The organism is Methylobacterium sp. UNC378MF, from assembly GCF_900103195.1.
Classification (GTDB): Bacteria; Pseudomonadota; Alphaproteobacteria; order Rhizobiales; family Beijerinckiaceae; genus Methylobacterium.
In genome coordinates, this window is record NZ_FMWU01000004.1 from 1 (window position 1) to 115,343 (window position 115,343).

At 68.7% G+C, this 115,343-nt stretch carries 96 protein-coding genes (1 of these 96 running past the window's edge); 46 read left to right on the plus strand and 50 right to left on the minus strand.

Annotation, left to right across the window (positions count from 1 at the left end; genetic code table 11):
- Positions 1 to 456, plus strand: a 456-nt coding sequence (locus BLT59_RS05170; RefSeq protein ID WP_139173961.1) for a GDP-mannose 4,6-dehydratase, incomplete at its 5' end; no start/stop codon positions are given.
- 67 nt (positions 457 to 523) lie between these two features.
- Entirely contained in the window at positions 524 to 2,005 is a 1,482-nt protein-coding gene (locus BLT59_RS05175; protein WP_091777209.1) for an aldehyde dehydrogenase, read from the plus strand.
- A gap of 38 nt (positions 2,006 to 2,043) precedes the next feature.
- Here the strand turns inward: BLT59_RS05175 and BLT59_RS05180 are convergent, their stop codons facing one another.
- From BLT59_RS05180 to BLT59_RS05220, 9 genes are all read right to left on the minus strand, one after another.
- Complete coding sequence (locus BLT59_RS05180; RefSeq protein ID WP_244513851.1) at positions 2,044 to 3,273, minus strand: hypothetical protein; 1,230 nt, start codon at positions 3,271 to 3,273, stop codon at positions 2,044 to 2,046.
- Between the two features lie 115 nt (positions 3,274 to 3,388).
- Positions 3,389 to 4,900: a lipopolysaccharide biosynthesis protein gene (locus BLT59_RS05185; RefSeq protein WP_091777214.1), complete on the minus strand. Its 1,512-nt coding sequence runs from the start codon at positions 4,898 to 4,900 to the stop codon at positions 3,389 to 3,391.
- Positions 4,897 to 6,234, minus strand: a complete 1,338-nt coding sequence (locus tag BLT59_RS05190) for a glycosyltransferase family 4 protein (RefSeq protein WP_091777216.1) — start codon at positions 6,232 to 6,234, stop codon at positions 4,897 to 4,899. The genes BLT59_RS05185 and BLT59_RS05190 overlap by 4 nt, the downstream gene beginning before the upstream one ends.
- Positions 6,231 to 7,487: a glycosyltransferase family 4 protein gene (locus BLT59_RS05195; RefSeq protein WP_091777218.1), complete on the minus strand. Its 1,257-nt coding sequence runs from the start codon at positions 7,485 to 7,487 to the stop codon at positions 6,231 to 6,233. The genes BLT59_RS05190 and BLT59_RS05195 overlap by 4 nt, the downstream gene beginning before the upstream one ends.
- Positions 7,468 to 8,604 (minus strand): glycosyltransferase family 4 protein, encoded by a 1,137-nt coding sequence (locus BLT59_RS05200; protein ID WP_091777220.1) that lies wholly within the window; start codon positions 8,602 to 8,604, stop codon positions 7,468 to 7,470. The genes BLT59_RS05195 and BLT59_RS05200 overlap by 20 nt, the downstream gene beginning before the upstream one ends.
- Before the next feature lie 45 nt (positions 8,605 to 8,649).
- Positions 8,650 to 9,876, minus strand: coding sequence for a glycosyltransferase family 4 protein (locus BLT59_RS05205; RefSeq protein WP_091777222.1), 1,227 nt, complete (start codon positions 9,874 to 9,876; stop codon positions 8,650 to 8,652).
- On the minus strand, positions 9,873 to 12,068 hold the full coding sequence (locus BLT59_RS05210; RefSeq protein ID WP_091777224.1) for a GumC family protein: 2,196 nt from the start codon (positions 12,066 to 12,068) through the stop codon (positions 9,873 to 9,875). The genes BLT59_RS05205 and BLT59_RS05210 overlap by 4 nt, the downstream gene beginning before the upstream one ends.
- Before the next feature lie 11 nt (positions 12,069 to 12,079).
- Entirely contained in the window at positions 12,080 to 13,249 is a 1,170-nt protein-coding gene (locus tag BLT59_RS05215) for a glycosyltransferase (protein ID WP_091777226.1), read from the minus strand.
- 273 nt (positions 13,250 to 13,522) lie between these two features.
- A complete protein-coding gene (locus BLT59_RS05220; protein WP_091777228.1) occupies positions 13,523 to 14,611 on the minus strand; it encodes an acyltransferase family protein in 1,089 nt (362 codons plus the stop codon).
- Between the two features lie 385 nt (positions 14,612 to 14,996).
- Here BLT59_RS05220 and BLT59_RS05225 point away from each other — a divergent pair, with 385 nt between their 5' ends.
- The 8 genes from BLT59_RS05225 to BLT59_RS05260 all read left to right on the plus strand — a co-directional run bounded on the left by BLT59_RS05225 (position 14,997) and on the right by BLT59_RS05260 (position 24,753).
- Entirely contained in the window at positions 14,997 to 15,251 is a 255-nt protein-coding gene (locus BLT59_RS05225; RefSeq protein WP_091777230.1) for an acyl carrier protein, read from the plus strand.
- The gene (locus tag BLT59_RS05230; protein WP_091777232.1) at positions 15,248 to 16,411 is read left to right on the plus strand and encodes an acyl-CoA dehydrogenase family protein; all 1,164 of its coding nucleotides are present in this window, start codon (positions 15,248 to 15,250) and stop codon (positions 16,409 to 16,411) included. The genes BLT59_RS05225 and BLT59_RS05230 overlap by 4 nt, the downstream gene beginning before the upstream one ends.
- A complete protein-coding gene (locus BLT59_RS05235) occupies positions 16,411 to 17,367 on the plus strand; it encodes an amino acid--[acyl-carrier-protein] ligase (RefSeq protein WP_175543932.1) in 957 nt (318 codons plus the stop codon). Before BLT59_RS05230 ends, BLT59_RS05235 begins: the two co-directional genes overlap by 1 nt.
- A gap of 1 nt (position 17,368) precedes the next feature.
- A complete protein-coding gene (locus BLT59_RS05240) occupies positions 17,369 to 18,343 on the plus strand; it encodes a DUF1839 family protein (protein WP_244513852.1) in 975 nt (324 codons plus the stop codon).
- A gap of 6 nt (positions 18,344 to 18,349) precedes the next feature.
- Positions 18,350 to 20,785, plus strand: coding sequence for a glycosyl hydrolase 2 galactose-binding domain-containing protein (locus BLT59_RS05245; RefSeq protein ID WP_091777234.1), 2,436 nt, complete (start codon positions 18,350 to 18,352; stop codon positions 20,783 to 20,785).
- On the plus strand, positions 20,775 to 22,556 hold the full coding sequence (locus tag BLT59_RS05250; RefSeq protein WP_091777236.1) for an alpha/beta fold hydrolase: 1,782 nt from the start codon (positions 20,775 to 20,777) through the stop codon (positions 22,554 to 22,556). The genes BLT59_RS05245 and BLT59_RS05250 overlap by 11 nt, the downstream gene beginning before the upstream one ends.
- A complete protein-coding gene (locus tag BLT59_RS05255; protein ID WP_091777238.1) occupies positions 22,553 to 23,836 on the plus strand; it encodes a hypothetical protein in 1,284 nt (427 codons plus the stop codon). Before BLT59_RS05250 ends, BLT59_RS05255 begins: the two co-directional genes overlap by 4 nt.
- Before the next feature lie 140 nt (positions 23,837 to 23,976).
- On the plus strand, positions 23,977 to 24,753 hold the full coding sequence (locus BLT59_RS05260; RefSeq protein ID WP_244513853.1) for an alpha/beta hydrolase: 777 nt from the start codon (positions 23,977 to 23,979) through the stop codon (positions 24,751 to 24,753).
- 121 nt (positions 24,754 to 24,874) lie between these two features.
- Here BLT59_RS05260 and cydB read toward each other — a convergent pair whose 3' ends face one another.
- Positions 24,875 to 25,888, minus strand: coding sequence for a cytochrome d ubiquinol oxidase subunit II (gene cydB, locus BLT59_RS05265; RefSeq protein ID WP_091777241.1), 1,014 nt, complete (start codon positions 25,886 to 25,888; stop codon positions 24,875 to 24,877).
- 5 nt (positions 25,889 to 25,893) lie between these two features.
- The gene (locus tag BLT59_RS05270; protein ID WP_091777243.1) at positions 25,894 to 27,336 is read right to left on the minus strand and encodes a cytochrome ubiquinol oxidase subunit I; all 1,443 of its coding nucleotides are present in this window, start codon (positions 27,334 to 27,336) and stop codon (positions 25,894 to 25,896) included.
- A gap of 191 nt (positions 27,337 to 27,527) precedes the next feature.
- Here BLT59_RS05270 and BLT59_RS05275 point away from each other — a divergent pair, with 191 nt between their 5' ends.
- Entirely contained in the window at positions 27,528 to 28,340 is an 813-nt protein-coding gene (locus tag BLT59_RS05275) for a universal stress protein (RefSeq protein WP_091777244.1), read from the plus strand.
- Positions 28,341 to 28,485: 145 nt separating this feature from the next.
- Here BLT59_RS05275 and BLT59_RS05280 read toward each other — a convergent pair whose 3' ends face one another.
- The 3 genes from BLT59_RS05280 to BLT59_RS05290 form a co-directional block, all read right to left on the minus strand.
- Entirely contained in the window at positions 28,486 to 29,406 is a 921-nt protein-coding gene (locus BLT59_RS05280; RefSeq protein ID WP_244513854.1) for a substrate-binding domain-containing protein, read from the minus strand.
- Positions 29,407 to 29,479: 73 nt separating this feature from the next.
- Positions 29,480 to 31,189 (minus strand): methyl-accepting chemotaxis protein, encoded by a 1,710-nt coding sequence (locus BLT59_RS05285; RefSeq protein WP_091777248.1) that lies wholly within the window; start codon positions 31,187 to 31,189, stop codon positions 29,480 to 29,482.
- 1,034 nt (positions 31,190 to 32,223) lie between these two features.
- Positions 32,224 to 33,351 carry a glycosyltransferase gene (locus BLT59_RS05290; RefSeq protein ID WP_244513855.1) on the minus strand — a complete coding sequence of 376 codons (1,128 nt, stop codon included), beginning with the start codon at positions 33,349 to 33,351 and terminating at the stop codon, positions 32,224 to 32,226.
- 479 nt (positions 33,352 to 33,830) lie between these two features.
- Here BLT59_RS05290 and BLT59_RS05295 point away from each other — a divergent pair, with 479 nt between their 5' ends.
- On the plus strand, positions 33,831 to 34,550 hold the full coding sequence (locus BLT59_RS05295) for a sensor histidine kinase (protein ID WP_091777252.1): 720 nt from the start codon (positions 33,831 to 33,833) through the stop codon (positions 34,548 to 34,550).
- A 29-nt stretch (positions 34,551 to 34,579) separates the two neighbouring features.
- Here the strand turns inward: BLT59_RS05295 and BLT59_RS05300 are convergent, their stop codons facing one another.
- Both BLT59_RS05300 and pucL read right to left on the minus strand, forming a co-directional pair.
- Positions 34,580 to 36,064 carry a methyl-accepting chemotaxis protein gene (locus tag BLT59_RS05300; protein WP_091777254.1) on the minus strand — a complete coding sequence of 495 codons (1,485 nt, stop codon included), beginning with the start codon at positions 36,062 to 36,064 and terminating at the stop codon, positions 34,580 to 34,582.
- 457 nt (positions 36,065 to 36,521) lie between these two features.
- Positions 36,522 to 37,364, minus strand: coding sequence for a factor-independent urate hydroxylase (gene pucL / locus BLT59_RS05305; RefSeq protein WP_091777256.1), 843 nt, complete (start codon positions 37,362 to 37,364; stop codon positions 36,522 to 36,524).
- 171 nt (positions 37,365 to 37,535) lie between these two features.
- Between pucL and BLT59_RS05310 the strand changes: the two genes are divergently transcribed.
- Genes BLT59_RS05310 through BLT59_RS05320 form a run of 3 tightly spaced genes read left to right on the plus strand, consistent with a single transcriptional unit; the run spans position 37,536 to position 42,450 of the window.
- Positions 37,536 to 38,372: an FAD binding domain-containing protein gene (locus BLT59_RS05310; RefSeq protein ID WP_091777258.1), complete on the plus strand. Its 837-nt coding sequence runs from the start codon at positions 37,536 to 37,538 to the stop codon at positions 38,370 to 38,372.
- Positions 38,373 to 38,374: 2 nt separating this feature from the next.
- Positions 38,375 to 41,110 carry a molybdopterin-dependent oxidoreductase gene (locus BLT59_RS05315; RefSeq protein WP_091777612.1) on the plus strand — a complete coding sequence of 912 codons (2,736 nt, stop codon included), beginning with the start codon at positions 38,375 to 38,377 and terminating at the stop codon, positions 41,108 to 41,110.
- A complete protein-coding gene (locus BLT59_RS05320) occupies positions 41,110 to 42,450 on the plus strand; it encodes an NCS2 family permease (protein WP_091777260.1) in 1,341 nt (446 codons plus the stop codon). Before BLT59_RS05315 ends, BLT59_RS05320 begins: the two co-directional genes overlap by 1 nt.
- Positions 42,451 to 42,706: 256 nt before the next feature.
- Here BLT59_RS05320 and BLT59_RS05325 read toward each other — a convergent pair whose 3' ends face one another.
- The 8 genes from BLT59_RS05325 to BLT59_RS05355 form a co-directional block, all read right to left on the minus strand.
- Positions 42,707 to 45,424, minus strand: a complete 2,718-nt coding sequence (locus BLT59_RS05325; protein ID WP_091777614.1) for a sensor histidine kinase — start codon at positions 45,422 to 45,424, stop codon at positions 42,707 to 42,709.
- A gap of 263 nt (positions 45,425 to 45,687) precedes the next feature.
- Positions 45,688 to 46,293 (minus strand): K(+)-transporting ATPase subunit C, encoded by a 606-nt coding sequence (locus tag BLT59_RS05330; RefSeq protein WP_091777261.1) that lies wholly within the window; start codon positions 46,291 to 46,293, stop codon positions 45,688 to 45,690.
- A gap of 22 nt (positions 46,294 to 46,315) precedes the next feature.
- Positions 46,316 to 48,406, minus strand: a complete 2,091-nt coding sequence (gene kdpB, locus BLT59_RS05335; protein WP_091777263.1) for a potassium-transporting ATPase subunit KdpB — start codon at positions 48,404 to 48,406, stop codon at positions 46,316 to 46,318.
- Between the two features lie 57 nt (positions 48,407 to 48,463).
- On the minus strand, positions 48,464 to 48,664 hold the full coding sequence (locus BLT59_RS05340; RefSeq protein ID WP_091777265.1) for a hypothetical protein: 201 nt from the start codon (positions 48,662 to 48,664) through the stop codon (positions 48,464 to 48,466).
- Position 48,665: 1 nt separating this feature from the next.
- A complete protein-coding gene (gene kdpA / locus BLT59_RS05345; RefSeq protein WP_091777267.1) occupies positions 48,666 to 50,381 on the minus strand; it encodes a potassium-transporting ATPase subunit KdpA in 1,716 nt (571 codons plus the stop codon).
- 21 nt (positions 50,382 to 50,402) lie between these two features.
- Positions 50,403 to 50,492 (minus strand): K(+)-transporting ATPase subunit F, encoded by a 90-nt coding sequence (locus tag BLT59_RS05350; protein WP_091777269.1) that lies wholly within the window; start codon positions 50,490 to 50,492, stop codon positions 50,403 to 50,405.
- An 11-nt stretch (positions 50,493 to 50,503) separates the two neighbouring features.
- Entirely contained in the window at positions 50,504 to 50,650 is a 147-nt protein-coding gene (locus BLT59_RS31160) for a hypothetical protein (protein WP_175543933.1), read from the minus strand.
- Between the two features lie 882 nt (positions 50,651 to 51,532).
- Entirely contained in the window at positions 51,533 to 51,745 is a 213-nt protein-coding gene (locus BLT59_RS05355) for a hypothetical protein (protein ID WP_244513856.1), read from the minus strand.
- 287 nt (positions 51,746 to 52,032) lie between these two features.
- Between BLT59_RS05355 and BLT59_RS05360 the strand changes: the two genes are divergently transcribed.
- From BLT59_RS05360 to BLT59_RS05375, 4 genes are all read left to right on the plus strand, one after another.
- Positions 52,033 to 54,960, plus strand: coding sequence for a response regulator (locus BLT59_RS05360; protein WP_091777271.1), 2,928 nt, complete (start codon positions 52,033 to 52,035; stop codon positions 54,958 to 54,960).
- 49 nt (positions 54,961 to 55,009) lie between these two features.
- Positions 55,010 to 55,369: a response regulator gene (locus BLT59_RS05365; protein ID WP_091777618.1), complete on the plus strand. Its 360-nt coding sequence runs from the start codon at positions 55,010 to 55,012 to the stop codon at positions 55,367 to 55,369.
- A gap of 36 nt (positions 55,370 to 55,405) precedes the next feature.
- The gene (locus BLT59_RS05370; protein WP_091777272.1) at positions 55,406 to 56,461 is read left to right on the plus strand and encodes an adenylate/guanylate cyclase domain-containing protein; all 1,056 of its coding nucleotides are present in this window, start codon (positions 55,406 to 55,408) and stop codon (positions 56,459 to 56,461) included.
- A 106-nt stretch (positions 56,462 to 56,567) separates the two neighbouring features.
- The gene (locus tag BLT59_RS05375; protein ID WP_091777274.1) at positions 56,568 to 57,050 is read left to right on the plus strand and encodes a DUF1203 domain-containing protein; all 483 of its coding nucleotides are present in this window, start codon (positions 56,568 to 56,570) and stop codon (positions 57,048 to 57,050) included.
- Positions 57,051 to 57,127: 77 nt separating this feature from the next.
- Here BLT59_RS05375 and BLT59_RS05380 read toward each other — a convergent pair whose 3' ends face one another.
- The 5 genes from BLT59_RS05380 to BLT59_RS05400 all read right to left on the minus strand — a co-directional run bounded on the left by BLT59_RS05380 (position 57,128) and on the right by BLT59_RS05400 (position 64,367).
- Positions 57,128 to 59,986, minus strand: a complete 2,859-nt coding sequence (locus tag BLT59_RS05380) for a putative bifunctional diguanylate cyclase/phosphodiesterase (RefSeq protein WP_091777276.1) — start codon at positions 59,984 to 59,986, stop codon at positions 57,128 to 57,130.
- Complete coding sequence (locus BLT59_RS05385; protein WP_244513858.1) at positions 59,983 to 60,777, minus strand: substrate-binding domain-containing protein; 795 nt, start codon at positions 60,775 to 60,777, stop codon at positions 59,983 to 59,985. The genes BLT59_RS05380 and BLT59_RS05385 overlap by 4 nt, the downstream gene beginning before the upstream one ends.
- A 90-nt stretch (positions 60,778 to 60,867) precedes the next feature.
- Positions 60,868 to 61,905, minus strand: coding sequence for a 2Fe-2S iron-sulfur cluster-binding protein (locus BLT59_RS05390; RefSeq protein WP_091777279.1), 1,038 nt, complete (start codon positions 61,903 to 61,905; stop codon positions 60,868 to 60,870).
- A gap of 14 nt (positions 61,906 to 61,919) precedes the next feature.
- Positions 61,920 to 63,692: an ethylbenzene dehydrogenase-related protein gene (locus BLT59_RS05395; RefSeq protein ID WP_091777281.1), complete on the minus strand. Its 1,773-nt coding sequence runs from the start codon at positions 63,690 to 63,692 to the stop codon at positions 61,920 to 61,922.
- 474 nt (positions 63,693 to 64,166) lie between these two features.
- A complete protein-coding gene (locus BLT59_RS05400; protein ID WP_244513859.1) occupies positions 64,167 to 64,367 on the minus strand; it encodes an acetoacetate decarboxylase family protein in 201 nt (66 codons plus the stop codon).
- A gap of 376 nt (positions 64,368 to 64,743) precedes the next feature.
- On the opposite strand from BLT59_RS05400, the gene BLT59_RS05405 reads away from it, so the two are divergent.
- Entirely contained in the window at positions 64,744 to 65,049 is a 306-nt protein-coding gene (locus tag BLT59_RS05405) for a hypothetical protein (protein ID WP_091777283.1), read from the plus strand.
- A 115-nt stretch (positions 65,050 to 65,164) separates the two neighbouring features.
- Complete coding sequence (locus BLT59_RS32235) at positions 65,165 to 65,416, plus strand: PilZ domain-containing protein (protein WP_091777285.1); 252 nt, start codon at positions 65,165 to 65,167, stop codon at positions 65,414 to 65,416.
- Between the two features lie 43 nt (positions 65,417 to 65,459).
- Here the strand turns inward: BLT59_RS32235 and BLT59_RS05415 are convergent, their stop codons facing one another.
- Entirely contained in the window at positions 65,460 to 66,956 is a 1,497-nt protein-coding gene (locus BLT59_RS05415; protein ID WP_091777287.1) for an amidase, read from the minus strand.
- Positions 66,957 to 67,087: 131 nt separating this feature from the next.
- Positions 67,088 to 68,359 (minus strand): D-serine ammonia-lyase, encoded by a 1,272-nt coding sequence (locus tag BLT59_RS05420; protein ID WP_244513861.1) that lies wholly within the window; start codon positions 68,357 to 68,359, stop codon positions 67,088 to 67,090.
- 122 nt (positions 68,360 to 68,481) lie between these two features.
- Between BLT59_RS05420 and BLT59_RS05425 the strand changes: the two genes are divergently transcribed.
- Entirely contained in the window at positions 68,482 to 69,414 is a 933-nt protein-coding gene (locus BLT59_RS05425) for a LysR substrate-binding domain-containing protein (protein WP_091777289.1), read from the plus strand.
- On the opposite strand, the gene BLT59_RS31700 is transcribed toward BLT59_RS05425, so the two are convergent.
- The 4 genes from BLT59_RS31700 to BLT59_RS05450 all read right to left on the minus strand — a co-directional run bounded on the left by BLT59_RS31700 (position 69,397) and on the right by BLT59_RS05450 (position 75,107).
- Complete coding sequence (locus BLT59_RS31700) at positions 69,397 to 69,996, minus strand: type 2 periplasmic-binding domain-containing protein (protein ID WP_244513862.1); 600 nt, start codon at positions 69,994 to 69,996, stop codon at positions 69,397 to 69,399. The genes BLT59_RS05425 and BLT59_RS31700 overlap by 18 nt on opposite strands.
- Positions 69,997 to 70,328: 332 nt before the next feature.
- Entirely contained in the window at positions 70,329 to 71,864 is a 1,536-nt protein-coding gene (locus tag BLT59_RS05440; protein ID WP_244513863.1) for an omptin family outer membrane protease, read from the minus strand.
- A gap of 565 nt (positions 71,865 to 72,429) precedes the next feature.
- On the minus strand, positions 72,430 to 73,194 hold the full coding sequence (locus BLT59_RS05445; RefSeq protein WP_244513864.1) for a hypothetical protein: 765 nt from the start codon (positions 73,192 to 73,194) through the stop codon (positions 72,430 to 72,432).
- Positions 73,195 to 73,670: 476 nt separating this feature from the next.
- Positions 73,671 to 75,107, minus strand: a complete 1,437-nt coding sequence (locus BLT59_RS05450; protein WP_244513877.1) for an aminotransferase-like domain-containing protein — start codon at positions 75,105 to 75,107, stop codon at positions 73,671 to 73,673.
- A 361-nt stretch (positions 75,108 to 75,468) separates the two neighbouring features.
- Between BLT59_RS05450 and BLT59_RS05455 the strand changes: the two genes are divergently transcribed.
- From BLT59_RS05455 to BLT59_RS05505, 10 genes are all read left to right on the plus strand, one after another.
- A complete protein-coding gene (locus tag BLT59_RS05455; protein WP_091777295.1) occupies positions 75,469 to 75,951 on the plus strand; it encodes an MSMEG_0572/Sll0783 family nitrogen starvation response protein in 483 nt (160 codons plus the stop codon).
- A gap of 66 nt (positions 75,952 to 76,017) precedes the next feature.
- Positions 76,018 to 77,094, plus strand: coding sequence for a Nit6803 family nitrilase (locus tag BLT59_RS05460; RefSeq protein ID WP_091777297.1), 1,077 nt, complete (start codon positions 76,018 to 76,020; stop codon positions 77,092 to 77,094).
- Positions 77,048 to 78,151: an MSMEG_0568 family radical SAM protein gene (locus tag BLT59_RS05465; protein WP_091777624.1), complete on the plus strand. Its 1,104-nt coding sequence runs from the start codon at positions 77,048 to 77,050 to the stop codon at positions 78,149 to 78,151. Before BLT59_RS05460 ends, BLT59_RS05465 begins: the two co-directional genes overlap by 47 nt.
- Positions 78,148 to 78,693: an MSMEG_0567/Sll0786 family nitrogen starvation N-acetyltransferase gene (locus BLT59_RS05470; RefSeq protein ID WP_091777626.1), complete on the plus strand. Its 546-nt coding sequence runs from the start codon at positions 78,148 to 78,150 to the stop codon at positions 78,691 to 78,693. Before BLT59_RS05465 ends, BLT59_RS05470 begins: the two co-directional genes overlap by 4 nt.
- Positions 78,690 to 79,685: a sll0787 family AIR synthase-like protein gene (locus BLT59_RS05475; protein WP_091777299.1), complete on the plus strand. Its 996-nt coding sequence runs from the start codon at positions 78,690 to 78,692 to the stop codon at positions 79,683 to 79,685. The genes BLT59_RS05470 and BLT59_RS05475 overlap by 4 nt, the downstream gene beginning before the upstream one ends.
- Positions 79,682 to 80,857: an MSMEG_0565 family glycosyltransferase gene (locus BLT59_RS05480; RefSeq protein WP_091777300.1), complete on the plus strand. Its 1,176-nt coding sequence runs from the start codon at positions 79,682 to 79,684 to the stop codon at positions 80,855 to 80,857. The genes BLT59_RS05475 and BLT59_RS05480 overlap by 4 nt, the downstream gene beginning before the upstream one ends.
- Positions 80,850 to 81,173, plus strand: a complete 324-nt coding sequence (locus tag BLT59_RS05485; RefSeq protein WP_091777302.1) for an MSMEG_0570 family nitrogen starvation response protein — start codon at positions 80,850 to 80,852, stop codon at positions 81,171 to 81,173. Before BLT59_RS05480 ends, BLT59_RS05485 begins: the two co-directional genes overlap by 8 nt.
- The gene (locus tag BLT59_RS05490; RefSeq protein ID WP_091777304.1) at positions 81,170 to 82,438 is read left to right on the plus strand and encodes an MSMEG_0569 family flavin-dependent oxidoreductase; all 1,269 of its coding nucleotides are present in this window, start codon (positions 81,170 to 81,172) and stop codon (positions 82,436 to 82,438) included. Before BLT59_RS05485 ends, BLT59_RS05490 begins: the two co-directional genes overlap by 4 nt.
- Before the next feature lie 263 nt (positions 82,439 to 82,701).
- Complete coding sequence (locus BLT59_RS05495; protein WP_091777306.1) at positions 82,702 to 84,390, plus strand: methyl-accepting chemotaxis protein; 1,689 nt, start codon at positions 82,702 to 82,704, stop codon at positions 84,388 to 84,390.
- A 403-nt stretch (positions 84,391 to 84,793) separates the two neighbouring features.
- The gene (locus BLT59_RS05505) at positions 84,794 to 84,982 is read left to right on the plus strand and encodes a hypothetical protein (protein WP_091777308.1); all 189 of its coding nucleotides are present in this window, start codon (positions 84,794 to 84,796) and stop codon (positions 84,980 to 84,982) included.
- 271 nt (positions 84,983 to 85,253) lie between these two features.
- Here BLT59_RS05505 and BLT59_RS31165 read toward each other — a convergent pair whose 3' ends face one another.
- From BLT59_RS31165 to BLT59_RS05525, 5 genes are all read right to left on the minus strand, one after another.
- Positions 85,254 to 85,412 (minus strand): hypothetical protein, encoded by a 159-nt coding sequence (locus BLT59_RS31165; RefSeq protein WP_175543935.1) that lies wholly within the window; start codon positions 85,410 to 85,412, stop codon positions 85,254 to 85,256.
- Between the two features lie 122 nt (positions 85,413 to 85,534).
- On the minus strand, positions 85,535 to 85,792 hold the full coding sequence (locus BLT59_RS05510; protein WP_091777309.1) for a hypothetical protein: 258 nt from the start codon (positions 85,790 to 85,792) through the stop codon (positions 85,535 to 85,537).
- Between the two features lie 123 nt (positions 85,793 to 85,915).
- A complete protein-coding gene (locus BLT59_RS05515) occupies positions 85,916 to 86,122 on the minus strand; it encodes a ribosome modulation factor (RefSeq protein WP_091777311.1) in 207 nt (68 codons plus the stop codon).
- A 23-nt stretch (positions 86,123 to 86,145) separates the two neighbouring features.
- On the minus strand, positions 86,146 to 86,358 hold the full coding sequence (locus BLT59_RS05520; RefSeq protein WP_091777313.1) for a hypothetical protein: 213 nt from the start codon (positions 86,356 to 86,358) through the stop codon (positions 86,146 to 86,148).
- Positions 86,359 to 86,926: 568 nt separating this feature from the next.
- Positions 86,927 to 87,154 carry a hypothetical protein gene (locus BLT59_RS05525; protein WP_091777315.1) on the minus strand — a complete coding sequence of 76 codons (228 nt, stop codon included), beginning with the start codon at positions 87,152 to 87,154 and terminating at the stop codon, positions 86,927 to 86,929.
- Positions 87,155 to 87,502: 348 nt separating this feature from the next.
- Between BLT59_RS05525 and BLT59_RS05530 the strand changes: the two genes are divergently transcribed.
- Complete coding sequence (locus BLT59_RS05530; protein ID WP_175543936.1) at positions 87,503 to 88,453, plus strand: alpha/beta hydrolase fold domain-containing protein; 951 nt, start codon at positions 87,503 to 87,505, stop codon at positions 88,451 to 88,453.
- Between the two features lie 28 nt (positions 88,454 to 88,481).
- Here the strand turns inward: BLT59_RS05530 and BLT59_RS05535 are convergent, their stop codons facing one another.
- The gene (locus BLT59_RS05535) at positions 88,482 to 88,976 is read right to left on the minus strand and encodes an HD domain-containing protein (protein WP_091777319.1); all 495 of its coding nucleotides are present in this window, start codon (positions 88,974 to 88,976) and stop codon (positions 88,482 to 88,484) included.
- A 291-nt stretch (positions 88,977 to 89,267) separates the two neighbouring features.
- On the opposite strand from BLT59_RS05535, the gene BLT59_RS05540 reads away from it, so the two are divergent.
- Positions 89,268 to 89,510, plus strand: a complete 243-nt coding sequence (locus BLT59_RS05540; protein ID WP_091777321.1) for a hypothetical protein — start codon at positions 89,268 to 89,270, stop codon at positions 89,508 to 89,510.
- 189 nt (positions 89,511 to 89,699) lie between these two features.
- Here the strand turns inward: BLT59_RS05540 and BLT59_RS05545 are convergent, their stop codons facing one another.
- Positions 89,700 to 90,098, minus strand: a complete 399-nt coding sequence (locus BLT59_RS05545) for a PRC-barrel domain-containing protein (protein WP_091777323.1) — start codon at positions 90,096 to 90,098, stop codon at positions 89,700 to 89,702.
- 241 nt (positions 90,099 to 90,339) lie between these two features.
- Here BLT59_RS05545 and BLT59_RS05550 point away from each other — a divergent pair, with 241 nt between their 5' ends.
- Positions 90,340 to 91,227, plus strand: coding sequence for a DMT family transporter (locus BLT59_RS05550; protein WP_091777628.1), 888 nt, complete (start codon positions 90,340 to 90,342; stop codon positions 91,225 to 91,227).
- A gap of 16 nt (positions 91,228 to 91,243) precedes the next feature.
- On the opposite strand, the gene BLT59_RS05555 is transcribed toward BLT59_RS05550, so the two are convergent.
- The gene (locus BLT59_RS05555) at positions 91,244 to 92,161 is read right to left on the minus strand and encodes a hypothetical protein (RefSeq protein ID WP_091777325.1); all 918 of its coding nucleotides are present in this window, start codon (positions 92,159 to 92,161) and stop codon (positions 91,244 to 91,246) included.
- A 153-nt stretch (positions 92,162 to 92,314) separates the two neighbouring features.
- Here BLT59_RS05555 and BLT59_RS05560 point away from each other — a divergent pair, with 153 nt between their 5' ends.
- The 4 genes from BLT59_RS05560 to BLT59_RS05575 all read left to right on the plus strand — a co-directional run bounded on the left by BLT59_RS05560 (position 92,315) and on the right by BLT59_RS05575 (position 96,197).
- Complete coding sequence (locus BLT59_RS05560; protein WP_091777327.1) at positions 92,315 to 92,878, plus strand: nitroreductase family protein; 564 nt, start codon at positions 92,315 to 92,317, stop codon at positions 92,876 to 92,878.
- Positions 92,879 to 92,889: 11 nt separating this feature from the next.
- A complete protein-coding gene (locus BLT59_RS05565) occupies positions 92,890 to 93,519 on the plus strand; it encodes a flavin reductase family protein (RefSeq protein ID WP_091777329.1) in 630 nt (209 codons plus the stop codon).
- A gap of 90 nt (positions 93,520 to 93,609) precedes the next feature.
- Positions 93,610 to 94,695 (plus strand): lytic transglycosylase, encoded by a 1,086-nt coding sequence (locus tag BLT59_RS05570; RefSeq protein ID WP_091777331.1) that lies wholly within the window; start codon positions 93,610 to 93,612, stop codon positions 94,693 to 94,695.
- Entirely contained in the window at positions 94,692 to 96,197 is a 1,506-nt protein-coding gene (locus tag BLT59_RS05575) for a DUF2336 domain-containing protein (RefSeq protein WP_091777333.1), read from the plus strand. Before BLT59_RS05570 ends, BLT59_RS05575 begins: the two co-directional genes overlap by 4 nt.
- Before the next feature lie 169 nt (positions 96,198 to 96,366).
- On the opposite strand, the gene BLT59_RS05580 is transcribed toward BLT59_RS05575, so the two are convergent.
- Positions 96,367 to 100,098, minus strand: coding sequence for a vitamin B12-dependent ribonucleotide reductase (locus BLT59_RS05580; protein WP_091777335.1), 3,732 nt, complete (start codon positions 100,096 to 100,098; stop codon positions 96,367 to 96,369).
- Positions 100,099 to 100,613: 515 nt separating this feature from the next.
- Between BLT59_RS05580 and BLT59_RS05585 the strand changes: the two genes are divergently transcribed.
- Positions 100,614 to 101,030, plus strand: a complete 417-nt coding sequence (locus tag BLT59_RS05585; protein ID WP_091777337.1) for an NADH:ubiquinone oxidoreductase subunit NDUFA12 — start codon at positions 100,614 to 100,616, stop codon at positions 101,028 to 101,030.
- 128 nt (positions 101,031 to 101,158) lie between these two features.
- Complete coding sequence (locus tag BLT59_RS05590) at positions 101,159 to 101,815, plus strand: DUF2155 domain-containing protein (RefSeq protein WP_091777339.1); 657 nt, start codon at positions 101,159 to 101,161, stop codon at positions 101,813 to 101,815.
- A gap of 86 nt (positions 101,816 to 101,901) precedes the next feature.
- Here BLT59_RS05590 and BLT59_RS05595 read toward each other — a convergent pair whose 3' ends face one another.
- Entirely contained in the window at positions 101,902 to 102,963 is a 1,062-nt protein-coding gene (locus BLT59_RS05595) for a polysaccharide deacetylase family protein (protein WP_091777341.1), read from the minus strand.
- A gap of 236 nt (positions 102,964 to 103,199) precedes the next feature.
- Here BLT59_RS05595 and BLT59_RS05600 point away from each other — a divergent pair, with 236 nt between their 5' ends.
- Positions 103,200 to 104,384, plus strand: coding sequence for a GNAT family N-acetyltransferase (locus BLT59_RS05600; RefSeq protein WP_091777343.1), 1,185 nt, complete (start codon positions 103,200 to 103,202; stop codon positions 104,382 to 104,384).
- Positions 104,385 to 104,396: 12 nt separating this feature from the next.
- On the opposite strand, the gene BLT59_RS05605 is transcribed toward BLT59_RS05600, so the two are convergent.
- Positions 104,397 to 106,616, minus strand: coding sequence for a GumC family protein (locus tag BLT59_RS05605; protein ID WP_091777345.1), 2,220 nt, complete (start codon positions 106,614 to 106,616; stop codon positions 104,397 to 104,399).
- 189 nt (positions 106,617 to 106,805) lie between these two features.
- On the opposite strand from BLT59_RS05605, the gene BLT59_RS05610 reads away from it, so the two are divergent.
- Positions 106,806 to 107,384 (plus strand): polysaccharide biosynthesis/export family protein, encoded by a 579-nt coding sequence (locus tag BLT59_RS05610; protein ID WP_173009199.1) that lies wholly within the window; start codon positions 106,806 to 106,808, stop codon positions 107,382 to 107,384.
- A gap of 10 nt (positions 107,385 to 107,394) precedes the next feature.
- Here BLT59_RS05610 and BLT59_RS05615 read toward each other — a convergent pair whose 3' ends face one another.
- Both BLT59_RS05615 and BLT59_RS05620 read right to left on the minus strand, forming a co-directional pair.
- Positions 107,395 to 108,042: a hypothetical protein gene (locus tag BLT59_RS05615; protein ID WP_091777348.1), complete on the minus strand. Its 648-nt coding sequence runs from the start codon at positions 108,040 to 108,042 to the stop codon at positions 107,395 to 107,397.
- A gap of 174 nt (positions 108,043 to 108,216) precedes the next feature.
- Positions 108,217 to 108,465 (minus strand): hypothetical protein, encoded by a 249-nt coding sequence (locus tag BLT59_RS05620; protein ID WP_091777350.1) that lies wholly within the window; start codon positions 108,463 to 108,465, stop codon positions 108,217 to 108,219.
- Between the two features lie 269 nt (positions 108,466 to 108,734).
- Here BLT59_RS05620 and BLT59_RS05625 point away from each other — a divergent pair, with 269 nt between their 5' ends.
- A complete protein-coding gene (locus BLT59_RS05625) occupies positions 108,735 to 108,953 on the plus strand; it encodes a hypothetical protein (RefSeq protein WP_091777352.1) in 219 nt (72 codons plus the stop codon).
- A 19-nt stretch (positions 108,954 to 108,972) separates the two neighbouring features.
- On the opposite strand, the gene BLT59_RS05630 is transcribed toward BLT59_RS05625, so the two are convergent.
- Together BLT59_RS05630 and BLT59_RS05635 are read right to left on the minus strand one after the other, a co-directional pair.
- Positions 108,973 to 110,028 (minus strand): hypothetical protein, encoded by a 1,056-nt coding sequence (locus tag BLT59_RS05630; protein ID WP_091777354.1) that lies wholly within the window; start codon positions 110,026 to 110,028, stop codon positions 108,973 to 108,975.
- Between the two features lie 28 nt (positions 110,029 to 110,056).
- Positions 110,057 to 113,077 (minus strand): penicillin-binding protein 1A, encoded by a 3,021-nt coding sequence (locus BLT59_RS05635; RefSeq protein WP_091777356.1) that lies wholly within the window; start codon positions 113,075 to 113,077, stop codon positions 110,057 to 110,059.
- 152 nt (positions 113,078 to 113,229) lie between these two features.
- Here BLT59_RS05635 and BLT59_RS05640 point away from each other — a divergent pair, with 152 nt between their 5' ends.
- Together BLT59_RS05640 and BLT59_RS05645 are read left to right on the plus strand one after the other, a co-directional pair.
- Positions 113,230 to 114,897 (plus strand): alpha-amylase family protein, encoded by a 1,668-nt coding sequence (locus BLT59_RS05640; protein WP_091777358.1) that lies wholly within the window; start codon positions 113,230 to 113,232, stop codon positions 114,895 to 114,897.
- 67 nt (positions 114,898 to 114,964) lie between these two features.
- On the plus strand, positions 114,965 to 115,343 hold the 5' portion of the coding sequence (locus tag BLT59_RS05645) for a hypothetical protein (RefSeq protein ID WP_091777360.1). The gene runs 5 nt beyond the window's last position; only the first 379 of its 384 coding nucleotides appear in the window; the start codon lies at positions 114,965 to 114,967; its stop codon lies beyond the right edge, outside the window.

Here is a 115,343-nt window from a genome sequence, read left to right on the forward strand (position 1 = left end):
AACGGGATCCTGTTCAACCACGAGAGCCCGCTGCGCGGCGTCGAGTTCGTCACCCGCAAGGTCACGGACGCGGTGGCGCGGATCAAGCTGGGCCAGCAGAAGGAGCTGCGGCTGGGCAACATCGACGCCAAGCGCGACTGGGGCCACGCCCGCGACTACGTGAAGGCGATGTGGTTGATGCTGCAGCAGGACCGCCCGGACGATTACGTGATCGCCACCGGCCGGACCACGACGGTGCGGGACATGTGCGCGATCGCGTTCAAGCATGTCGGGCTCAACATCGACGACCATCTGGTCATCGACCCGGCCTTGTTCCGGCCGGCGGAGGTCGAGGTGCTGCTCGGCAACCCAGCCAAGGCCAAGGCGACCTTCGGCTGGGAGGCCGAGACGAGCCTCGAGGCACTGATCACCGAGATGGTCGACGCCGACCTCAAGCGCCTCACCGCAAACGCCTAGCGGCCGGGCTCGCCTGAGGCGGCCCGAGGATCCATATGGCGCGCATCCGCACTCGGAGAGGCGCGCCGTGAAGACCTATCAGCTCTACATCGATGGGCAGTTCGTCGATCCGGTCGAAGGCTCGTGGTTGGAGTCCATCGACCCCTACCGCGGCGAGCCCTGGGCCCGGATCCCCCGTGCCGGGCGGTCGGACGTCGACTTGGCGGTGGCCGCCGCCAAGCGCGCCATGTGGGAGGGCCCCTGGGCTACCATGACGGCCTCCGCCCGAGGGAAGATCCTGCGTCGGATCGGCGACCTCGTGGAGCGCGAAGCCAAGGCGCTGGCCGAGGTCGAGGTCCGTGACAACGGCAAGCTGTTTGCCGAGATGTACGGCCAGACCCGCTACCAGCCGGAATGGTGGTGGTACTATGCGGGCCTCGCCGACAAGGTCGAGGGCGCGCAGGTGCCGATCGATAAGCCCGAGACCTTCGCGTTCACCCGGCACGAGCCGGTGGGCGTGGTCGGAGCGCTGACGGCGTGGAACTCGCCGCTCCTGTTCGTCGCCTGGAAATGCGCCCCCGCGCTCGCGGCAGGCTGCGCGGTCGTGGTGAAGCCTTCCGAGTTCGCGTCCGCCAGCACGCTGGAATTCGCCCGCCTGACCAAGGAGGCCGGGCTGCCCGACGGCATGTTCAACGTCGTCACCGGCTTCGGCGGTGAGGCCGGTACCGCCATCGTCGAGCATCCGGACGTCGCCAAGATCACCTTCACGGGCTCCGACGTCACCGGGGCGAAGGTCTACGAGGCCGCCGCGCGGCAGATCAAGCGCGTCTCCCTGGAGCTCGGCGGGAAGTCGCCCAACATCGTCTTCGCCGACGCCGACTTGAAGGCCGCGGCCGCGGGGGCGATCTCGGGCATCTTCGCGGCCACCGGGCAGACCTGCATCGCCGGCTCGCGCCTGCTGGTGCAGAACAGCATCCGCCAGGAATTCACCGAGCGCCTGGTCGAGCTTGCCCGCACCGCCAAGCTCGGCGACCCGATGCAGTCGGACACCAATATCGGGCCGATCACGACGCCGCCCCAGTACACGAAGGTGCTCGACTACATCGCGCTCGCCAAGAGCGAGGGCGCGCGCTGCGTCTTCGGCGGCAATCCCGCTTCCGGTCCCGGCGTGCTCGGCGGCCAGTTCGTCGAGCCGACGATCTTCACGGGCGTCACGAACGACATGCGCATCGCCCAGGAGGAGGTGTTCGGCCCGGTCCTGTCGATCATCGGCTTCGAGGACGAGGCCGAGGCGCTGAAGGTCGGCAACGACGTGATCTACGGGCTCGCGGCCGGCGTCTGGACCCAGGATATCGGCCGCGCCATGCGCATGTCGAAGGGGCTGCGGGCCGGGACCGTCTGGGTGAATACCTACCGGGCTGTGAGCTACATGATGCCGTTCGGCGGCATGAAGCGCTCGGGCATCGGCCGCGAGAGCGGCATCGAGGCGATCCGCGAGTATCTGGAGACCAAGAGCGTGTGGATCTCCACGAGCCGCGACGCGCCGGAGAACCCCTTCGTCATGCGCTGAGCGTGCAGGCCGCGCCGCGCTCCGTCGCGGCGCGGCCCCTATCCCGGAGCCAATTGCGCGCGGTCCGGCGGCAGCGCGAGGGATGCGAGGATGAAGCCCATGAAGAAGAGGAAGTACTGGTTGACCGACAGCTCCTCGAACATCAGCGACGGGATCAAGAACACCGCGCTGTAGGTCAGGAACGGCCCGAACGCGGCGGGCGCCAGCAGGATCCGCCCGAGGCCGGCGATCAGCAGCAGCGCCGTGGCGATGCCGCTCTGGAGCGCCAGCGAAACGAAGCCGTTATGGGGCGTCACGAGGCCCGTCAGCGCCTGCAGCTCCTCCCGGCGGGCGACCTCGCCGACGCCGAACGGGTACGCGATGACGAGCTGGAGTGCGGTCACGCCGGACAGGAACCGCTCGTCGAAATTGCCCGTGACGTTGTGGTCCTCGGCGAAGCGCCTCTCGATCGCCTGGGACAGGGTCCCAGGCAGCGGGATCTCCCCCGTTACAGCCCAGACCACGAGGAGGGCGCCCAGGACGCCGAACGCGGCCAGTACGGCGGGCGCCTTGAGGTTCCGCCACATCAGCAGGCCGAGGAACAGCAACGGCATGAATAGGCCGGCGCGGTTGTTGGTGAACGGGAAGCTCGCCAGGAGGGCCGCGAAGTAGGCGAGGTAGATGGTCTTCAAGCGATAGCGCAGGCTGAGCAGCAGGGCCGCGGCCCCGGCCAGCGCGAAGACGTGGCCAGTCTCGTTGCCGGAGGCCCAGAGGCCGCCCTGCTTGTCCTGCACGAACAGCTTCAGCTCCTCGTCGAGCCCGTCCGTGGGGACCGCGAGCCCGAACCGGTCGAGCTGCATGCCGGACGCGGCGAGCAGCAGCACCGCGAGGGAGGCGAGCATGCCGGCGAGCAGGCCGACGCAGAACGCATCCTCGACGCGCCGGTCGCGGAACATCACCAGCAGGATGAACGCCTGAACCACGTAGAGCAGCAGGACGAGGGTCAGGTAGACGTCGCCTGCCTGCTTGTGCGCCTTCAGCACCAGCGAGGCCGCGATCAGCGCCAGGATGCCGGTGAGGGGCGCGGCCTGCCGCACCGCCTCCGCGACGACGGCGCGGCGTAAGCCCAGCCAGGGGATGAGCAGGAACGGCAGCAGGTCGGACAGGCGCTGGAACGGCAGCCCGAAGGTCGAGGTCAGGACATTGAAGTTCAGGGCGGCGCCGAGCAGGAACACGGCGACGCGGTCCGGGAGGAGGGACGCGGCCGGCGCACTCGTTCCGATCGGCAACGCCTGTCCCGCCATCGTCCTGCACCGTCCCCGCGTACCTGCCGGCGATGAATCCTCCGCCGGTTGCGGCCTTCGGCGGGCAGTGTCGCCCACAAAGGTTGGCGGAGAGTGCAGATCAGGCAGGGCGCCTGAGGAAGTGACCGACGGCCGTGCGGAGCGTGCCGCGCATGAAGACCCAGGCGAGGCCCAGATAGGCCGCGATCCCGACTCCGACGGCCGCGAACAGGCCGATCCGGTCCCCGATGGCAGCGTGAATCGGATCCTGGACGAGCAGCACGAGCCCGGCCATCGCGCCGGCGCAGAGCGTGATCGGCGCGAGGAGCCGGACGAGCCGCCCGTTCGTGACCGGGACGACGTGCCCGGCGCTGGCGACGATCGCGGGCGTGAACAGGTAGGCCCGCGCGACGTGTCCGGCGGCCAGGGCGGCGAGGCCGAAGGGCGCGGTCACGAGTGCCGCCACGGCGCCGAGGCCGAACTGCGCGCCGGCGAGCCGCAGCGCCGTGCCGTTGCGTCCCAGGGCGGTGAAGATCATCCACAGCATCGAGGTGGCGACGAATTCCGGAGCGAGGTGCGCCAGCGTCCGCAGCACCGGCGCCGCGTCGTGCCACTGGTCGCCGAACAGGAACGGGATGAGGGTCGGGGCCACGGCCGCCATGCCGAAGAAGGCCGGCACGGCCAGGAACGCCGAGGCCTCGGTGAAGCCGTGGAAGGCCGCGGCCAGCTCGCCCGGCCGGTCCTGGAGGCGCGCGTAGGTGGTCAGCCCGACCGTGGTCAGAGGGATGACCGCCACCTGGCTTACGAGGTCGATGCAGCGCCACGCGAGGCGCAGGTAGCCGACATCGGTCGCGGACAGGAAGTAGGCCGCGATCACCTCCTGGCTCCGGATCGAGGCGACGAGCAGCAGGTAGGTGCAGAACAGCCGCGAGCCGAACGCGATCTGCTCGCGCACGGAGGCGAGGTGCAGCCGCAGGGGCGGGATCCAGCGGGCCGCCGCCCAGGTCAGGAGCGTGGTCGCGGTCGCGGCGACGAGCCGCTGGATGACCAAGCTCCAGACGCCGTAGCCTTCGAGGGCCAGCACGAGGGCCGCGGCTCCGCCGAGGATGTTGGCGCCGAGCGCCCGCAGGGCGAGCTTGCGGAAGCCGAAGCTCCGCTGGAGCCGCGCCTCGTGGATCGCGCCCGCGGCCGTGATCACGAAGCAGGCCGAGAGCGCGCAGAGGACCGGTTGCAGCGCCGGCAGGTCGAAGATCCAGGCGATCGGGCCGGCCAGGGCCACGAGGCCCACGGCGCACAGGACGCCCGTGGCGAGCATCACCCAGAAGGCGGTGGCGGCGAAGTCCTCGTCGAGGTCGGCGCGCTGGACCACCGCGTCGGGCAGGCCGCACCGGGCCACGATCTGCAGGATGTCGATGAAGACGGCGGCGATCGCCACCATCCCGAACTCGGCGGGCCCGATGAGGCGGGCGAGCACGAGGAACACGCCGAAGCTCAGGACGACGTTGCCCACGGAGGCGACCGCCACCCAGCGCGCAGCGTCGAACGAGCGGCGCGTCACCGCGGCGCCGGAGGCGAGCCCCGGCTCCTCTTCGGCGGCGGCCGCCTCCGACAGGGCCGGCGCGGCGGCGCTCAAGGCCTAGACGCCCGACGCTCGGCGACGAGTTCGGCGTACAGATCGATGTACTTCTCGGCGACGCGTTGCGAGGTGGATTCGCGGATGACGTGCTGGAAGGAGCGCTCGTCGGGCAAGTCGCCGCGGCCGCGGGCGATCACGGTCCGCAGCCGCGCGGCGAGGTCCGCGTCATCGCCCGGGGTGAACAGCCAGTCGGCGTTGTCCTCGCCGATCAGCTCGGGGATCCCGCCCGAGGCCGCCCCGATGACCGGAACGCCCATCGTGTAGGCCTCGTAGATCGTCCGCGGCGAGGGCTCGGCCCAAAACGACGGGACGATGAGCACGTCGATGGCGCTGAGGAACTCGGCGGGCTTCGCCCAGCCGACGAACTCGATCGGCAGTCCCTCGGCCTGGGCCTTGAAGCGCTCGATCGAGTCGTCCATCGCGTGGCCGGCGACGAGGCAGCGCCAGTCGCCGGGGCCGATCCGCCGGAAGGCGTCGATCATCGTGCCGACCCCCTTCTCGGTGTTGATCCGGCCGAGATAGCCGAAGGTCATCGGCTGGCCGGTCCGGTCGATCCGGCGCCGAGCCTCCGGGTCGCCCTCGGGGACGGTGCAGGAATAGAAGATCACCCGGCGCCGCTCGGGCGCAAGATGCGCGAACAACCCGTGATCGACGTGGGTCTTGAGGATCTCGGTCCCGACGCTGACGACGGCGTCCACCGAACGGTTGGTGATCTGCTTGGCGGCGTTGACCACCTTGCAGCCCAGGTGCCAGCGGTCGCACGGCTTGCCGTCCTTGAACATCGCGGCGTTGCCGCAGATCAGGTCGTATTCGCAGACCGTATGGACGATCGGGATCCCGCGCTTGGCCGCCTCGCGCCAGACCAGGGTCGAGACGTCGAGCAGCGAGTGCGTGTTGACGATGTCGGGCCGGAAATCGTCGAGGACGCGGCCGAACTCGGCCGCGACAGCGAAGTTCCATTGCTGCTTGAGCTTGGCCCAGGCGCGGCCGAACCGGGTGGCCTTGGGCCAATCCTCCAGCCAGAAATCGTTGTGGTGCGCCATGCGGTAGACGGTGACGCCGCCGCGCACGCTCTTGGGCTCCGGCTCCCGAGCGATGCAGGCCGCCGCAACCGTATGGCCGGCCGCGACCAGCTCCTCGGCGAGATGCTCCACGGAGCGCTCGGCGCCGCCCACGATGTAGGGCGGGTAGAGGGCGCTGAGATGCAGGATCCGTAAGGGGCCGGTCACCGCGCGCGCGGCGGCCTGATCCCTCGGCCGGTCCTGGCCCTGGGAGCGCGGCTCCTCCGCGCGAACCCGGGCATAGTTCGAGGACAGGGTCGGGGTGATCATGGACGGCACTCGCTGAGGTGCGGGCGCTCCGCATGCGCGGAAAGCTCGGAAAGCGGTTCGAGGCAGGCCGCGTCGCGGGTCGCGGCGTAGAGGTCGAGATAGGCGGCCGCGACGGCGACCGGATCGGTGCCGGCGCGGATGCGGGCGGCGCGGGCGAGCCCCTCGGCGAGGCGAGCCGGCTCCGCGACGATCCGGGTCATCGCGCTGGCGAGTGCCGGGGCATCGCCTGACGGCACGAGCCAGGGGCCCGGCCCGATCTGCTCCCCGATGCCGCCGGTCGCGGTTCCGATCACCGGGACGCCGCGCCCATAGGCCTCTGCAACCGTGCGGCCGAAAGGCTCGGGCCAGATCGGCGGCACCACGAGGCAGTCGAGGCCGTCGAGGAAGGCATCGCGCTCCGTGTAGCCCAGGAAGGTCACGGGCAGACCCTCGGCCAGGGCGCGGTAGCGATCCAACCCGTCAACGGCGCGGCCGGCGACCGCAAGCCGCCAGCCTTCCTCCGGCAGCCTTCGACAGGCTTCGAGGAGGATGTCGAAGCCCTTGGCCGGCTCGATCCGCCCCAGATAGCCGAACCGCACCGGCTTACCCGGCTGCCGTCGGCGCCGCGCCGCCGGCGGCCCGGGGTGGATCGGATTCCAGATCACCCGGCGCAGCGACGGCGGCACCGCGGTGAAGAAGCCGGCGTCGAGGTGGCAGTCGAGAATGTCAGAGCCCACGGCGGAAACCGCCGTCACCGCGCTCTGGCAGCGCCGATGGGATTCGCCGTATACGCGGCATTTGAGATGCTGGCCGCCACAGGGCCGGCCGTGGCGCACCATCGCGCCGTTCGTGCAGAGGCTGGTGAAGTCGTGCAGCGTGTGCACGATCGGCACCCCGAACCGCCGGAGCATCGGCCAGAGTGCCGGCGGCAGCTCAGAGATCGAATGCGTGTTCACGAGGTCGGGAGCGAAGTCCCGGACCGCCTGCGCCATCCGGTCGAGGGCGTGGCGGTTCCACTGCGCGGCGAGCTTGTAGCGGATGCGGTCGAGCCGGCCGCGCTGCGTCCAGTCGAGGATGTGGAACGGGGTCCCGTACCCGGTGCGGTACACGGTGACGCCGTCCTGCAAGACAGGCTCGCATTCCGTCCGCGCGGCGCAGGCGACGGCGACGTCGTGCCCCAGCGCCGCCTGGGTCCGAGCAAGCGTCTCGACCATGAGTTCGGCGCCACCAACCTGTTCGGGCGGGTAGAGCGAGTTAAGGTGCAGGATGCGCATGGGACACCTCCTGGGCGGATCGCGCCGGTACGCCGTCCCGCATCGCCTCGAGCAGCAGGCTCTCGTAGCGGCGGGCGGTCTCGGCCCAATCATACCGGCGGACATTGTCGCGGCCTCGCGCGATCAGCGAGGAGCGGAGGCCGGGCTCGTCGAGCAGCCGGCGCAGGCATGCGGTGAGCGCGGCGGCGTCGGCAGGATCGAAGGTTAGGGCGCCGGACCCGGCGATCTCGGGGGTCGCAGACCGGTCCGAGCAGATGACCGGACAATCCAGCGCCTGAGCCTCCAGCACGGGCAGGCAGAAACCCTCGGCGAAGGACGGGACGCACAGGCACAGCGCCCCGCGGTAGAGGGCGGCAAGCTCGTTGTCGCCGATCCGTGACAGGCGTGTCAGCGGAACCTGCGCACCGCCGAGGGCCGCGGCGATCGCCTCGTCGGGATCCTCGCCCACGTGGACGATCCCAAGTCCCGGGCGCCCGAGCCCCGCCACGGCCCGCGCGAGGGTCGCGAAGTTCTTGTTGTACAGGGCGTTGCCAACCGCCAGCACGAAGGGCCCGGCTGGGATCCCGGTCGCGGGCGCATGGAGCGCCGGATCGAGCATCGCCGCGGACGGTACGGTGTGGGCGCGGCCACGGAGCTGCGGGTAGAAATGTTCAAGGTCGCGCCGGGTCGCCTCCGACACGGCGATCACCCGGGCACTGCTGCCGAGGACGAGCCGGAAGATCGGATCGGTGGTCAGGGCCTCGCGGGAGTGGAGGCGGTCGGCCAGCGTACGGAAATAGAGGTCGTGGACGACGCTGACCCGCGCGCGGCCGCCGAAGGCAGCGCCATAGGGATCGGCGTTCAGCACCACGTCGATGTGCTTGGCGCGGCACAGCCGCGGGATCGTGAGCATCTGGCACAGGACGTCGAGCAGCATGACCCGCGGGCGTGGCACCGTGACGATCTCGATACGGTCTCGGATCGCTGCCGGCAGCTGATCGCGACTCCAGGGGGAGCGGAGCACGACCGAGAAGGTGCCGCGCGCGACCAGGCCGGCGATCACCCGGAAGGCGACGAGCGCGACGCCCGAGGGCCGACCGCCATACTGGCTCGGCATGTTAACGAGGACGCGCGGCATGGCGGCTCGGTTGGCTCCATTCGAGGTCGGCAGACCGTCGGCCCGTCAGGTGCGGCCGACGGCCTCGAGGATGAGATCGGCGAGGTCGTGCTGCATCCGGCTCGCGCCGTAGCGGGACAGCGCCCGCGCCCGCGCGCGATCGGTTCGTGCCGCGTAGGCATCCGGATTGCCGAGCAGCTCCGACAGGGCCGCCGCGAGGCGATCCGGCCGCCGCGGCGGAACCAGGGTTCCGGTCGCTTCGCCGTCGAGGATCTCCGCCGAGGCGCCAGTATCTGTGGCGATTACCGGCACCCCGGCGAGCATCGCCTCGACGAGGGTGCGTCCGAACGGCTCCGGATCGACCGAGGGATGCACGACCACGTCGACCGCCTGCATCAGCCGGGGAACATCGTCCCGCTGACCGAGGAACAGGATGCGGTCCGACAATCCGCGCGCCGCCGCGAGGTCACGCAGATGCGCCGCGTAGGAATCCTCGCCGAACAGTGGCGCGCCGACGACGATGCAGCGCAGGCCGGGCAGCGTTGCCAGGGCGTCGATCAGTACGTCCTGCCCCTTCCAGGGCGCGATGCGGCTGAACACTCCGACGAGGGGGCCCGCCGGCAGGCCGAGTTCCGCGCGCAGAGACGCTGCCGGGCGGGGATCGCGCTCGAGGTCGAGGCCGTTCGGAACTACGCGGACCAGGGACCGGCGTCCGCCAGCCGAAACGAACGCTCGTGCCGCTGCCTCCGACGGTACGATCACCCGGGCGGCGCTGAGATTGGCGAGGCGCACCTGCAGAATGCGCTGCGCCCGGCCGAAATGCGCGCTGTCGAGGATGTCGTGCAGGTGCCAAATCAGGGGGCGACCGACTGCGCGCGCGGCGAGGGCCGACAGGAGGAAGGCCTTCTGCGAATTGGCGTAGACGACGTCACAGCGACGCGCCGCCCGTGCGATCTCCACCATCAGGGCGCCGAGCCGGCCGAGCAGCGGCAGGGCGCTCAGGGGAGAGGCATCTCGCCGGAGCGCCGTCAGGGCCGTCCGGCGATGGGCGAGGCGGATCTCCAGTCCCTGGCCGCGCAGCGCCTCCGCGAGGGTGCCGTCTTCGAACAAGAAGGCCGTCGAGCCGGTCCAGGGCTGAACCGCGTCGCGCAGCACCAGCTCCGCCCCCGACATGGTGCCGGTGTGACTGACGAACAGAACGCGGGGGCGCGCGGCGCGCCCGGACGGCGCGGACCGCGCCCGGCCGATGGGCTCGCGCTCGGAGAGCGCCTCGTCGGGAAGAACCTCGGTCATCTGGCGCTCGCGGCCGTGCGCGGATTGGCCAGCGGCATGACATCGTAGGTCGATTGGGTGCCCGGCCGGACCATCGTCATCGCGATGCCTAGCACGGTACCGCCAGCCCGGCGCAGGTTCGCCACGGTCTCGACGGTGTCGGAGAGCTGCGAGCGACCATAGCGCGCACAGCAGAGCACGCCGTCAACGTGACGGGCGAGCATCGGCGCGTCCATCAGCAGGCTTGTCGGCGGCGTGTCGAGGAGGACGAGGTCGTAGCGGCGACTCCACTGCAGGAACTCCGCCATCCGGTCGCTCATCAGAAGCTCGGTCGAATCCGCGGTGGGCGTCCCCGCCGGAATGACGTCGAAGCGCCCGGCTGCGACTACAGCCTCGGCCGGATCGATCTCGCCGCGGAGCACGCCGCCGAGTCCCGGCCCGCGGCCAAGCCCCAGCGAGGCCTCGAAGTTTGGACGCCGCAGGTCGCATTCAACCACGAGGACCCGCCGACCGATCGCTGCGCCGATGCCGGCGAGCGCGAAAGCCGTGAACGACTTGCCCTCCCGCGGCTTCCCCGAGGTCACAAGGATGATGCGGGATTTGCCGGCGCCTGCCAGCACGAGATGGGCGTGCAGGTTGCGCAGGACGTTCTGCATCACTGGATCGACCCGCGCCCGCGCCAACGCCTCCGCGAGGTCGAGTTCGCGCTGACGCTCGGAGAAGCGTCCGACGAGGCCGGCCGGCTCGAGGCTCGGCAGCTGCGCGAAGACCGGAGCACCGGTACCGGCCATGAGTTGCTCGGAATTGCGCACCCGTCGATCGGTGTAGTCCCGAAGCAGCGCCGCGGCCGCGGCCAGCACGCCCGCGAGTACGATGCCGCCCGCTAGGAACGGCACCGCTTTGGGTGAGAACGGCTCCTGCGGTACCTCAGCGAGGCTGACCAGCCGCGTGCTGCCGGTGAGGATCCGCCGCTCGGTCTCCAGCTCGCCCGCCCGCTTCACCAGATCGGCGTAGCGAGTGCGCTTGATCTCGGCATTGCGCACCATGCCCTCGATCGACGCCTCGTCGTCCATGGCGGCGGCGGCCTCGGTCTTTGCGGTTTCGAGTTGCGCCCGCAGCGACCTGGCGAGGGCGTTCGACGCCTCGTAGGACTTGCGCAAGCCCTTTGCGACGTTGCCGACCTCCTGCTCGATGCGCGCGCGCAGGCTCGCCTGCTCGGTCTCGAGCGCCCGGATGACCGGATGGTTCGCACCCAGCAGGGTGCTCTGATTGGCGAGCTGCGCGCTGACGCCGCTGAGCTGCTGCTTCAGAGATACGACGGTCTGGCTTGCCAGAACCGCCGGGGCGCTGTCGGCGCCGCGGGCACCCTTGCTCTCGATCTCGCTGAGGCGCGCGGCGGCGTCCGCCTTGGCCGTCTCGGCGGCCGCAAGCTGCTGGCTGATGCTGGTCAGCCGCTCGGCGCTGATTGGCGCCGTCGAACCCTTCAGGAGTCCCTTGCGCCGCCGGAAGGTCTGGATCCGGGTGTCATCCGCGCGGATCGACGCGTCCAGCTGGCTGATCTCGGTGTGAAGCCAGTCGGCGGCCGCCTTGCGGCTCGAAGCCTGGGTCTCCCGCTGATCATCGAGGAAGGCGTTGATCAGGCCGTTGGCCATCGTCTGCGCCGTCTCGGGCAGCGGCGACTTGTAGCCGATGGTGATGATACGCGAGCGGCCGGAGCTGAGGACCGAGTAGCGCTTCTGCAGATACTCGACGAGGGCGTTGCGATCCGTCGTGAGCTTCGTGCAGGCGGCTTCCTTCTTGGCGCTGATCTGGTCCGGATGCCCGCTCGTGGCCGCGTAGCGGCACTCGGCCAAGACGGATGCGGTCAGGCCCTCGTCGATCGCGAGGCGGAGCAACCGGGGCGAGCGGATTACGAGGATCTGGCTCTCGATGTCGGCCGGGTCGCCGATCTTCTGGATCCAGGCCATGGAGGCATTGTTGGCGCCCGGTTCGGCCTCGGCGACGATCACTGAGCCGCTCGCCACGTATTGCGGCTGGATCATCAGCAGTGCCGTGATCACGAGTCCGAGAATCGTGGCGAACACCGCCGCGAACAGGTAGCGCCGATGCCAGATCCGGGCGAGTGAGGCGGCCAGTGGATTGCCGCGCGCCGGCTCCTGGGCAAAAGCGCGGACGGGCGTTCGATCAGCCAGATCTACAGTCAGGAAGGACATGCGGACCGCCCTCAGCCGACGGCTTCGAGGCGCGGCAGGATCCGCGGGCGCGTTTCGCAAGCGGCCCGGTGCAGAACGAGCTGCTCATCGACGAAGTTCGCGAACCGGCTCCGGAACAGGTCGGCCGAGAACAGCTCCGCCTGCGCCCAACAGGCCTCCCGGGTGAAATGGCTCTGCTGTTGCAAAAACCGGCGCACGCAATCGGCGATGGCCTGCGGCTCGGGCTTATCGAAGAACATTCCTGTGCGCTGCGGGCCCCGAATCTGAACCGTCTCCCGCGCGCCGCCGCGGCCCAGCGCGAGGACCGGAGTGCCCTCAGACGTGGCTTCGACCACGATGATCCCGAAATCCTCCTCGGCCGCGAAAATGAAGGCGCGGGCCGTGGCCATGAGATGGCGCAGCTCCGCGTCCGGGACGAAGCCCGCGAAGGACACGTTCGGTCCCGCGATTTCGCGCAGCCGCGCCGCGTCGGGGCCGGAGCCTGCGACCACGAGTTCGAGGTCGGGGAGCAGGGCGAAGGCGCGGATGACGGCCTCGACGTTCTTGTAGGGTACGAGCCGGCTTGCCACGAGGAAGTGGTTGTCGCGTGGTCCGTCGAAGCGCTGGTTCGGCAGTGTGATCGGCGGATGGATGACCTCGGCCGTCCGGCCGTAGACCTTATGGATGCGCCGGGCGACAAAGGCGGAATTGGCCACGATCGCATTCGGACCGGCCGATGTACGGAAATCCCAGATCCGCATCCGGTGGAGGATGAGCCGGGCGAGCAGGCTCTTCATCCCCGTCTCGCAGCCACTCTCCCGCAGGTAGGTGTGCTGCATGTCCCAGGCGTAGCGCATGGGCGAGTGGATATAGGAGACGTGGAGCTGGTCCGGCCCGGTCAGGACGCCCTTGGCCACGGCGTAGCTGCTGGAGATGACGAGATCGTAGGCTGACAGATCAAACTGCTCGATCGCGATCGGCATCAATGGCAAGTAGTTGCGATGCCGCGTCCGCGCGAAGGGCAGGTGCTGGATGAAGCTCGTCTGCGCCTGCCTGTATCCCAGCTTTGCCCGGTCTGCCGCCGGCAGGAAGTCGAAGAGCGCGTAGACATCGGCGTCGGGATAGATCCGCAGCAGCTGCTCAAGGACACGCTCGGCGCCGCCGACGATATACAGCCAGTCGTGGACAATCGCGACACGCATCACAGCTTCCTCGTCGGTGCGCCGGACGCTGGAAGAATGAATTCCGCCCTGCGGGTCTCACCTGCGACAGCGAGTAAAGGCACACCCGAGAGCGTAGTAGAGACATTACGTGTAAAAAAGGGGTCACCACGTGGATACCAAACAAAAATGAGGGTCAACGAAGAGGACAATAGCGCGTGTAAACTTAATTTTCATAAAAAATTAACGTTAAGAAGTGGGTCCAACTCGGGCGCGATCAGACGCGTCTCAGATCGGCCCCATCCGCGTCGCAGGTTACGAGACGATCGGAGCGGGCAGGGGGGGAGGAAACGCCCGCCGGTCGAGCCGTCGTCGCAGGCCAGCGATCACCGGGGTCTCGACATAGCGGAACAGCAACTCTCCGGCAGCCACAGCGGCCGGGAACGCGAGCGCGAAGATCAGGGCTGCCCGTCCGAACCCGGGGGCCACTAAGATTGTCGCGACCTTGGCGGCACTGTGCAGCAGAAGGTTGTGGATCAGGTAGAACGAGTAGCTCGCATTCCCCTGTGAAAGCAGCCACCGCGACTGGAGCGCGATACCGCCCTGCTCCAGTAGTAGCAGCGCGCCAACGACCAGGACGGCCGCGGTGCCCCAGAATAGCGGGCGGGCGAAACCGGACAATTCGGGTTCGATGCCGAGCGCGTAGGCCCCGAACTGGCCGCCGAGGACGAGCAGCGCCGCCATCGCCAAGGCCGCCCCAGCCGCACGCCGGACCGGGAAGCCCGCGGGCGGTGCGCCGAGGCGGAGATAGGCGTAGCCCAGCCCGATGCCGGCGGCGAACTCGATGACGATGGGCTTCGTGTAATACGCCCAGTAGAGGCTGGAATTCGGCAGACATCCGAGCAGGATCAGCGCGAGGAAGATTGCGGCCCCGCCGAGTGCCCGAAAGGCGGGCTTCGGCACCAGCAGCAGGCCTGCGAAGACCATGTAGAAGAACATCTCGTAGTTGAGCGTCCAGCCGACCGAATTCAGCGGCTCGATATAGCCGCCTCGGGAAAACGGCAGGAATAGCAGCGACTGGATCAGATAATCTGGCCGGACCTCCATGATCCCGATGGGCCTCAGGCCGGTCAGGGCGATGAGCGCCAAGCCGATCGTGACCAGCCAGTAGACCGGGACGACGCGCGAAGCCCGGCGGAGCAGGAATCCACCGGGACTCTCGTGGCGCCGGCTGGTGCTCACGAACATGATGAAGCCGGACAGGACGAAGAACACGTCGACGCCGCAGGCGCCGAAGGCCAGGAGATCCGGGCGCGGCAGGACCGGTCCGATGTACAGGCCGTAATGTGTGAGGAAGACCAGGTACGACGCGACGGCACGCAGAATTTGCAGGTTGTAGATCATCGCGCGCCGACTGATGGCTGGGCTCCACCCGGGACGAGCGAAGCCCCGCCTTTATGACCGACGTGGCCCCACAACGTCACGATGAGTTCGAAATCGTCCTAAATGGCGCGGCGTCCGGAAACCAAATTACCCGGCGTGGTTACACGCGTGGGTTACCTCACCCCCAAGTTCCCTGAAAAATACGATCACGAAATCAGGGCCGGAAAGTGATCGTAAAGGTCGCGGCGGAGACTATAGCGACTTGGCTCTGCGTGACTTCTGTTTGGGCCACGGGCCAGTTTTCGACGCGGCAGGAAAACCGCCATTTACTATTAATCGATGGATAATTTGACGGCGCGCCGATTTGTTCAATAGCGTCATGATCACTGGTATAAGGAGTTCCGCCTTGAACATCGCTCAAGATATCCGAGAGATTCTCGGCTCGAACGAGGCCTTCTCCGGCAAGGCCGATCGGCTCTCCGAGGATGACAGCCTGTTCGATCTCGGGCTGGATTCGTTCGGTTCGGTGCAGTTGATGCTGGCGCTCGAGGAGCGCTTCAACATCGAGTTTCCCGACGAGCTCCTGAACCGCAAGTCATTTTCGACGATCCGCGCGATCCGCGAGGCCGTCTCCACCCTGATCCAGCAGGAAGCCGCATGAGCACGCTCGCCGCGCGCGCAGAGCGGGCGGCCGCGGTGGCGGCGCGCCACGCCGACGCCGTCGATCGCGAAGGCCGCTTCCCCGAGGAGGCGGTGGCCGCGATGAAGGCCGAGCGTCTCCTGGGCCTTCAGATCCCGGGGCAGTTCGGAGGCGAGGGCGCCGGCCTCACGCAGATCGCCGAGCTGTGCAGCACCCTCGGGCAGGCCTGCAGCGCGGCCGCGATGGTGTTCGCGATGCACCACATCAAGGTGTCAAGCCTCGTGACCCACGGCCTCGACAGCCGGTGGCACGGCCACCTCATGGAGCGCATCGCAGGCGAGCAGCTTCTGGTCGCCTCCTCGACCACCGAGGCCGGCATCGGCGGCGACCTGCGCAACAGCCTCTGCGCCGTGGAGACGACCGGGGATTGTTTCGCCCTGGGCAAGGATGCGTCGGTCATTTCCTACGGCGCCCAGGCCGATCTGATCCTCGCCACCGCCCGCCGGCATCCGGATTCCGCGACCTCCGATCAGGTCCTCGTTGCGCTGATGGCCGATCAGATTTCCCTCGTGCGCACGGGCGACTGGGATACCCTCGGCATGCGGGGGACCTGCAGCGACGGCTTCCGTCTGGAGGCTCGAAACGTCCCGCTCGAGCAAATTCTGCCGAAGCCCTTTGCCGAGATCGCCGCCCAGTCGATGTTGGCATCCTCGCACCTGCTGTGGAGCAGCGTCTGGTACGGGATCGCGACCTACGCGCTGGACCGCGCCCGCGCGTTCGTGCAGGCCGACGCGCGGCGCCGGCCCGGACAGGTCCCGCCCACGGCCCTGCGGCTGGCCGAGGTCTCCAACGCGCACCAAGCCATGCGCGGCGCCATCGTATCGGCTCTGCGCCGCTTCGAGGATGCGCACGGGGACGCCGACACGATCGGCTCGGTCGGCTTCTGCGTGATGCTCAACAACCTGAAGGTCACCGTTTCGGACATGGCGGTCGATATCGTGCGGGGCGCCCTCGCGATCGTCGGCCTCGCCGGGTACCGGAACGACACGCCCTTCAGCCTGGGACGGCCGCTGCGCGACGTCCTCTCCGCACCGCTGATGATCGGCAACGATCGCATCCTCGCCAACACCGCCAAGCTCCTGCTCGTGCAGAAGGGCAGCGGCCAGCTCATGAGTGCGTGATGGAATCGCTCTCCTCTCTCCCTGGCGACGCCCTGCTCGACGACGAGCCGGCCGGCACCCCGACCTTCCTCGACCGCCTGTTCGACTACGGGCTGCTGGTACGGACCGGCGTCGACGGCCTCTACGGTCGCAGCGGCGGCTTCGAGAGCGTCGTCGACGCTCTCGACCGTATGATCACGCGCCTCGGCGCCGCCGAGGGGGCCGAGGTGCTGCGCTTCCCGCCCGCCATGAGCCGGCCGGCCTTCGAGCGCAGCGGTTACCTGAAGGGCTTTCCGAACCTCGCCGGAACCGTCCACAGCTTCTGTGGCGATGCGCGCGGCCATGCCGAAATCCTCGCCTGCCTCGAGACCGGGACCGACTGGACGGCCCAGCAGGAGGCGACCGACATCGTCCTGACCCCCGCGGCCTGCTACCCGGTCTACCCGGTCGCCGCAGCTCGAGGGATGCTGCCCGCCGAAGGCCGTCTGTTCGACCTGCAATCCTACTGCTTCCGCCGCGAGCCGTCGCTCGAGCCGACTCGGATGCAGCTTTTCCGGATGCGCGAATACGTGCGCATGGGCAGTCCCGAGCAGGTTCTCGCGTTCCGCGAATCCTGGCTCGAACGCGGCACGGCCATGATGCGCGGCCTCGGTCTCCCGCTCGCCATCGATGCGGCCAACGATCCGTTCTTCGGACGGGCCGGCCGGATGCTGGCCAACAACCAACGGGCACAGGGCCTGAAGTTCGAGCTGAACGTTCCGGTCAACAGCCTCGAGAAGCCGACGGCCTGTCTCAGCTTCAATTATCACCAGGACCATTTCGGGAGCACCTGGGCGCTGCGTCAGGCGGATGGCGAAGTCGCCCACACGGCCTGCGTGGGCTTCGGCCTTGAGCGGATCACCCTGGCGCTCCTGCGTCACCACGGGCTCGACCTCGCCGCCTGGCCTGACGCCGTGCGCGCCGAGCTGTGGGGCTGAAATGGTGACCGCCACCCTGCGCCGGCCGGAGGGTCTCGGAGCGCCGGGACCCTACGTCCCGCATCCGCTCCACGAGTCCAGCCGGGATTGGCCGGAGACGAATTGCTACGTCGACCTCTGGATCGAACTGCTTCACGGGCGGGGCCTCGCGCCGGAGGCGATGCTGGGCTTCACTCTCCGGCAGGATTTCGAGGGCGACCAGTTCACCTTCTTCAAGCCGCCGCCCGGCGATCTCGAGCGGCTTTATGGCCTCGAGGTACTGGAACTGGCGGTCTATGGGGGCCTTGAGGCCCACGCCGTGGTTCAGGCGAAGGCTGGCCGGCCAGTGCTGGTCGAGGTCGACGCGATCCATCTGCCCGATACACTGGGGACCACCTACGGGCGGGAGCACGCCAAGACCACGATCGGCATCCTGGCCCTCGACCCGGCGACGCAACAACTCGATTACCTCCACAATGCCGGGCGCTACCGACTCTCGGGGGCGGATTATGCAGGCATTTTCGGGCCCGCGACGTTGCCGCCCTACGCCGAGTTCGTGAAGGCGATCGCCGCGCCTCTCAACTCCGCGGAGCTGCCGGCGGCGGCCCGCGATCTGCTTGCCCGGCATCGCGCCCGGGCTCCGCGCCGCAATCCCGTCCTGGCCTTCCGCGACGCCCTGGCGGCGGCGGCCGGTGATCTGGTCGTGCGGCCCCTCAGCGTGTTTCACGCCTACGCCTTCAACACGACGCGCCAGCTCGGCGCCAATTTTGAGATGCTCGCCAGTCATCTCACTTGGCTTGAGGCCCGGGATGCCGGCGGGTTCGCCGCCGCCGCGGCGGCGGCCGCGGACCTGAGTCGCGAGGCCAAGGCCTTTCAGTTCCAGCTCGCCCGCGCCTTTCACCGCCGCTCCGCGGAAGGTCTGGCTCCACGCCTCGACCGCCTCGCTGCGACCTACGACCGCGTCTTCGCGGGACTCGACTGCGCGCTGGACCGCTGAGAGGCGATGGCCGGCATCCGCATCGTCGACGACCGCGTGCCGGAGGTCCGGTGCGGTCCCTGGCAACTGGCCGTGACGCCGCCGGGCGCCTGCGCGGGCCCCGGCGACCTCGACGGGGTGACCGATTGGATCCCAGCGACCATTCCGGGCACCGCCGCCGCCGCCCTGCGGGCGGCCGGGCGCTGGAGCGAGGCTGCGCCGGAGCCGATTCACGATCGCGACGTCTGGTACCGGAGCCGCATCGCCGGACCGGGCCCGGTCCGGCTTCGGTTCGAAGGGCTCGCCACCCTCGCGGAAATCTGGCTCGACGGCGTGCTGATCCTCTGCGCCCGCTCGATGTTCGAGGTGCACACCGTTGAAGTCGAACTCGGAGCCGCTTCCGACCTCGCGCTCTGTTTCCGCGGGCTCAAAGGGGAACTCGATCGTCCGGCCAAGCGGGGGCGTTGGCGCCCGCGGATGATCACGCCAGGCTCGCTGCGCCACCTGCGCACGAGCGTCCTCGGCTTCATGCCGGGCTGGTGCCCCGAGATCGACCTCGTCGGTCCGTTCCGCCCGCTGACGATCGAGCCGATCCGCCCCCGCCTGGAGGTCGCCGGTATGCGCGCGGTCCTCGACGGCGATATCGGCCGCCTGACCGTGCGCCTGCGGATCGACGGGAAGACGGACTCCGCCATCCTCCGGTGCGGTGACCGCGAAGCGTCTCTCGCCGAGGTCGAGCCAGGCCTGTTCGCGGGCGAGCTGGTGCTGCCCGGAATCGCACCCTGGTGGCCGCATACCCACGGGATTCCGAACCTTCACCCGGCCGAGCTGCGCATCGACGGGATGCGCGTCGATCTGGGCCGCGTCGGCTTTCGCGCCGTGTCGCTCACCCGGCCCTTCGAGGACGGCCTGTCACTGGCGGTGAACGGCGTGCCGGTGTTCTGCCGGGGCGCCAACTGGACGCCGCCCGATCTCGTCGGACTGGGGTCGGAGGGGACTCGCGGGCTGCTCAGCCTCGTCCGTGAGGCCGGCATGAACATGCTGCGCGTGCCCGGTACGACGCTCTATCCGGCCCCGGACTTCTACGATCTCTGCGACGAGCTGGGCATCCTGGTCTGGCAGGATCTGATGCTCGCCAACTTCGATTACCCGCACGACGATCCGGCCTTCGCGGCCGGCCTCGACCGCGAGCTGACGGGGTTCCTCGATCGGACCCAGACCGCGCCGTCGCTCTGCGTGCTCTGCGGCGGCAGCGAGGTCTGGCAGCAGGCGGCGATGCTCGGCGCGCCCCGTGCCGTCTGGGCCGACGCCTTCTGCGCGACGATCCTGCCGGCGCGCGTGGCGGCGCTGCGCCCCGATCTTATCGTCGTGCCGAACTCGCCGTCGGGCGGGGACCTGCCGTTCTCGCCGCGCGGCGGCTGCACCCATTATTTCGGTGTCGGAGCCTACCGACGCCCCCTGGAGGACGCCCGCCGGGCCGAGGTCGGCTTTGCCAGCGAGTGCCTCGCCTTCGCCAATCCGCCCGATCCCGGCACGCCGGGTCCGACTGGGCCGGCCGATCCGCTGTGGCCGGCCGGAATCCCACGGGATCGGGGCGCCGATTGGGACTTCGAGACAGTGCGCGACCATTATGTCGGCCAGTTGTACGGCGTCGATCCGGCTGTGCTGCGTGCCGGCGATCTGGACCGCTACCTCGAGCTCGGCCGCGCCGCGGTGGGCGAGGTCATGGAGGCGACGTTCGCGGAGTGGCGCCGTCCGCGCTCGCCGACGGCCGGTGGCCTCGTCCTGTTCCTTCGTGATCTCGGACCCGGAGCGGGCTGGGGTGTCATCGACTGGACGATGCGCCCGAAATCGGCGTGGTACGCGCTGAAGCGGGCCTTCCGCCCCGTCCAAGTTCTCCTCACAGACGAGGGCCTGGACGGCCTGCATGTCCACGTCCTCAACGACACGGCGGCGGTGCAGACGCTGACCTTGACGCTGGCCCTGTCCGATTGCGGGGGCCGGGTCGCGGCGCGGGCCGAGCGCGACCTTGTCGTCTCTCCGCGGGCCGCCATCACGCTCTCCTCCGGCGCGCTGCTCGGCCGTTTCTTCGACACCACCGACGCCTACCGGTTCGGCCCGCGGGTTCACGACCTCGCCCATGCGCAGCTGAGCGACGCCGACGGGCGCGTGATCGCCGAAAGCTTTCATTTCCCCGGCCTGCGGCCGCTGGACCGCGAGGTCATCGGGCTCCGGGCCGAGCCCGTCGCGACCGCGGATGGCCCGGGTCTGCGGATCAGCACCGAGCGCTTCGCCTGCAGTGTCCAGGTCCACGCCGCGGGGGCGCGGCCGGCCGATAGCGGCTTCCATCTCGCGCCGGGAAAAAGTCGGATCATCGCGTTTGCCGATGCTGCTCAGCCTCCGCGCGGAAGCGTGCGGGCGATCAACAGCAGCGAGATCGTGGAATTCGGTCATGACGGTTGAGGTCGGTTCATACACGGCAGTGCCGGTGACGTTCGAGGGCCTGTTCGGGTGGTTCCATCCGGCTGCCGGACAGCGCGGTGTCGTCCTCTGCGGGGCTTACGGTTTCGAGCAGATGGCCGCGCATCGGCCCTGGCGCGCATTGGCCGAGGGTCTCGCCGGAGCCGGCTGCCCGACGCTGCGCTTCGACTATCCGGGGGAAGGCAATTCAGCCGATTCCGGAGAAAAGCGGGTGGGGGCTTGCGTCGCGGCGATCCGGCAGGCCATCCGTTTCCTGCGTGCGACGGCCGGCGTGACGGAGATCCTTCTCGTCGGCCTGCGCCTGGGGGCGACCTTCGCGATCCTGGCCGCTCAGAACGAGGACGTGGAAGGCCTGGTGCTGCTGGCGCCCGTCTCGACCGGGCGCGCTTACCTGCGCGAGATGCGGCTGCGGGCGCAAACCATCGGACGGCTGCCGGACGGGTCATCCCCGCCGCAGGAACCGGACAGCCTCAGCGTGGGCGGTTTCCGGATGGAGTCGGCCTTCCTCGCAGACCTCGCCGACGTGAGTCTGGCGCGTCTCGAGCGGGCGCCAGCCGGTCGCGTGCTGCTCCTCGCACAGGAGACGCGGATTTTATCCGCGCGCCTCGAAGCCCTCGGCTGCGAAGTTACGACGGGGCCGTTCCCGGGTCTTGCCGCACTCGTCAGCGATCCGATCTTCTCCGATGTCCCGGCAGCGGATTTCGCCCGCGTCACCGGCTTCGCGACCCAGGGTGCCCCGGGCGGCCGGCCGCTGAGCGGTGGTTCACCCCTCGGCGCCATAGGTTCTGCCCGCCTCACGGGCTTGGGTTGGGAGGAGGAGCCGGTCCGGTTCGCCCGGGGCCTGTTCGGCATCCGGTGCCGGCCCGAGCGAGCTGACGTGACAGCGCCCACGATCCTGTTCGTATCCACCGGGATGAGCGTGCATTCCGGCTGGGGGCGCCAGACCACCGATCTTGCCCGGCGTCTCGCCGCGGACGGGATCGGTTCGTTCCGGTTCGATCTGCGTGGCATCGGCGACAGCGTCGACCGGCCAGACCGGAGCAAGCCGCTCTTCGCGGCAGACGGGTTCGCCGATGTGCTCTCGGCCATCGATCAGATCGCCGACACGGGCGGTCCGATCCTGCTCGTCGGCGGCTGCAGCGGTGCCTACGCGGCCTTCCACGCCCTCTGCCGAGACAACCGGGCCGACGGGGCGCTCCTGCTCAACCTCTACTGCTTCGACTGGGATCCGGATCAGGACCTCGACCGAGTGATCCGGCAAACCTTCGGGAGTGCATCCACCTACGCGGCCCTGCTCAAGCGGGGCGCGACGTGGCGCCGACTGATCCGCGGTGAGATCCGAATCGGCGCGATCGCCGCGGTCCTGGCTCGGCGTGGGATCGAGGCCGCGTTCCGTCGGATGCGTCGGACCTTGCGCCCCGGCCCGCCGGGTGGCTCGCCAGCCCGGCGGATCGCCGCCCTCCGCCGCAGGGGCGCCGAGATCCGCCTGCTCTACAGCGCGGGCGATCCCGGTCTCGCGGCTCTGCGCCGTCAGCTGGGGTCCTCGCCCGGGAGAGCCGACCGGCGCCTCGGCGCCCCGGTGATGGTGGTGCCCGGTGTGGACCACAATTTCGGGTCCGGCGCCGCCCAGGCCCGGGTCGCCGAGGCGCTGTACGAACTCATGCGGGCCGTGAAGCGGTCCGAGTCGACGCGCTCCGGCACGACGATGTCCGCCGCGCCCCGCGGCGTTCTGACGCTGGCGGGTCGGACGTGACCAGGCTCACGCGCCGATCGGCCCTCGTGCTGACCGCGGGCGCCCTCGCGGCGGCTCGTGCGGCCGCGGCCGAGCCGCTCCATCGCTGTGAAGACTTGATCGACTCGATCGGCGTCAACGTACATCTCGGCCATCGCGGCAGCCCCTATGTCGAGCGCTTCGCAGCCTGTGCTGAAGCCCTCGACGATCTCGGCATTCGCCACCTGCGCGACGATATCATACTCACCGGCGACGAGCCGGCCGGACAATTCGAGCGGATCGTGGATCTGGCCGACCGGGGCTACCGGTTCAGCCTGATCTTTTACGACGGGCTCACGCCGGGGCCGCGTGTGCCTCCGGAGCGCTTCGCCGAGATCGCCGGCTGGGCCGGTGACGGGCTCATCGTGGCGGAAGGCGGCAACGAGCCTCCCGTGGCCGCGCGTCCTGGTCTTCCGCGCCTGTCGGCCGATCACCAGGCGGCCTTGTACCGCGCGGTTCGGGCGGATAGCCGGGCCAGGTCCGTGCGGGTTGCCGGCCCGAGCTACATTCAGGGCAACATCGCGGCCGCGCAGAACCTCGCCACGGTGGTCGACCTCGCCAACATCCATTCCTATCCTGGCGCGGAGCACCCGGAAACCGATGGCGCCGGCAGCCTCGCCCGCTTCGCGGCCGCCGCTCATCCGGTCTTCGGCGACGCGCCGGTGATCGCCACCGAGAATGGCTATCACACGGCGCTGTCCACCAGCAGCGCCCATCTGCCAATCTCGGCCGGGCTGCGCGCCCGCTACCTGCCGCGGCTGCTGCTCTGGAGCTATCTGCACGGGGTGCGGCGGACCTACCTATACGAGTTGATCTCCAGCTTTGATCGGGGGGACGCGGACCCGGAGAGCCATTTCGGGCTCCTCGCCTACGATGGCCGCCCGACGCCCGCCTTCGCGGCGGTACGCAACCTCATCCGGCTGTTCGGTACGCCCGCCGGCGAGGTCGCCGCCGTCCCGGCCGATCGCGACGTCACGCTCACCGGCGCCATACCCGATCTCGTCCACGCGCGGTTCGCGCGCCACGACGGGGCGACGCTGATCCCGATCTGGCTCGGCCTCGACGGCTGGGATCGGCGCAGCCGGGCTCCGAGGCCGGACACCCCGGCGCGGCGTGTAGAGATCGGGCTGTCGCGGCAGCCGCGGCGGGTCCGCCTGCATCGCTTCGCCGACGACGGGTCGGTGAGCGTCGAGACGCTTTCTGCCGAAAGGCGGGTGCCGATCCCTGTGACGGACCGCCTCGGAATCGTCGAGCTGACTTAGTTCGCCATCTGCCGGAGCGGGCGCCGACCCGATCAAGGCCCGAAACGCGCCACCGTCGCCCATCATCGCCCGTCGTCGCGGAAGCCGATCCCATGCTGAGCTATCTGGGTGACACGATCGTCGGCCTGACCCTTGCGGTCTTGAACGCCCTCGCGCCGCTCGAAGTCCACGTAGACACCGGCATCGCCTACGCCGACGGGATCGAGCACCGTGCGGATGTCTATCGGCCGGCCGCAGCGGGTCCATGTCCGGTCGTGGTGTTTCTCTACGGCGGCGGATGGCGGACTGGGTCGAAGGAGGAGGTCGCCTATATCGGGGCCGCCTTCGCCCGGCGGGGCTTCGTGGCGGTCATCCCCGAATATCGCCACGTCCCGAGGGCGAGCCTGCCGGATATCCTGACCGACAACGCCGCTGCCGTCGCCTGGACCATCGCACACGCGGCGCAGTATGGCGGTGATCCCGGTCGCGTCGTCGTCGTGGGGCATTCCTCCGGCGCCTGGGCCGCGGCGATGCTTGGACTCGATCCGACATGGCTCGAACAGGCCGGTTCAAGCGCGGCAAAGCTCGCCGGCATCGTCGGGCTGGCCGGCCCCTACACGAGTTCCGCGCTGACCGACCCGCTGGACCGCCAGGTCTTCGTCGGCAGCGATCCGGCCCTGCAGCCGATCCATCATGCCTCGGGAACGCATCCCGCGATGCTGCTGGCCGCCGGCGCGGCGGATCTCGACGTCAATCCGGCCGGAACTCTGGCGCTCAACAAAGAGTTGCTGGCCTCCAGCGGGAGCGAAACAATGAAGATCTATCCAGGCCTTGGCCATGGACAGATTGTTCATGCAATGGCGTTTCCGTTCAGCCTCGAATTTTCGGTCGCCGACGATGTCGCGCGGTTCATCGACAATGCTCATGCAGGCCGGTGACTCGGATTAGCAGCAGGGTCGGCCCAAGTCTCGGACGTGCACGATATCCTGTTCTCCGCAATAGAGCGGGACCGGCGCAGCGCGCCGATCCCTTTTCTTCAGGGTGCCGCGAACCGCAAAGTCAGTGATAGCCCGGCGCTCCCGCCGCGACCTTACCGCGGAACAGCCAGTACACGTAGGCGGTGTAGATCAGGATCATCGGTACCAGCACCACCGCGCCGGCAAGGAGGAAGGCTTGACTGCTCGGGTGGGTGGCAGCGTCCCAGATCGAAATCGCCGGCGGCACGATCATCGGCCACAGGCTGATCCCGAGCCCGATATACGACATCAGGAACAGCCCCAGCGCGTACAGGAACGGCGTCACTTCGGCGCGTCGATCGAGTGCGACGAAGAAGCGCCATGCCAGGAGCGCGACCAGAGCCGGCACAGGGGCCGCCAGCGCGAGATTCGGCCAGGCCAGCCAGCGGACCCGGAACGCTTCGCTGAGGATCGGCATCGTGGCCGAGACGATCACGATGGAGGCCAGCGTGACGAGACCGAGGCGACGCGCGAGCCGGTAGGCGCGGAGCTGGAGTTCACCCTCGGTCTTCCAGATCAGCCAGCAGGCGCCGAGAAGGCCGTAGCCGGCAACCAGGGCGGCCCCCGTCAGCACGGAGAACGGCGTGAGCCAGTCCCACCAGCCGCCCGCGTAGGCGCGGCCCTCGACCCGGATGCCCTGGACCAGGGCACCGAGGCAGATCCCCTGGCAGAAAGCCGCCACGTAGCTGCCCCACGAAAAGGACCGGTCCCAGGTGCGCTGGCTGCGCGGCGAGGCCGCCCGGAAGCGCATCTCGAAGGCGACGCCGCGGAAGACCAGGGCCAGGAGCATCAGGATCAGCGGCATGTAGAGCGCGGGCAGGATCGTAGCGTAGGCCAGCGGAAACACCGCGAACAGGCCGCCGCCGCCGAGGATCAGCCAGGTCTCGTTACCGTCCCAGACGGGCGCGACGGTGTTGACCATGACGTCCCGCTCCGCCTTCCCGCGGACGGCGGGGAACAGGATCCCGACACCGAGGTCGAAGCCGTCCATTACCACGTAGAGGAAGACCGCGGTGGCGATGAGCAGCGCCCAGATGAGTGTGAGATCGAGGGACATCGGGGCTACTCCGCGGGCTGCGCGAGGGGACGGCCGGCATCCTGCGCGCCGGCGACGAGGGCAGGGGCGGGCGTGATGCCGGCAGTGCGGATCGGCTGGCCCGGAGGCGGCCCGGGCTCGTGGGCGTGCGGCGCCTGATTGAACAGGTGCAGGAGGAACCAGATGCCTGCGCCGAACACCGCGAGGTAGACCACCGCGAAGGCCGCCAGAGAGGCGGCGACCGCCGGAGCGGCCACCGGCGACACGCTGTCGATGGTGCGCAGCGCGCCGTAGACGGTGAAGGGCTGCCGGCCCGCCTCCGTCACCGTCCAGCCGGCCGTGACGGCGATCAACCCGGATGGGCCCATGCCGACAGCGAAGCGATGTAGCCAGGGCGCGTCGTAGAGTCGTCCCTTATGGCGCAACCACAGGCCGGCGACGCCGAGGGCGATCATCAACAGGCCAAGTCCGACCATGATCCGGAACGACCAGAACACCAGGGGCAGATTGGTCGGCCACGTGTCACGCGGCACGTCCTTGAGCCCGCGGACCTCGCCGTCGAGGTCATGGGTCAGATAGAGGCTGGCGAGTCCGGGGATGCCGATCCGGTCCCGCACCAAGCCGGCTTCCGCATCGGGCCAGCCGAACAGGATCGCGGCGGCACGGCGCTCCGTCTCGAAATGCCCTTCCATGGCGGCGACCTTGGCGGGCTGGTGTTCGTAGGAATTTCCGCCGTGCAGGTCGCCGATCACCAGCTGGGCCGGAGCCACCGCGGCGGCCATCCACATGGCCATCGAAAACATCAGCCGAGCCCGCGGATTGTCCCGGTCGTGCAGCAGGTGCCACGCGCCCACGGCGCCGACGATCATCGCGGTGGTGAGGTAGGCCCCCGTGACCGTGTGGGCAAACCGGTAGGGGAAGGATGGATTGAAGACGATCGCCCACCAATCGGCCGGATTGAAGCGCCCGTCCGGCCCGACGACGTGGCCGGTGGGCGTCTGCATCCAGGAATTGGCCGACAGGATCCAGAATGCGGAAATCAGGGTGCCGATGGCGACGAGACAGGTCGCCAGGAAGTGCAGCCGCTTGCCGACCCGTTCCAGGCCGAACAGCATGACGCCGAGAAAGCCGGCTTCCAGGAAGAAGGCGGTGAGCACCTCGTAGCCGAGCAGCGGGCCGAGAACCGGCGCTGTCCGGTCGGCGAAGACCGACCAGTTCGTGCCGAACTGGTAGCTCATGACCAGACCCGACACGACACCCATCGCGAAGGCGACCGCAAAGATGCGGAGCCAGTAGCGAAACGTGTCCAGATAGACGGCCTTTCCGGTGCGCAGCCAGAAGCCTTCGAGCACGGCGAGATAGCTCGCGAGCCCGATCGTGAAAGCCGGGAACAGGAAGTGCCAGACGACGGTCAGCGCGAATTGGGCACGCGCAAGATTGACTGCACTCGGCAGCTCGAGGGCGGACATCGCGTTCTCCAGAGGACGGGTTCGCCCGCTCTGCTGCAGGTCGGCCTGTGGCACATTGATTCAGCTCAACCCCATCTCCGCGAACCCCGCATGGCGACCGCCGTCGCGATTGCGCTGGGTCAAGGCTGCGATTGACACCGGCAGCAACATTGCCGCGTACCGGCCCGGTGACGCGCCGCAGGGAGACCGCCATGTCCTACGCCAACATTCTGGTGTCCGTGGATTTCGCCGAGGCGGCGGCGGACCGCGTGCGGCTCGCGGCCGCCCTGGCGCGCCGCTTCGATGCGACGCTGACCGGAGCGGCCGCCGCCGAGGTGCCGGCGCCGCTCTTCGCCCACGACATCCGCGACGCGCAGGCCCAGTACGAGCGCACCAAAGCGAAGATCCTGCAGGAACTAGAGCGGGTGGAGGCGGTGTTCGCCCGCTGCGCCGGCGCGGCGCCGCGGACGGCATGGTCTGGCGGCACCGACCGACCCTTCGCACATCTCGTTGAAAGGGGCCGGGCGGCCGACCTGCTCGTCGTCGGCGGCACTGCCGAGACCGAGATCGACCCCAGCCCATTCGGCGTGGCACTCGGGCCGGTCTTGATGGAAGCGGGACGGCCCGTCCTGGTGGTTCCGCCCGAGACTTCTCGAGAACCCGGCCGCCGCATCGTCGTCGCCTGGAAGGACACGCCCGAGGCGAGGCGGGCGGTGTCGGGAGCCCTGCCGTTCCTGCGATCCGCCGACCGGGTCTTCTTGGTCACGATCGGAGAGGACGCGCAACTCGAAGGCGCCGAGGAGGTCGCGGCCCATCTGATTCTCCACGGGGCCGCAGCGACCACGCACCTTCTGACCGCAACGGTCAGCGACGGAGCGGAGATCCTGCGATTTGCCCATGAGCAGCAGGCCGACCTGATCGTCATGGGCGCCTACGGCCATTCACGCCTGCAGGAATGGGCCTTCGGAGGTGCCACCCGGAGCATTCTGGCGGCGAGCACCATCTGCTGCCTGATGGCGCATTGATGAGCTGACGGCGATGCCCAGGTGGCCCTGAGCCATCCGGCACGGGAAGGCCCGCCGCCCCAGCTCCTCAGCGGCCCCGCCCTGGGCGTCCGAGCTTCTGTAGGATGGCTGCCACCGTCGGAGACTGACCGTCCCTCGAATCTGCTCAACGGGAGAAATGGGTGGTCGAGATCCGGTCCGTGATCAATTCGGACGGCATCCAATCATATTGCTGCACCGGTTCGTGCCGGATCAGCGCCAGAGCATCGTCGATCGCCCGGCGGCTCTGGGTGGCCGCGTCCTGGTAGATCGTCACAGCGAGACGCTTTTCCTGCATCGCCTGCATGCCGTCGGCGGTGGCGTCCACCCCGCCGATAAGGATCCGCCCCGCCGGGAGACCCACGGCCGCGATGGCCTCGGCGGCGCCGATCGCCATCTCGTCGTTGGTGGCGGCGATCGCATCAATGCGGATGCCCTTGGCAAGCCAGCCGGTGACAGCCGACCTCGCCGTCAGCCGGTCTCCGTCCGTAATGGTTTCCGCGACCAGTCGCAGGCCTGGAAACTCCGCCATGACCTCCTTCGCACCCCTGGTGCGGAGCGCCGATCCGGGATGAGACGCGTGTCCCCCGATGAGCGCGACGCGCCCGACCCCGTTCAGCATCTGGGCGAGCTTGCGCATCTGTAGACGCCCTGCGACGAGGTCGTTCGGCATCACGAAGACGACCCGTCCGGCAGACCAGTCTGCGCCAAGCCAGTTGTTGACGTAAACCAGCGGGATGTCCGCCTCCTGGGCCAGCCGGGTGATCACGGCACCGGCCGACGGGTCGGCCGGCATCACGACAAGCGCGTCGACCTTCTCGGCGATGAAGCGCCGGGCCTGCCCGACCTGCTGGTCGCCCGCGCCCTCGCGCGCGTAGGCAACATGAACCAAGACGTTGCGCGCGCGCGCGTGCTCCTCAAGGCCGTCATGCAGGAGCCGGGTCTGAGCGGTCGGCGGGATCATCAGGATGGCGATGGTAGTCGCAGAGGCGGGCCTCGCGCAGATCGTGAGGGCGAGGACGAGGGCTGCGCTTCCGATCCTGCTCAAGATCTGGCGACTGCTACTCCCCCAGGAGATCCGGCTCATGATGGTAGACCCACCCTCGTCGTCGCGCCAGGAATCAAGCGGCGCGGAGGCTTTCAAGAAGACCGGCAATCTCCTCACCCAGACGCTCGGCGTCCTGCGACAGGCTGCCTGCCGCGGCCATGACATCGGTCGCCGTGATGTCGGCCACCCCGGCCGCCTCGGCGACGCCCGCGATGCGGGTGCCGACTTCGTCCGTACCGTCTGCCGCCTGCCTGATAGTCTGCACTATCGCCCGCGCCGCAGAATCCTGCTGTTCGGCGGCGGCAGCGATGGCGGTCGCAGCCCGATTCATATCTTCGACCCGCGCGGTAATGCCCGCGATGGCCGACGCCGCCTCGGCGGCGGAGTCCTGAATTTCGGTCACGTGTCGGCCGATGGCGTCGGTGGCCTGCTTGGTCTGACCGGCCAGCGTCTTCACCTCGGCGGCCACGACCGCGAAACCGCGGCCCGCCTCACCGGCCCGCGCTGCCTCGATCGCCGCATTGAGGGCGAGAAGGTTGGTCTGTGCGGCGATCTTGGCGATGATTTGCATCACGTCGCTGATCCGGTCTGCGGCGCTGCCGAGCGCTCGTACCTGGAGGGTTGTCTGATCCGCCTCCGCCGCTGCGGCGCCCGCCGCGGCCGCGGTGATCTCTGCCTGGCGCGCGACCTCACCGATCGCCGCGCCGAACTCGCCGGCAGCGGCGGCGATCCGGCGGACACGGGATTGCTCCTCCTCGACGACGACGGCCATAGCCGCCGACTGGCTCGCGGCCTCGCCGACCGCCCGGCTCATTCCATCGGCCTTGCCGCGCAGCGTTGCTGCTGCGGATGCAACGGTGCCAACGATGCCGCCGACCTTAGCCTCGAACTGTTCTATCAGCGCATGGACCGCATTGCGGCGCTGACGCACCCCCTCAGCACGCAGCCGAGCAGCCTCCGCCTTGAGACCATCGGCGTGCCGCATGCTCTCCCGGATGACCTTCATTGCAGCCGCCATAGCACCGAGTTCGACACTCGGCGCTTCGGACGGGATCGCGACGGTGGAATCGTTGTCGGCCAGACCCTGCAGAGCCTGGGCCATCGCGGCGATCGGGTGCACGACGCCGCGCAGGAGGAGTCGGACCAGGCCTAGCGCGACCACAACCGCGACGGACATTGCGGCCATGAGCGTCAGCCGGGATGTCGTGCCGGCTGCTTCGATGCCCTGGGCCTGCTCGGCGGCCCGTGCCTGACGATATCTCAGCACCGCATCGACCGCCTGTGTGAAGGCTGCCGCCTCGACGGGGAGCACCGCGGCCCGGACCCGGTCTGCGAGGTCGCGCTCACCGGCGCGACCGAGCGCCGCCGCCTCGGCCTCAACGGCGATGAAATGCTGCCACGCCTCGGCAAGGCGCTGCGCCAGCTTCCACTCGCCCTCCGACTTCGCGGTTGGAACATAGGCGCTCCACGCTGCCGAAAAAGCTTCCTGTGCGTTGATCGTCCGCTCGTTGCTTTCGCGCACGGCCTCTCCGGTCGGCGCAGCCTGCGCCAGGATGGCGAGCGCCCGAAGCTCGTGACTCGTCTGCTTCATGGTGGAGAGTAGAATGACGGCCTTGATCTCGTCGGCCGCGGTCCGGCTCGCAGCGTCGATCACGCCGAGCTGAAGCGCCGAGACCATCCCAATTCCGACCGGTAGACAGAAGATGGCCGCCGAGAAACCGATAAGGATTGTTCTGAGTCTCACATCTTTCTTTGTCTTGTAACAAGGGAAAGCAAACGCCATTCACCAAAATTTCCAGAAAAGATACCGACCGCGTCCTATCACTCGGATGGCAAGAAATCAATCCATCGTCGACGACGCACATCAAGATCATATCTTTTTACATGTTCTTTTGTCTATAAGTGCCCGCTTCAGTTCGCAAACATTATCAAAGGAAAATCTTGTGCGATATTAAACGGATATTCGGTTCTACCAATCCAGCTTAAGGCGATCGGCCGTGACGGCTACGCGCGACGCGCCGTTGCGCGATCCCGGGATAGCGCACCGGCGAGCCGTGGAGGTGCACGAGACGGCGCGCACTGTTCAGGACCGGCAATCCGCGTCTCGTCCGTCAAATTGCGGATGGCATGAACTGGCATGCCGCTGCCGTATCGGAGGGCACGTTACAGGGACGAGCGGCGTCGCAGGCCGTTCGATCCGATGCCAGGATTTTTAGCAGAGGTTTCCGCGGAGAGGCCGCGGCGGATGAACGTGGCGAGAGCCGTCGTGACCGTCGAGAGGTCAGAGCGGTTTGGCCTGCTGTGCCCGCAGCCACAACAGGGCGGCGACGCCCATCCATGGACACACGAAGACGATGAAGGCCACCAACCCCATGAGAATTCTCCCGAAAGAATGCAGCGGACCTTAGGAAACGTTCGTCGGTTTTGCCGGATCCCCTTCAGCCGACACGGCTCGGGCTCGTCGCGCCATGGCGATCAACTCCGATGCCGTGAGACGACGCAGCGGCGGTTGCTCCGGGAGATCGATGGACCGGGGCGGTCGCGGTGCCGGCGGGAGGGCCAGGGCGCGCCCCGGCCAGAGCCGTTTCAGCCGACCCGCCTTTCCCAAGCTTCTCTCCGCCACGCATGCATCTCCTGCAAATCACCTTCGGTCATGGTTAGGCGAGGGGTCGTTCGCCGGTTAGTCAGATCGGGACAAAGGTTGGGGCCGGGCCCGGCATCAGGCGTATGGGAGGCCCCCTGGGCAGCGGCGTAGGTCGCCCTACCGCTCAGCTTTTCATGCGCGCCGCGGATCCCGCCGGGGCCGGCTCAGCCTCGTCAGAGTTGCCACAGCGGCATGAACTCCGACCGATAGGCCGATTGATTGAACCCCCACACCGGGTCCAGCATCTTCACGAGCGCCTCTCGCGACAACGCGACAATTCGCGAACGGACGTCGGACGGCAGATCGGCTCGATCGAGAATGCCGAGGCAGGTCGATAGACACGCGCGGTACTGTCCTGTATTGTAGGAGGCGACCGCATACTCGTCTTGAATGCCGTAGTAGTACATCCAAGGTTGCAGGAACAGACCATCGGCCGGCAGTTGCAGGCCCAGGCCCGCCTCGGCATAGTTCAGGGCGGCGATGTGCTGACCGGTCTGCCTGCAATAGCGGCTGGCTGCGTAACGGACCTCCACCCGATTGGGGCAGATCGAAATCGCCCGATCATAGACGGCCAGCACCCGTTCATCGGGCTCGCCGAGCTTGTCCATTTGAAGTCCCGCGCTGAAGAGGCTGATATAGACCTCCTCGTCCCAGTAACCGAGATCGGCGCGTTTCAAGTACAGATCGCGTGCCTTGCGAGCTTCGCCGAAATCTCGATAGCTCTGAGCTAAATAAAAAGTATACCGTGCGATCAGAAGCGGGTCCTTCTCCTTGGTCAAAGCTTTCTCGAGGATGGCCGCGTCGCGCTTGTAGGTGGTCTCGTCGCGATGCCGGGCGCCATCTTCGCCCCGCCGCATCGATAGCGGCAACGGGTCGCGCCACGATCTTTCCTGGCAGTCGAGAAATTCGTGCAGCACGCCACGATAGTACCAATTAAATTTGTTGCTGACCAATTGCGGTCTACTATAAGTAGTTGGTCCGTCGATGATGGTGAAATCGTAGCCGGGCGCGTTGAGCTTCGGCAGAACGAAACCGGCCGGAATCAGCAGTTCGTCGTCGGCATCGATGATCAGCGAGTAGCTGCCGTGCGGGCGCGCGAGCCTCAGCGCCTCGTTGCGGTTGTGGGCGAAATCGACCCAGGGCCGTTCCACGAGCCTCCCCGGCATATCGGCCATGATAGCCCGGATCACATCCTGCGTGCCGTCAGTCGAACCGGTATCCACGATGATCCAATGGTCGATGATGGGTCGTACAGAGGCGAGACAACGGCGAATAACGTGCGCCTCGTTTTTGACGATCATCGAAAGACAGATCTTTTGACCAAATAGTTTCATACCGCATAACCTTTGCGATGCGGGAAGTCGATTCTGCCCTGCCGTGATTGCACGCATAGCGCGATCAAATCCATGGATCAAAGGGATCTCTGGATTGTCAATCGCTTCAGTTTCCTATCACGATTTGTATATATTGCTGTCTTCTGTATGGATATTCAAAATAGACGGTGTAATTGAAATACTAAACGGGATTTAAGAGATAATTTATCGGTCAAATATTTTTAGTGTCGACAAGATATGTTTGCTTGACTTGAGAGCCTGTGGGCCTTGTGGCGCTGACAGTGCCTTTGATCGCGCTGTCTCGGCCGGCATGCACTTCGGGAGTGTCAAACGGATTGAGCGGCTCGGTTAAGCAAAAATGTCGCGCTCGTGAGGCTGCGCGGGGGGCTTTGCACGTTATCTGATCTGAACGAATCCTCCCGGCTTTCAGCGCTGAGAGAGCGAACATGGCAGAGGCTGAAGCAACGGCCGCGCGTCTCGCGCAGCTCGAAGCGGACAATGCGCGGCTGCGCCGCCTCCTGGATGAAGCGGGGACGTCGGACGGTCTGCGTCACGGCATGCGTGACACCTTGGCGATGCTTCGGGCCGTCCTGCGCCAGTCGGCCGAGACGGCCGAGAACGTCGACGGCTACGCGACGCACCTGGAAGGCCGGCTGGACGCAATTGCGCGGGTGCGGGTCGCGGCGGACATCTTCGGGGAGGTCAGCCTGCACACGCTGATCTCCGACGAATTGATGATCCACCTCGTGCGGGAAGGCGAGCAGGCGGCGCTGGAGGGGCCGACCGTGCGCCTCAGGCCGAAGGCCGCGCAGCTGGCGGCTCTGGCGGTCCACGAACTCTGCAGCAATGCGGTCGAGCACGGCGCCTTCGGCCTCTCAAAGGGCGGCGTCGATGTCAGCTGGGCCGTCACGGGCGGGGTGTCTCAGGCGCCCGGCGACCTGACGCTCATCTGGAAGGAATCGGGTGGCACGGGCGTCAGGGAGCCGGCCCGGCGCGGCTTCGGCATGCAGGTTCTTACTGAGATGCTGGGCTACGAGCTGAGCGCAGCCGTCGCACTCGCCTTCGAGCCTGACGGCCTGCGTTGCACGATCCGCTTCCCGCTCGTCCCGCGGATCGGGCGCTTGGTCGAAGACGATCACGCGGATGAACCCGGCGAGCCGGGCTGATCCGCGCGATAGGAGCCGACCGGTTCGCGTCAGCCTAAGGCGCGCGAGCTTTCCCGAACCTGCTGTGTCGCCTGGTCCGCTCGCGCGCTCGCCTGCGCAATCGTGTTCATCCCGCCCGAAATCGCGGAGACGTCCGATGCGGCGGTCTGCATGCTGCCGGACATCTCCCGCATCACGGCGGATTGCTCCTCCACCGCCGCCGCGATGGTGGATGACACGGCGTTCAAGGTGCGGATCGTGCCCTGGATCGCGTCGATGGCGTCGACGGCCTCGCGCGTTGCCGACTGGGTCGAAGCGATCTGGAGGCGGATCTGATCTGTCGCCCGGCCGGTCTGGGCGGCAAGGGTCTTCACCTCGGTGGCCACCACGGCGAAACCGCGTCCGGCCTCACCGGCACGGGCTGCCTCGATGGTCGCGTTGAGGGCCAACAGGTTGGTCTGCGCGGCGATACCGGAGATGAGGCCGAGAACCTCGCCGATCTGCGTGGCCTGAGCGCTGAGGCCCGTCACGATCTGACCCGTGCGCTGCGCCTGCTCGACGGCCTGTCCGGCCATTTCTGCCGCGTGGCTGACCTGATGACTGATCTCGTCCACCGAGACGGATAGCTGTTCCGCGCCGGTCGCGACGGATTGAATGTCGCCCGACACACGGGCCACACGCGCGACCGCCGCGTCCGCTTGCCGGGTCACATCGGCGACGGCGTCACCGATGGCATCCAGGTCTCTGGCGATGGCATGCTGCGCGGAGGCGCGCTGTTGCCGCTCATGAACCTGGGCGGTGATGTCGGTCGCGAACTTGACCACCCGGACCGGCTTTCCGTCCGCATCGGTGATCGGGTTGTAGGTCGCCTGAATCCAGATCTCGCGGTCCAACTTGCCGGTGCGCCTGAACACGCCGGATTGGAATTCGCCGCGCGCGAGGGCAGCCCAGAACAGGCGGTAGGCCTCACTGGTGCGTTCAGCCTCGCTGACGAACAGGCTGTGGTGCCGCCCGATAATCTCGTCCAGCGAATAACCGACAGCGTCGAGAAAGTTAGAATTGGCGGTGACGATGGTGCCGTCGAGGTCAAAGGCAATCACCGCCTGCGAGCGGTGCAGGGCGCGGATCTGCCCCTCAAGATCGAGCGCGCGCAGCTTCTGGGCCGTGATGTCGGTCGCAAACTTGACGATCTTCACCGGCCTCCCGCCAGCGTCGAGCACCGGGTTGTAGGAAGCCTGGATCCAGACCTCTCGGCCGCCCTTCGCGAGGCGCTTGTACTCGGCACTCGCGAAAGTGCCGCGCTTCAGGCTCTCCCAGAATTGCCGGTAGCCTTCACTCTCCCGCTCGCCCGGGTCGACGAACAGGCTGTGGTGCCGGCCCCGGATCTCCTCGAGCGTATAGCCCATGGATTCCAGGAAGTTCGGGTTTGCGTCGAGAATGGTGCCGTCCAGCGCGAATTCGATAGTGGCGAGGGACCGACTCAAGGCTGCGAGCTTGGCAGCCTGATCCCTCCGAGCCCTAGGCCCCTCGAACATCGATCCCTCCGCATACCGCAACCGGGATGCGGCCGAAGCGCGCACCATACCGATCAGATCAAGCTTTTCTGTTGTCCAGACGCTGTTCTTTGATTTGAACGACGTCGGGCATCTGTCGATACCCTGGATGATTGCGGCCGTTGATAGAGGCCTAGCGTTTCACCCGCGTTAAGACGGATGACCGTTGCAGGGTCGTCGGAGTTCATGCCGGATTGTATGGTGTGATCCAATAAACGCGAAGATCTCATCTTCAGATTGCACCAACCCAAGGTAGGTTGTGTGCCCTCTCGATCCTGCGTTGTATACGGCCAGCGCACTCCTGAAGGCTGCTGACCTCCGGTTGCACCCTGCAATGAGCGTCCGGCCTCCCGCGGTCGAGGACATGAGATCTGGCGAGGCAGCCCCCGGACCGTCAGGGCGGGAGGCGTCGATGATGCCCTCCCTTCGTGGCGGCGCGTCAGCCGCTCCGACTGATCGTCGCCTCGATGCGGCCGTAAGGTTCGTCGGTGGGCAGGAAAACGGCTCCGGGATTGTCGAGGTCGAAGGCCGTGAGATCGATGGGCAGGTAATGCTTGTTGGGCATGACGAAGCCGATTGCGGCGAGTTCCGGCACGGCTGCCAAGGCGGCCTCGCCCATACGGTACATGCTGTCCTGAACGCCGCGGCTATAGGTCGACCCGAAGACGGCCAGCAGCGTCGCGAGGACATGGGCGTTGGCCGCGCCGTAATCGGAGGGTGGCGACTGCCACGTCCAAGTCGCATCCATGCTGGTGGCGGCGATGCGGTCGGTCGTGTCCGGCAAGGTCCGGTACTGGTCCGCCACGAAATCCGACCAGCCCGACTGCGTGGTCTTCATGAAGGTGTAGCCGCGCAAGCCGGACTTCAGCGTCGACCCGGCCCGGCTGGCGGCGAGCGCCACGAAGCCCGTGCCGTTCCCGTCGCGTGTGAAGGTATGGTTGTGCGGCGCATGCGCAATCACGTGGCGCAGCCAGCGAATCTCCTCAGCCTCGATCGCGACGGTCTCGACCTGAGGATAGGTATCGAGCAGGACCCGCGCGACCGCGGCAACGAAGGCCTCCGCGTCGAGCGTCAAATTCCGCGCCGCCGTAACGTTGACGATATTCTTGATGCTGTCGGTCGCGATGCAGGCACGGTTGTCACCGTCTGTCCAGGCCGCATCGAAGCGTCCCGTCAGCATCACCGACAGCGTCAGCTCACGCGGCGTGTGATGGTCGCCGTCGCGGGCCAAGCGCAGCACGCGAACCCGTTCCTTGCCGTAGCGCGATGCTGTCAGGGCCATGGGGATCTCCGACCGGCCCGCTGGCGGCCGTCTCACGCGAATCTGATTCATCCTAGGCCGACGCGGGTGGGGGCGCCACGCTTGGCCGGACGCGGTCCGGCTTGACCGCCGCCTCGGTACCGCCGGCATAGTGGCGGGCCGGCTGAACCGGCTGCGGACCGGCGAGGGGGCATGGACCTCAACACCATCGAGACCGTTCTGCGGCCGCGCAGCCGGACCGAGCTTCCCGCCTGGACCGAAGGCGATGCCTGCCTCGGCGGAGGAACATGGCTGTTCTCCGAGCCGCAGGTCGGGATGCGGCGCCTCGTCGACCTCGCGGCCCTCGGCTGGCCCCCGCACGCGATCGACGCGAACGGCCTGACCTTGGCTGCGACCTGCACCATCGCGCAGCTCGACCGGCTCGAACTGCCGCCGGACTGGATCGCGGCGCCGCTGGTCGGGCAATGCTGCCGGGCGCTTCTCGGCTCCTTCAAGATCTGGAACGTCGCCACCATCGGCGGCAATGTCTGCCTCGCTCTCCCGGCCGGCCCGATGATCGCCCTCGCCGCCGCCCTCGACGCGACCTGCACGATCTGGTCCGCGGACGGGACCGAGCGCCACGTCCCGATCGTCGATTTCGTCCTCGGTCCGCAGCACAATGCGCTGAATCCGGGAGAGGTTCTCCGCAGCCTGTCGATGCCGGCCGCGGCACTCGTGCGCCGCACGGCGTTCCGCCGCATCAGCCTCAGCCCGAACGGCCGCTCCGGTGCGTTGCTCATCGGCACGCGGGCCGCCGACGGTGCCTTCGCGCTGACCGTCACGGCCTCAGTCAAGCGTCCGCTCCGCCTCACTTTCGACGGCTTGCCGAGCGCAGCCGATCTGGCCCAGACCCTCGACGACGCGATCCCGCAAGCCCTCTACCATGACGATGTCCATGGCCGGCCCGACTGGCGCCGTCACATGACCGGGCATTTCGCCGAGGAGATCCGCGGGGCGCTCGAGGCGGCGTCGCCGGGAGGGGCGCCATGACCATCACCATCACCATCAACGGTGCCGCGCATGCGGGCACGCCACGGGCCGGGCAGTGCCTGCGGACCTATCTGCGCGAGGCGGGCTGGTTCGGTGTCAAGAAGGGCTGCGACGCCGGCGATTGCGGCGCCTGCACGGTCCATCTCGACGGCGAGCCGGTGCATAGCTGCCTGGTTCCGGCGTTCCGCGCCGAGGGACGGAGCGTGACGACGATCGAGGGCCTTGCGGGTCCCTGCCATCTCGACGATTCGGGGCCCACCGCATTCCATCCGATGCAGCAGGCCTTCCTGGCGGCGCAGGGCTTCCAGTGCGGATTCTGCACGCCGGGCATGATCATGACGGCCGCCTGCCTTGATCAGGGTCAGAAGCAGGATCTCGGCATCGCCCTCAAGGGCAATCTCTGCCGCTGCACCGGCTACCGTGCCGTGCGCGAGGCCATCGCGGGCAGCACGCCGTCGGTGGAGAGCGGCGGCTGCGGTGATTCCATAGGCCGCAACCTCGCGGCACCGTCCGCGCCGCTGGTGGTGTCCGGGCGCGTCCCCTTCACCCTGGACGCGCCGATAGGCGACACGCTCCATCTGAAGGTCCTGCGCTCGCCCCACGCCCATGCGCGAATCGTGGCGATCGACGCCGCGGCCGCTCGCGCCGTCCCCGGCGTCGTGACCGTGCTGACCCATGCGGATTCGCCGCCCCGCCGGTTCTCCACCGCCCGCCACGAAGATCCGCGGGACGACGCGTCCGACACGCGGGTGCTCGACCCGATCCTGCGCTTCGTCGGCCAGCGGGTCGCCGCCGTGGTCGCCGAGACAGAGGCGGCCGCGGAGGCCGGATGCCGCGCCCTGCGGGTGACCTACGAGGTCCGCCCGGCGCTCCTCGATCCGGATCGGGCCCTCGACCCCGACGCGCCCCGGGTCCACGATCCAGGCGATTGCCCGGGCGAGGATGCGCCGCCGCTCGAACGCCACCCCAACCTCGCCGGCGAGGTGCACGGCGCGGTCGGTGACGTTGAGGCGGGTTTGGCTGCAGCCGATTTCGTCTATGCCGGGACGTTCCGGTCGCAGCGCGTCCAGCATGCCGCCATGGAGACCCATGGCTGTATCGGCTGGCGCGCCGAGGACGGCCGCCTGACGCTGCGCACCAGCACACAGGTACCGTTCCTGACCCGGGACGCGCTGGCCGACCTGTTCGGCCTGGAGAAGGATGCGGTCCGCGTGGTCTGCGCCCGGGTCGGGGGCGGCTTCGGCGGCAAGCAGGAGATGCTGACCGAGGATCTCGTCGCCCTGGCGGTCCTGCACACCGGGCGGCCTGTGCGCTGGGAGCTGACCCGCAGGGAGCAGTTCGTCGGAACCACGACGCGCCATCCGATGCGGGTGGACGTGAAGGTCGGCGCCCGCCGGGACGGCACGCTGACGGCGCTCAGCCTCGATGTCCTGTCCGATACCGGCGCCTACGGCAACCACGCCGGCGGCGTGATCCATCACGCATGCCACGAGGTCCTGGCCGCCTATGTCTGCCCGAACAAGCGGGTCGACGGCCGCGCCGTCTACACCCATACGCTGCCGGCAGGAGCCTTCCGAGGCTACGGGCTGAGCCAGACGATCTTCGCCCTCGAATCCGCTCTGGACGAAGTCGCCCGCGAACTCGGCCTCGACCCCTTCGCCCTGCGGCGGCACAACGCCGTCAAGCCGGGCGACGCGATGGTGTCGAACAGCCTGGAGCCGCACGACGTCGTGTTCGGCAGCTACGGTCTCGACCAGTGCCTGACCCTGGTGGAGGAGGCGCTGCGGGCCGATCCCGGTCCGGAGCCAGAGCCCGGCTGGCGCGCCGGGACCGGCATGGCGATGGCGATGATCGACACGATCCCGCCCCGCGGCCACCACGCCGACGCGCGGGTCAGCCTGGACCCCGGCGGACTTTACACCGTCCGGGTGGGAACGGCCGAGTTCGGCAACGGCACCAGCACGGTGCACCGGCAGATCGCAGCTGCGGCGCTGAACGCCGCGCCGGAGCGTGTCCGCATCGCGGGTGCGGACACGGATGGCGTCGGCCACGATACCGGCGCCTATGGCAGCACGGGGACCGTCGTGGCGGGCCTGGCGACGCTCCGCGGCGCCGAGGCGCTCGCGGTCCGGATCTGCGCGCGGGCGGCGGAGATCGCGAACGCCGCCCCGGATTCCTGCCGCTTAGCGGGGGATGTCGTCGAGACGCCGGCCGGGCCGGTGGCGCTCGCGGCGATCGGCCCGCTCGACGCGTCCGGCCGGGCCGACGGCAGTCCGCGCTCGGTGGCGTTCAACGTCCACGCTTTCCGGGTGGCGGTCGAGCCGGTGAGCGGGTCGGTGCGTATCCTGAAGAGCGTCCATGCCGCCGATGCCGGCCGGGTGGTCAACCCGATGCAGTGCCGGGGCCAGGTCGAGGGCGGCGTCGCGCAGGCGATCGGCGCGGCGCTCTACGAGGATATCCAGGTCGCCGCGGACGGGAGCCTCGTCGCGCAGACGTTCCGCGACTACCACATCCCCGCCTGCGCCGACGTGCCCGATACCGAGGTCCTGTTCGCCGACACCCACGACAGCGTGGGTCCCCTCGGAGCCAAGTCGATGAGCGAGTCGCCCTTCAACCCAGTGGCGGCGGCGCTCGGCAACGCGATCCGCGACGCGACCGGGGCGCGGCTGACCGCCACGCCCTTCGCGCCGGACAGGATCTATCAAGCCGTGGCGGCCGGCCGGACCGGGCTCTCGTGATGGACCGCCCGCGGGACGCGACGCCGGCGGCCAATCCCGGCTTCCTCGAGCGGACCTTCCGCCTCGCCGAGCACGGCACCAGCGTGCGCACGGAGGTCCTGGCGGGGCTGACGACCTTCCTGACGATGGCCTACATCGTCTTTATCAATCCGAGCATCCTCGGGGATGCCGGCATGCCACGGGGCGCGGTGTTCGTGGCGACCTGCCTCGTGGCGGCGCTCGGCTCGCTGATCATGGCGCTCTACACCAATTACCCGATCGCCCTCGCGCCCGGGATGGGGCTCAACGCCTACTTCACCTACGTGGTGGTCCAACAACTCGGCTTCAGCTGGCAGGCCGCCCTCGGCGCGGTGTTTATCTCCGGCGTGTGCTTCCTGATCGTCACGCTGACCGGCCTGCGCGCGCTCATCGTGGACGGGATCCCGCGCTCCATGCGCATCGCCATCACGGTCGGGATCGGTCTGTTCCTGGCGATCATCGCGCTCAAGAATGCCGGCCTCGTCGCGGCGAGCCCGGCGACCTTCGTCACCCTCGGCGACCTGCACAAGCCCGAGACGATCCTGGCGGTGCTCGGCTTCCTGATGGTGGCCGTCCTCTCCGCCCGGAAGGTCCGGGCAGCTTTGCTCTCCAGCATCCTGACGGTTACGGCGCTGAGCTTCGTCTTCGCCGGCAACACCTTCCAGGGTATCGTCTCCCTCCCGCCCTCCATTGAACCGACGCTGTTCGCCCTCGACATCGGAGGCGCCCTGTCGGCGGGCCTGCTCAACGTGATCCTCGTCCTGTTCCTCGTCGAGCTGTTCGATGCGACGGGCACGCTGATGGGCGTGGCGAGCCGGGCCGGCCTCCTGACCGATGGCCAGGTGCGCCGCCTCGACCGGGCGCTGATGGCCGATTCCGTCGCGGTCTTCGCGGGCTCGCTCCTCGGCACATCCAGCACAACGGCCTATCTGGAGAGCGCCTCCGGCGTCGAGGAGGGGGGGCGCACAGGCCTCACGGCCGCGACCGTGGCGGTGCTGTTCCTCGCCTGCCTGTTCTTCGCCCCCCTGGCCGGCGCGGTCCCCGCCTACGCGACGGCGCCGGCGCTGTTCTACGTTGCCTGCCTGATGCTGCGCGAACTGGTGGAACTCGACTGGGACGATCTCACGGAGGTCGTGCCGGCCTGCGTGACGGCCCTGCTAATGCCTTTCACCTACTCGATCGCCACCGGCGTTTCCTGTGGCTTCATCACCTACGCGGCGCTGAAGCTGCTCGCGGGCCGCGCCCGGGAGGTGAAGCCGATCGTCTGGGTGATCGCGGCGATCTTCCTGTTCAAGTTCATTGAAACGGGAGGGGCGCATTGACGACCGCGCGTTGCCGCGACCGGTCCGTCGCCGCCGCGTAGTGTGCCGCCGCGTCCCGCGCGGCGTGCAACACCGCGGTCGTCTCGGCATGGCGTAGGCGCCGTGCGCGGACGAGAGCAGGCAGGATCGGCAGCCGAGCAGAGCCAGGGCAGTCCGGGCACCGAGCGCCTCCAACACCGCTCCGCCTAGCGTAGCAGGTCCCATCCGCAGCAACTTGCGGGTCGGGGCTCGTCGTCGACGATCAGGAGCTTGCGGCTCATGCTGCGATGTCCCTGGGCGCGTTCTGCGCGGGAACCGGAAGGCTGATGGTGAAGCAGGCGCCGCTCCGCTCCCGGCGATTCTCGGCCGTGACCGTGCCGCCCATCGCCTCGACGAAGCCCCGGGAGATGGCAAGACCCAGCCCGGTGCCGGCCCTGACCTGATCGCCCTTCCGGACGCGGTAGAATTTGTCGAAGACCCGCTCGACATCCGCCTCGGGCAGACCGTCCCCCTCGTCGAGCACCGCAATCCGGACCCGGTCTTCGGCGCGGCGCGCCCGCAGCGTCACGGTCGAGCCCTCGGGCGCGTATTTGGCGGCGTTGTCGAGGAGGTTGACCAGAACCTGCTCGAACAGGACCGGGTCGAGGGCGAGCGCGGGCAGGTCTGCCTCGAGCTCCACGGCGACGCGGTGGCCGGACAGGATTGTCTGGGTGCGGCGCAGGGCGGTGTCGACGGTCTCGGCCACGTCGTGCGCGGAGAGGTTCGGCGCCACCGCGCCGGCCTCCAGCCGGGTCATGTCGAGGAGGTTGGCGATGAAGCGGTTGAGCCGCTCCGATTCCTCGATGATCGTCGCGAGCAATTCCGCCTTGGCGTCCGCGGGCAGCGCCGACTCGAGGTCGCGCAGCGTGCTGGCCGCGCCCAGAACCGAGGCAAGCGGCGTGCGCAGATCGTGGCTGATCGAGGTGAGCAGCGCTTGCCGGAGCCGGTCGGTCTCGGCGGCGCGCTCGGCCCGGTCGAGATCCTCCACGAGCCGCACCCGCTCGATGGCGAGCGCACCCATGTCGGCCAGGGCGTCGAGCAGGCGCCGGCCCTCCGGCGACAGGATCGGTCCGGTACCGCCGGAATCGAGGCCGATTATTCCGATCGTGCCGCGCCCGGTCCGCATCGGCAGGAACAGGCGCTTGGCGCCGGGCAGCGTGTCGGCCCCGCGGCCCGCGGGCCGGTCGTTGACGAAGGCCCACTGCGCGGCCGCCAGGTCGGCCGCGTCGAGCATGTCCTCGGGTGGGTAGCCGGCCCGGACCGTCACGGCCTGGCCGTCGGGCAGCAGGAGGACGACGCGCACGTTCAGCATCGCGGCAACCTGGGCGCAGGTGGCCCAGAGCACGTCGTCGAGGGTGCCGCAGGCGGCGAGCTTCCGCGAGAAGCCGAACAGCCGCTCTGTGGCCCGCGCCCGGCCCTGGCTGACCACCGCCACGCGGCGCGCGCGCGAGGCGAGGTTCGAGACCAGGACGGCCACCAGGGTGAAGAGCAGGAAGGCCGCGACGTTGGTCGGGTCGGCGATGGTGAGCGTGTAGACCGGCGGCAGGAAGAAGAAGTTGTAGGCGAGCGAGGCCACCACGACCGAGGCGAGCGCCGGCCCGAGCCCCCAGCGCACCGCCACGGCTACGACGGCGGTCAGCAGGAACAGGTCGGCGTTCTCGACGCCCGCGTAGGGCTCCGCGACGATGGCCGCGCCGAGCCCTGCGGCGATCGCCGCCAGCGCGATCGCGTAGGGCCGCGCGTCGGGCCCCGCCCGCGGCGCGGTCACCGCCACGGCACGGCGCGGCTGCGTCTCGTCGGGGACGGCCTCGCCGGGGACGACGTGCACGCTGATGGCGCCGCTGCGCCGCACGAGGTCATGCACCACCGAGCCGTTGATCAGCTCGAACAGCCACGAGCGGTTCGCCTTGCCGACGACGATGTGGTTCACGTTGGCCGAACGCGCGTAGTCGAGCACGTCGTCGGCGATCCGGCGCCCGCCGGGCAGTGTGACGGCGTCGCCGCCGAGCCGGTCGGCGAGCCGCAGCGCCTCGGCGACCCGGTCGCGCTCCGCCTCGCTCAGCGCCGCCGCCCGCGCGCCCTCGATGGAGAGCGCCGTCCAGGGGGCGTGCAGACGGTCGGCCAGCCGCTTGGCGTAGCGCACGAGGCCGGCCGAGCGCGCGTCCTCGCTGACGCAGACCAGCACGCGCTCGCCCGCCGCCCAGGGGCCGGCGATGGCGTTGGCCCGCATATGGCCGAGCAGTTCGTCGTCGACCCGGTCGGCGGTGCGCCGGAGCGCCAGTTCGCGGAGCGCCGTCAGGTTGCCGCGGGAGAAGTAGTGCCTGAGCGCGCGCTCGGCGTTGGTCGGGACGTAGACCTTGCCGTCCTTCAGGCGCTGGATCAGGTCGTCGGGGTTGAGGTCCACCACCTCGATGTCGTCGGCTCGGTCGAGGACACCGTCCGGCACCGTCTCGCGCACCCGGATGCGGGTGATCGAGGCGACCACGTCGTTGAGGCTCTCGACGTGCTGGATGTTGAGCGTCGTCAGGACATCGATGCCGGCGTCGAGCAATTCCTCGACGTCTTGGTAGCGCTTCGGGTGGCGCGAGCCCGGGGCGTTGGTGTGGGCGAGTTCGTCGACCAGCGCGAGGGCCGGCCGGCGGGCGAGCAGGGCATCGAGGTCCATCTCCTGAAGGACAGTGCCGTGATACGGCACCGACCGGCGGGGGATCGTCTCGAACCCATCGAGCAGGGCCTCGGTCTCGGCCCGGCCGTGCGTCTCGACGACACCGACCACGACGTCGGTCCCCGCCTTCAGCCGAGCCCGGCCGACGGTCAGCATCTCATAGGTCTTGCCGACGCCGGGGGCGGCGCCGAGGAAGACCTTGAGCCGGCCGCGCGTCCGCTCCTCCCGGCGCACCGCTTCGAGCAGGGCGTCGGGTGAGGGGCGGGGCGGGTCGCGGCCGGTCTCGGGCATGATCGCCATCTTAGCAAAACACCGCGGACATCGCGGGATCGTCGCGTCATTGCGAGCGGAGCGAAGCAACCCAGGGCAGCAGGACGCCGGTGAGCGTGGCGCGGCTGGATTGCTTCGCTCCGCTCGCAAAGACGATGCGGAATTCGCAGCGCGCCGCGTCGAGGTCCGCCCACGCTGTCGAACCACACGCGTCATGTCCGTCAGGCCAATCGACATCGATCCGGCCTGACGGGATGTCGTCCCGAAACGATGTCGGGCGCGCCTTAGCGGCCGGAAAGATCGTCCACGGCGAGGTTCAGCGCCAGGACGTTGACGCGCGGCTCACCCAGAATGCCGAGGGTGCGGCCCTCGATGCGGGCGGTCACGAGGTCGCGCAGCTTGTCCTGCGGGATGTTGCGGGCCTTGGCCACGCGGGGAACCTGGAAGTAGGCGGCCTCGGGCGAGATGTCCGGATCGAGGCCGGAGCCGCTGGTCGTCACGAGATCGACCGGCACCGTCGCGCCTGGATTCTCGGCCTTCAGCGCCTCGACGTCGGCCTTCACCCGCTCGGCCAAAGCCGCGCTGGTCGGGCCGAGGTTCGAGCCGGAGGAGTTGGCCGCGTTGTAGGGCGCCGACACCGTCTTCGACGCGTCGGCGGGGTCCGGCGCCGTCGTCGCCGAAGGACGACCGTGGAAGTAGCCGGCACCGGTGAAGTTCTGACCGATCAGGCTGGAGCCGATGACTGTGCCGTCGCGCTCGATCAGGCTGCCGGCGGCCTTGGCGGGGAAGATCGCGCCGGCAAGGCCTGTCATCGCGAGGGGATAGGCGAGGCCTGTGATCACCGTCAGGGCGGTGAGCAGAACCAGGGCGGGGCGAAGCTGTTTGAGCATGGCAGATCTCCGAGGGACCGGTTCAGACGAGGCGGAGGGCGCTGACGGCGAGGTCGATGGCCTTGATGCCGACGAACGGCACGATGACGCCGCCGAGGCCGTAGATCAGGAGGTTGCGGCGCAGGAGCGCGGCCGCGCCGACGGCCCGGTAGGTGACGCCACGCAGGGCGAGCGGGATCAGCGCCACGATGATCAGCGCGTTGAAGATGATCGCCGACAGGATCGCGCTCTGCGGCGAGGCAAGGCCCATGATGTTGAGCGCTTGGAGCTGCGGGTAGAGGCCCAGGAACATCGCCGGGATGATGGCGAAGTACTTGGCCACGTCGTTGGCGATCGAGAAGGTCGTCAGCGCGCCGCGGGTCATCAACAGCTGCTTGCCGATGCCGACGATCTCAATGAGCTTTGTCGGGTCGCTGTCGAGATCGACCATGTTGCCGGCCTCGCGGGCCGCCACGGTGCCGGTGTTCATCGCGACCCCGACATCGGCCTGGGCGAGGGCGGGGGCGTCGTTGGTGCCGTCGCCGCACATGGCGACCAGCTTGCCGTGCGCCTGCTCCTTGCGGATGAGCGCCAGCTTGTCCTCCGGGGTCGCCTGGGCGAGGAAGTCGTCGACCCCGGCCTCCGCCGCGATGGCGGCCGCGGTCATCGGGTTATCACCGGTGATCATCACCGTGCGGATGCCCATCTGGCGTAGCTCGGCGAAGCGCTCGCGGATGCCGCCCTTCACGATATCCTTCAGGTCGACGATCCCGAGCAGCCGCCCGTCGCGGGCGACCGCGAGCGGGGTGCCGCCGGCCTTGGCGATCTCCTCCGCGATGGCGCGGATCTCACCCACGACCTCGGTGTCCGCGGCCGGTTGGTAGGCCAGAACGGCGCTGGAGCCGCGGGTAGCCAAGGGCTGTCCGGAGACGGAGGCGATGACGGCGTCGACAGCGCCCTTGCGGATGGACGACCCATCCAGATCGACGCCCGACATCCGCGACTGCGCGGTGAACGGCACGAAGGTGGCGTTCAGCCCGCCCATGTCCCGGGCGCGGATGCCGTACTTCTCCTTGGCCAGTACGACGATGGAGCGGCCCTCGGGTGTCTCGTCGGCGAGCGAGGCGAGTTGGGCGGCATCCGCCAATTCCTGTTCGGAGACGCCGCGGACGGGGCGGAACTCGGTCGCTTGGCGATTGCCGAGCGTGATCGTGCCGGTCTTGTCGAGGAGCAGAGTGTCGACGTCGCCCGCCGCCTCGACGGCGCGGCCCGACATGGCGAGCACGTTGAAGCGGACCAGCCGGTCCATGCCGGCGATGCCGATCGCCGAGAGCAGCGCGCCGATCGTCGTGGGGATCAGCGTCACGAACAGGGCGACGAGGACGATCACGGGGATCGCTCCACCCGCGTAGCTGGCGAAGCTCGGGATCGAGGCCACCGCGAAGACGAACACGAGGGTCAGCCCGGCCAGCAGGATGTTCAGGGCGATCTCGTTCGGCGTCTTCTGCCGGGATGCGCCCTCGACGAGCGCGATCATGCGGTCGACGAAGGTCGAGCCGGCGGCCGCCGTGATGCGGACCTTGATCTGATCGGAGAGGACCTGCGTGCCGCCGGTCACCGCCGAGCGGTCGCCGCCGGATTCGCGAATCACCGGAGCGGACTCGCCCGTGATGGCGGCCTCGTTCACCGAGGCCACGCCCTCGATTACCTCGCCGTCGGAGGGGATCAGGTCGCCGGCCTCGACGAGGACGACGTCGCCGACCTTCAGGCTGGCGCCGGGCACCGTCTCGTAGGTGCGGCCCTGTCCCGTGAGGCGCTTGGCCGTCATCTCGGTTCGGGTGCGCCGCAGGCTGTCGGCCTGGGCCTTGCCGCGGCCCTCGGCGAGCGCCTCGGCGAAGTTGGCGAAGATCAGGGTGAACCAAAGCCAGAGGATGATCTGGCCCGAGAAAAACAGGCCGCTCGCGCCTGTTACGAGGTCACGGAGGAAGAGGACGGTGGTGAGTGCGGCCACGACCTCGACCACGAACATGACCGGGTTGCGGATCATGGCGCGCGGGTCGAGCTTCCTGACCGAGCCGAGGAGGGCCGGCCCGACCAGGGCGGCGCTGAACAGGGATGAATTCTTGCGGGACATGGATTGTGTGTCCGGTGAGGGGCAAGGAGGCCCGCCACGATGGGCCGGGCCGAGAGTTCAGGGGGCGGCCGTGCCGAGGGTCAGTGCGCAGGCAGCCGTCAGGGCGAAGCCCGCCAGCAGCACCACGCCCAGAAGGGCCAGCACGAGGTCGGAGGTCCTGAGCGGCGGCGCGCCGCCGGGGCGGTCCCGTCGCTGCGGCTGCCGGTGGAGCACGAGGTGGTGGCGCGCGACGCGCCGGGCGGGGAGGGCGCGCGGCATCTCAGCCTCCCGTCGCGAAGGTCTGGCCGGCCGCGCCCGCGAGGTGCTCGACCACGGGGCCGAGGGCGAGCGAGGGGAAGAACGTCAGGCCGCCGATGATCAGCACCACGCCGACCAAGAGCCCGACGAACAGGCCGCCATGGGTCGGGAAGGTGCCGGCCGACGCGGGCAACTTCTTCTTCGCGGCGAGCGAGCCCGCGATGGCGAGCACCGGGATCTTCACGAAGAAGCGCCCCACCAGCATGCCGATGGCCAACGTCGTGTTGTAGAACAGCGTGTTGGCCGTCAGCCCGCCGAAGGCCGAGCCGTTGTTGGCCGCCGCCGACGTGTAGGCGTAGAGGATCTCCGAGAAGCCGTGCGGGCCGGCATTGGCCGGGCCGGCGAGGCCCGCCGGCACCACCGTCGCCAGCGCGGTGAACCCCAGCATCATCAGCGGCAAGCAGAGGATGCCGAGCATGGCCATCTTCACTTCCTTCGCCTCGATCTTCTTGCCGAGGTACTCGGGGGTGCGGCCGACCATCAGGCCCGCCACGAAGATCGCCACGATCACGAAGACCAACATGCCGTAGAGGCCGGCACCGACCCCGCCGATGATGATCTCGCCGAGCTGCATGTTGATGAGCGGGATCAGGCCGCCGAGCGCCGTGAACGAGTCGTGCATGGCGTTGACCGCGCCGCAGGACGCCGCGGTGGTGATCACCGCGAACAGCGCGGAGGCGGCAATGCCGAAGCGGGTCTCCTTGCCCTCCATGTTGCCGCCGGTCAGCCCGAAGCTGTTGAGCACCGGGCTGCCGTGGGCCTCGGCCCAGTAGGTGACGAGGACGCCCGCGAGGAACAGGATCCCCATGGCGCCGAGGATCGCCCAGCCCTGGCGCTCGTCGCCGACCATGCGGCCGAAGACGTTGGTGAGGGCGGCGCCGATCACGAAGATCGAGACCATCTGGAGGAAGTTCGAGAGGGCGGTCGGGTTCTCGAACGGGTGCGCGGCGTTGGCGTTGAAGAAGCCGCCGCCGTTGGTGCCGAGCATCTTGATCGCCACCTGGCTCGCCACGGGGCCGACAGCGATGGTCTGGTGGGCGCCTTCCAGGGTTGTCGCGTCGACGTAGGCGCCGAGGGTCTGCGGCATGCCCTGGGAGACCAGGAACAAGGTGAAGATCACGCAGATCGGCAGCAGCACGTAGAGGGTGGCGCGGGTCATATCGACCCAGAACGAGCCCAGGGTTTTCGTCGAGGCGCGGGCGAAGCCGCGGATCAGCGCGACCGCTACCGCCATGCCTGAGGCCGCTGACACGAAGTTCTGATGCGTCAGCCCCAGCATCTGCGACAGGTACGAGAGCGTGGTCTCGCCGCCGTAGGACTGCCAGTTCGTGTTGGTGACGAAGCTGGTCGACGTGTTGAACGCGAGGTCCGGCGCCACCGCGGCCTGCTCGGCCGGGTTCAGCGGCAGCACCGCCTGCATGCGCAGGATCGCGTAGAGCAGCACGAAGCCCGCCACGTTGAACAGGATCATCGCGCTGGCGTAGCCGAGCCAGGTCTGCTCCTGCCGGGCATCGATGCCCGACACGCGATAGAGCCCGCGCTCGATGGGCGCGAGCACGGGCGAGAGTAGGTTGTGCTCGCCGTTGAAGACGCGGGTCATGTACAGACCGAGCGGCTTCACGAGCGCCAGCACGACCGCGCAATAGAGCGCGATCTGTATCCAGCCGTTGAGATTCATGGGGGAAGTCCTGCAGGCCGCTCAGAACCGCTCGGGGCGGACGAGGGCGTAGGCGATGTAGACGAGGAGCCCGGCCGTCACGAGGGCGCCGAGGGCAAGGTCGAGGGTCATGGCGGCCTCCTTCAGAGGCGTTCGCAGAGGGCGGTGTAGCCGGTGGCGAGCGCGAAGAACGCGAGCCCCCCGGCGATGAAGACGATGTCGAGCATGGTGGTCGGGTCCGGTTCGGCGGGCCGGCCGCAGAGGCTCCGCGACCGGACTTCGCCGGCCATGACTGTCGCCGGAAACCGCGTTAGGGTTCGAGCGAGGACCACACCGGAACTTATAAGGCCCGCGTTAGGATCGCGGGTGTCCCCGGAAGCTCGCCCGCAGACCGGCGCAGGCTTCAGGCGCCGTCAGCCGGGCAGAGCGCACGCCACAGGGCGGGATCCAGCCGGATGACGCCCGCTTCCCGGCCGCGGACGTCGCCGTAGAAGAGGCCGAAGATCTTGCAGGGGCCGGCGACGGGTTCGATCCGCCACGAAAGGCGCGGATCCGCCTGGGATCAATGCCGGCGCGGGATCGCGACCTGCGGGTCGGGCGTGCACGGCGCTCTTCGGATCGCCCTCGGACGCGCCGGCGCTCATGGGACCAGCGCGGGTTCGAAGGTGTTCGCAACGTGCAGTGCCAGTGACAAGGCCGACCGTGCGCCGCGCGCGGCGACCATCAACGCGAGGGCGCGATCGGCCCTGCATGCGGCGAGGGTACGTCGGGTGATCTGCATGCGGAGGCTCCATCCGGGCTGATGCCCGATGGCGCAATGTCTTCCGCGTCGCCCTTGAGGAGCGAAGACGCCCGAGGGCCATCCGGCATAGAGACGTCATCAGGAGCCTGACCGGCGCCGCCCGCCGCCTTCGCCTGTGGCTCCGCAACGGGCGGGTCAGTCAGACCGAGATAGCTCGGACCGAGTTCGTGCAGGAAGCAGGGCGGCGAGCTGTATGTGCCGAACGCGAGGTCGTCCGCGTCCGCCGGAGGCGGGCCGGCCGATTGGGTCGGATCTGACGGCATGATGCGGCCTCCTCCATTCCAGCCCGCCACCGGCATCACCCGGGTTCCCGCATCGAACCGAACGCCGGGTTTCGCTCCCGGTCGCGGTGCGGGCCGGGTGTTGCCCCCTACGCGCTCGCGGGCTCGGGCTGCTCGGTCGAGCTGAACACGACCTCACCGGTCCGCTCACAGATAACGCTCACCGATGTCGCGCCGTTCTCGCGCTTCTGGATGGGCAGCTGCGCCAGGGCGTAGGCCGTCGCAGCTTCCAGGTCACACGGCCAGAGCTTGGTGAAGCTCTCGCGCTTTCCCCGACGAAAAGTGATTTTGTAAGCCATCATTTCCTCCGTTTTCACGGAGGATACACTTTCCGTGCGCGGCGCCACGTCTCATCGCGGCATGGCACCGATGCGTTCGAGGCGGAACGACGAGGATTTGTCGTGGCGGAGCCCTGCGCCGACAAATCCTCGACGGTGATGGGACGGCAATTCCCGTACAGCTTGATCCAGAAATTGGACCATGTAACGGTGCCCAATAATGTATTGCGTTGCTTCGGACATCGCGCATGTGCGACTCGCATGGCAGGCCGCCAGGTCATCGAAGCACTGCTGTCGGAGTGGTCCGAGGTATGTCCCACACGCCGGCCGCATCACCCTTCGAGCCCCGTAACACCGGCGACCGCGCTGACATACGAAGTGCCAGTCTGCTGGATGAGAGCGGGGTCGCCAAGCAGAAGCTCATCGAGGCCATTGAAAGCAGCTCGGAGGGATTCGCGCTGTTCGATCCGGACGAGCGACTCGTTCTCTGCAACCGGCACTTTCACGATTTCCATCCGGGCTTGGCCGCGATCATCGCTCCGGGAGTGACCTTCGAAGCCATCGCCCGAGCCGTCGTTGAAACCTGCATCGTCCGCGCGGCAGGGATGACGGTGGAGGCGTGGCTTGCGGAGCGGCTTGCCCATTATCGCGCGCCGCGTGGGCCGCTTCTCCAGCAGCGCGTCGACGGGCGCTGGGTCCAAGTCAACGAGCGCAAGACCAACGACGGCGGCGTTGTTGCGGTCTACACAGACGTGACCGAGATCAAGCGCGCCGAGCAGGTGCTCAAGGCGACGCAGGGCCGGCTGACCTACCTGCTGACCGCGTCCCCGTCGATGATCTGCAGTTTCGAGGTCGGTGGCCGGAATGCGCCGACCTTCATCAGCGAGAATGTGCGCGATCTCCTCGGCTACGAGCCGAGCGATTATCTGGCTGGGCCGGAATTCTGGCTGGAGCGGCTCCATCCCGAAGACCGGGAGCGGGTCCTGGCCGAGTTTCCGCAGCTGCTCGCGCAGGGGCACAACGTCATCGAGTACCGCTTCCTGCACGCGAACGGCCGCTATCGCTGGGTCCGGGACGAACAGCGCCTGCTGCGCGACTCGAACGGGCAGCCCGTCGAAGTGGTCGAGTCGTGGAGTGACATCACCGAGCGCAAGGAAGCCGAGCTGGCGCTGCAGACCCAAACGGCCTTCGTCGAGCTGCTTCAGGCGGCAGCCGCGGCCGCCAACGAGGCGCCGACGGTGGAGGACGCTCTGCGCTTCTGCATCGAACGCGTCGCGCAGCATGCCGGCTGGCCCCTTGGCCACGCCCATCTGCTGGCCCAGGACGGGACGCGCACGCTTCTTCCGACCGGCATCTGGCACTGCGACGCAGCCGCGGATTACGCCCGTTTCCAGACCGCGACGGCCGCAACCCAGCTCGGCGCGGGCGCAGGCCTCGCCGGCCGCGTGCTCCTCTCGGGCGCGCCGGAATGGAGCCTCGGCGACCCGTCGCTCGCTGCGGACCCGCGCGCCCCAGCGGCGGCGCAGGACGGGATCCGGGCGGGCTTCGGCTTCCCCGTGACGGTCGGGCGCGAGGTCGTGGCAGTGCTGGAATTCTTCGCCCGCGAGGCGCCTCCGCCGGACGCCTCGCTGCTCCGGGTGATGACCAACATCGGTGCCCAGCTCGGCCGCGTGATCGAGCGCAAGCAGGCCGAGGAGAGCCTGCGTCAGGCCAAGGAAGCCGCCGAGGATGCGAGTCGCGCGAAGAGCAGCTTCCTCGCCAACATGAGCCACGAGTTGCGGACGCCGCTCAACGCGATCATCGGCTTCACCCGGCTGGTGATGCGGCGGGCCAAGGACGTCCTGCCGCTCAAGCAGTTCGAGAATCTCGAGAAGATCCTGGCGAGTTCCGAGCACCTGCTCTCGCTGATCAACAGCATCCTCGATCTCGCCAAGGTCGAAGCCGGGCGCATGGAGGTGAAGCCGTCCGACTTCGCCCTGGAGCCGGTTCTCGACCTGTGCCTTCGGACCGTTGAACCCTTGGTCAAGAACGAGGGGGTGCGCCTCGTCCGGGACCTCCGCGATCCGCCGGCCGTGCTCCGCACGGACGAGGAGAAGCTTCGGCAGATCCTGATCAACCTGCTCAGCAATGCCATCAAGTTCACTGAAGCCGGATCGGTCACGCTGCGCGTCAGATCTGTCGGCGAGGCGGTCGAATTTGCCGTGACGGACACCGGCATCGGCATTCCGGCGGATGCCTTGAGCGCGATCTTCGAGGAGTTTCATCAAGTCGACAACAGCGCGACCCGGTCCCACAGCGGTACCGGGCTCGGCCTGGCGATCAGCCACCGGCTCGCCCGCCTGCTCGGCGGCCGGATCGGGGTCGAGAGTCGGGAGGGGGAGGGCTCGACCTTCACCCTCACGATCCCGCCGCGGATCGCCGGCGCTTCGGAGGTCCCGGCGATCCCGAAGCCGGCGCCTTCAGCCGTCACCTCACCGCGCTCGGGCGCCAAAGTCGTGCTCGCGATCGACGACGATCCCAACGTCGTCTACTTGCTGCAGGAGAACCTCGCCGATGCCGGCTACACCGTCATCGGCGCGGCGAGCGGACAGGACGGACTCGTCAAGGCGCGGGAGCTTCAGCCGCGGGCGATCACCCTCGACATCATGATGCCCGGCACCGACGGCTGGCAGGTGCTGCACGCGCTCAAGACCGATCCGCAGACCCGCGACATCCCGGTCGTGCTGATCTCGATCGTCGACCAGAAGGAACTCGGCTTCCGGCTCGGGGCGACCGACTACATCGTGAAGCCCTTCGAGCGGGAAGCCCTGATCGGTGCGCTCGCGCGGATCGCGCCCGACAATGAGCGCGTCCTCGTGATCGACGACGACCCCAACGTGCCCGACCTCGTCCGCCAGCTGCTGGACTCAGAGCATTGCACCGTCGATTGGGTGGCAGACGGGGCCGCCGGCCTGGAGCGCATCGCGCAGGCCCGCCCGAGCGTCATCCTGCTCGATCTGCTCATGCCGCGGATGGACGGCCTCGCCTTCCTGGACGCCCTTCAGGCGGATCCCTCCGCCCGGGACATTCCCGTGGTGGTCCTGACCGCCGCGTCCCTGGATTCGGCGGAGCGCGGCATGCTGCGGGACCGCGTGCTCGGCTTGATCGACAAGAGCGGGCTCGACCGGGCCGCCCTGGTCCGCGAGGTCCGCCGCGTGCTGCCGGTCCTGGAACGCGAGACGGCCGACGGTGGCCGATGATGTCGCGCAGGAACCGCACGCGGCAGTCCGCACGGTCCGGGATCAGGCCATGAAGCGGATCCTCATCGTCGAGGATGTCGCGCTTAATCGCGACCTCCTCACGCAGTTGCTCGAAGACGAGTACGAGATCCTGATCGCGGTCGACGGCGCCGCCGGCGTGGAGATGGCAGTTGCGCATCGGCCCGATCTCATCCTGATGGACCTGTCGCTGCCGCTCCTTGACGGCTGGGAGGCGACGCGCCGCATCAAGGCCAACCCGCCCACCGCCGCTATTCCCGTCATGGCGATCACCGCCAACGCGATGACCGGCGACGAGGATCGCGCACGGGCAGCCGGCTGCGACGACTTCATGACCAAGCCCGTCGACGAGGATCTGCTCTTCGCCAAGCTGCAGCACTGGCTCGGTTGAGCGTGCGCTCGCCTCGCGCCAGGAAGGGGAGGACCCGTGGAGCCAGCCCGCATCCTGATCGTCGACGATGAGCCGTTCAACCTCGATCTGCTGGAACAGGAGCTGGAACTCCTCGGCCACACGAGCGTGCGAGCGGCCAACGGGCGGGCCGCCCTCGATCGGCTGGGCGAGGAGTCGTTCGACCTCGTCCTCCTCGACGTGATGATGCCGGCTCTGGACGGCTACGCCGTGCTCGAGCGGATGAAAGCCCACGAGGTCTGGCGCCATACGCCGGTCGTGATGATCTCCGCGCTGATGGAGATCGGCAGCATCGTCCGGTGCATCGAACTCGGCGCCTTCGACTACCTGCCCAAGCCCTTCGAACCGGTAATCCTGGAGGCCCGCGTTCGGTCCTGCCTCGAGCGGAAGCGGGCGCATGACCGCGAAGTTGCGCATCTGCGCACCATCGAGCGCGAGCGCAAGCGCGCCGACGAACTCCTGCACGCCATCCTGCCGGTCTCGGCGGTGACGGAGCTGATGGAGACCGGTCAGGTCAAACCGCGCCTGTTCGGCGACGTCGCCGTGCTGTTCATCGATCTCGTCGGTTTCACCACGTGGTGCCACGACCAGGGCCCGGACGTCGTCGTCGCGGAGATCCAGCGCCTGGCGGAGGCCTTCGAGGTCGTCGCGCAGGCGCGGGGCCTTGAGAACATCAAGACGATCGGCGACGCTTTCATGGCCACGGCCAACCTGCTGCGGCCCCACGCCGATCCGGTCTCCGCCGCGATCCGTTGCGCGGCCGACATGGTTGCGATCGCGGCCGATGGCGCGCCGGGCTGGCGGATCCGCGGCGGTATCCATATCGGGCCGGTCGTCGGCGGGATCGTGGGCCGGACCAAGTTCACCTTCGACCTGTGGGGCGATACCGTGAACGTCGCCGCACGGCTCGCGGGCCTCGGCGACGGCTGTGCGCTGCACCTGTCGCGCGAGGCGTTCCAGCGCCTGCCGGATCAGCGAGACGTCCGGCCAATCGGTGCGGTGACGCTCAAGGGCAAGGGCGCGGTCGAGGTCTATTGCCACGCGCTCGAGCCCGGCGATCCGGCCCCGACGTGAACGCCGCCGGCCGCGCGGCGCGGCTGGCGGCTGTTCGGATTGCACAGCAAGAAGCGGGATGCGGCGTTCCGGTGCACGCCTTAGGGCTCGTCCAGGAGGTGCCCGGATGACCAGATTTCGATGCGTTCCGATCGCGACGGAGACCGCCGATCGCTTCCGTCGAACCGGCACGGATGATCGCGGCAACGGCATCCGGCGTATCGCGGCGACGGCAGGCGGCCAGTTTCCCTGCAGACATTGTCTGCAGCTCGCGGAGCCCGGGGAGATGATGCTGCTGGGATCGTACGATCTGCCGCAGCCGCTCGGCATCTACTGGACCCCGAGTCCGATCTTCCTGCACGAGACGGACTGCCCGCGCAGTGAAACGGTGGACGTGGTCGCTCCGATCGTTCGTGCCAATCCGCTGGTATCGATCCGCGCCTACGATACCGACGACCAATGTCTCTACGATCTCGGACAGGTCTGTTCCGGCCGCGGTGTCGAGGATCCACTTCAGCGGGCGCTTGGCGATCCGCGCACGCGCTTCGTCAACATCCACACGGCCCGGCCCGGCTGCCTTCTGACGCATCTGGAGCGCGTGGCAGACTGAGGGCAGCACCTCCCACCTGCGAGCCTCGGAACGCCCCACCGACTGTCCGTGCGGTCGGGCCTGCCGGAGGCCGATCCTCAGGCCGCGACGTGGAGCGTCTCCTGCGCGTTGAGGAAGGCGACCACGGCGGCGGCGGGGATCGGCTTGCTCAGTAGATAACCCTGAACTTCCGAGAAGCCGCTTGCCCGCAGCCGGGCAAGCTGCTCCGGCGTCTCGACGCCCTCGGCGGTCGTCGTGATCTTCAGGATGCGGCCGAGTTCGGCCACGACGTGGACAATGGCGGCCGCCTCATCGGTCTCCAGGAGATTTCGGACGAACGACTGATCCAGCTTGATTTTGTCGAAGCGGAACGTGTTCAGCGAACTGAGCGACGAGTATCCGGTTCCGAAATCGTCCATCGAGAACCGCACGCCAAGCCGGCGCAATCGGCTCAGCATGTCCAGGCTCGCCTGATCCTGGCTCAGGATCACCGATTCCGTGATCTCGAGCTCCAGGCGGTGGCTCGGCAACCGGGTCGTGCGCAGAACCTCCTCGACGAATTGGTCGAGATTGCCTTCGCGGAACTGGATCGGCGAGATGTTGACGGCGACACGCAGGTTCCCGGGCCAAGTCAGGGCGTCCGAGCAGGCCCGTTTGAGCACGTAGGCGCCGAGGGCATCGATCAGTCCCGTCGCCTCGGCGACGGGAATGAACTCGCCGGGCGAGATCATTCCCCGCTCAGGGTGATGCCAGCGGGCCAGGGCCTCGAAGCTCGTCACCGCGTTCGTCGTCAGATCGAACAGCGGCTGATAGTGCAGCTCGATCTGCTCGTCCCTGATCGCCAGCCGCAGCTCACGCTCCAGCCAGCGCCGCTGGTTCTGCCGTTCCTCCATCTCCGGCTCGAAGACGCGGACGCGCCGTCCGCCATCGGCCTTGGCGGCGTAGAGGGCAACGTCCGCGCGGCGCAGGAGATCGTCGCCGTCGGCATCCTCTGCGGAGGAGACGGCGATTCCGAGACTCCCGTCGACGGACACGACCTGACCCGCGAGAAGGAACGGGCGCCTGAGCTGGACCAGGATCTCTTCCGCCAGGGCGAGGACACCCTTCGGCAGATCGGACTCGAATAGGATGATGGCGAATTCGTCGCCACCAAGCCGCGCGATCGTGCCGCCGGGCGGGCACAGGGTGGTCAGGCGCCGGCCGACCTGCCGGAGCAATTCGTCGCCCGCCGGGTGGCCGAGGGTGTCGTTGATGCCCTTGAAGTCATCGAGGTCGAGGCAGATCACGGTGAATACACGGCCTTCGCCCGCATAATCCGCGAAGGCCGCCGCGAGGCGGTCCGCCAGCAGGATGCGATTCGACAGGCCTGTCAGGGCATCGTGGGTGGCCAGATGGGTGATGCGGGCCTGGGCGGTGACGCTCGCGGTGACGTCCTCGTGCGTTTCCACCCAGCCACCATCCGCCATCGGCTCGACGGTGATCTCGACGCACCGGTCGTCCGCGAGGGTCTTCGTCAGGGTCCGGCGGACCGGGCCACCCTCGGCGCTCGACCAATCCGCGAGGCCGGCGAGCCGGCGGACCTCAGCATGTGTCGGTTCTGCCTCCAGCGCGTCCCGCGCGATCCCGTAGATCCGGCAGAATTGCGCGTTGAAGACCTTCAGGCGGCCGTGGAAGCCGAACATGCACAGGCCCTGGGACATGTTGTTCAGGGCCGCATCGAAGCGCTCGTTCTGCTCCTGAAGCTGTCGCTCCCGATCCGTCAGAATCGTGTTCTGCCGGAAGACATCGTCGCGCAGCTGATCGCGCTCGGAAAGGGAATGTTCGAGCACGACGACGGCGCGGGCGATGTCGCCGACCTCGTCCGCGCGATCGATGTCGGGTACGCTGACGTGCCAATTCCCACGTGCCACTTCGGACACGATCTGGGTGACGCGCACGAGCGGACGCGTGATCCGGTTCGACAAGATGAGGAGGACTACGGCGACGAGGCACAGCGTGAGGCAAGCGGCGACGCTGAGCGTCCTGAGGAGTGACCGGGAGCTTTCCTCGCCGATGCCGACGACCTTGCCGGTGAGCTGTTGCAGCTCCCGCAACGGAGCCGCGACGCAGAGGCGGATATCAGGCACCTGAGGAATGCAGCGGGCGACCTTCTCGGCACCAATGACGGTGTGCAGTTCCGCCCGCGACGTGCTCCCGAGCTGGACGGCGCTGTCGGTACCGGCCGAGGAGAGAAGGTTCTGCCCCGCCAGGATGTAAACGTCGCGTCCGCTCAGCGATGCGAAGGCCGTCATCAGCGGCTCGTGCCGCCGCAGGACGCGATAGCCGACGAGTCCGCCGATTACCTCGCCGAAATCGTCGAACACGGGCCGTCCGAAGACATCGGCCACCGTACCGGATTCTTCGGCGGCGAGGGCTTTCGAGAGGCCGTCGTCCCAGCGCACGGACATGACGAACCCGGTCGGGTGCTCGCGATCGTTCCGAGCCATCACCGCACGCAGGGCTGCGGCGATGGACGTCGATTCGAAGGCCGCGTTGGCGGCGAGGAGATCCGCCTCGACGCGGTCCGCAGTCAGGGCGCGCAGATTGATGTCGAAGGCGATCGCGCCATCGAGATCGGCCAGCGCGAGGGCTGGCCGCATAAGTTCCGAGGCCGCGACCGTGTTGCCGGAGAACACGGCCTTGGCCACGTCCCAGCGCTCCGCCATGGTGGCGAAGCGCCGCTCCACGTCCTCGCGCTGCATCTGGAGCCGGGCGGCGGCAAGCTTGGCATCGCTGAAGAGACGGTCGGAAAGCTGGGCCTCGGACCAGGTCGAGACTTCCTGGGCCTGGTCGCGCAGGGTCTGTCCCGAGCGGAGAACCACGAGGAAGACCAGGGCGGCGAGCGCGATGGCGGCCGTCGAGAGCGTGGCGCCGACGAGGCGCGCGCGCAGGGATCGCGAGAAAACGGTCCCGGTCACGGCCTGAGCGGGGCAGCACCCCGCTCCGCCATCACCTGCCCGGCGCGATCGGAGGTCGCGAAGGCCAGGAAAGCGGACGCCGCCGCATCCCGCGTTGCGGCCTTGTAGATCAACGCGAGGGTCACGGCGCTGGGATAGGCTGGATCACGCGGCGCCCTTCCGTCGATCGCCAGGACCTCCAGATCGCCCGCGAGAGCGGGAGAATAAGGGCCGAAGCCGATCGCGCCCGGCGTTTCCCGCACCGTCGCGATCGCGTCCTGGGTGGTGGTCGCAGTCTTCGAGCGGCTGGTCAGGGCGAGGTCGCGCCACCCCGGCATGGTCGCTCGGAGCACCGACAGGGTGCTGTCCGACTCCTCGCGCCTAACCACCCGGATCTTGAGATCCGGTCCGCCGAGTGCACTCCAATTGTCGATCGTGCCTGCGAAGATTGCCGCCACCTGCGCGCTCGTCAGGCTCCGGACGCCGACACCACGATGGACGAAGATCGCCGAGGGAATGCGCGCCAGCGGTACCTCCACGAGGCCCTGCGCCTTCTCCGCCTCGGAGAGCGGACGCGCCACCCGACCGAGCTTCTGACGCTCGCCGCCGACGGCCGCCACGGCACCGCCCGAGCCGATGCTCGGCGGGACCGATACGCGAGCGTCGCCGGCCTCGGCATTATAGGCAGCCGCAACTGCCTGGAGCATCTCGATCCCGTCGCCCGTTCCGACGATCGGCAGATCCTCCGCCCGGGCGCCGGCCACGTGCGCGAGGAGGACGAAGCCGCCTGCGACGACGCTTCGGAAATTCACGAATAGCGGTATCATTGCCGCAGAATGCGACTCGAATGCTTAACTCGACGTCACCGGATACCTTGACCTGAAGGTTTGGTTGACGATCTGCTAGGCGACAGGTTCCGTTTTGGCGGTTCGATGACCCGACACGCGCTGCAGGAAGCGCTGGAAGAAGTTCGGGTCGGACGGTTGGCTCCCGGTCGCACTGCGGTCCGCCGCGTAGAACGGGTCGGCATAGCAGGTGGCACCGGAAGCCGCCGCCAGGAACTGGACTGCCGCGACCATCTCTGGCGCGCCGGCCGCGAGAACGGTGTCGTCCCGCGTGAGCATCGGCATATGGAGAGTCGGACGCCCGGCCCGGGCGTCCGAGGGCGGGTTGCTGCCGCTGCAGGTCAGGATCGTCGCCGCGCCGCGGTCGCGCAGCCAATCCAAAGCCGGACGCATGTAGAGGTTCTGGGGGTGGCGTGCGCCGGCGACGACGAGCAGGTCGCGCTCCGGCTCACGCAGGCGGCTCGCCCGGGCGACCGCCCAGGCTGGCGCCCAGCCGACGCCGGAGGAGACGATGACGAGGCGCCCGCGCCCGAGCCGGTGATAGGCGCTCCCGAACGGGCCCTCGACCTTCACCGCCGTTCCCGGTCGGATCCGCTCCCCGAGATGCGGCGACACCGCGCCGCCGGGCTGCCGGCGGACCTGGAAGATCAGCTCGTTCAGTTCGCCGGAACCGTCCGAACGCAGCGTCGGGCTGTAGTCCCGTGCCGGCAGTCCGGCGAAGGAGACCCGGACATACTGCCCCGGGAGATAGGTGAGCCGCTTGCGCAACGCCACCGTGACCTCGACGATCTCGGCAGTGAGATCGACGATTGTGTCTACGGTACCGGAACGCCGGACGACGTCGGGAACCTCGTCGAATTCGATCACGGTGTCGACGGTCAGGCGCGCCCGGCACGCCTGAACGGTGTCGCCGATGCGTGTGCCGGCCTCATCCACCGCGCCGGAATGGATCCGGACGCGGCAGGTGTCGCACTGGCCGGTGGCGCAGTCGTGCGGGATGGCCCGCCCGGCCGCTAGACCCGCATCGAGCAGGGTCTGTCCGGCGCTGGCGCTGATGCGCCGGCCGTTGATAACGAGGTTGACGTGATCGGCCATGCCGCGCTCCCGCCTCAGCGCAGAAGGACTTCGACCGGCCGCATGTGTCGCGTATGGCGCGTCTGCGTATGGTCGAAGGCCGAGACGTACAGGTAGAACAGGTTCCCGGGCAGGAAATCGACGTCGTACTTGCTGCCGGTCGCGATCTTGCGCGATGCCACCAGTGTCCAGTGGTCATCCGCCCAGTCGGCCGCCGCCGAGATGCCGGCGCGATCGCCCGTATAGCCATCGGTGATGAGCACGCCCGGCATGACCGTGCCGACCGGTATCTCTGCGTCGGCCGTCGCGGAATACGGTACCGTCTCGCTCTTCTCGACCATCCACCACGTCGAACCCGGCGCGGTGCTCGCATCGAAGGCGAGGTCCACGGTGCCGAGCTTCGCCACCGTCGCGCGCCAGTCCTTAGGCAGCCGCAGCGGCTCGACGGCGCCTTCGTAGCCGCCGGGGCCCTCGAACCGGAAATTGTAACGGTACATGCTCGTGCCAGGGTCGCCCCAATAGCCCGCTTGGTAGCGGCCCTTCACCATCCGCTCGGCGGCGGTCGGCTCGGTGGGCGGTCCGATGTGCATGTCCTCGACGACGCCAAGCATGCCGCCGCGGGCCGCCTTCCACTGCCACATGTCGATGTAGCTGCCGTCGGTGGTGTAGTGGTAGCCGCGGCCGTTCAGCGGCGCGGGGGCGTCGGGGAGGGGGCGGGCGCCGAGATGGGTCGCGCCGCCGCTGCCGAACGCGTCGGAGCGTGAGAAGATTACCGCGAGCTTGTCCTCGTAATAGCCCGTCACGTCCGCCCGCGCCGCGTTCGCGTCGAGGAGGTGCCAGCCATCCGCCTTCTTGACCATCGGGACACGCTTCAGCGAGCGCGACGGGTCCCACCAGCGGAAGGCGAAGTAGACATTCACGTCGTCGCGCACGGCACGGATCTCGACGGTGGTCTCACCGGTACCGCCGAAATTGGCGCCCTGCATCGTCCGGACCGACACCGGCCGAGCGGTGCGCCAGACTGGGTCTTCGAGGAGCTTCTTGAGATCGGGCCCGGCCGACACCTTGTCGACGACAAGCGTGGAGCGGCCTTTCACATCCGCGAAGGCCAGGCCGCCAACGACCGGGAGACCGATGATCGCGGCCGCCAGCAGAGGCCGTCGGCGCCGCGCGGCGCCGTCCGTCAGGGCAGCGGGGCGGAACAGCCGCAGGAGCTGCCACAGCCCGCCATACATGAAGTGTGCGAGGGTATGGACCGCGATGTAGCCGAGTGCCACCAGCGCGCAGGTGGCGTGCAGCCAGACCACCCAGCCGCCGTAGCCGAGATAGAGCGCGACGCCGGTGCCCGTCAGGATGAGCGTGACGGCGTAGATGAGCCAGTGCAGCGCGACGTTGATGCCGCCCCACCGCGCCTTTCGCGCCGCCTTCGTCCGACCGCTGACGCGCAGGGCGCGCAGGCGCGACAGACCGTTGCGATCCGTGAGACGCCCGCGCACGAGGTAGACGAGATAGGCGGTGATTCCGAAGAACAGCGTCAGCCCGGCGACGAAATGGACGGTCCAGACTTCCCCCTGCGGAAGAAACGGCGCCAGGAATTTCGCGGTCCGCGCAATAGGCGCGTCGGCCGAGATGCGCAGACCCGTGAGCAGGCTGGCGACCATCGCAACGGCAACGATCCAGTGAATGAGGATGGTTCCGGTATCGGAGCGGGGATGTCGGTCGGTCTGTGCTGTTGGTGTGGCACGCCAACCCGAGGCTGCTTCCGCACCGCCCGGCGGATGCGGTGAGAGGGTCAGCGGTTCCGACATTCGATCCTCCGCACCATCGCCGCAAATTGGATGCGCCGCGTTAGAAGTTTGTAAAGCATGTTGCCGGCCCCGCGATATAGCCGAGCTTTGCAATCTAGAATTCTCCGCGGATATGCTTAACGGGGCACTCCATCGGCGCTCAACGGATGGTTTCGGGTGGCATTGCGCTGCGCGGAAGCCGTCGGTGGCGTCGCGAATTTGTGCAGGGCGGACAGCTTGTCGGTCCAGAGCTTCGTCTCGCAGGTCGTCCGAACCGCAATCCTGCTGTTCGACGGCCCGGGTGAGCGATCCGATCCTGCTTCCGACCGCCTGGCAGGGCGCGGTACGATTTCCTCACGGCTCTTCAGCGCTGCGCTTCGCCGGAGAGCGAGCGGATACTTCCGAGCGCCCTCGCGCGTATCGCGAGCCGACCGTTGGGGCAGCCGCCGGCGAGCCGCCCGGCAGCACCATCCGCCTTCGCCGGACCGATGGCGATCAGGCCAGATAATCGTGAAGCACGTCGCCGTATGGCAGCGAAAAATCGACGATCTGATGCCGGCCACGCCTGATCCGGCGCACCCGAAGGTCGGCCACACGGCAATTGACATGCGGGATGAGGTGAAGCCTGGTGTCGCCTTCCCAGGCGCCGCGCCCGACCACGTCCCGGAGGCGGTAGCCGACGAGGTCCTTCTTCACGGATAGCCGCGGCATTCCATGCTTCATCGGAAAGCCCCAGATCCCGCGCCCGGCGGTGATCGGCTGCTCATCGTCGAGCTACATCTGCACCGAGACATTACAGGGCTGCCCCTTACAGCTGGCAACTTTCGCCGAGCCGCTGACCCATGTCGGCCCTACCCTCGCGACTTCGGACAGCTATCCAATGTCCGAAACGGCCGCCTCAGTGCGACGCCCGCTCACGGAAGCCAGGCTCAACGCAACGAGGAGGTCCCGCCTGTGTTTCGGCAATTCCAGACTCCCGGTTTTTGTAGATTCCTAAGCCAGGTTATGTCTCGCCTCGAAACAGCACTCGATTGAATCGACATTGCGTATCTGACCACGTGGCGCTGGTGTGATGATTGAACAGGCACCACGGATCGCTCGGGAATTTCATGTCGGTGCAGGGGGCGACCGCTGGGCGCTGACGCGCGACCTGCAAACCGGGCGACCGCATGTTCTCCATTATCCCGGCAACGACGCGCCCGAAGTCCAGTTGGACCTCGGGTCCTTTCTGGTCCCCTTCACCGGCGACGAGCGCGAAGACCTGCTCCGTCTGATCGCGTCCCTCCTTCCGGACGCCGAACCGATTTTGGATGCCCGCGATGGTGCCGGTACGACCCGGCCTCTGCACTTCGTCTCCCGATGGCTTCGCGCACGGTAGCCCAGAGACGCCTGAATGGCCGACCGTGCGATTGCTGCACGCAATTGGGCTCAATCCGTGAACGGCTTATTGATCCGTGATCTCCTACGCTGATGCGCTTTAGGGCGGGGTCCTCATGGATAATCAGCGGAACGCCCGGCGCGTATCGGTCAACCTGAGCGGGCGCATCTCGGCGGCCGGTCATCCCGCCATTCCGTGCGTGGTGCATGATATGTCGCGATGGGGCGTTCGCCTGAGGCTCGTGGGGACCGAGCGAGTCCCCTCCGTGTTCACGCTGACGATCGACGCCACCGACACGGTGATCGGCTGCGAGACGGTCTGGAAGAACGCTGACGAGATCGGGGCACTGACCGATCTGATGGAGTGACCGCCGGCTCCTGCCGGCGGCTCTGGCAAGCTCGCAGGTCCGATCAGCCGCGATCGAGGAATCCGGGGCTCTGCGCGATCGGATCCCTGTTGGCCAGCCCGTCGAGATCGGGGATCGGACGCATCAGGTCCGGCGAACCGGCGCAATGCGCTTCGATGCCGGCGGTCGCCGCGAGCAGGACGGCATCGCCGCCGCGCCGAGCTACGACCTGCACGCCGAACGGAAGTCCGGCCTCGTCGACGCCGAGCGGCAGGCTGATCGCCGGATGGCCGGCGAGGGTCACGCCGTAGGCGAGCGCCAGCCAGTGGAAGTACGAACGGGTGGCGACCCCGTCGATCTCCGTCGGATACAGCTCGCTCCACGGGCGCGGAGAGAGGGTGATGGTCGGGCTGATCAGCAGGTCATAGCGCGCGAAGAAGCCGACGAAGCTCCGGTAGATCGCGGTCTGGATGCGCGCCGCCCGGGCATAGTCGGCGAGCGTGTAGCCGAGGCCCTCCTCGACATTCGTCCGGACATTGGGGCCGAGCTGCTGCGGCCGGGCGCGGTAGTTGTCCAGGTGGAGGGCAAGGAACTGCGCGGCCCGCAGGATCGCGAAGGCCTCATCGGCCCCCGTGCAATCCGGCGTCGCCGTCTCGGCGGCGGCGAAGAGCGGCGACAGCGCCACGACGCGCCTGCGGAACACCCGTCGGACGTGCTGCTCCGTCGGCGCGAAGCCGAAATCCTCCGTGAATGCGACGCGGAGTTTGCCGAGGTCGAGCGGATGGGGCGGGTCGTAGCGCTCCGCGCGGCCACGCACGGGCTCGCCGGGCAGGGTATAGGCCAGGGGATCGCGCGGGTCGTCGTCGGCCATAGCACCCAGCATCAGGGCGGCGTCGCCGACTGTCCGGGCCATCGGCCCGTTAACCGGGAGATTGGCCCAGCCGAGCCCGCGCCGTTCGTTTGGAACGAGGCCAGAGGACGGTCGCATGCCGACGATGCCCGCATAGGCCGCCGGGTTGCGCAGCGACCCCCCGGTATCCGAGCCGGACGCGAGCGGCACCATCCCGCAGGCGAGTGCTACCGCAGAGCCGCCGGACGAACCTGCCGCGGAGAGCGTCGGATCGAAGGCATTGCCGGTGGCCCCGTAGACGACATTGCGCGTATTCGCACCGGCGGCGAATTCGGGGGTGTTCGTCTTGGCCAGCACGATGGCGCCCGCGCCGCGCAGGCGCGCCACGACGCCGAGGTCCCGGGCCGGGACGTTGTCGGCATGGATCGGACTGCCGTAGGTCGTGCGTAGCCCGGCCGTCTCCTCGGTATCCTTGATGCCGACCGGTATCCCGTGAAGCGCGCCGAGTGGCTCGCCCTGGCGGACGGCCGCCTCCGCGCGGAGGGCCGCCTCCTGCGCCCGGTCGATATCGAGGGCGACCACTGCGTTCACGGCGGGATTGATCCGGGCGATCCGGTCGAGGCATGAATCCAGCAATTCCACGGGGGAGATGTCGCCCCGGCCGATGAGGCGGCGGAGTTCCACCGCGGACAAGTCGCAAAGGTCGGCCATGCTGAGATATCCCTGACGTTCGGAACGCGGCTTGATCGGTGTTACCGGCTCAGGCCGCCTGCGGCACGGGGGCGGTGGATTGGCCGCGCATGGTCAGTGCCACCAGAAGCGCGACGACGACGGCGAGCACTTCAGCCGCGGGCGAGTGCAGCTTCGAATTCCTCGGCCGGGAGATGCGCGCCGCCGGTGGTCCAGATCACGTGAGTGGCCCCTGCCTGCGTCTCAGCGGAGAGAGTTGCGGCGAAGCGCCCCGCGGCCGCGAAGCCTGCCGCCGCTGAGGGCTCTAGACGGATACCCGCGTCCGTCCAAAGCACCTTGAGCCACCGGTACAGCGCGTCGTCCGGCACGGTGACCACAGCCCGGATCAGCTTCTCGAGGGTCCGGGCGACGAGCATGGAGGCGGATGCGCAGGCCAGCCCGTCCGCCGCCGTGCGATTGTCGAGGCCGACATCGTAGACGCTGACCGACTGGTCGAGGCCCGCCGCGAGTTGGACCAGCATGCACGGAGACGCCACGGGCTCGACGAAGACCGGATGCACGGCGTTGCCGAACAGGAGCTTCAGCCCGAAGGCAACGCCACCCGGCGCTCCACCGACACCGCACGGAAGGTAGACGAACAGGGGATGCGCCGGACCCACTGCGATCCCGTTCTCCGCAAGCTGCCGCTTCAAGTCGAGGGCGGCGGTTGCATAGCCGAGGAACAGGTCGACGGAATCCTCATCGTCAACGAAGTGCGCGTCGTCGCGTCCTGAAAAAGCACTGCGCGCCGCCGCCACCGCCGCCCCGTAATCGCCGCGATGCTCGACCACGCGGGCACCGAGTTCACGCAGGCGCTGCTTCTTCCAGGCCCTGGCGTCGTGCGACATGTGGACCTCGACCTCGAAGCCGAGCGCCCGCCCCATCAGGCCGACGCTAAAGCCGAGATTGCCGGTGCTGCCGACCGCAATGACATGACGGGCGAACAGGTCACGGAACTCAGGATCCGCGAACGCCGCATAGGACCGACCCTTGCCGAGTATCCCAGCCCGCGTTGCGAGTTCCTCGGCGAAGGCCAGGACCTCGTAAACTCCGCCGCGTGCCTTGATGCAGCCCGTCACCGGAAGCGCGTGGTCTCCCTTCACGAAGAGCTGACCGCGGTATCCAGCCAGGACGGCTCTGGACAGCTCCTCCGCCAGTGGGATGAGCGGCGAGTCGATCCGGCCCGCGCCGTCTTCGGGGAAGAGGCGGGCCAGGAGCGGTGCGAACCGCTGCCAGCGCGCGACCGCGCCATCGACGTCGGATCGGCCAATTGCGAGGCTCGGCAGAACCGACGCACTATCGGCCAGAGCGGGGTTCTTCCAGATCGTGGGACTGGCGCGCTTCACCGCTTCAGGAATCCGATCGCCCGGAAGCTTGGTCTGCATCTCGATGGTCGCCAGGCGCTTCTGATCACGATCGGTTCGTCCGCGTCGAACCTGCGCGAGAGGATGGCGCGCGGCCAATTATATTCTCTGGCGTAAAATATTAGGACCGCTTATCGTTAGGTATGCCCGTAAGGCTTGATGCGCGTCTGGCTGGCGACCTGTTCTTCTTCCGCGCCCTGGTCGAGGCGGGCGGCTTCGCCAAGGCAGGAGACCGTCTCGCGGTGACGCAGAGCGCAGTCACCCAGCGAATCCAGCGACTTGAGCAGCGTCTGGGTTACCCGCTGCTGGTGCGGGGTGCCCGTGAGATCCGCCTGACCGTAGAGGGTCACGCCCTGTTCGCGGCCGCGCGCGCCGGATACGACGGCATGAGCGCGGTTCTGCTCCAGGCGGAGCGGCGCGCAGGGCGGGAATCGCTGAGGATCAGCTGCATCCCGTCCCTGGCTTCAGAATGGCTGGCCCCCCGGCTGAAAGTCTTTAGTGACACGCATCCCGGCATCGACATCGCCGTCTTCGGGGAGACCCACGACCTGGATCCGGCACACATGACCTCCTCCGGGATTGACGTGGCGATCCGCTACGGTCCGGAGCCGCCTTCCGGTGCGACGGTCGTCTTCGACCATCCCGAGCCGGTCTACCCGGTCTGCGCCCCCGCTTACCGAGATGCGTCCGGGGCGAGCGCTGACGGTACCGTCGTCCTGCTTCACGACGCGTCACCGTGGGAGGCTGCGGCGACGTCCTCCGACGAGTGGGATCGCTGGATGCGGATCCATGGAGTGCCGTGGAACGGCCGGATCCAGAATCTCTACTTCAACCTCGCCCAGCTGGCGCTGCGAGCCTCACTCGGCGGCTCCGGCATAGCGCTGGGACGGTCGCTGATCGTCGCGCCCTATCGCGTCGACGGGCGCCTCGTTCCAGCCTGCGGCGATGCCGTGATGACCGGACTTCGCTATTACGTGCTCGTCCGCGCTCTGCCGCCGACGGGTCCCGCCGCGGCCTTCGTGCAATGGCTCGGCGCGAGCATGCTTCAGCAGCCCGGCTCATCCCAGCCGATGTGAAACGGCCATGACGCTCGCAGGCGCCATCACCGAACCGTTCGTCGTGGACGGATGAACGCCGTTCGTGGCCAACTCCGCCGCCAGATGCGCCATGAAGGCCTTTTCCTTGGGACTGACCAGCCGCCGGGAGATGTGGAGCGCCCAGAGCTCCGTCGGTGGGCGCTCAAGCCGACGCCAGCAGGCCAAGCGGCCGGCCGCGACGTCGGGCCCGACGAGGGGGCAGGGCCGCGCCGGCACCCACCGCCGCCGCGTCCCGCAGAACCGGGCCAGCAACGTGGGTCGGTGCGGCAGCGACAGGTGGGCAATCGCGATAATCCGTTCGGCGGCATGCTGTTCATCGAGGGACATCTCGCGGTCGTCGAGATCCTGCGCGCGGTCGCTGCGGAAACTCGGCCGGCAGATGGCGCGGGTAGCACTGGCCCGGGTCGCGCGACGTCCCGGCGTCGCGTCGGTCCTCGTGAGGGCGAGCCGCCCGGAGCAGCCGGAGCAGAACATCGCCGCCCTCGACGTCGCATCGACGCCCGAGCAGCAAGGCCGGTTGGACGGGGCAGTCGAACCGCCGAGGCTCAATCCGTACTTCATGTTCGCGCTGCCGACCGCATTGATCTTCGGCGATCGGCAGGTCCAGGCGTGATCAGCGACGCCGTGCAGGCGCCCAGATCGATGTTGGCGGCGGTGACGGTGCTTCGCACGGTCCACTCGTCGAGCTTGACCACGAATGCACGCCACGTCTGGCTGCCGGTTCGGCAGAACACCGCGAAGGTTGTCCGGTCGAGCGCGAGCGTCCGCCCGGAAATTGGGCCTCCGCGGCCGAGGTCTGCCCCGCACCGCCGTGTGGCCCAAGGCACCGGTCTCGGTAGCGCCGCGACGTCGCCTTGAGGGCCGCCGCGGCGTCACCGGGGCCTTCGACCCCTTCAGTAGCTACGCTGCAGTACCGGCTGCGGCGCGGGTGCCCCGAACCCGAGATCTGACAACTTGTAGGAGACCTGGGCGAATCCGCCGTAGCGATCGGTCTCGAACTTGGTCGGGCTCTGCGGAACCGTCGGGAACTGGGTCCGGCCGGGGTTGGCCTCCATCCGCCAGTAGCGCCCACCGATGCCGACGCTCATGGACGGGGTCACGTCGTACGAGACGATCCCCTCGACGAAGTAGCCGTCACCGGTCCCGCGCTGGGGCAGCGGATTGATATCCGGCCGCCACCAATGGCGGTCCACCCCGTCCATCGCCACGACCGGCAGGTAGGCGCCTTCAAGGCTGAACTTCAAGCGGTCGAAGCGCACCTCGCCGATCAGGCCGACCCGCATGGCATTCCAGCGCGCCGTCTCCGTCAGACCCTTGGCGTTTTCACCGACACTATCGGACCCCGCGCAGATATTCCCGCCGCCCACTTGGCGACATCCGAAGCCGTTGATCAATTCCGAAAAGTACTGGTAGCCAACAAAGCCGCCGACCTTCACGTTATCGCGGGTGAAAAAGTTCATGCCGGCATCGATGGCCGCGTAACCGATGTCGCCGTCCTTGATCCGCGACAAGGTGTTCGAATAGGGGTTCTCGGCCGGTGGGAAGTCCTCGTCATTCAGCCGGCCGCGCATTACGCCGCCGGATCCGAGAAGGCCCTTTACGAAGAGACCTGTCGGATTGTGGTCGAGCCGCGCGAAGCTTTCGCCCGCATGGGCGTCATAATTCTTGTAGGTCAGGCGCGAGTTGACCTGCGCGGGCACGACGTTGGAACCGAGCGTATAGCGGTGAGTCCCGGAGCTGTAGAAGTAGCGAACACCCGCTTCGAAGCTCCAAATGCCCGGCGCCACCGATCCGGCTTCGGTGTCCTCGACCGAGGGCAGGAACGGCAAGCCGTCCCCGAACCTGTAGTTGAGGCCCACGCGCGTCAGGAAGCCGTTGGTCGCCACGCGCGTGCCGACCAAGTAGCCGGGCACGGACCCGTAGGACTCGGGACTGCGGACGATCCGCTCTCCCAGATCGTAATACAGACCCTCTATCTTGGCGGAGAGGCGCTGGCTGAAGGCGTATTCGATGCCAGCACCGGCGACGTAGCCAGTGCGAAGCTCGCCTTTCCGACCGTCGAAGGTGAATGCACCCGATATGTTTGTGTTCGTATCGACGCGGACGTTCCCGGCGGCGAGGCCCGCGGTTGCGTAGACGAAGACCCTGTCCGCTGCGACGCCGACCTTTCCGCGGACCGTCGTCAGGTAGTCGAGCCGCTGGCCTGCATGCGCGATGCTGAACGCGTAGTCCCCACCGCCGTCCGCGGGAAAATCGCCGTCTTTGAGGCCGTAGTTGCGCAGGCGCGTGAACTGGTAATCGACAACGCCGCCGATCACCAACCCGGATCCGAAGTCCAGTTGTCTGTTATATCCGATTTCGGAACCCGCAATGAAGGCATCGTCGGGCGCGCGGCTTGTGCCGGCAACCGGACATCCCCGGTCGCCCACGGCGCCCCCGGGCCCCGTGCAGGACGAGTGCGGCGTGTTGCCCAGATGGCCATATCCGGCGAAGAGACCGCTATAGGGTCCCGTCCAGTTGAAAATCGGAACCGGCGTCGTTGCTATGGGCAAGGGCAGCGGCAGATCTGCGGCCCGTGCAGCAACCGACCCGACTGACCCGATACAGCCAGCTATTAAAACCAGACGACGCACAACTGATCCTATCCGCGAATGAGCGTGTTATCAGACGCGGCCATTCAGATCCGATTAAGGTTGATATTGCGCTAACAGCCCGACGCTCCGCGCAGGCGGTCGGTCGCCGGTTGCTGATCTACGCCGCAATCCAAGACCGCTTTACCGTCGCTGCATGCAGGCGCTCAGCAGCCGCCGATGCAGTCGGGTTCACATGCCCATCGCCCGCCATTCACGCATCCCGCGCGTTCTTGGATGGCCGCATCTCCCACGGCCGGCCTGAGCGCAACACGAACAGGATGCCGGTGCGCGTCGCGCGTTTCCCGATCGTTGGTCTCTGACTGGTATGGCGCCGATCATCGTTGCTGGGGAGCGGGACCTGTCAGCGTGTTATGATGCTCGGTTCCTGCCGAACCGGACGGGGCTGCAGTACGAGGAGCCCGGCCGAATAGATCAATGAGACGAGGAGGGCTGTCGTGAGCGCGATGGCGGCGCCGAAGGGTTGAACCATCAGGTGCAGAGTCAGCAACGTCAGGCCGAATCCGAACACCCCCCGGATCGCGACGCTCGACAACCGCGCCATCGCCACCCCGCCGATGCGGCGGTGCAGGATGACAAAGGCGCTCGTCATCGTAACCGGATAGGCGGCGATCACCCCGGTTCTGGCCGGCCCCAGGGCCGAACTCAGAGCCAGGAGGGCCGACACGAACAACGCTACGATCGTCGCGCGCGCGAGGAGATCCAACGGTCGCGGCCTCACGATGACGGCGCTCCGAACCAGGGTCGCGCGGACCACGTGCCGAGTCGAGAAGGCGCCGGCTCCGTAAACGACGGCATTGAGCAGGAAAGCCGTCAGCGGAGTCCATGCGACGGCCGAGATCGGGATGGCGGCTGTAAGCCACGCCAGTATCGCGGGGACGAGGGTGGCGGTTCGGTCCCGACCGGCCGCCAGATGGGCATAGACGATCAGGAACAGGCCCGTTGCCGCATTTGCCGCGAAGCCATTGAGGGCCGCTCCCGCCACGAAGGCGGCATCGTGTTCCAGCGCCATGAAAACATAGGCCGGGCCGGCGGAAACCGGCAGGCTCACGATGAGCGCGCCCCACACCGGCCCGAGCCATTCGGCCAGTACCGAGGCGAGCACCACGACGGTTCCCGAGGTCAGCGCCCGGATCAGGGCCGTCAGCCATATCGCTGCCAAGGTCGTTTCCCGTACATCGCGTCGCCGACCAGGGCCGGTTTCGGAACCGGAGCTTCGCTATCACGGGCAATCGCCCCGAGCCAAAGCAATGAGCTCATCATGAACCCACTTTTCCGGCCGCGATGGTCGGGAACTTGGGCACGCCGTCGCCGAACCACACGGCTTGCCCGCTCAAGCCCTCGACGACAGCGCCGATGCGGCGTGGCCGACCGGCCGGCTCATCTCACCCACCGAGGGTGGCAGTTGCTCGGCAACCGAGACGACCCCCCAGACATCGCCGGAGGCTCGCACAGCCTGATCGTGTCGAGATCGATACCGATCGCCCAGAGTGGTTCGATCCGTCGACGGCGCGTGCTACCTCCGCGGTGCTCACTGACCGCGCTCGCCGGTTCTCTCGAGGCGGCCGGGGCACCACGGGTCCGTCAGATGTAGGTCGATGCGAGCGCCGGTGAGCCTTCAAGTGCGTGGGCGAGCATCTCCAGACCATTCGTGATCTGCTGCCGGGTCGCGGGACCTCCGAGGCACAGGCGGACCGCCTCTGGCGGCGTTCCGGCTACGCAGAACGGGTCACTGCCGACGACGCCGAGGCCCGCCGACCGACCCTGGCTGGCGAAGGCGGAGCGCGTCCAGCCGGCCGGAAGGGTGATCCAGACATGGAAGGCGTGCGGGTCCGCGTTGTAGGACTCTGGCGGAAGCAGCGAAGCCGCAATCCTCTGGCGTGCGGCCGATTCCTGGCGAACGGAATCCACGATCGCGTGCGCCGTTCCGTCCATGATCCACCGCGTCGTCAGCGCCGTCGAGATCGGCGAGGCCATGACGGTCGCAGCCCTCAAGGCGTCGCCCAGCGGAAGGGAAGCCCGGGCACTCGGGGCGACCAGGAAGGCGAGGCGCAATCCCGCCCCCAGGCACTTCGCGACGCCGGCCACGTAGTAGGTGATCTCAGGGGCCAGTTCGGCGAAGCTCGGCGGCGGTGTCGGGCAGATATGCGCGTAGGCGTCGTCCTCGATGATGGTCACGGCGTAGCGGCGCGCCACCGCGATGATGGCTTGGCGACGCGCGCGGGACAGGGTCGCGGTGGTCGGGTTCTGCAGCAGGGGATTTAGATAGATGGCTTTCGGAGCTGCTCTGGTACAGGCGGCCGCGAAAGCGTCGGGGTCGATGCCGTGCCGGTCCATCGGCAGGCCGACGAGCCGCAGGCCCCGATGAGCGGCGAGCGTCCGAATTCCCGGATAGGTGATGCGCTCGGCGCAGATCGTATCGCCGGCTTGAGCAACCTGACCCAGGATACTGAACAGAGCGCTGTGCGCACCCGGGCAGATCAGGAGCCGCTCCCGCGCTGCCACGATGCCGCGACCCCCCAGCCAGCGGAGCGCCGCCTCCTTGTCTTCGTCCGTCCCGCCGAAGCCCTGGTAGCGCAGCAGGCTGGCGAGATCGCCGGACAGCTCGGCGAATGACGTCCGCATGCGGGTCCGCAGGGACGGCGCGTCGGGCTCCGGGGGCAGGTTCATGGTGAAGTCGACCGGCTCGACGCGCTGCGGTCGGGCGAGCCCGCCGAGACGGGCCGTGGCCATCGGATCGATCACGAAGGTTCCCTGGCCTACGCGTCCTTCGACCAAGCCGCGCCTGTGGGCTTCGACATAGCCGCGGGAGACGGTCGTGAAGTTTAAGTTGAGCACCTGGGCGAGTGCGCGTTGCGTCGGAAGGCGCATGCCCGGCATCAGGCGACCGGTCTGGATGTCGTCCGACAGAGCGTCCGCAATGGCGAGGTAATGAGGCCGGCCCCAGCGCGTGAGGTCGGGCTTCCAGAGATCACCTCCGCCAGCCTGGGAGCCTGATCGTCCTCGCCGTTCCGTCGGCATCATCTTTTCCCTGCCCCGCGCTGAAGATGCGATCAACGACCGATTGTATGGAGTGCAAGCACCATACCGCGGACAGGATCACGATGATCGGCAGCGGCAATCCAGGCAATGCGTATACATCTCGATGGCGTATCACCGCTCCTATGGTCGCATGGCGCGCATTTCATGATGCACGATTGAGCAAACCATGCCGAATATCCGAGACACCACGAGGTTGATTGATCGTATATTTGTATGCATCGCATGCTAACGCATTGCATGTGGCATTGATTGTGGAGACTTGGCACGACGCTTGCCAATCCTGGTGCTGATCGCCCGCAGCGCCGCCTGCCGCGGTCCAATCCATCGAGGAGCGTGTGCAATGCCTGCTGTGAACCGCGAACCCCACAAGAAAGGCGACGTTCTGGTCGATTACGAGGAGAAGGTCTTTGAGGATGTGAAGGCCGCGCCGGGCCAGAAGGCGCTCGTCACCTTTCACACCGTCGCATTCGAGGGCTCGATCGGCCTCGTCAACCTGCTCCAGGCTACGCGCCTGCAGCGCAAGGGCTTCGAAACCTCGATCCTACTCTACGGCCCGGGCATCACCCTGGGCGTCCAGCGCGGGTTCCCGCGGCTCGGCGACGAGGCCTTTCCCGGCCATCTCAACTTCAACAACCAGCTTGAGAAGTTCATGGCCGAGGGCGGCAAGGTCTACGCCTGCCGGTTTTCGACCCAGGCCCTGTACGGCCACGGCGAGGCGGCCTTCATCGAGGGGATCCGCATGATCAATCCCCTCGATGTCCTCGACTGCATCCTCCTACACAAGCGCGACAACGCGGTGATCATCGACACCTGGACCGTCTGACGACCGCGCCATCGCACCGGCGGCCGCGCGGGGCGCGCAGCCGCTGGGTCCCCCGGAGGATCATCCATGCCAGAGACCCGGATCGTGCGGGCCGCCGCCGTCCAGATCGCGCCAGACCTCGACAGGCCGGACGGCACGCTGGAGCGCGTGCTCAACGCCGTCGACGAGGCCGCCGCCAAGGGCGCGCGCTTCATGGTCTTCCCCGAGACCTTCGTCCCCTACTACCCCTATTTCTCCTTCGTCCTTCCGCCTGCCTTGCAGGGCCCTGAGCACCTCAAGCTCTACGAGCGCGCGGTGGCCGTGCCGGGACCGGTGACGCAGGCCGTCTCGGCGGCCGCGCACCGCCACGGCGCCGTGATCGTGCTGGGGGTCAACGAGCGCGACCACGGCTCGCTCTACAACGCGCAGTTGATCTTCGATGCGGATGGGGCGCTGAAACTCAAGCGCCGTAAGATCACCCCGACCTATCACGAGCGCATGGTCTGGGGGCAGGGCGACGGCGCCGGTCTCACCGTGGTCGAGACGGCAGTGGGCCGCGTCGGAGCGCTGGCCTGCTGGGAGCATTACAACCCGCTCGCCCGCTACGCCCTCATGGCGCGCCACGAGGAGATCCACGCCGCGCAATTCCCGGGCTCGCTCGTCGGCCAGATCTTCGCCGACCAGATGGAGGTGACGATCCGCCACCATGCCCTGGAGGCGGCCTGCTTCGTGGTCAACGCCACGGGCTGGCTCACAGACGACCAAGTGGCGCAGGTTTGCCCGGACGAGCGCCTGCGCGGCGCCTGCCGGGGTGGCAATTGCACCGCCATCGTCTCGCCCGAGGGCAAGCACCTCACCGAGCCGCTCGGACCCGGCGAGGGCATCCTGATCGCCGACATGGACCTCGCGCTCGTGACCAAGCGCAAGCGGATGATGGACTCGGTCGGCCACTATGCACGGCCCGAGCTCCTCAGCCTCCTCCACGACGACCGTCCGGCGTCTTTCGTGCACCCGCTGGCGCGTACGCAGACCGCCTCCCGGAGCCTCGACCATGAGCAGTTCCCCGCTTCCGACGAGTCTTACCCTCGCTCCGCCGGTGACGACGGGCCTGATCGGGATGCCGACAGAGCGCCTGATCAACGCCTTGCAATCCTACGGGGTTAGGCTGGCCGACAGCCGCGCCGGAGCGCCGAGCCGCCGCGGCGGCGCCGGCCCTTCGGACCACAAGGCCATGACCATCGCGGGCCGAACCGTGATGGTGCCGGTCCACACCGAGGCCGCCTTCGACTCGCCCTTCCTCGTCCGCCGGCCTGACGCGGACGGAATCGCGGTGATCGAGCACGACGGCGTGGTGATCGGCCGCGCCACCTTCCCGGGCAAACCCCGCTTCTACGCGCTCTCAACCTTCGACGGGGTGCCCTATTCAAAGATCGCCGTGCTGCACGGGCGCGACGTGCTCGCCACCACAGTGCTGCAGACCTGCATCCGCTACGCCAGCCGCACCAAGACCTGCCAGTTCTGCTCGATCGGCCAGTCCCTCGCTGCCGGGCGCACGGTGGCGCACAAAAGCCCGGCGCAGCTCGCCGAGGTCGCCCGTGCCGCCGTGTTGCTGGACGGCGTCAAGCACATGGTCATGACTACCGGCACGCCGAATGGCACCGATCGCGGCGCGGCGATTCTGTGCGAGAGCGCCTTCGCGGTGAGGGCCGCCGTGGACCTGCCGATCCAGGCCCAGTGCGAGCCCCCCGACGACGATCGATGGTTCGAGCGGATGAAGGCTTCCGGCGTCGATGCGCTCGGCATGCATCTCGAGGCCGTCACGCCAGAGGTGCGTGCGCGGATCATGCCCGGCAAGGCGAGCGTGCCGCTGGAGCGCTACTACGACGCCTTCGCGGCCGCCATTCCGGTGTTCGGGCGCGGCCAGGTCTCCACCTACATTCTCGCCGGCCTCGGCGACGCACCGGCGGACATCCTGGCGATGGCCGACCGCCTGATCGGGATGGGCGTCTACCCCTTCGTGGTGCCGTTCGTGCCGATCTCCGGCACGCCGCTGGAAAGTCATCCGGCCCCCGGACCGGACTTCATGCATGCCATCCTGAAGCCGCTCGCGGACAGGCTGGCCGCCGCAAGCCTGCGTTCCACCGAGATCAAGGCCGGCTGCGGCCGGTGCGGCGCCTGCTCGGCGCTCTCCACCTACGAGCGGACCGGCGGGGCGGCCTGATGTTCGACCCCGTGCCGCCATACCAGCCGAGCCACTTCCGCGTGAAATTCGCGATCGCCCCGTGGGAACGGCGCGCCTGCGCGGCCCTGCGCCGCCAGGTCTTCTGCGTGGAGCAGGGCCTCTTCGTGGGTGACGACCGGGACACCGTCGACGCCCACGCCATACCGATCTGCGCCCTCTCGACGCTGGGCGGTGAGGCCGACGCCGTCGTCGGCACCGTGCGCATCCACACGGTCCCGGAGCGTCCCGGCGAGTGGTGGGGCTCCCGCCTCGCCGTCGCCAAGCCCTTCCGAAGCGCCGCCGCCCTCGGCACCGGGCTCATACGGCTCGCGGTCTCGGCCGCTCACGCAAGGGGCTGTGCCCGCTTCCTCGCGCATGTGCAGGAGGGGAACGCGGCGCTGTTCGAGCGACTGAATTGGACGAGCCTCGCCCCCTTGGATCTGCATGGGCGGCCCCACCGGCTGATGCAGGCTGACCTCGCCGCCTACCCGCCGGTGCTCGATCCCGAGCACGGCCTCGTCATGATCCGCAGGGCCGCGTGACAGCCGCTCCCGACATCCAGGTGCTGGCGCGCCAGATCCGGGAGGCCCGCGGCGTCGCCCACAAGCGCGACATCGACGCCGTGGTCGCGCGGCTCGGCTTGGGGAGCCCGCACGCAGCGGTGCTGGTCGGTGACGATTGCGCGGCGATCCCGGATGGCGACGGACACCTGCTCCTCGCCATCGAGGGCTTCCTCGACAGCTTCGTGGCCGACGATCCGTATTTCGCCGGCTATTGCGGGATCATGGTCAACTTGAGCGACGTCGCCGCCATGGGCGGGCGTCCGCTCGCCGTGGTCGACGCGCTCTGGAGTCGGGATGCCGCGGCGGCGGATCTGATCCTGGCCGGCCTGTCCGACGCCGCAGCGCTCTACGGCGTTCCCATCGTGGGCGGCCACACCAACATACGCGCGGCGGCGGGCAACCTCGCGGTCGCCGTGCTCGGCCGGGCCGGTCCGCGCCTCCTGACGAGCTTCGATGCCGCGCCCGGCGACGACCTCGTCGCCGCCATTGACCTGCGCGGGCGGTTCCGTGAGCCGCATCCCTACTGGGACGCCTCGACCGGGGCGCCGGGGGCACGGCTGCGCGGCGACCTCGCGCTGCTGCCCGCCATCGCCGAAGAAGGGCTCGCCCGTGCCGCCAAGGACATCAGCATGGCGGGAATCGTCGGCACGGCCCTGATGCTACTTGAATGCTCGGGGGTCGGCGGCGTCATCGACCTCGACGCGATCCCGCGTCCCGACCACGTCCCGCTCGCGCGCTGGCTGACGGCCTTCCCGAGCTTCGGCTACCTCGTGAGCGTGCATCCCGACCGCACGCCGGCCGTGCTCGCGCGCTTCGCGGAGCGCGGCATCGCAGCGGGCGCGATAGGACGCCTCGACTCGAGCCAGGTCGCCCGCGTGCGAGACGGTGCGGGCGCCGATGCAGAAGTCTGGGATTTCGCGGCCGGACCACTCATCGGCTGCGCTCGGCATGGCGCGGGGGCTGCCCGGTGACAGCCCTGCGCATCGCCATTCTGACCCACTCCACCAACCCGCGCGGCGGCGTAGCCCATTGCCTCGCGCTGGCCGAGGCCCTGTGTGCGCTGGGCCACGAGGCCGTCGTCCACGCCCCTGACCCGTCCGGCCGCGGCTTCTTCCGGGATGCGGCCTGTCCAACCGTGGCTTTGGCGGCCGAGCCGGTCGCCGGCCCGACGGTCGAGCTCGTGCGCGCCCGCATCTCCAACTACCTGCGCCACTTCGCGAGCCCGGCGGCGCGCGCTTTCGACGTCTTCCACGCGCATGACGGCATCGGCGGCAACGCGCTCGCGACCTTGAAGGACCGGCACCTGATCCCAGGCTTCGTGCGCACCGTGCACCACGTCGACCATTTCGCCGACCCGCTGCTCGCGGCGTGGCAGGACCGCGCGATCCGCGAGGCCCGGCGCCTGCTCTGCGTCAGCCGCCTCTGGGCCGACTGGATCCGGGATGAGCACGGCGTCGAGGCCACCATCGTCGGAAACGGGGTCGACCTGTCGGTCTACCGGGACGCGCCGACGCAGGCCGACACGGCCGTGCGGGAGAGCTGGGGGATCGGCCCGGGACCCGTCATCCTGAGCGTCGGCGGCTTCGAGGAACGCAAGAACACCCTGGGCATCATCAAGGGATTCGTCCGGCTGCGCGCACGCCACCCCCGGGCGCAGCTCGTCGTCGCCGGCGGCGCCTCGCTGCTCGACCACGCCGCCTACCGCGCTCGGTGCTGCGCGACGCTGGAAGCCGCCGGCCTCGCAATCGGGCGCGGGGGGGCCGTCATCGAGATGGGCCCGGTTCCACAGGCCGACATGCCGGGACTCTACCGGCAGGCGGACCTGCTGGCGTTCCCCTCCTGGATGGAAGGTTTCGGCCTGTGCGTGCTGGAGGCGATGGCCTGCGGCACGCCCGTGATCGTCTCGCGCCGGCCCCCGTTCACCGAGTACCTGACGTCGACCGACGCACTCTTCGTCGATCCCGCAGACCCGGATGCCATCGCCGACGCCATGGCGTCGGCGATGGAGCCGGAAACCCGCGTCCGGCTGCGGGCGGCCGGTCTCGCACGAGCGGCCGCCCAGTCGTGGCGCGCCTGCGCCGACCGCCACCGCGCCGCCTACGCGGCCTGCGCCCGAAGTCAGCCGGAACCGATCGATGCCTGAGATGCACTTCCAAGTTCGCTGGCCCGATGGACGGCGCGAGGCGTACTACTCGCCCTCGCTCGTGGTGAAGGACTTCCTCGCGCCGGACGAGAGCTACGCCCTCGACGAGTTCGTCGCGAAGGCCCGCACGGCCCTCACCATCGCGAGCGAGCGGGTGCGTGAGAAGTACGGTTTTGCCTGCTCCTCCGCCCTGGATCAGCTCGCCCGTATCGAGGCCGTCGCAAGGCGCCAGCCTCCCGGTGGCCGGGTCGCGGTCGAGCGCTTCGAGGCCTCAATCTCCGCGTCCTCCCGAACGCTCTCGGAGTTCGAGCCATGACGTCCACGATCCGTCACGTTCCCGTCGCCATCGTCGGCGGCGGCCAAGCCGGTCTCTCGGTCAGCTATCACCTCAAGCAGCGCGGGATCGGTCATCTCGTCTTCGAGAAGAAGACCGCCGCGCATGCCTGGACGACGCAGCGCTGGGACACGTTCTGCCTCGTCACGCCGAATTGGCAGTGCGACCTGCCGGGCCACCGCTACGACGGTCCGGACCCGGACGGATTCATGAGAAAGGACGAGATCGTCGCCTATCTCAAGGCATTCGTCGCAAAGGTGGATCCGCCGATCCGAGAGGGCGTCGCGGTCAGCCGCGTCGCGCGCCGCGGGGACGGTCGCTTCTTGGTCCAGACCTCGGAGGGCGACTACACCGCCGACGAGATCGTGGTCGCGTCCGGCGGCTATCACACCCCGATCATCCCCCGCATGGCCGAGAAGCTGCCGCCCGGGATGACGCAGATCCACTCGAACCAGTACCGCAACCCGGCCCAGCTGCCCGATGGCGCGGTGCTGGTCGTCGGCTCGGGGCAGTCCGGTGCCCAGATTGCGGAGGATCTGCATCTCGCCGGCCGCAAGGTGCATCTGGCGGTGGGCGATGCACCTCGCTGCGCCCGCTTCTACCGCGGGCGGGACGTGGTCACGTGGCTCGCCGACATGGGCTATTACGAGATGACCGTCGAGAACCATCCGCTGCGCGACGGCGTCCGCGACAACACCAACCATTACGTGACCGGGCGCGACGGCGGTCGGGATATCGACCTCCGGCGGTTCGCCCTGGAGGGCATGGCGCTCTACGGGGTGCTCGACGATTATGCCGACGGTGCGCTGCGCTTCCGCGACAATCTCAAGCGCTCGCTCGACCAGGCCGACCGGACCTACAACAGCATCAACGCGGCCATCGACGCGTACATCGCGGAGACCGGCCTCGAAGCGCCGGATCAGCAGCCCTACGCACCGGTCTGGGAGCCGGGCGAGCCGGTCACCGACCTCGCCCTCGAAGGGTCGGGCATCACCAGCATCGTCTGGTGCATCGGCTTCACGCCGGATTTCCGGTGGCTGGACGCCTCGGTGTTCAACGGAGCGGGACAACCCAAGCACAAGCGCGGCGTGACCGGCGAGGACGGCGTCTCCTTCATCGGTCTGCCCTGGCTGAACACCTGGGGCTCGGGGCGCTTCGGTGCGGTCGGCCGCGATGCCGAATACATCGTGGAGGTGATCCAGAAGCGCCTGAGCACCGGAGCGCCCGGCTTGAAACACGCGGTCTGAGCCGGATCTCCGCGCGGACCGTCATTCGCCGGGGCGGGTCACGGACGGGCCGGCTGTTCAGGTCGGCGGTGCCGGACAGCCCCAGGCGACCGGGGCCCGGCTGCTGTGCGGCCCGGCTCGTCCGCGCGGCCGATCGACGACGTCCCCATCCCGCCGCCTGGCGCTTTGCGGAATAAGCTCAAGTTAGCGGATATTAAATATTTTTCGATAGTCGTTGGGCTTGCAGCCGCAGAATTGTTCTATTCGGCTGTCGCGAGGCCACCGTGTCGTTACAAAGTGTCTCCATTCGTACCAAGCTCGTGGTTTCATTCTCGGTGCTGACCCTTTTCGTGGTCGGGCTCGGCGCCCTCGGCCTCATGAGTACGCGCAAGCTGCGCGAGCAGGCCGTCGAAATCGATACGAATTGGCTGCCGAGCATCAGAACCCTGGGTGAGATCGATACGCTGACGGCGCGCAGCAGCGGCCTTCTCCTGCGCCACACGCAGGCGACCGACCCGGCGCTCCTCGCGACCATCGAGAAGGACATGGACAGCTTCGATCGGAAGCTGGCTGACCGGATCACCGCCTACAAGGCCATGCTCAGCTCGCCCGAGGAGCGGGCGCAGTTCGAGACGTTCAGCCGGGAATCGGACGCCTTCCGGACGGCCCGCAACGAGGTCGTCGAACTCTCGCGTGCGGGCAAGAAGGCCGAGGCCTATCAGCTCTATGAGACGAAGGGTCTGATACCGCGTCGTGCGGCCTCCAAGGCCCTGGAGAAGCTGGTCGCCATCAACAACGAGGGCGCCGACGCAGCGCAGGCACAGAGCACCGCCGTCTACAACGAGGCCTGGACGGTGGGCCTCGTCGCCATGGGTCTCGCCGTGGCCGTCTCGCTGCTCTCGGGCGTGATCATCGTCCTGGGCGTCACCCGGGGCATCGCCTCGGTGGTGCAACCGATGCAGGCGCTGACCGCCGGCGACCTGTCGGCGGAGATCCCGTATCAGGGCGAGAAGACCGAGATCGGGGCCATCGCCGCGGCCGTGGAGGTGTTCAAGCAGAGCCTCATCAAGATGAAGGCGCTGGAGGCCGAGACCGCCGAGGCGCGGCTCGCCGCCGAGGAGCAGCGCCGGATCGGCATGCGCCAGATGGCCGACGGCTTCGAGGCGGCGGTCGGCGGCATCGTGGGGCTGGTATCGGCCTCCGCGACGGAGCTCCAGGCCACCGCCGGCTCCATGTCGGCCATGGCGGGTCAGACCTCGGCGCAGTCGGGGGCGGTCGCGGCCGCCGCCGAGGAGGCTGCCTCGAACGTCAATACCGTCGCCGCGGCCGCCGAGGAACTCGGCGCCTCGGTCCAGGAGATCGGGCGGCAGGTTCAGGGCTCGGCCGAACTGGCCCGCTCCGCAGCCGGCGAGGCGGACCAGACCGGTGCTCTCGTGCAGGAACTCAGCGGCGCCGTCGCCAAGATCGGCGACGTGGTCGGACTGATCTCCTCGATCGCCGGCCAGACGAACCTTCTCGCGCTGAATGCCACGATCGAGGCCGCCCGGGCCGGCGCGGCCGGTCGGGGCTTCGCGGTGGTCGCCTCCGAGGTGAAGGCGCTCGCCGAGCAGACCGCCCGTGCAACCGGGGAGATCTCGGCTCAGATCGGGCGGATTCAGGGCGTGACCGGCCAGGCGGTCTCGGCCATCGGCACCATCACGTCCCGGATCCGTGAGATCAACGGGGTCGCCACCTCGATCGCGGCGGCCGTCGAGGAGCAGGGTGCCGCGACCCAGGAGATCGTCCGCAACGTCACCCAGGCCGCCCAGGGCACGGGCGAGGTGACGAGCAACATCGCCGGCGTTGCCGGCGCCGCGGAAGAGACGGGTGCGGCGGCGAGCCAGGTCCTGGGCGCCGCGTCGGAACTGTCGCGCCAGTCCGAGCACCTCTCCGCCGAGGTCGGACGGTTCCTGGCCACGGTCCGCGCGGCCTGACGGCGGAGGCCCGTCTCACACGGCGCGCCGGGCCGCCCGCACCGCGCCGGTCGCTCTCCCGGGCAACCGCGCGTATCCGGGGCCGGGCGGCGCTCCATTGTCCAACGCCGAGGTGTGCCGGAGCACCTCGTCCCGGAAAGCTTGGGCTTACATCAGGGTCACACCGCGAACACAGTCGCGGACCTGATGGAGACTTCCGATGACCGTCGTTGCCCGCCTCACCCTCGCCGCCGCCGTTGCCGCCGCCACCGTCGCGGTTCTCGCCGGCACCTATGTCGAGATCCTGGATCGCGCCCTGCCGATGCACTTCGTCTGAGACGCGAGGTGCGAGCCGGTTGAATACCGCATCCCGGGACGCCGCCGTTCCGCGGCGGCGCCCCGGGATGCGGGAGGGAGGTGCCCGATGAATCGAATCCTGATTTCCGTCTTCGACGGCGCCCTGTGGGTCGCGGACACGCTCGACGACATCCTCGTCGAGGCGGCCCTCGGTTTCGGTGCCGCCGTGCCGTTGATCGCCGACTCGTCCGGCGATCCGCCCGCCGTCTCGCTTTCCGGTCCGCATGAGACCGGAGCATCGCGATCCCCGCGGTGACGGCCGTTCCGGACAGCGGCGCGCTTTCGGAGCGGATGGCCTGTCGGCGGGCTGCAACGAAGGGCAGCCCTCCCTTCCATCCTCCCAGTTCAAACTCTTGAGCGGCCGCCTCAAGGGTGCGGCCACGTGGGATGGCGCCGCCGGTGGAAACCCGCTGTCGCGATCCCGGCCGCGCTCGGGCATCTCGGGAGCGCGAGGGGAATGAGAGCCCCGACCCGCTCAACTGGCTTATGTCCCGTCCTGCGCCCTCGCGGCACGATCCGGCAGGGCTCTAACGTTTCTGCGCGTCCGGCGCCGATTGTTCGGTTTGCGGCTCCATCTTGGTGGAGTCGGGCTTCGTCGGTGCGTTGTTTTGCGCCTGCTCGTCATCGCAGGACGCGATGCCGAGGAGCAGGAGCGCGGCAAGCACGAGGCGGCTGGTGGCCCGCATGGAGCCTCCGTGAGGCGGTCGGGACAGGCTGGCTTGGCGGCGCGATGCCCCAGCGTCGCGCCACCGGACACCGGACCGGGCAGCCCGATCCGTGCGCCGTCAGGCGAGGTAGACCCCTCGGATCAGCGGCTGCCGGCCGCCGGCTTGGAGCCGGATCCGGCGTCGTTCGGACCCGTGCTGTTCGTCGTGCCGGAACGGCTCATGGAGCCGGTCGACGGGCCGCTGCCAGCGGCGCCGGGCGTCGAGCCGGATCCCGCGTCGTTCGGACCAGTGCTGTTGGCCGTGCCCGACCGGCTGGTCGCAGCGCCGGTATTCTCAGCCGCCGCGGCGGGGACGGCGGCCGCAAGCAGGCCGGCGACGGTGATGATCATGAACTTCATGGCGAATCTCCCTTATCGGTCCGGCCATTGAGCTCACTGAGCCGTTGCCGGTCCTGAGGCCAACGCCACGCCGGCAAGGCTGTTCCTGTTCCTAGCGCCAAGCTGCCCGGGCCCTGTCGTGGATCAGGAGGCCTCCGGTGGCATGTCCTCGTGCACCGCTTTACGCGAGGCGACGCGCGCCTCCTCGTCGGGCATCCGGTAGCCGCGATCCCAGGTGGCGTGGGCGTCCGAATCTGCAGGATAGGGGTTTGCAGTGATAGGATCGCCACGGTCACGCGCGTGGCGGCCCTCGTCGCTGATCGCAGCGGGTGAACGGGTCGAAATCGTCATCGGCGCTTCTCCGGGGCTGGCGGTCATGATCCCAAACCGGATTCACGGATGATCGGGATCGGCGGAGCCCGTTGCCGGTTCGGCATGCCGTCGGGCATCAGCGCCGCGGCTATCCCTGCTGGGCGCTGCGGTATGGCCTGCGGATCGACGTGGTTGCAGCACGAGCCGTCCAGCCAGCCGTCAAAGCCGTCGCCCTTCACCGAGATCATGTCGTCGGGTGTGGGGGATTCGGACACGAGCCGGAATCCTTCGCGGACGGACGGGACGGGCGCCGCAGATTCTACCGGCCGCGTGCGCGAAGGTTCCCGCCTGGAGCCCCGCCAGGCAGGCAACCGCTTTAGCGCTCCGGATCGCCGGATCCCGCCGGTTCCACCCCGGTTGTCCGTTTATCGAGATTGACGAGGAGCACTGCATGCTGGACGCGAAACCACCCTGTCCCGCGCTGCCGGAGCAGTCGCCTGCTGGCCGGCCGGAGGGAGGGGCACCGCAACGCGTCGCGCATACGGAGGCGTCGCCGCTCAAGCGCGGGACTGCGCCGGCACGCTGGTCGACACGGCGGCTTCTGACCGTGCCCGGCCTGTCGCGCGGACGGCCCTGACGGACCAGGGCGCCTCCGTCGCCGTGGCGCGCAGGGTGCACGAAGGGGGCTGCGACCGCAGGCGGTCGGGGCACAGGACTGAAGGGTGTCCGACTGTCGAGCCGCCCGCGCCGGCATCCCCGAAGCCGGCGCGGCGACCCGCCGCGGCGGCAGGACGCCTTCGAGAATCGGGGACGTCGGCAGCCGATCCGCGCGGTGTGTGTGGTTCAGTGTGACTGATCGATGCGGTCCGGCGCCCGGCCCTTCGTGCTGTGCGTGTGATGGCTGTCCCGCTCGCCGCCGCCGCCGGAGACGTGCGATTTCGAATCATTGGTCGGGCTGCCGGGTGCGGGGCCGTGATGCGCCTCGACGTGAGGCTTCGAGGCATCCTGATGACTGCTGCCCGGGCCGCCGTGATGGCGGTCGGCGGCGGGTGTCTTCTTCGACGTGCTCATGCTGCTCCTGCTGATGCGCGGCGCCGTGAGCGACGGAGGCGAAGAGCGCACCCGCTGCATTGGAAGGCGGTTGCGGGATCCGCCTCTCCCGGCGCGTGATGTCTGGCCAACCCGACGGGTCCGGCGGTGTTCCTGCCGGATCCGAACCGCCGCCTCTCCGGATCCGTCGTGCGTCGTGCCCGGGAGCAGCACGAATCCATCCGACCGGCGCCCGCGGGACTGCACGGGGAACAGGCCGAGCCGGGATCCATTGAACCGAGGGATTCGATGCGGAGGACTGATCCGTTGCATGGCTGGCCGCGCCCTGCTGCACTGATGGCGGGGACCGCCGGGATCACTGTCCTCGGAATGCTTGCCTGGGCCAGGATCTCCGGGGTCAGCGTCCGGGCCAGGCTGATCAACGATGTGGCGCTCCCGCTGAGCGGCATGAAGCGCAAGGCGCGCGACGCGGACGGCATGCGGCGCCGGATCGCGCTGCACCGGCGGGTCGAGCCGGCACGTCCGTCGGTGTGGCTGCGCCGGAAGTACCGCATTGAAGCCGATCGTCGGGACGGGTCGGAGGTCTTCACGATCCACCCGCGCGGCGCGTGTTCAGGCACCACGATCCTCTACCTGCATGGGGGCGCCTGGGTCTTCGACGTGCTCGGGCCGCATTGGCGGATCGTCGACGCCCTGATCGCGCGCACCGGAGCCCGCGTGATCCTCCCGCGCTACCCGCTGGCCCCCGAGAGCACGTGGCGGGACACCTACGCATTCCTGGAGCGCCTCATGGCGACGGTCTGCGCCGACGGCCGCGGCAACCTCATCGTGGCGGGCGACTCGGCGGGCGGTTGCTTGTCCCTCGGCATCGCCCAGCGTCTGCTCGCGCGCCGCGAGAAGCTGCCTGCCGGCCTGCTGCTGTTCTCGCCTGCGCTCGATCTGACGTTCTCGGATCCCGGCGTGCACACCATCGCACCGCGAGACCCGATGCTGGCCGTGCCCGGCTGCCGCGCGGCGGCCCGCTTCTGGGCAGCCGGCACGCCGTTGTCGGATCCGCAGGTCAGCCCGCTCTTCGGTCGTCTCGACGGATTGCCGCCGGTGGCGATCATCACCGGCACGCGGGATCTCCTCCACCCGGATGCCCTGCGGCTCCACCGAGCCCTGGCACAGGCGGGGCAGGGCGTCGCGCTGTACCGGTATCCGGAGCAGTGCCACGTCTTCGTCGGCGCGCCGATCCCGGAGGCCGCCAGGGCCCTGGACGAGGCCGGCGCCTTCATCCGGGCCTGCGTGGCGACACAACCCGCCCGGATCCGGGCCTGAACGAGCAGGTCGAACCCGCCGTCTGCGGTCACCGGCCCGTATAGCCGACGGCGGACGCGGCTTCCTTAAGCCGCGCGAAGGCCGTCGCGTAGCGCTCACGCAAAAAGGCGGCATCGGCCGGAATACGGGAGGGACAGAGGTTGTCCTCCGTATCGGACATCTTGATCAGCAGCGCCGCCAGGTTGCCCGCCGCGATCAGCGTCGTGATCCGCTCCGAATAGGCGATCCGGCTGGCCGGCTTCGTGAGAAGCGTGACCGTTTCGATAATATCCGCGTCGAAACCGGCGGCGCGAAGGTCAGTCATCGTGCGCGGCGTGTCCTCCAGCACATCGTGCAGGAGCGCGGCCTGCATCACTCGCATCGGGTCGATGTCGAGCCTGTCGATGAGTCGGGCGTGGCCGGCACGGGTCAGGGTCGCGTTCGCGACGCGTTCGAGGTGCCGCATGCAGGGCTCGCCACATTTGTCGAGCTGACCCGCATGCGCGGTGAGGGCGAAGGTATGGGCATCGAAGATCGTCGGCACGCTACCCTCTCGTGGGATCGATCGGTCCGGATTGGCGCCGCTCCGGCTTTCCGACCCGGGAAGTCGTCAGGATGCGGCGGCGTTCCCGTTCAGCCTGTGATCGACGGGAACGCCGCGGCGCGACGGTTCCGGACCCTGCGACGTGTTCGGAGTACCGCATTTCGTGGATGCGCAGTCTTCGCACTGCATTCAAAAGTTTAGGTTGGCAGCACTATTGCCGAGTTCCCGAGAAACCGCCATGTCTTGTCTCATAACCGGACAAGCGGCGCGTCGCGCTTCAGGATTGGGCCAATGGCGTCCGTGACATTCGAGAAACCGCTGGATGTCGGCGGACCGCTCAGCCGCCGGGCTGCGGCCCTGGCCAATGTCCGCTGGTTCCGCGCGCTGGCGTGGCGGGCGCTGCGTGATGGCGGTCCGCGGGCGGAGCTGCGCGCGGCCAATGCCCGGGCTGCCGCCCGGATCGTGCTGCGTCAGGCCAAGCGGGAGGCTCTGGTCGACCGCTTGACGCGTCAGGCTGTGGAAGCCTCGCTCTGAGGCGCTGCGCCGAACGCGTCCGCTCCGGATCCTGGTCTGAGCGCCGGACGCGCAGGGAGGGGTCAGACGGTTCCGTCCCGGAATGATGCACGCCATACGGGCCGTGCGGCGGCCGGTCTCGCGACGGTGCCGCCGCGAGACCGGACTCGTGCTCGGCCGATGCGCCCGGCCGAGCCGAATTGAGGTGCCTCAGCGCTTGAACTTGCCGTCGTACTTGAACTCGGGGGCCGACTTCAGCTGATCCTTGGTGGCGCCGATGACGGCCTTCCACTTCTTGGCGTCGGCATCGTAGCCGATCGCGATCGAGTTCGGCGAAACGGCCACGTAATGCTCGCCCATCCCGAGGAAGCCGCCCACGGAGACGATGTATCCGGCGAGCTTCTCATGCTCGATCACCAGATCCTTGATCTCGCCGACCGTGCCGTTCTGCGCGTCGGTGACGGTGAGGCCGATCAGGTTGTAGCTGAGCACCGCATCCTGCGGGACGGTCTCGAATTTCGGCGCCACCGTCTTGGGGGCTTCATTGGCGGCGAAAGCCGGGCCGGCGAGGGCGGCGGCGGCGAAGGCGGCGAGGACGAGGCGGCGCATGGCAATCTCCAGTGGCCCGGTATGGGCCGTCGGAAATGGCCGCCTCCCACGCATCGTTCCGCGCGAACACGGAAATGTTAATGCGCGGAACATGGAACTGCCGGGCGCCGTCCGCCCGGCCGGCGGGCAACTGTACTGGAACGCGACCGGGACAGAACGCCCGGCCACGAGACGATCGTTCCTGGCCGACGGCCCCGCGGCGCGGCATGCCGCGTCCGTCATGCGTGAGGAGGAGACATCCGTGGCGGGGGGAGTGCTCGAAGCGGCGCGTGGGCCCGCGCCCGGCGCCTGGGTGGACGGTCTCGTCGGCATCACGATCTTCAGCGCCTCGCTGGTCGCCACGCGCCTCGCGCTGACCGGCATGGATGCGCTGTTCCTCAGCGCGGCGCGGGCCGCGCTCGCGGGTCTGGCCGGCGCCGCCGCACTCCTGGCACTCCGCCAGGCGCGGCCGTGCCGGGCCGATCTCCCGGCGCTCGCCATCGTGGCCGCGGGCGTCGTAGTCGGATTCCCGCTGCTTACCGCCCTGGCTCTGCGGACGGTCGGCGCCGCGCATGGAACCGTGTTCCTCGGCCTGCTGCCTCTCGCCACCGCCCTGTTCGGCGCGCTGCGTTCGGGCGAACGGCCGTCGCCGGTCTTCTGGCTGCTCTCGCTCGCGGGTGCGCTGGTCACGGTCGGTTTCGCCGCGCGCGGGCTCGACGGTCCTCCCGGTCCCGGCGACGCCTTCATGCTGGTTGCAATCCTGCTCTGCGGGCTCGGCTACGCGGAGGGCGGCGTCCTGGCCCGCCGGCTCGGCGGCTGGCAGGTGATCGCGTGGGCCACCGTCCTGTCATTGCCGGTGAGCCTGCCGCTGGCCCTCGCCCTCAGGCCGGCGGAACCGGCCGCGATCCCGATGGCGGCCTGGGCGGGCCTCGCCTACGTCGCCCTGTTCAGCATGCTGATCGGGTTCGTGTTCTGGTACCGGGCCCTGGCGCGTGGCGGCATCGCGGCGGTCGGACAGCTGCAGCTGCTGCAGCCGTTCCTCGGCCTCGGCGTTGCCGCGCTGATCCTGGGCGAGCGGATCGAACCCGCGATGATCGGTGCCGCCCTGGCGGTCGCCGTCTGCGTGGCGCTCGCGCGGCGCTTCGCCTGAACGGGCGCGGGTGGCGTCAGCCCGCCTTGGCCACCACCTCGATATCGCGGTCGAGGCCGCTCTCGACCTTGAACTCGCGGGTGTAGACCTGCCCGTCGTGGCGAGCGATCAGCACGTAATCGCCCTCCGCGAGGGTCACCTGCGGGAACGCGCCGATGGCCTCGCGGATCGTGTCGCCACCGGGCGTGAGGACCGAGAAGGCCGTGCCGGCGAAGGCCTCGGCACCGGGAGCCGCGACGAGCTTCAGCGTCACCGTCGCGGCCCGGTGGTTGAGGGTCGCCTCCGTCACCTTGCCGTTCTCGACCCGCAGATCCGCGCGCTGGATCGCGTTCGATTCCCCGTAGGTCGAGACCACGTGGTACGTGCCCTCCGGCAGGCGCAGCAGCTCGCCGGTCTTGATCCCCGAGCGGACGAGCCGCCCCTCGGAATTGGTCCCCACCGGCACGAAGACCGAGAACATCACCTGACCGGGCGGGATCTTCTGGTCGCCGACGGCGCCCGCGAGCATCAGGGCGCCGGCGGCCACCCGCAGCGTGTCGGAGGTCGGCTGGCCCCCCATCACGATGCGCTTCGACGCGCTGGCGAAGCCGTAGGTCACCGTGGCCACGTAGGCGCCGGGGGCCAGGGTGAAATGCGGCTCGGCCTCGCTCGAACGACCGACGATCGACGGACGCGTGCCGTCGCCGCGATCCTCGTAGATCCGCCACGCCAGGCCCTGGCGCAGGGGCGTGCCCGGCCCCGACAGGAGCGCCGACAGCGACAGCTGCGCCTCCGGTTCGGCCGGCGGCAGGGCGGGCGGCAGGTTCGGGGAGGTGATCGACGGCGAGGGGAGGGCGCCCCCGAGCCGGTTCTGGAACGGATCCTGCTGCGCGGATGCGGGCGGCAGGCCGGCGGCGAGCATCGCCAGCGCGGTTGCGGCAAGCCTCATGCGCATCGGTTGGCCCCTCTCGACCCTTCGCTCCGGTCCGGACGCCGGATCGTCCGGACGGGGCTCTGACCCCGGACCATGGCGGCGGCAAGGCCGCTCTTCCACCGGCGCCCCCCGCATGCCACATGCCCGTCGGGACGCGATACCGGGACGGAGCGCATGACCGCCACCCTCGACCTCCTGAAGACCCGCCGCTCGGTGCCGCCGGCGCTGCTGGACGAGCCCGGACCGGATCGGGCGCAACTCGACACCTTCCTCAGCGCGGCCTCCCGCGTGCCCGACCACGGCAAGCTGGCACCCTGGCGCTTCATCGTCATCGCCGGCGAGGCCCGGGCGCGGGTGGGCGAGATCATCGCCGCGGCCTTCGCGGCGGACAATCCCGGCGCCGCGCCCGAGCGGCTCGCGCAGGAACGCGCACGCCTGTCGCATGCGCCGGTCGCCGTGGCGGTGGTCTCGCGGGCCGGGCCGCACGTCAAGATTCCGGAATGGGAGCAGGTGCTCTCCGCCGGGGCCGCCACCATGAACCTCGTGATCGCGGCGAATGCCGCCGGCTTCGCGACCTCCTGGCTCACCGAATGGTTCGCCTATGACCGCCGCGTCCTCGACGCGCTGGGCTTGGCGCCCACCGAGAAGCTGGCGGGCTTCGTGCATATAGGCCGGGCACGCGAGGTGCCCTCCGACCGGCCCCGGCCGGCGCTCGACGAGATCGTCACCTACCTCTGAAGGGACCGGCCGTGCATTACGATCTCGATCTGCCGCGGGAGGCTCGCGCCCTCCCGCACAACCCGCTCAAGGCGATCGTCGCCCCCCGACCGATCGGCTGGATCAGCGCCATGAACCGTGCGGGCGCGCTGAACCTGGCGCCCTACTCGTTCTTCAATGCCGTGGCCGACAACATGGTCGCGTTCTCGTCGACAGGCCGCAAGGACGCGATGACCTTCGCCGAGGAGGGCCGGGAATTCGTCTGCAGCCTCGCCACCTGGGACCTGCGCGACGGGATGAACGATTCCTCGGCGCCGCTGCCGCGCGGAACGAGCGAATTCGCCTTCGCGAACCTGGAAACCGCGCCCTCGCACAAGGTCCGGCCGCCGCGGGTGGCCGCCTCGCCGGCGGCACTCGAATGCCGCTGGCTGCAGACGGTGCCGCTGGTCCCCCTCGAAGGCGGCGAGGCCGAGAACTTCCTGGTGATCGGGCAGGTCGTGTCGATCTACGTCGACGAGCGCTTCGTGACGGACGGGAAGGTCGATACGGCGGCGATGCATCCGATCATGCGCGGTGGATATTTCGACTACTTCCACGCCACCGCCGACACCCGGTTCCAGATGCGCCGGCCGAAGGGCGCGGGAGAGTTCACCGGGTCCTGAAACAGGATCCGGATCGGCCCGGCCGATTGAGGACTTGTTTACCATAGCGGGCGCAGGTTTGGCTGGTCTCCAGCCCCCGTGCGCGCCCGGATGTTCCTGTTCACCACGCCCTCGAGCCCTCCGGAGAGCCCGCCGCCCCAGGCGCGAGCCCTGCCGGGCACGGCCGCCTCGGGTCCGGTGGTCCAGGCGATCCGGGACGGTGCCACGGCGAGCGGTGTCGGCTTCGACTATCTCCTCGCGACGGCGCGGCGCGAATCCGCCCTCGATCCCGCCGCCAAGGCCGGGACCTCCTCGGCCACCGGTCTGTTCCAGTTCATCGAGCAGACCTGGCTCGGCGTGATGAAGAATGCCGGGCCGAAGCTCGGCCTGCAGACGCAGGCGGATGCCATCACCCGGCAGCCGGACGGCACCTACACGGTGCCCGACGCGAGCCAGCGGCAGGCGATCCTCGATCTTCGCCGCGATCCGAAGATTTCCGCGACGCTGGCCGGTGCCCTGACCCAGCAGAATGCCGACGCCCTCACGAGCGCCCTCGGCCGCGAGCCGACAGCTGGCGATCTCTACGCGGCGCACGTGCTGGGCGCGAAGGGCGCGGCGTCCCTGATCTCGACGGCCCGGGCCTTCCCGGAACGCGCCGCCGCCCTCGACCTGCCGGAGGCAGCTTCCGCCAACCGCGCGCTGTTCTACGATCGCGCCGGCCGGCCGCGCAGCGCCGCCGAACTCTATGCCAGCCTCGCGGCGGCGGCCCAGGGTGCAGCCGCCACCGACCTTACCGGCCTGCGCCAGGACGGCGCCGCCGTGCCGCAGGCCGTCTCGGCCTATGCCAGCGCCGCGACCGCCTTCGGCGGGACCTCGGACCTGCGCTCCCTGTTCCAGACGGATCAGCGCGGCGCGGCCTCGGACGCCGCAGCCCGACTCTGGCAGGCGCGCAACAGCGCCGCGCCGTCCCAGCACGCGGCGCCGACCTATTTCCCGCGCTCCGATGCGCAGACGGCTCCGCCCGCGGCCGTTCCGGAGCCCACCGTCACGGGCACCCTTCCCGAGCCGGCGGCGACGCCGCCGGGCATTGCCCTCCTCAATCCGCCGCTGCCGCCCCGCCGACCGGCGGAACTCGCGGCCGCAGCGTCCATGTCCGGCAACAGGACCAGCCTGTTCGCCCCCCGGAGCGGTCGATGATCATCCGCGAGTTTCTGGCCTGGACGCAGAACGCCTCGGCCGAAGGTCGTGCCGAGGCGACCGCGGCGCTGGCACGGACCTACCTGTACGGCGATCTCGGCGCCGACGCGGCGTGGGAGGCCAAGACCGCGCTGCTCGCACTCCTCGACGACCCATCACCCCTGGTCCGCCGGGCGCTTGCCGAGACCTGCGCCGCCTCGGCACGGACACCGCGCCCCCTGGTCGTCGCCCTGTCCTGCGATGTCCCGGAAGTGGCGCGACCGGTGCTCGCGCGCTCCCCGGTCCTGACCGATGCCGACCTCGTGGACGCCGCCGCCCTCGGCGACGAGGCCACCCGCGCGGTAATCGCGGCCCGGCACCACCTGTCGCACGCGGTCGCGGGCGCCCTGGCCGAGATCGGCGAGACCGACACGCTGGTCGTGCTCGCGGCCAATCCGACGGCGAAGATCACCGCGGGCCGGATGCTGCGCATGATCGAGCGCCGCGGCGACGAGGCCGCCCTGCGCGAGGCATTCCTCGCCCGCGCCGACCTGCCGCCGGAGGTGCGCCACGCCCTCGGGATCGCGGTGGCGCGGGCCCTCACGGATTTCGTCACCGATCGCGGCTGGCTCGGCGCCGAGCGCTGCGACCGGATGAGCCGCGAGGCCGGGGAGCGGGTGGCGCTGGAGGCCTGCGAGGGCTTCGGCGCGGCCGCCGTGACGCGGCTGGTGACGCATCTGCGCACCACCCGCCAGCTGACCGCCGGCCTGATCCTGCGCGCCATGCTCTCCGGGCGGACCGATTTCGCCCTGGCCGCACTGGCGGACCTGTCGGGGCAGGACCATGCCGCCGTCGGCCGCGCCATGCGCGCGCCGCGGCTCTTTGCCGATCTGCACGCCCGGGCGGGCCTGCCCGACGCGCTCCTGCCGCCGATGCAGGCGGCGCTCTCTGCCCGGCAGGAACTTGCCCGCGGCGCGGTCCCCGTGCACGGGACGGGCCTGTCGCGGCGGATCATCGCGTGCGCCATCGACGCCTGCGGCGACCCGTCGGATCCGCAGATGCATCCGGTCATCACGCTGCTCAATCGCTACGAGGCCGAGGCGGCCCGCGACGAGGCCCGCGAGATCGCCCGCGCCATCGCCGCACAGGCTCTGGCCCGGGAGACAGCCCGCCGCGAGGCCGAGGCCGCCGATGCAGCATGGCGCGCCGCCCTGGAAAGCCAGCGCCGGACCGCCTTCGCGCCCGTGACCGATGAACCCATCCTCGTCGCAATCGCGGACACCGCAGAGGCGCCGGACGCGACGCTGCTCAACCCGGTCGGCGCGATCCTCGATGCGCTGCCGGAGCAGATCCTGGCCTGGTACCGGCCCGAAGAGCTGCACCCCGAGGTCCAGGCCGCCACGGATCGCGTGCTCGACGGCCTCGGCGACAGCCTCTTGGATCATTTCCGCGCCAGCCACGGACGCGCCGCGCCGCAGCCGGACGAAGCGGCCATCGAGAAACCGGTGAGCATCGCCGCCTGATCGCGGACGGGCGGGGAGACAGGAGACGGATCTGTCTTGGCCTCGCCCGGCCGGCAGATCCGGGAGGAGGCCGACAGGATCAACGGTCCAAAAGGTTCGGGCCCGAGATCCGTGGATCTTGGGCCCGACCGTGTCGCGCGAATTCAGGTGAACCGGTTCGTCGATCGGCCTACGAGCAGCCGGTCGTGGACCCGCAGGTATCGCATTTCAGGCAGGTGCCGTTGCGGACCAGCGTGAAGTTCGCGCATTCGGGGCAAGCCTCACCGACATAGCCCTTCATCTTCGCCTCGGCGCGGCGGTCGGCGACGCTCCGCTCCGCCTTGGCGAAGGGCAGGGTGTCGGCGATCGTCTCGGCTTGACCGGCGGTCGCCGGCTCGGCCTTGAGTGCCGTGCTGCCGCGGATCGCGTGGACCGTGCCGCCGGCAGGCGCCGACTGTCCGGCGCTCGCCGCCCCGACGCCCAGGGCCGCACCGGCCGGGCCACCCTGGATCAGGGTCAGACGGTCGGCCGAGCCACGCAGCAGGCCGCGGGAGACGACCGAGGAGGCCGGCGCGGGCTTCGGTCCCTCGCGGGTCGTGTCGCCGCTCTCGCCGCCGCCGATCACCGTGCCGCCGATCTCGGCGGGGCTGACATGGGCGAGGTCGGCGCGGCCGAGATACGAGACCGCCAGCTCGCGGAACACGTAGTCGAGGAGCGAGGTCGCGTTCTTGATCGCGTCGTTGCCCTGGACGAAGCCGGCCGGCTCGAACCGCGTGAAGGTGAAGGCCTCCACGTATTCCTCCAGCGGCACGCCGTACTGGAGGCCGAGCGAGATCGCGATGGCGAAGTTGTTCATCAGGCTCCGGAAGGTCGCGCCCTCCTTGTGCATGTCGATGAAGATCTCGCCGAGGCGGCCGTCGTCGTACTCGCCGGTGCGCAGGTAGACCTTGTGGCCGCCCACTACCGCCTTCTGGGTGTAGCCCTTCCGGCGGGTCGGCAGCTTCTCGCGGGAGCGGATCCGCTCCACCCGCTCGATCACCCGCTCGACGATCTTCTCCGCCACCGCGGCGGCCTTGGCGGCGGCCGGCGCCTGGATCAGCGCCTCGATCCCCTCGTCCGCCTCGTCGTCCTCATCCGCGATGAGGGCCGAGTTGAGCGGCTGCGACAGCTTGGAGCCGTCGCGGTAAAGGGCGTTCGCCTTGAGGGCGAGGCGCCAGGACAGCAGATAGGCCGCCTTGCAATCCTCCACCGTGGCGTCGTTCGGCATGTTGATGGTCTTGGAGATCGCGCCCGAGATGAAGGGCTGCGCCGCCGCCATCATGCGGATGTGGCTCTCCACCGAGAGGTAGCGCTTGCCGATCCGGCCGCAGGGATTGGCGCAGTCGAAGACGGGGTAGTGCTCGACCTTGAGGAAGGGTGCGCCCTCCAGCGTCATCGCTCCGCAGATATGCGTGTTGGCGGCCTCGATCTCCTTCTTCGAGAAGCCGAGGAACGGCAGCAGCTCGAAGGTCGGATCCGACAGCTTCTCGGCCGGGACCTTCAGCGTCTGGATGAGGAAATCGTCACCGAGCGTCCAGCGGTTGAACACGAACTTGATGTCGAAGGCCGACTTCAGTCCCTTCTCGACGGCCGCGATCTTCTCGTCCGAAAACCCCTTGGCGCGGAGCGTCGTCGGGTTGATCCCCGGCGCCTGACCCATGGAGCCGTGGCCGACCGCGTAGGCCTCGATCTCGGCGATCTCGGATTCGCGGTAGCCCAGCGCCCGGAGGGCGTCCGGCGCGGCCTGGTTGATGATCTTGAAGTACCCGCCGCCGGCGAGCTTCTTGAACTTCACCAGGGCGAAATCGGGCTCGATGCCGGTGGTGTCGCAATCCATCACGAGCCCGATCGTGCCGGTCGGCGCGATCACGGTGGCCTGCGCGTTGCGGTAGCCGTGCTCCTCGCCGAGCTTCAGCGCCCGGTCCCAGGCGGCCCGGGCGTGGGCGCCGAGATCGGCCTGCGGGATGTTGGCGTGGTCGAGGGCGACCGGCGCGACGTTGAGGAACTCGTAGCCCTCGGCCTCGCCATGCGCCGCCCGGCGATGATTGCGGATGACCCGCAGCATCGCGTCGGCATTCTCGTCGTAGGCCGGGAAGGTGCCGAGTTCCGCCGCCATCTCGGCCGAGGTGGCGTAGGCGACACCGGTCATGATCGCGGTGAGCGCGCCGGCGAGAGCCCGGCCCGCGTCGGAATCGTAGGGGAGGCCCATGGTCATCAGGAGGCCGCCGATATTGGCGTAGCCGAGACCGAGCGTCCGGTAGCGGTAGGAGAGTTCCGCGATCTCCTTCGACGGGAACTGCGCCATCATCACGGAGATCTCGAGCACCACCGTCCAGAGCCGGTTGAGGTGCTCGAACGCCTCCACGTCGAACCGCTTGGTCTCCCGGTCGTACATCGTCAGTAGGTTCGCCGAGGCGAGATTGCAGGCGGTGTCGTCGAGGAACATGTACTCGGAGCACGGGTTCGAGGCCCGGATCCGCCCGCCCGCCGGGCAGGTGTGCCAGTCGTTCATCGTGGTATTGAAGTGCAGGCCGGGATCCGCCGAGGCCCAGGCCGCCTCGCCGATCCGCTCCCACAGGTCGCGGGCCTTCAGGGTCTTGGTGACCTTGCCGGTGGTGCGGGCCTGGAGGGCCCAGTCGGCATCCGCCTCGACGGCGCGCAGGAAGTCGTCGGTCAGCGAGACCGAATTGTTGGAATTCTGGCCGGCAACCGTGAGGTAGGCCTCCGAATCCCAGTCGGTGTCGTAGACGGGGAATTCGATCTTGGTGAAGCCCTGGCGGGCGAACTGCACGACCCGCTTGATGTAGGCGTCCGGCACCGAGGACCGGCGGGCGGCCTTGATCTCACGCTTGAGGGCCGGGTTGCGCTCGGGGTCGAAGCAGGCATCGCCCTCGGCCTCGCACTGGGTGCAGGCCTTCATCACCAGGTTCAGATGCTTGGAGACGACCTTCGAGCCGGTCACCAGCGCGGCGACCTTCTGCTCCTCCTTCACCTTCCAGTCGATGAAGGACTCGATATCCGGGTGGTCGATGTCGACGATCACCATCTTGGCGGCGCGCCGCGTGGTGCCGCCCGACTTGATCGCGCCGGCCGCCCGGTCACCGATCTTCAGGAAGCTCATCAGGCCCGACGACTTGCCGCCGCCGCCGAGCTTCTCGTTCTCGCCGCGCAGCATCGAGAAGTTCGAGCCGGTGCCCGAGCCGTACTTGAACAGGCGCGCCTCGCGCACCCACAGATCCATGATGCCGCCCTCGTTGACGAGATCGTCCTGGACCGACTGGATGAAGCAGGCATGCGGCTGCGGATGCTCGTAGGCCGAGGCGGACTTCGTCAGCACGCCGGTCTGCGGGTCGCAGTAATAGTGGCCCTGGCTCGGGCCATCGATGCCGTAGGCCCAGTGGAGGCCGGTGTTGAACCATTGCGGCGAGTTGGGCGCCACCATCTGGCCGGCGAGCATGAAGCGCAGCTCGTCGAGAAAGGCGGAGGCGTCCTCCTCCGACGAGAAGTAGCCGCCCTTCCAGCCCCAATAGGTCCAGCAGCCGGCGAGCCGATCGAAGACCTGCGTGGCGGACGTCTCCGAGACGAAGCGCTCCTCCTCGGGGAGTTCGGCGAGCGCCGCATCGTCGGGGATCGAGCGCCAGAGGAAGGAGGGGACCGCGTTCTCCTCGACCTTGCGGAGCCGGGCCGGGACGCCCGCCTTGCGGAAATACTTTTGCGCGAGCACGTCGCTCGCCACCTGGCTCCAGCTCTCCGGCACGTCGATACCGTCGAGGCGGAACACCACCGACCCGTCCGGATTGCGGATCTCGCTCAGCGCCTTGCGGAACGGGATTCCGGCGTAGGGCGATTGTCCGGCCGTGGTGTAGCGACGCTCGAACCGCATGAAACACACCTCTCCCGACGGGACACGACGGTCCCGGCCCCGCGCGACGCGGGGTCTGTGCCCGATGGTGGGATTCGCGTCCGATCACGCCCGGCAGAGGGACGTGCCTCGGTTTCGCGAATGAAATCCTGGAACGGTCACCCCTGTTCAACGCACCACAATCAGGGGGCGCGACCGATGCAGGGAGATTACCGCCGCCTTCACTCTCACGTCAACAAGTGGTGTTCGGCGGCCTTGTTCCCCGCTAGATGTTGTGCCGGCTCGCAAAAGCCTGTGGATATCGCCCGGGTGCGGGATAAGTGTCCTTCCGGCTTTCCAGAATCGGATCGGGAAAATTTTAGATTCACAACCCTAGGAAGCGGGGTCGGCGGCCTGTCGGAACCGGCGGCCGAAAGCGCCGGCGGAGCGTGGCCGCGCAGCGACACTTCCGTCATCCGGCTGGACTCGCACGCGCGCGGTCACCATAACGGCGCCGAGAAGCGCCCTCGCGGCGCGGCACGATTCCGGGACCGGCGATGGCGCTGAAGGACACTTTGCTGCGCATCTTCACGTGGTGGAACGGCCAGACCGTCTCCGTCGCGCTCCAGACCGCGCGCACCGGCATCTTCGTCGGCGAGGACGAGTTCGGGAACAAGTACTACAAGGCGGAAGGAGCCCTGATTGATCGTTCGGTCGGCTCGGAGCGCCGCTGGGTGGTCTACAACGGTTACGCCGACGCCTCGAAGGTGCCGCCCGGCTGGCGTGGCTGGCTCTGCCACAACGTGGACCTCGCTCCGAGCGAGGAGAACTACCAGCCGCGCGCGTGGCAGAAGCCGCATATCGAGAACCAGACCGGCACGCCGAACGCGTACAGGCCGGCGGGTTCGCAGCTCTCCTGGGGCCAGCGGCCGGCGGCGACGGGCGACTACGTCTCCTGGACACCGGGCGAGTAGATCAACGGTCCCACGCGGGCCCGGCGCCCTTTTGCCGCCACCGTTCCATTGTTCATGGCGGGCCAATCCCGATTGTCCGCCGCGCACCTGACGGCGCGGCCGGCCACCCTCGTCTAGGGGTCCGAGCCTTGAGCCGCTTCACCGCCTTCGTACGCCGCGTGCTCGCCCCGAGCCTCGTGCTCGCCGTCTGCGCCAGCCCCGCCGCCGCCGACAAGATCAAGAACCCGACCGCGGTCTTCTCCGGCCTCGACAAGATCACCGGCCGGATCGTCAACTTCGAGGTCGCGGTCGATGAGACCGTCCAGTTCGGCGCGCTGCAGCTCACCCCGCGGGTCTGCTACACGCGGCCACCGACCGAGAGCGCCAAGACCACGGCCTTCCTCGAGGTCGACGAGGTCACCCTCGACAACAAGTACCGGCGGATCTTCACCGGCTGGATGTTCGCCGCCAGCCCCGGCCTGCACGCGATCGAGCATCCGATCTACGACGTGTGGCTGGTCGACTGCAAAGGCGGCAGCGACGTGATCGCCGAGGCCAAGGAGCAGGAGGACATCCCGGCGGTCGCGGCCAAGCCCGAGAAGGCCAAGCGGCCCGGAAAGGACGCCACCAAGACCGCGCAGCAGATCAACGCCGCCGGTCAGGTGGATGTGGAGGCGCCGCGCGGCGTGCCGGTCCAGCCCCGCCAGAAGCCCTCGCGCAAGTTCTTCCCGTCGAACGAGGGCCCGGCGCCGGCTCCGCCGCCGCAGCAGCAGCCGCAGAACCTGTTCGACGCGCTGTTCCGCTGACGCCTCTCCCGACCGAGACGCAGAGCGGCGCGGGCTGAGGCCGCGCGTCGTGGAAGACGCCGTTGCTTGCGAGACAGGACCTCGCCTCAGGCGACGTTGAGGCGGCGCCCGCGATTCCAGGCGAGGAACGGGACGCCGGAGAGCAGCCCGGCGAGCGCCGCACGCGTCTGATGGCATCCATTCACCGACACCCGGGGGAGAGCCTGCAGGTGGTCGGCATGCTCGGCGAACAGGTGGCCGGGTCGCGTGGTGACAGCGGTCGCGAAACCCATGTCCCGCGCCAGGGCGAATTCCCGCGGGCCGGCGGAGGTCGCGTCCCCCACCGGATAGGAGAGGTGCCGCACCGGTCGCCCGAGCTCCGCCTCGATCCGCGCGCGCCCGCCGGCGATCTCGCGCGCGGCGCAGGTGGCGTCGTGCTTGGCCAGCATCGGGTGGCTGACCGTGTGCGCGCCGATGGTGACCGCAGGGTCGGACGCGAGGTCGCGCAGTTCCGCCCAGGACAGGCACAAGTCGGCGGCCACGCGACCCGGCGGGAAGCCGGCTTGCCGGCAGAGGTCGGCGATCCGGTCGAGGAGGTCTTCTTCGCCGCCGCGGCGCAGGTCGCGATACAGGGCTTCGAAGGCCAGAGCCTTCTCCTGCGGACTGCGCGCCGGGAGGTCGAAGCTCCGCGTGCCGATCGCGATCCGCACCCGGTCCAGGTGCGCGATCGCCCGCTCCAGCTCGATCCACCAGAGACGGCCGGCCTGATCGGCGAAGCCGCTGGTCACGAACAGCGTCCAGGGCGCGCCGTGGCGGGCCAGCACCGGCCGGGCATGCACGACGTTGTCGCGGTAGCCGTCATCGAAGGTCAGGACCGCGAAGGGCGGCCCGTAATCCGGCTCGGCCAGACGCTCCGGCACGGAATCCAGGCCGATGATCTCGAAGCCGCGGGCATCGAGTTCGCGCAGGGTCAGGTCCAGGAATTCGGGCGTGATGCCGAGCAGGCGGTTCGGCGCGAAGGCCGGCACCGGCGCCGGGCTGACATGGTGAAAGGTGAGGATCACGCCGAGGCCGCGGGCCGCAGGGCCGAGCCAGCGATCCGCTCCGAGCGCCTGAATCGCGCGAAAGCCGGACGCGAAGACCCGATGCTTGGCACGCGACGACAGCATGGCCCTGAACCGTTCGGGCCCCGAAGCCCATGTCGGCACAGCCTTGGCGCGGCACGGTAAACAAATCCGCAATTGCCCCCTGGCGGACGACAAGCAAGCGTTAGCCACGACTGTTTTTTGCCGCACCATACCGGGCCGCGATCACTCCATCGGCGGTTGCAGTGACGGGCTGTTCAGTCGCCTGCCCCAGGGTTCGTGGGGGACGGGATCATGAGCGGTCTTCGGGAGATCGGAACATGGCGGTCGGTGTCCAGGTGGCGGGAACGGACATGGTCGATTCGCGCAGCGCCAGAGGGCTTGTCGCGGAGGTCATCCCCGATCTGGCGGCGGCCGAGCCGCTCTGGCGCCGTCTCGAATCCGATCCGGTCAGCCTCGCGACGCCCTATCAGCGGTTCGACTGGATCAGCGCCTACCTGCAGGCGACGGGGCAGGTCGCGAGCACGCGCATCGTGGTGCTGCGGGAGGCGGACGGGCGGGCGCGCATCCTGATCCCGGTCACGGTGCAGCGGGAACGCGGGCTCCGCATCGCGCGGACGGTCGGCGACACCCATGCCAATTATCATCTGCCGCTCTTCGCCACCCGCGACGCGGCGGCCATCGCACCCGGCCGCGTCGTCGCGGCCCTGATCCGCGCCGGCCGGGCAGAGGGGCTCGACGCCTTCGCGCTGAAGCATCAGCCCCGGATGTGGGATGGGGCGGCGAACCCGCTCGCCGAAACCGGCGAGCCGGAAGCCAGTGACGCCTACGGTCTCATGCTCGGGCCGGACCCGGAAGCGACCGTGCGCCGGGTGTTCAGCGCCGATGCCCGCAAGAAGCTCCGCTCCAAGGAGAAGCGCCTCGTCGAGGCGCACGGGCCGCTCACCTACCGCCGCGCCGAGACGTCCGAGGAGGCGGCCCGATTGCTGGCGGCGTTCTACGCGCAGAAATCGGCTCGCTTCGCCGGCATGGGCGTCGCCGACCCTTACGCCGATCCCGGTATCCGCGCCTTCCTGGCGGCGGCTTCGGCCGGGCCGGAACCCGCAGTTGAACTGCACGCCCTCTGTCTTTCCGAGAGCGGGCGCGTCCTGGCGACCTTCGGCGGCGCGGTCAGCGACGGTCGCTTCAGCGGCATGATGACGGCGTTCGACGGCGACCCCGAGGTCGCCCGCTTCAGCCCCGGAGACCTGCTGCTGCAGCATCTGGTGCGCGAGCAGACGGCGCGGGGCCGGCAGGGCTTCGACCTCGGCGTCGGAGAGGCGCGCTACAAGGCCAGTATCTGCGACGAGACGATCAGCCTCGTCGAAACGATCATTCCGGTGACCCTCCGGGGCCGGGCCTATGCGGCCGTGCGGCGCGGCCTGACGCGCACGAAGCGGCGCATCAAGCGCGACCCGCGCCTCTACGCGGTCCTGAAGCGGCTCCGCACCCTGCGCCGGTCGTGAGCGGCGCGTCGTCTAGGCGGCGTTGAGGCGCAGTTCCAGCCGGGCGTCCTGGACGTCCGAGAGAGCCGGACGATCCTGTGCCACCAGGATCTGCCCCGCACCGGCGTCCTGAGCCAGGGCATAAAGATCGGCCAGCGCCGGATCCTCGGCATCCGCGTTCGAGGCGATGACGACGCTGTCCATGAAGCTCGCGACGAGTTCGAGCAGATCGACGGCCCCCGGGGCTGCGTAGAGCCGGCAGAGCACCCAATCGTAGGCCTCGGTCATCGCCTCGAAGGTCAGCGCCAAAGCATCCGGCTCGTCGAACAGGATCGCCGGATCCTGCAGGCCGGCCTCGATCCGATGCTGACCGCTGTCCCGACGGGCCTGGATCACATCCAGGAAGGCGGCATCGCCGGCAATGAGGTCGGAGAAGCCCAGCCGCCCGGTCCCGTCCTTCGGCCTGTTCAGGTCCACGGTGACGAGGCTCCCCTCACGGCCGAGGGCGCGGGCCAGGGCCTCGGGAAGCGTCGTCGCGCCAAGCCGCTCCTCGGTCTCGACGACCAGGATCCGGCGACCGGCGCGCACGTCCGCGTCGCGGGGCGCCGCGGCAATCCGCGCGACGAGCGGCGCGAGGTCGAACGCGTCGGCGGCGCGGCCCGGGGCCGTCGCGGCAAGCGCAGTCGCGGCGATGGGGGCGGCCTCCGGTGCCGCGGGCCAGCGCGTCGCCGGCGTGGCCTCCGGGAACGTGAAGGCCGGCCGGTCGAGCACCGGCTCGCGGCGGCGGCGATCATCCGCCGGATCGCCATCGCGGTCGCCGCCGGCCCGGCCGGATTCGGCCAGCAAGGCGCTGGCGATGACGCCGCCGACGGAGAGCATGAGCGTCAGCAGCGTCGCGAAAGCCACAATCGGCAGCTTCTTCGGGAAGGACGGCACTTCGGGCGTCACCGCCCGCGACACGATGCGGGCATCGGCGGGCGTCGCGGCCTCGCCGTCGCGCGCCGCTGCCTCCCTGTAACGGCCGAGATAGGATTCGAGCTGCTCGCGCTGCGCCTTCGCCTCGCGCTCCAGCGCCCGGAGCTGGATCTCGCTGGCATTGCCGCGCACGACGACGTCCTGCTGACCGTCCACCGCGCCCTGCAGGCTCTCGACCCGGGCCCCGGCGATCTTGGCGTCGTTCTCCATGGTCCGCACGACGCGCTCAGCCGAGGCCTTGATCTGTGCGTCGAGATCCTCGAGCTGGGCGTTGAGTTCCTTGATCCGGGGATGGGCCGGGAGAAGCGTGCGCGATTCCATGGCGAGCTGCGCGCGCACCGCGATGCGGTTCTCGACGATCCGCCGGATGACCTCGTTGTTGGCCACGTCCGGGATCTCGAAGGCGCGTCCGTCCTTGATCAGGTCCTTGATGGCCTTCACCTTGCCGTCGAGGTCGGCTTTCAGGCTACGCGCCACGGAGAGCTGGCTCGACAGCTCGCCGAGTTGCTGCGCGTTGAGCGGCCGGCCGGTGGCGCCGGTGCTGCCCACGAGACCGTTCTTGGCGCGGAACGCCTCGACCTTCGCCTCGGCTTCGGCGACGCGCTTGCGCAGCCCGTCGATATTGCCGCCGAGCCAGGTGGAGGCGTAGCGGGCCGTGTCGACCTTGTCGGCTTCGAGCGAGCCGATATAGAGTTTCGCGATGGTGTTGGCCGCCTCGGCAGCGAGGTTCGGGTCCTTCGCGCGGAACTCGATCGTCAGGATTCGCGACTTGCCGGCGGGATAGACCAGCAGGTGGTCGAAATAGGCGTCGAGAACCCGGTCCTCGGCGGGGCGATCCAGGGGGTTGGCGCCGATGCCGAGCATCATCAGCACGCGCTGCACCGGACCGATGCTCCCCGCTCCGGGGTCGAACTCGGGATTGCCGACGAGCTTGAGCCGGCGGATCGCCTCGCGGGCGAGATCCCGGGACATCACCACCTGCACTTGGCTGGCCACGGCCTGCTCGTCGATCGGCGTGAGCTGATCGGCGCGCTCCTGCGCGGTGCGGGCGAAGGCCGGATCGCGGCTCTCCAGCAGCACCTTCGCCTCGCCGGTGTAGCGGGGGCTGACCACGTTGACGAAAACGCTCGCGCCCAAAGCGACCACGAGGGTCGGGCCGAGGATCCAGCCGATCGAGCGCCGCAGGATCCGGGGCAGCTGCGCGAGACCGAGGCTCTCCTCGGCGCGCGGCTGAGATCCGGGCACGGCGTAGGTCGAGCGGTGACGGATCGTGGACATGCGGACGCTCTGAACGCGGAGACGAACCGGTCCGGCATTACTGCCGTCCCACCGCTATTAGTGGATGTTAAGGTTGCTCAAGCGTTAAGGCGCGTGCGGCCCGCTGAGCTGGCAGGCCGGCCGCGGCGATGATCAAGTTTCATTAACCTTAACGGCCTAGTTCAAGCCGCAACTGCATCCATGACGGCGATGGTGATGAACCGGCGCGCTTTGCTCCTCGCACTCGGCTCGACTCTGGCGCTCGGCGGCTGCTTGCGACCGAGCTTCCGCACCGACCAGCTCGATGCCACCGGCACCGGCTCGATCGCGGCCCGCTACACGCTGGCGGCGGGCGACAAGCTGCGGGTGATCGTTTTCGGACAGGACAACCTGTCGAATATTTACGCCGTCGATGGCGGCGGTCGCATCGCCATGCCGCTGATCGGGACCGTGCAGGTCGGTGGTCAGACGACGGCCCAGGCGGCCAAGGCGATTGAGGCCAAGCTGGCCTCCGGATTCGTGCGCGAGCCGCACGTCACCGTGGAGGTGGACGCGTATCGGCCCTTCTACATCCTCGGGGAAGTCACCACCTCCGGTCAGTACCCGTTCGTGAACGGCATGACCGTGGAGACGGCAGTGGCGATCGCCGCTGGCTTTGGCCCCCGCGCGGCCAGGGATTATGCCATCCTGACCCGTGACGCCGGTGGATCGCTGGTTTCGGGAATCGTGCCGATGACCTACGCGGTCCGCCCGGGCGACACGATCGTCATCAAGGAACGCTTCTTCTGAGCGGTTACGGTCATTGCCCGCTCTGCCACGGGTTGATGATCCGCATGGCAGTCCTCTGGGCAGGGATCGGTGTCGCCACCTCCGGCATCGGCTGCTTGGCGCGCGCCAGCATCCGCCGAGCCTCCTGCCCGGGCAGGGCACCCACGGGCGTGAACAGGCCGGCCAGGACCTTGCGGGTGCCCCGGCTGACGAAACGCGAGTTCTGGACCGGCTCGAAATCCCGGATCGCGTGACGCTTGTCGGGATTTCCGGTGAAGACCCGGGCGCCGGAATTCAGGACGACGATGTCGCCGGGCCGCAGCGTCTCGTCCTTCAGGAGCGCCGCCGTCGCGCCGGCTTTCATGTCGAGGGGCGTCTGGCGCTCGCTGATTTCCCGCTCCTTAATACGGATCTTCACCGGAAGCGCCGCGTAGCGGGTCTGGAAGCGCCGACGCGCGGCTCCGAGCCGCGGAGTCGCATGCCGACCGAAGACGCGGTTCTCGAAGGTGCGGGCTTGCGCCGGTGCAGGCTGGGCCTGCTGGGCCTGCTGGGCTGGCGGACGGGCACCGAACAGCATTTCGAGGAAGCCGAGCTCGGCCGCCTGGGCGCGGATCGCCGTGCCGGCGAGAAGGCCGCCAGCCGTCATGACGGCGAGCAGACAGCTCGTGCGAAGCCTCATAGGACCCTCCGGAAGCGACGCCCGACGTGAGCATCCGACCCTCAACCGCAAGGCGTACTGGAGGGTTCCGGATGATTTACGATCTGCTTAGAGACGGCGCCCACTACCGAAACTGTGCGGTATTCGACAACATAGCCGGTGGCGATGTTACCGTTCAGGCGCATGAGGATTCGGTCAGCCCGGGGCGGACTGCTCGCCCTCGCCGATGCAATCAAGGGCGCGCTCTACGGCACTCACGGCATCCAGAAGATGCTGGACCGTCCGCTCGACTTCGAGGGCGGGCCGCCCCATGGCGGCGGCCCGGGCGCTCACATCCTCGAGCTGGTCCAAGAGGGCGAGAAGATCGCCGGCTACGGTCACGACCTCGCAACGGGCGAGGCGGGTCACGGTCGGGCGCGGACGGAAGGGCAAGACGTTGCTCATTGCGGAGGGTTGTCGCCCGAAACCGTCTGGATTCGCCAGGGGGAACGCGCCGCGCTCAACATGATTGGCCGGCCGTATCCGCTGCAAACCGGGCGTGTGGTGGATTTTCCGTGGCCGCTGCGCATCGGAGGCGGCAGAACGGATTTACACGTTGCGCGCGACCTTGACGGACACGCCTGTGGGCTGACCATGCCGCGACATCCCTCGTCTGGGCCTCGTCCGGCTGAAGCCGGTTCGACGTCCGGCCCCGGCAGGCTTCAGGATTCGCGATGCGCTTGACCCTTCTCGCCCTTTCCGCCCTGGCTCTCGGCGGCCTGTGCGCCTGCACGACCAGCGACGGGCCGGATTCCCGCAGCGGGCTCGCCGAGAGCTTCAACCTCGACAATTACCGGGCTTCCGGCAACACCAACGGCACCCAGACCCGCCGGGACGTGAACCGCGCCTATACCCAGCCGACCCTGCCGACGATCGGCAACCGCGGGATGTGACCCCCGCGGCCATGCCGCGTCACCGCTTGGCGAGCGCGTCCGCGAAGGCGGCAATCCGGTTGCGGGCATAGACCGGCAGCCCGGCGCTGATCGAGTTGCCGGTATTGAAGCTGGAATTGCCCATCAGCACCTGGGCGGGCAGCAGGTTCTTCAGAACCGGAACACGGGCGTACTCGGCCTTTCGATCGAGGACATCACCCTTGATGGCGAGCGCCATGTAGGTGGTGACCACCGTCTTGGTCGGATCGTTCGGCATGGGCTGGAACACGGCCAGGAATTTGCCGAAGCGCAGGATCTGGTTAACCCAGAAGATCGTCTGTTCCAGCCCGCCTGTGACGGTGGTGTCGATCTTGGTGAGCGCCTTGAGCGGGACGCCCTGGTCCGGCCCGAGCACCCGCAGCTCACTCTGGAACGAGACGAACTCGGCGATCTTCTTTGCCGACCCGTCCTCCAGCTTGTTGGCGAGCTTCACCCCGAGCGGCAGCTTGCCCTCGAGGTCGTAGCGCGACTCGATGCAGGCGCCTTCGCCCTCGCACCACGGCCGGTCGGGACGCTTGGCGAAGGCGGCAGCGGGATCCTTGTTGGGGGTCACATCGGCGGCCGCGATGGCGCGGTGCTTGATCGCCGGATCCATCTTCTGAACGAAGGCGAGGTTGGCGAAGGCCAGGAGGTCGATCGCCTCGGGCGGCCGCGGGACCACGAAGCGCCCTTCGGCGACATAGACCTTGAGCGTTTCGTGCCGGGGCTTCGTCACGCCGTTCACCGTGACCGTATAATCCGGCTCCTTGTAGCCGGGATAGGGAGCGAGCGCGGCCGCCTCGGCGGGCCGCGCCTTCTGCCAGTCGAGATACGGGATCAGGCCGTTCTCGGGCGCCGACGGGTTGTCGCGGTGGTCGGTGAACAGGATCTGACCCGGCTTGATCGCGGCCGGATCGACAGCCGTGACCGAGGGCACATCCTTGACCCGCTCGGGTGCCGGCGCCGTGTTGGCGGCGGGTGTCTGAGCGCGCGCCGGCATGGCCGGGAGCGTGGCCGTGATGGCGGCCGCAAGGGCGGCAGAGAACTGCTGACGCAACGGGATTCTCATCTGTCGGGGAGGGCAGTCAGTAACCGGGGTCTTCGCCGAACAGGTAGTCCGGATCGCGGCGGCGCGGCCGGCGCACGTCGTCATCCCCGCCGAAGGGCGAACGGCTGGTCTGACCGGGCCAGGGCTTGTAGGGATCCTCGCCGGTGAGATCCATATCGCCCTGCGCGCGGCGGCTGCGCGGCGCCGGTCGCTCGCCGAACGGGTCCAGGAAGTCGGCCCGCGGCCGCTCGCCGGTCATGTTGCCGTAATAGTCGCCGGCCACGCTCGCGCCGTCGTCGCCCGCGAGGTCGCCGTCCTCGGCGTCGGGCCGCATGGCGTAGAGCGTCTCGCGCGGCACGAGGCGGTATTGCGTGTCGGCCATGCGACCGTCACCGCTGGTGCGGAAATGCTCGAGGAAGGCGCCGCCTGCGACCCGCACGCCGCTGCGCGGATCGATCGGGAGATCGGCTATGAAGGGCCGCGCCTCGGAGGAGGGGCCCCGCAGCGGCGTCTTGCCGATGCCGTTGGCCCAGGCCGATTGCAGGATCGCCGCGGCGATCGGCACCGAGACGTGGCCGCCGGTCTGGCCGCGGCCGAGGGTCTTACGGGTGCCGTCGGCGTTGTCGTAGCCGACCCAGACAATCACGGAGATCTCGTTAGTCAGGCCGGCGAACCAGGCGTCGTTCTCGTTCTCCGAGGTGCCGGTCTTGCCGGCCACGTAGGCAGAGACCTTCGACAGCGCTGCCGCGGTGCCGTGCTGGGTGACGCCCTGCAGCATGGTCTTGAGCTGGTAGAAGGCCACACGGTCCGCCGAAGCGATGCGCACCGGCTCCTTGGCGGCGCGCGCGTAGAGCGGCTTGCCGTCCCGCTCGACGGATTCGAGCGCGTAGGGTGCCGGTCGCGCGCCCTCGTTGGCAACCGCCGCGTAAAAGCCCGCGAGATCGAGCATCCGCACCGGCTGCGCGCCGAGCACGAAGGGGTAATAGGGTTCGCACTCCGCATAAATCTGTGCCTCGAGGGCGATGTCGCAGACCCGCTTCAGGCTCGCCGGCGCCTTTGGGGCGATCCCGCCCTGGAGCAGGCGGGCGGTGACGAGGTTCTTCGAGAATTCGAGGCCGCGCCGCAGGGTGGTGGGGCCGGACCCGCCGCCCTCGTAGTTCTTCGGCGTCCAGGAATCGCCGGTCCCGCCGATCGGCGGCAGTGTGACGGCCGAATCCATCACCAGGGTGTTCGGCTGCAGGCCGGCATTGAGCGCCGCGAGGTAGGTCAGCGGCTTCAGGGTCGAGCCGGGCTGGCGCACCGTCTGGGTGACGCGGTTGAGCTGGCTCAACGGGTAGGAGAAGCCGCCGGCCATCGCGAGGATCCGGCCGGTCTGGTTCTCCAGCACCAGCGCCGCGCCCTGGACGGTGGGGCGCACGCGGATCTGCGCGCGCAGGCCACCCTTGCCCGAAGCGACCTTCACGCGGATCACGTCGTAGAGCTGCAGCTTGCTCCGGGCGATGCCGGGGTCGAGGAGAGCGGTGCGGCCGTCGGAGAGACCGACCTTCATGCCGCCGCGCCCTGTCTCCAGCACCACCGCCATCGGCCAGTGGACGTCGTAGAGGACGGGGCGGGCGCTCTCCAGCGCCAGGAGCCAGGCCGGCTTCTTCTGGGGCGCAGCCGCGACTTTCTCGCCACGACGGGCCTTCGCGTCGGGCCGAGGCGGTTCCGTCCGTGCCCCGGTGACCGCGGGCGCGGCCTGGGCGGCCCCTTCCGGCGCCGGGGTCGCGGCCTGGATCCGGCGGATGCTGTCGGCGAGGTTGAGTTCGGGCCCTGTGAACACCTGACGGCCGGTGGAGCGCTCGTAATTGGCGAGACCGTCCTGAAGCGCCTCCTCGACACCGCGCTGCAGGCCCGCATTGATCGTCGACCGGACGGTCAGCGAGCCGGAGGTCAGGGACTCCACTCCCGCGAAGGTGCGCGCCTCGCGGTTGAGGAAATCCACCACGTAGAAGCCGGAATCGCGCCGCGCGGTCTCGATCGGTTTCAGCCCGAGATCGACCTTGATCGCCGCGGCCATCTCGGATTCCGTGATGGCGCCCTCTTCCTTGAGGCGGGCCAGCACGTAGGCGCGCCGCTCGCGCGCCCGGTCCGGGTACTTGTCGGGGCTGTAGAAGTTCGGCCCCTTGGGCATGCCGGCGAGCAACGCCGCCTCCGGCAGGGTGAGCTGCCCGACCGGCTTCCCGAAATAGCTCTGCGCCGCCATCTCGATGCCGTAGGCGCCGCGGCCGAGATAGATGCCGTTGAGGTAGAGGCCGAGAATCTGCGGCTTCGTGAGAATCCGCTCCAGGCGCGACGCGACGATCATCTCGCGGATCTTGCGCTCGTAGGTGACGTCGTCGCCCACTGAGAGATTCTTGACCACCTGCTGGGTGATGGTCGAGCCGCCGGCCGGCCGGCCAGGCGAGGCCAGGTTGGCGATGAAGGCGCGGATCACGCCGCGCTCGTCGATGCCGTGATGGGTCTCGAAACGCTTGTCCTCGGCGGCGATGAACGCCTTCTGCACGAGGGCCGGGATGGAGGTGATCGGCACGACGATCCGACGGCCGTTCGCCTCGGAGGCTTCGGCAAAGGGTTTGCCGGCGCCGTCGAGAATCCGCGTCATGCCCGGCAGCGCCTTGTCGCGCAGGGCCTCGGCGCTGGGCAGGTCCTTGGTGGCGTTGTCGTAGAATTCGATCACCGCCTTGGCGTCGAACGGCGAGTTCGCCGGGTTCTCACCCTTGCAGAACTGCTTGTAGCTCGTATTCAGCTCGTTCAGGTCGAGCCCGTGGAGGATCTTCGGCGCGGCCGGACCGGCGACGGTCGACGGATCCTCCATGGCGGTGGTGATCAGCTCGTCGAGATTGATGTCCTCGATGTCGAAGGCCTTGCGCATATGGGCGCAGCCGTCGCGCAGGAGCCGCACCACTTCGGGCCCGTCCGTGGCGGGATCGAACCGCGTCCGGACCGCATCCGGCCGGGTCGTGACCTGGCTCAGCGTCAGGGCGGTCGCGAACAGCTTGATCAGAATGGCGTTCATACGGGCCGGGATCGGGGGACGCGACGGGGTGCGGACCTTTCGGGTGCGCGCCTGAACAGGGCGTGCACAACGCGGCTGATTTAAGGAGATTCCGAACGGCAACGCTTTGGCCGGGTCCCACGTTCGTGAGGCGTGACGACGCCGGGGGGCTCATGATCAACGACCTGTGGTACAAGAACGCGATCATCTATTGTCTGTCCGTCGGCACCTTCATGGATGCCAACGGAGACGGAATCGGTGACTTCGCCGGCCTGGAGCGCCGGCTGGACTACATCCAGGGCCTGGGCGCCACCGCGATCTGGCTGATGCCCTTCCAGCCCTCGCCCAAGAAGGACGGCGGCTACGACATCGCCGACTATTACGGCGTCGATCCGGATTACGGCTCGCTCGGCGACTTCGTCGCCTTCACCCACGCTGCCAAGCAGCGGGGCCTGCGCGTCCTCATCGACCTCGTGGTCAACCACACCTCGGATCAGCACCCGTGGTTCCGGTCGGCCCGGTCCGACCCGGACTCGCCTTTCCGCAACTGGTACGTCTGGTCGAAGGATCGGCCGGCCACCGCCGACGAGGGCATGGTCTTCCCCGGCGTGCAGAAGACCACCTGGACCTACGATTCGAAAGCGAAGGCCTGGTACTTCCACCGCTTCTTCAACTTCCAGCCGGATCTCAACACCGCCAATCCGGAGGTGGTGGCCGAGATCCTGAAGATCATGGGCTTCTGGATCCAGCTCGGCGTCTCCGGCTTCCGCATGGACGCGGTGCCGTTCGTCATCGCCGAGAAGGGCGCCCATGTCGGCGGCAAGCCCCGCGAGCAATTCGAGATGCTGCGCGACCTGCGCGAGTTTCTCCAGTGGCGCCAGGGCGACGCCATCATCCTGGCCGAGGCCAACATCCTGCCGAAACAGGACCTCGACTATTTCGGCGACGACGCCGATCGCATGCACATGATGTTCAACTTCCAGGTCAATCAGGCGACCTTCTACGCGCTGGCGGCCCATGACGCGCGGCCCCTGGTCAAGGCGATCGAGCAGACGAAGCCCCGCCCGCTCTCCTGCCAGTGGGGCATCTTCCTGCGGAACCACGACGAGCTCGACCTGGGACGCCTGACCGGCAAGCAGCGCCAGGCCGTGTTCGACGCCTTCGGGCCCGAGAAGGGGATGCAGCTCTACGACCGCGGCATCCGCCGCCGCTTCGCGCCGATGCTGGCGGGCGATCCGCGCCGCATCCGGCTCGCCTACTCCTTGATGTTCACGCTCCCGGGCACGCCGGTCCTGCGCTACGGAGACGAGATCGGCATGGGCGACGAGTTGGCGTTGCCGGAGCGCGACTGCGCCCGCACGCCGATGCAGTGGACGAGCGAGCACAACGGCGGCTTCTCGACGGCCCAGCGAACCGTGCTCCCGCTCATCGACCACGGGCCTTACGGCTACACGCACGTGAACGTCGCCGACCAGCGCCACGAGGCGGGCTCGCTGCTCAACTGGATGCAGAGCATGATCCGGCAGCGCAAGGAGGTCCCGGAGATCGGCTGGGGCGACGTCGTCGCGATGGAGACGGAGCGCCCCACGGTCCTGGCGCTGCGCTACGCTTGGCGCGGCAACGCAGTCCTCTGCGTCCACAATCTCGCGCCGGAGCCCGTCGAGGTCGCGATGGCGTCCGGATCCGACGATCCGGAGCACGACATCCTCGTCGACGTGCTCACCGGCTCGCGCAGCGAGGTCGGCGACGACGGCCGCCACTGCCTGTTCCTGGAAGGATACGGCTATCACTGGTTCCGCGTCGGCGGGCTCGACGCGCTGCTGAAGCGGAGGCCGGCGTGAGGAAAACCGGCGCCCGGCTCGCCCTCGGCCGGCGAAGACGGTAGGACACGCCCGAGCAAGGTGTAGCATGGCCCGGACGAAGCATTATCCCTCGGACGCGACGATCGCCGACATCCTGCCGGATCTCGCCGACGCTGAAGACTACCTGCGCCAGGTCCTGGTCACCATGCGGATGTGCCAGAAGCATTACGGCGACGCCTGGGTGCGGATCGGCGTGACCGGCCGGTCGCCGACGCCGTCCTACCGGATCGACCGGCCGGACGAGGCGGCACCGGGCGAAGCTGCCGTCGAGGCGGGCAGGACTCTGTTCGGAGCCTACGGCGGACGGTCCCACGACCGGTTCACGCAGGTCAACACCGCGGAGACCCGCTGGAGCGCGCGGGCGCTCGGCATGGCCGAAATGCTGGCGCTTCACGACGGCCTGCGCCGCCCCAGGGGCGACGCGG

What these genes read in the sequence shown, in the direction of transcription:
- BLT59_RS05200 (WP_091777220.1), bottom strand. Translation starts at nt 8,604, where the DNA reads ATGCCGCGCGTCCTCGTTAACATGCCGAGCCAGTATGGCGGTCGGCCC.
- BLT59_RS05365 (WP_091777618.1), top strand. Translation starts at nt 55,010, where the DNA reads ATGAAGCGGATCCTCATCGTCGAGGATGTCGCGCTTAATCGCGACCTC.
- BLT59_RS05490 (WP_091777304.1), top strand. Translation starts at nt 81,170, where the DNA reads ATGACGTCCACGATCCGTCACGTTCCCGTCGCCATCGTCGGCGGCGGC.
- BLT59_RS05425 (WP_091777289.1), top strand. Translation starts at nt 68,482, where the DNA reads ATGCCCGTAAGGCTTGATGCGCGTCTGGCTGGCGACCTGTTCTTCTTC.
- BLT59_RS05485 (WP_091777302.1), top strand. Translation starts at nt 80,850, where the DNA reads ATGCCTGAGATGCACTTCCAAGTTCGCTGGCCCGATGGACGGCGCGAG.
- BLT59_RS05575 (WP_091777333.1), top strand. Translation starts at nt 94,692, where the DNA reads ATGATCATCCGCGAGTTTCTGGCCTGGACGCAGAACGCCTCGGCCGAA.
- BLT59_RS05415 (WP_091777287.1), bottom strand. Translation starts at nt 66,956, where the DNA reads ATGGCCGACCTTTGCGACTTGTCCGCGGTGGAACTCCGCCGCCTCATC.
- BLT59_RS05270 (WP_091777243.1), bottom strand. Translation starts at nt 27,336, where the DNA reads ATGTCCGCCCTCGAGCTGCCGAGTGCAGTCAATCTTGCGCGTGCCCAA.
- BLT59_RS05350 (WP_091777269.1), bottom strand. Translation starts at nt 50,492, where the DNA reads ATGACCCTCGACCTTGCCCTCGGCGCCCTCGTGACGGCCGGGCTCCTC.
- BLT59_RS05595 (WP_091777341.1), bottom strand. Translation starts at nt 102,963, where the DNA reads ATGCTGTCGTCGCGTGCCAAGCATCGGGTCTTCGCGTCCGGCTTTCGC.
- BLT59_RS05395 (WP_091777281.1), bottom strand. Translation starts at nt 63,692, where the DNA reads ATGTCGGAACCGCTGACCCTCTCACCGCATCCGCCGGGCGGTGCGGAA.
- BLT59_RS05240 (WP_244513852.1), top strand. Translation starts at nt 17,369, where the DNA reads ATGGTGACCGCCACCCTGCGCCGGCCGGAGGGTCTCGGAGCGCCGGGA.
- BLT59_RS05405 (WP_091777283.1), top strand. Translation starts at nt 64,744, where the DNA reads ATGATTGAACAGGCACCACGGATCGCTCGGGAATTTCATGTCGGTGCA.
- BLT59_RS05250 (WP_091777236.1), top strand. Translation starts at nt 20,775, where the DNA reads ATGACGGTTGAGGTCGGTTCATACACGGCAGTGCCGGTGACGTTCGAG.
- BLT59_RS05530 (WP_175543936.1), top strand. Translation starts at nt 87,503, where the DNA reads ATGCTTGCCTGGGCCAGGATCTCCGGGGTCAGCGTCCGGGCCAGGCTG.
- kdpA (WP_091777267.1), bottom strand. Translation starts at nt 50,381, where the DNA reads ATGAATCTCAACGGCTGGATACAGATCGCGCTCTATTGCGCGGTCGTG.
- BLT59_RS05210 (WP_091777224.1), bottom strand. Translation starts at nt 12,068, where the DNA reads ATGTCCTTCCTGACTGTAGATCTGGCTGATCGAACGCCCGTCCGCGCT.
- BLT59_RS05230 (WP_091777232.1), top strand. Translation starts at nt 15,248, where the DNA reads ATGAGCACGCTCGCCGCGCGCGCAGAGCGGGCGGCCGCGGTGGCGGCG.
- BLT59_RS05235 (WP_175543932.1), top strand. Translation starts at nt 16,411, where the DNA reads ATGGAATCGCTCTCCTCTCTCCCTGGCGACGCCCTGCTCGACGACGAG.
- kdpB (WP_091777263.1), bottom strand. Translation starts at nt 48,406, where the DNA reads ATGTCCCGCAAGAATTCATCCCTGTTCAGCGCCGCCCTGGTCGGGCCG.
- BLT59_RS05320 (WP_091777260.1), top strand. Translation starts at nt 41,110, where the DNA reads ATGGACCGCCCGCGGGACGCGACGCCGGCGGCCAATCCCGGCTTCCTC.
- BLT59_RS05580 (WP_091777335.1), bottom strand. Translation starts at nt 100,098, where the DNA reads ATGCGGTTCGAGCGTCGCTACACCACGGCCGGACAATCGCCCTACGCC.
- BLT59_RS05465 (WP_091777624.1), top strand. Translation starts at nt 77,048, where the DNA reads ATGCCGACAGAGCGCCTGATCAACGCCTTGCAATCCTACGGGGTTAGG.
- BLT59_RS05215 (WP_091777226.1), bottom strand. Translation starts at nt 13,249, where the DNA reads ATGCGTGTCGCGATTGTCCACGACTGGCTGTATATCGTCGGCGGCGCC.
- BLT59_RS05455 (WP_091777295.1), top strand. Translation starts at nt 75,469, where the DNA reads ATGCCTGCTGTGAACCGCGAACCCCACAAGAAAGGCGACGTTCTGGTC.
- BLT59_RS05610 (WP_173009199.1), top strand. Translation starts at nt 106,806, where the DNA reads ATGGTGATGAACCGGCGCGCTTTGCTCCTCGCACTCGGCTCGACTCTG.
- BLT59_RS05205 (WP_091777222.1), bottom strand. Translation starts at nt 9,876, where the DNA reads ATGACCGAGGTTCTTCCCGACGAGGCGCTCTCCGAGCGCGAGCCCATC.
- BLT59_RS31160 (WP_175543933.1), bottom strand. Translation starts at nt 50,650, where the DNA reads ATGGCCGGCGAAGTCCGGTCGCGGAGCCTCTGCGGCCGGCCCGCCGAA.
- BLT59_RS05245 (WP_091777234.1), top strand. Translation starts at nt 18,350, where the DNA reads ATGGCCGGCATCCGCATCGTCGACGACCGCGTGCCGGAGGTCCGGTGC.
- BLT59_RS05605 (WP_091777345.1), bottom strand. Translation starts at nt 106,616, where the DNA reads ATGTCCACGATCCGTCACCGCTCGACCTACGCCGTGCCCGGATCTCAG.
- BLT59_RS05220 (WP_091777228.1), bottom strand. Translation starts at nt 14,611, where the DNA reads ATGATCTACAACCTGCAAATTCTGCGTGCCGTCGCGTCGTACCTGGTC.
- BLT59_RS05310 (WP_091777258.1), top strand. Translation starts at nt 37,536, where the DNA reads ATGGACCTCAACACCATCGAGACCGTTCTGCGGCCGCGCAGCCGGACC.
- BLT59_RS05640 (WP_091777358.1), top strand. Translation starts at nt 113,230, where the DNA reads ATGATCAACGACCTGTGGTACAAGAACGCGATCATCTATTGTCTGTCC.
- BLT59_RS05560 (WP_091777327.1), top strand. Translation starts at nt 92,315, where the DNA reads ATGACCGCCACCCTCGACCTCCTGAAGACCCGCCGCTCGGTGCCGCCG.
- BLT59_RS05190 (WP_091777216.1), bottom strand. Translation starts at nt 6,234, where the DNA reads ATGATCACCCCGACCCTGTCCTCGAACTATGCCCGGGTTCGCGCGGAG.
- BLT59_RS31700 (WP_244513862.1), bottom strand. Translation starts at nt 69,996, where the DNA reads ATGAAGTACGGATTGAGCCTCGGCGGTTCGACTGCCCCGTCCAACCGG.
- BLT59_RS05390 (WP_091777279.1), bottom strand. Translation starts at nt 61,905, where the DNA reads ATGGCCGATCACGTCAACCTCGTTATCAACGGCCGGCGCATCAGCGCC.
- BLT59_RS05375 (WP_091777274.1), top strand. Translation starts at nt 56,568, where the DNA reads ATGACCAGATTTCGATGCGTTCCGATCGCGACGGAGACCGCCGATCGC.
- BLT59_RS05195 (WP_091777218.1), bottom strand. Translation starts at nt 7,487, where the DNA reads ATGCGCATCCTGCACCTTAACTCGCTCTACCCGCCCGAACAGGTTGGT.
- BLT59_RS05615 (WP_091777348.1), bottom strand. Translation starts at nt 108,042, where the DNA reads ATGAGGCTTCGCACGAGCTGTCTGCTCGCCGTCATGACGGCTGGCGGC.
- BLT59_RS05295 (WP_091777252.1), top strand. Translation starts at nt 33,831, where the DNA reads ATGGCAGAGGCTGAAGCAACGGCCGCGCGTCTCGCGCAGCTCGAAGCG.
- BLT59_RS32235 (WP_091777285.1), top strand. Translation starts at nt 65,165, where the DNA reads ATGGATAATCAGCGGAACGCCCGGCGCGTATCGGTCAACCTGAGCGGG.
- BLT59_RS31165 (WP_175543935.1), bottom strand. Translation starts at nt 85,412, where the DNA reads ATGCGGGCCACCAGCCGCCTCGTGCTTGCCGCGCTCCTGCTCCTCGGC.
- BLT59_RS05360 (WP_091777271.1), top strand. Translation starts at nt 52,033, where the DNA reads ATGTCCCACACGCCGGCCGCATCACCCTTCGAGCCCCGTAACACCGGC.
- BLT59_RS05600 (WP_091777343.1), top strand. Translation starts at nt 103,200, where the DNA reads ATGGCGGTCGGTGTCCAGGTGGCGGGAACGGACATGGTCGATTCGCGC.
- BLT59_RS05510 (WP_091777309.1), bottom strand. Translation starts at nt 85,792, where the DNA reads ATGAAGTTCATGATCATCACCGTCGCCGGCCTGCTTGCGGCCGCCGTC.
- BLT59_RS05460 (WP_091777297.1), top strand. Translation starts at nt 76,018, where the DNA reads ATGCCAGAGACCCGGATCGTGCGGGCCGCCGCCGTCCAGATCGCGCCA.
- BLT59_RS05275 (WP_091777244.1), top strand. Translation starts at nt 27,528, where the DNA reads ATGTCCTACGCCAACATTCTGGTGTCCGTGGATTTCGCCGAGGCGGCG.
- BLT59_RS05620 (WP_091777350.1), bottom strand. Translation starts at nt 108,465, where the DNA reads ATGAGCAACGTCTTGCCCTTCCGTCCGCGCCCGACCGTGACCCGCCTC.
- BLT59_RS05505 (WP_091777308.1), top strand. Translation starts at nt 84,794, where the DNA reads ATGAATCGAATCCTGATTTCCGTCTTCGACGGCGCCCTGTGGGTCGCG.
- BLT59_RS05420 (WP_244513861.1), bottom strand. Translation starts at nt 68,359, where the DNA reads ATGCAGACCAAGCTTCCGGGCGATCGGATTCCTGAAGCGGTGAAGCGC.
- cydB (WP_091777241.1), bottom strand. Translation starts at nt 25,888, where the DNA reads ATGTCCCTCGATCTCACACTCATCTGGGCGCTGCTCATCGCCACCGCG.
- BLT59_RS05450 (WP_244513877.1), bottom strand. Translation starts at nt 75,107, where the DNA reads ATGCCGACGGAACGGCGAGGACGATCAGGCTCCCAGGCTGGCGGAGGT.
- pucL (WP_091777256.1), bottom strand. Translation starts at nt 37,364, where the DNA reads ATGGCCCTGACAGCATCGCGCTACGGCAAGGAACGGGTTCGCGTGCTG.
- BLT59_RS05555 (WP_091777325.1), bottom strand. Translation starts at nt 92,161, where the DNA reads ATGCGCATGAGGCTTGCCGCAACCGCGCTGGCGATGCTCGCCGCCGGC.
- BLT59_RS05325 (WP_091777614.1), bottom strand. Translation starts at nt 45,424, where the DNA reads ATGCCCGAGACCGGCCGCGACCCGCCCCGCCCCTCACCCGACGCCCTG.
- BLT59_RS05285 (WP_091777248.1), bottom strand. Translation starts at nt 31,189, where the DNA reads ATGGCGTTTGCTTTCCCTTGTTACAAGACAAAGAAAGATGTGAGACTC.
- BLT59_RS05635 (WP_091777356.1), bottom strand. Translation starts at nt 113,077, where the DNA reads ATGAACGCCATTCTGATCAAGCTGTTCGCGACCGCCCTGACGCTGAGC.
- BLT59_RS05570 (WP_091777331.1), top strand. Translation starts at nt 93,610, where the DNA reads ATGTTCCTGTTCACCACGCCCTCGAGCCCTCCGGAGAGCCCGCCGCCC.
- BLT59_RS05290 (WP_244513855.1), bottom strand. Translation starts at nt 33,351, where the DNA reads ATGATCGTCAAAAACGAGGCGCACGTTATTCGCCGTTGTCTCGCCTCT.
- BLT59_RS05525 (WP_091777315.1), bottom strand. Translation starts at nt 87,154, where the DNA reads ATGAGCACGTCGAAGAAGACACCCGCCGCCGACCGCCATCACGGCGGC.
- BLT59_RS05355 (WP_244513856.1), bottom strand. Translation starts at nt 51,745, where the DNA reads ATGATGGCTTACAAAATCACTTTTCGTCGGGGAAAGCGCGAGAGCTTC.
- BLT59_RS05625 (WP_091777352.1), top strand. Translation starts at nt 108,735, where the DNA reads ATGCGCTTGACCCTTCTCGCCCTTTCCGCCCTGGCTCTCGGCGGCCTG.
- BLT59_RS05340 (WP_091777265.1), bottom strand. Translation starts at nt 48,664, where the DNA reads ATGCCGCGCGCCCTCCCCGCCCGGCGCGTCGCGCGCCACCACCTCGTG.
- BLT59_RS05515 (WP_091777311.1), bottom strand. Translation starts at nt 86,122, where the DNA reads ATGACGATTTCGACCCGTTCACCCGCTGCGATCAGCGACGAGGGCCGC.
- BLT59_RS05330 (WP_091777261.1), bottom strand. Translation starts at nt 46,293, where the DNA reads ATGCTCAAACAGCTTCGCCCCGCCCTGGTTCTGCTCACCGCCCTGACG.
- BLT59_RS05585 (WP_091777337.1), top strand. Translation starts at nt 100,614, where the DNA reads ATGGCGCTGAAGGACACTTTGCTGCGCATCTTCACGTGGTGGAACGGC.
- BLT59_RS05545 (WP_091777323.1), bottom strand. Translation starts at nt 90,098, where the DNA reads ATGCGCCGCCTCGTCCTCGCCGCCTTCGCCGCCGCCGCCCTCGCCGGC.
- BLT59_RS05540 (WP_091777321.1), top strand. Translation starts at nt 89,268, where the DNA reads ATGGCGTCCGTGACATTCGAGAAACCGCTGGATGTCGGCGGACCGCTC.
- BLT59_RS05300 (WP_091777254.1), bottom strand. Translation starts at nt 36,064, where the DNA reads ATGTTCGAGGGGCCTAGGGCTCGGAGGGATCAGGCTGCCAAGCTCGCA.